This window comes from Rhizobium sp. P1_C7, assembly GCF_056406295.1.
This window is the reverse complement of record NZ_JBFUAL010000007.1, coordinates 1-113726: the sequence shown is the minus strand read 5'-3', so window position 1 is coordinate 113726 and position 113726 is coordinate 1. Positions and strand designations below refer to the sequence as shown.

Genomic DNA, 113726 nt, shown 5'->3' with positions numbered 1-113726 from the left:
AGGCCATGAGTGCACTTTTTCGTCCCATCCACTGCGGGTTTGAAACCCTGCGTGTTGCGAGCGATCACGTTCGCACAACGCAAAGCTATAGCCGTATCGGCTTCGCAACCAACGAGCAGATGGTGGCTCGCGGCACAGGCGCAAGCGGACGCATTGCGCGCCCTGCTGCTATCTTTGCGGATTTCCAGCAATATTGAGGACTAAGACGGGCGTCGCACCTGCCTCGTCATACTTGGCACGATCCTGACAACACGCCGTTTTTCGCTCTTTTGCAAAATCAACACGATCGAGCACATTCGAGCTGCGGTCTGCCCAGCCGAATCGTACGACCGGGACAGTCGCCGGACGCCGACTAAGGCAGCTGCTAGGACCTCTGGTACCTGTGAACCCGCTCCTCCGGCAGTGACCTTACCCAATGGAAGGCTTCGTCTACGTAGGCGAACTTGACTGCCTGCCAGCGGCAGTACTCCCGAACAAACTCGCGAGAGACCCACAATGCCGGCCGCTTCGAGCCGGCCTCCCAACCGGCGCACCCATGCTGCACCGCCTTGGCAAATAACCTCTGCATATGGGTGCGAGACATCAAGAAGTCTGCAGCAAGCGCGCGGCTGTCGATATGGCCGATGGCAAAGCGGTCGGGATCTTGCTCATCGAGGTCGATTCGCGATATCAGATGGTCGACGATCAGTCCGCCCGCATCGCTCCACAAGAAGAGACCGATCTGTTCCGGCGGCTCGCGCCATAACGGATCACCAATACAATTGCGGGCGATACGGGGTTGCATGAGACGCATCCAACCAGGCTGTGCCTCGAATTGGGCAACGCGATCACCCCCGTCTAGCATGTCCAAGGCACAAAGATTGGACCGGAGCCAGCCGAGCATCGCCTGATGACTGATGTCGGAAGGCTCATAATGACGCGGTCTTCTGCGCTCGTCCCCTGGCTCGCACGCAATGAAGCGGTAGGTGAAGAGTTCATCGACAAAACTCAGCACCGTGTTTCGGCTTGCGACCTTCAATGCTGTAATCTCGCTGGTCAGCCTTACCGCCGTCAGACCCGAGGATGAATCCGCCGGATCGCGCTCCATACTCAACGCGTAGGCCATTTGGGTCAACAACCAGCGCTGTTGCGAGGCCAACAGCCGTGCGAGCCTAGGTCCAGCATCGAACATGCCACGCATACCGGTGGCGTGAAAACGGATGCCCAGCATAAATCTCGGATCCGCGACAAGGTTTTCAGCGCTTAACGGCATTTCTCTCCCGGACTTCACACCCGATTGGCATCCATCCTGCATAAGATAGCCCAAGAACGCAGCCTATTCCTAATTTGCAGTCTTGCGAATAAATGAAACAATTTCATGTTCAGAAACCACGGCATACGCCAAGATACCAGCCTTCAATTTTGCTGGCTTTTGTTCCCTCTGTGAGAAAGTATCGAATTTGCTACAATCGGGAGGTTTATTTCGTGCAGCGGTCGCCTACCGCTAGCCGGCGCCGCGAGAAGCCCGACGCTCGAGCTCCAGTCGATGTTCTCGGTATATAATGAATATACCGGCAGCCACGATAATAGCCGTGCCGAACAGCATGCTGAGGGTCGGTATGTCACCGAACACGAAGTAAGCCAGGACGCCGCCCAGCACGATCGACGTGTATTCGAATGGTGCAATCGTGGAGACATCGGCATGTCGATAGCTCTCTGTCAGCAATATCTGCGCAACGCCGCCGCAAAAGCCAGCCGCGATCAAAAATATCTGCGGCGCAAGGTCGAGAAAGTCCCAGCCAAAGGGCAATGTCACCAATGAGATTGCAGACGCGGTGATCGAGAAGTACAGAACGATTGTCGAAGTCTTCTCGTCCTCGACAAGCCGGCGTACCTGGATCATCGCCATCCCGCCAAGAACAGACGACAGCAAGACTGCGATCGCGCCGATCGCCTGTTCCGTTTCACCGCCACCATCTCGAAAAAGGGTGAGCTTGGGCCAGGACACGATCGAAACGCCGACGATGCCCAGGATGACTGCGCTCCAGCGATAGACACGAACGGTCTCGCCAAGGAAAATTGCAGCGAAGACCACAGCCACCAGCGGCGTCGCATAGCCAAGGGCGATCGCCTCCGGCAACGGCAGATGCAGCAGGCCGTAAAAGCCAAGCCCCATGGATATGATCCCGAGCGTCCCGCGCTTCAGATGTCCCACCGGATTGGCTGTATGGAAAGAGGCGCGCAGCTGGCCGCGATAGGCCAGGTAAGCCATGATGGGAAAAAGTGCGAAGAAGGAGCGGCAGAAGGTCACCTGGCCTGGTTGAATGTCGCTGCCGGCCAGCTTGATAAAGGTCTGCATTGCGAGGAAGACGACGACCGAGGCGACTTTTAGCGCAATACCCCTCATCGGATTTCCGGGAACCGACTGCATGTCACAAGCTCTTGCATTGGCAATTGAAGGGCGGGAGAACGCATCAGACTCGACGCATGACGACTTTGGCAGCCGTTTCTTTTAAAGAACAGGGTAAAAATCTAAAAACCGAGCCGAAGTTGCCGTTCTAACTCATGAGGGCAACAGTGATCATCCTCGATAGACACCCAAAAATGGTCTGACAGCTAAATGGTTGATGTTCTGTTTGAGAACCACTCAATCCCATTTGATGTCGCCAATGATCGACCCCTCCCGCTCCCAAATAACTACTTTTGCGTGTTCGCGGCCTGCGCGGATCCGCGCTCGGCGCATCAAGATTACTGCCGTAAAGGTGTCCCTCAATCTGGAATAGTAGATATATACCCCCTCAGGAATCTCCGACTTCGCGCGCCGCTAAAACTTGGGCAGGAGGCCTTTCGCTTTAGCTTTGGTTCAGACTTTGATGCAATCATACCCTCAAATTTTACGGCAGAGCGCCCACTCTGTTTGCGAAGCAATGTCTTAAGGTCTTCAGGGAACACCATGCGCACAGATACCGGCCAGGTCATCAATCTGGCAGACTACCGCCCCACCGACTTCGTTCTGGAGCGTGTGGACCTGACGTTCGAACTCGATCCCACAGAGACAAAAGTAGAATCGCGCCTGATCTTCCATCGCCGCGAAGGCACCGACACAAAGGTGCCGCTGATCCTCGACGGCGATGAACTGGCGCTTTCCGGTCTGCTCTTCGATCAGATGGACATGCCCGCCAGCCAGTACGCAGCGACGCCTGAAAGCCTGACGATCCGCGAGCTGCCGGAGTCCGGTCCCTTTGAGTTGACGATCACGACGATCATTAACCCGGAAGCGAACACACAACTGATGGGTCTCTACCGCACAGGCGGGATCTATTGCACGCAGTGCGAGGCGGAGGGCTTCCGTCGCATCACCTATTTTCCCGACCGTCCGGATGTACTGGCACCCTTCACGGTCAATATCATCGCCGACAAGTCGGCAAATCCGCTGCTTCTGTCGAACGGTAACTTCCTCGGCGGCGCTGGTTACGGCGAAGGCAAGCACTTTGCTGCCTGGTTCGATCCGCATCCCAAGCCGAGCTACCTTTTCGCGCTGGTGGCCGGCGATCTTGGCGTGATCGAGGACACCTTTACCACGATGTCCGGTCGAGACGTCGCATTGAAGATCTATGTCGAGCACGGCAAGGAAGCCCGCGCAGGTTATGCGATGGACGCCCTGAAGCGCTCGATGAAGTGGGACGAAGAAGCCTTCGGCCGCGAATACGACCTTGATATCTTCATGATCGTTGCCGTCTCCGACTTCAACATGGGCGCCATGGAGAACAAGGGGCTCAACGTCTTCAACGACAAATACGTGCTCGCCGATCCGGAAACTGCGACGGATGCTGACTACGCCAATATCGAAGCGATCATCGCGCACGAGTATTTCCACAACTGGACCGGCAACCGCATCACCTGCCGCGACTGGTTCCAGCTGTGCCTCAAGGAAGGCCTGACGGTCTATCGTGACCACGAATTCTCCGCCGATCAGCGCTCGCGCCCGGTCAAGCGCATTGCCGAAGTCCGGCATTTGAAATCGGAACAGTTTCCAGAAGACGGAGGTCCGCTCGCGCATCCGGTGCGCCCGACGAAGTATCGCGAAATCAACAACTTCTATACGACGACCGTCTATGAGAAAGGCAGCGAGGTTACGCGGATGATCGCGACGCTGCTCGGCAAGGAGACGTTCAAGAAGGGCATGGACCTCTATTTCGATCGTCATGACGGCCAAGCCGTGACCATTGAGGATTTCGTCAAATGCTTCGAGGATGCGAGCGGACGCGACCTGGCGCAGTTCTCGCTCTGGTACTATCAGGCGGGTACGCCACTCGTCACCGCCTCCGGGACCTACGACGCCGCGGGGAAAACCTTCAGCCTGTCGCTCGAGCAGATGCTCGTGGCAACGCCGGGACAAAACGACAAGAAGCCGATGCACATTCCGCTCAGCGTCGCGCTGTTTGCAGAGGATGGCACTGCGTTTACGCCTGCTTCCGTCACAGGGGCAGAGTACGCCGACAATGTGCTGCATCTTACCGAGCGGATGCAGACGGCAGTGTTCGACGGTATCGCTTCGCGGCCTGTCGTGTCGATCAACCGCAGCTTCTCGGCGCCTGTTAACCTGCATTTCGACCAGACGCCGGCAGATCTCGCCTTGCTTGCCCGCTACGAGACAGATCATTTTGCTCGTTGGCAGGCACTCACGGATCTTGCATTGCCTACTCTGCTGACCGCGGCACGCGATGCACGCGTCGGAAAAGCCGTCGTGGCCGAGCGGACCTTCGTCGATGCGTTGCTTGCCGCGGCCGCCGACGATACCCTCGAACCGGCTTTCCGCGCCCAGGCGCTGGCGCTGCCGAGCGAAGCCGACATCGCACGGGAACTCGGCGGGAACAACGATCCGGACGCCATCCACACCGGCCGTCAGGCTGTCATGCTGCAGATCGCCGCGGCAGGGAAGGAAACATTCGCAATACTTCTCGATACCATGACGACACCGGGCGCCTTCAGCCCCGATGCCACAAGCGCTGGACGCCGCGCGCTGCGCAACACGGCACTCGGCTATCTCTCCCATGCGGAGAATTCGCCCTCGCGCGCCAAGGCCACGTTCGATGCCGCAAACAACATGACCGACCTTATGCAAGCGCTGACCATCCTTGCTCATCGGTTCCCCGACAGCAATGAATCAGTCGAAGCCTTGGCAACGTTTCTGGACCGTAATTCCGAAAACCCGCTGGTGGTCGACAAGTGGTTTTCCGTCCAGGCGACCATCCCGGGAGCGGCAGCTCTCGACCGTGTTCTCAAGCTGCTAGATAATCCGCTCTTCAAGCGAACCAACCCCAATCGCGTACGCTCCCTCATCGGGACGTTTGCCTTTGCCAATCCGACTGGCTTCGGGCGCGCGGACGGCGAAGGCTACCGGTTCCTTGCACGCGAGATCCTCGACATCGACGGCCGCAACCCTCAGTTGGCCGCGCGCATCCTCACGTCCATGCGTTCGTGGCGTTCACTGGAGCCGGTCCGTGCCGAGCTTGCACGCAAGGCTCTGGCGGAAATCGAGCAGACCGAGGGCCTTTCGACCGACGTTCGCGATATTGTCGAACGCACGCTCAAGGGGTGATTTGCGACGCGAAGCGGCTACACGATCGGAAGCCGCTTCCCGGACGCTCTGGAAAAATAAGCACTTAGAATCGGTTAACAGATTTTTACCTTTTCCTCTGGACAACGCGAATCACCAGTGATTCATTGAGTCAGGTTCGGGCGAGCGGCGCAGCGAATCACACGAGGGATCAAGGCTCAAACGATGATGAACGTGCGGCGGGCAACCGTGGCCGATGGGCGGCTGCGTGTCGATTTCGAAGGTTTCCGCTCATGGCGCGATACCTTCGCCAGTAGCAGTTCAGCGCCCCCTCAAAGGCGCTCCAGAAATTTCGTACATGCCGAGATGACGCTCAAGCGCGCCATTCCGATCTTGATCGTCGCGTTTCTCACGGTGGTCGCAGCATCGCACTTCTTCGGCATGATGTCCGAGTACGGCCGGATGGAGGCCGCAGCCCGCCATTCCACCGCGCTCGCCGCCGCCACGGCCGCTGCCGCATTCGCTGAATCCGGGCAGGTTTTCGAGGCGGGCGACGTCGCCGAGGCGCAGTCCCGGCTGGCGCGCTTCCTGCCGCAGGATCGTCTGGACGATGACGCCTTTGTGCTGCTCGTCGAGCCAACCGGCAAAGTCTTTGCTGCGTCGGCAGCGGGTGCAGCCTATATCGGTTCGAGCGTCGGCGACTTCTTCTCCGAGGTCTCGGCAATTCGTCGTTTCGGTGATCGCGCGGGTGTCATCGAGACCACCATCAGCGGCCGTCCGCATTACGCCGAGATCACGCTTGTCGGTAGTTCCGGCGGTTATGTTATTGCCGCAACGTCTCTGGACCGCATCGATAAGCTCTGGCGCGAAGAGGTAACGCTGAACGTTACCCTCTTCGCCGGCATTTCCTCGATCCTGCTCGTCGTGCTCTACGCCTACTATATGCAGGTGAAGCGCGCACGCGATGCGGACGAAATCTTTCTCGAATCCAATCTGCGCGTCGAAACAGCTCTTTCGCGCGGCCGTTGCGGTCTCTGGGATTTTGACTTCGATCGGCGCGAATTCTTCTGGTCCCGCTCGATGTACGAAATGCTCGGTCTTCCGACTTCGGAAGGCAACATGTGTTTCGGCGACGCTGCCCGGTTGATGCATCCGGATGACGGCGGAATCTACGAAATCGCGCGTTCGATCGCACGCGGTGATTCCGAGCAGATCGATCAGATCTTTCGCATGCGCCATGCAGGCGGCCACTATGTCTGGATGCGGGCGCGGGCCCAGGTCATTCGCACCAATGCCGGCCGTGTCCATATGATCGGCATCGCTATGGACGTGACCGAGCAGCATCGCCTCGCGCAACGTTACGCCGAAGCCGACCAACGGCTTGCTGATGCCATCGAGTGCACCTCCGAGGCCTTCGTCCTCTGGGACAAGAACGACCGGCTGGTCATGTGCAACGCCCACTTCCAGCAGGCTTACGGCCTCCCCGATAGCGTTCTGGTGCCCGGGACGGAGCGTGCGGCTGTCAACGCTGCTGCAGCCCGCCCCGTCATCGAACGGCGCATAGCCGATGCCGACGGGTCCGGGTACTCGCGCACGACGGAAGTGCAGCTTGCCGACGAGCGTTGGCTGCAGATCAACGAACGGCGCACCCGCGACGGCGGCTTGGTTTCGGTCGGTACCGACATTACGCTGCTAAAGCGCAATCAGGAGCGCCTGCGCGACTCCGAGCGGCGCCTGATGGCAACGATCGGCGACCTCTCCGCCTCCAGACATACGCTCGAAAGCCAGAAGTCCGCACTTTCGGTCGCCAACTCCAACTATCAGGCGGAAAAAGAGCGAGCCGAGGCCGCCAACAGGGCAAAGTCGGAATTTCTCGCCAACATGTCACATGAACTGCGCACCCCGCTCAATGCGATCCTCGGCTTCTCGGAAATCCTGCAAGACGAGATGTTCGGTCCGCTTGGCTCGGCCAAATACGACGAGTATGCGCGCGATATCCACGACAGCGGCAAGCACTTGCTGAACGTGATCAACGACATTCTCGACATGTCGAAGATCGAAGCCGGCCACATGAAACTTCACTGCGAAAATATCGACCTCGCGCCGCTGATCGAGGAAAGCCTTCGCTTTACGGCGATCCCGGCCAGCGAGAAGAATATTCGGATCGAACAGCGTCTGTGCGATGGCATGGCCCTCACGGCCGACCGCCGTGCGATGAAGCAGATCCTGCTCAACCTGCTTTCGAATGCCGTCAAGTTCACCAATGAGGGCGGCTGCATTGCCGTACGCACCCGAAGGACGAACGGTGGTGTCGTTCTGACCATCGCAGACACCGGCATCGGCATTCCGCGCGCTGCGCTCAGCAAGATCGGTCAGCCCTTCGAGCAAGTACAGAGCCAGTATGCCAAGAGCAAGGGCGGCTCTGGGCTCGGGCTGGCGATCTCCCGCTCCCTCACAACTCTGCATGGCGGACAGATGAAGATTCGCTCGCGAGAGGCGATCGGCACGGTCATATCGCTGCGGATCCCCGAGAGGGCCCGCTAAGCCCTAACCACAGACAGGAACACCTTCCGAACTGCCTTGGACAGGCGTTTCACCTCGCCCTCGAGCGTCTTAATATCAGGGCAGTCGCCGGCACGGCAGACCAGATCGGTCAGCCCGGCAGGCGCGTCCTTGGGATCGAACATTCCGTCGATGCAAAGCCGGATCAGTTGCGACAGCTCCGTGTAGAGCGCGAAGCCTTCGATACAGGTGTCGACATCCTTAGCAGTCATCAGCCTGCCGCCGAGCAGCTTCAGCGCCTCGCCCGTATTCAGTCCGTTGACTTTCGCATCGACGCCTCCAGTCGGAGCGATCAGCGCGAGGTACTGCGTGATGAACTCAATGTCGATCACACCACCGGGGATGAGTTTCAGATCCCACAAGCCCGCAGGAGGCTTTTCCTTCTCGATCAGTTCTCGCATCTCGGCGACATCTTGCGCCACCTTGCCTATCTCTCGCGGCTTCGAGAGCACCTCGCCAACAATATGATCCGCCTCCGCGATCAGGCTGGCATCGCCGCAAATCAAACGGCCGCGACTGAGTGCCATATGTTCCCAGGTCCAAGCTTCCTCGCGCTGATATTTGCCGAATGAACTGATGCGGGTGGCAACCGGCCCCTTGTTGCCGGAAGGGCGCAATCGCATGTCGACTTCGTACAGCACGCCCTCGGCAGTCGGAGCGGAAAGAGCGGCGATCAGGCGTTGCGTGATGCGCGTAAAATAGCGAACGGCATCGAGCGGCTTGGCACCATCGGATTCGCCCGCAGTCTCCTCATAGTCGTAGAGAAGAATGAGGTCGATGTCGGATCCCGCGGTCAGCTCAAAGCTGCCGAGCTTGCCCATGCCTGCGACTGCGACGCAGCCACCGGGAAACCTGCCGTGAGCAGCTTCCATTTCGCCTATCACGGCCTTGAGCGCTGCCTCGATGATCAGATCGGCAAGATGGGTGAAGGCGCGTGCCGCCATTGCGCCATTGATGGTGCCGGTCAGCAGGCGAATGCCGATGAGGAAGCGCTGCTCGGACGCGAAGATGCGCAGACGGTCGAGGATCTCTTCATAATAGCGCGCCTGCTGCAGCGATCCCCGCAGCCGTTCTGCGAGATAGTTTCGGGTCGGGAGCTCCGCCATCAGGCCGGGGTCGAGCATGCCATCGAAAACATGAGGCTTGGCGGCTATCACCTCCGCAAGATTCGGCGCCGCCGACATGATGTTGACGATCAGGGAAAGCAGCGCCGGGTTGCTGCCAAGAAGGGAAAAAAGCTGAATACCGGCGGGAAGGCCGGATATAAAGCTGTCGAAACGGAGGATCGCTTCATCTGCGCGCTTGCTCTCGCCGAAGACCCGCAGCAGTTGCGGCGTGAGTTCCGTCAGCCGCTCGCGCGCTTCCACCGACTGCGTTGCTTTGTATCGCCCGTAGTGCCAGGTGCGGATAACGCGCGATATATCCGAAGGCCTCTCGAAACCCATTTTCTTCAGCGTATTCAGCGTATCAGGATCGTCGTTCTGACCGGTGAAGACGAGGTTGCCGGCTTCCGTGGAGAGCCGGGTCTCCTGCTCGAACAAGCGAGCGTAGCGACGCTCGACGGTTCTGAATACCTCGACCAACCGCTCGGAGAAAGTCGGCGTATCACTAAAGCCCATCATGAAGGCGATCCGCTTCAGATCTGCTTCGGTCTCCGGAAGCAAGTGCGTCTGTTCGTCGCGAACCATCTGGATTCGGTGCTCGACATCACGGAGAAACCAGTAGGCCTCGGTCAGTTCGTCGCGCGTCTCCTCGTCGATCCATTTTGCCTTGGTGAGCTCCGCCAGCGTTTCCTCCGTGCTGCGCGAACGAAGCACGGGCATGCGGCCGCCGGCGATCAGCTGCTGGGTCTGCGCGAAGAACTCGATCTCGCGAATGCCGCCGCGGCCAAGCTTTACGTTGTGGCCCTTGACGGCGATGGCACCATGTCCCCTGTGGGCATGGATCTGGCGCTTGATGGAGTGGATGTCGGCAATTGCAGCATAGTCGAGGTATTTGCGAAAGACGAAAGGCACGAGGCCTCGAAGAAACGCCTCGCCCGCCGGGATGTCGCCGGCAACCGCGCGTGCCTTGATGAAGGCTGCCCGCTCCCAGTTCTGCCCCCTGCCCTCGTAGTAGATCATGGCCGCATCGACGGAGATCGCGAGCGGCGTCGATCCCGGGTCCGGCCGCAGCCTCAGGTCCGTCCTGAAAACATAGCCGTCCGCAGTGCGCTCCTGCATGATCCTGACGAGACGCCTCATCAGGCGCGGAAACACGTCGATCGCATCGTCGGGATCCGGAAGGATGCCAGACTGCTCGTCGAAGAAAACGACCACATCGATATCGGAGGAATAATTGAGCTCGGCGGCGCCGAGCTTGCCCATGCCGAGGACGATCAGCCCCGATCCCTCGCTTGGCCGCGCAACGTCCTTCAGCTGGAGCTTGCGGCTCTCGTGTGAGGAGAGCAGGAGGTGGTCGATCGCAGCGGCAACCGATGCTTCGGCAAGCCGGCTCAGCCACGCTGTGGTCGCACGGGCGTCGAAGATGCGGGCGAGATCGGCAAGCGCCACGAGGAAGGCCACCTTGCGTTTGGCGACACGCAGACGGCTCATCACTTCCGTCTCAGAGGGCGACACGCCGCCGGCCGCCGGTCGCCAGGCGTCCCTGGCCTCGGCAATCAGCGTCTCTATCTGCGGTTCGAACGGGTCGACAATCGCAGCGCAAAGGATGCCCGGATCAATATTCGCAATGTCGCGCAGATAGGGCGACAGCGTCAACGCTGCGGTAATGAAATCCCGAAGCGGCCCTTCCACTTTGAGCATTTCAGCGACGGCTGCTTCGGTCTTGCCGATTTTCTGTAGATCGCTCAGCGCAAGCTTCAACTCGGTCTTGCTCAACGGCTTAAGCAGGCCGTCGGCCACGTCCTTGAGGCTGTGCTTCGATTTCGTCAGCATTCGCCCTCCCTGGCAAGCAGCAGCGAAAAAGAGCCGAAGGAGAATCACACTCGCTTCGACAACTGCAAGCTAAGTTAGGGTCTAGGATCGCAATGGCCAACAGCCAATTCACTCGATGTCGTTCGCAATGCGGCACCGACATCAGGATATCGCCTATTTCACGGGAAAGATCATCGTGACAGCCAAGCCGCGGTTCTTGACGTCATGTCCGTCAGCAACGGTGTCTGAAAGCTCCAGCTTGCCGCTGTGCAGCTCCATGACAGCCTCGACGAGCGACAGGCCGAGACCGGTGCCCGGCTTCGAACGGCTTTCATCGAGACGCACGAAGCGTTTCAGCACTTCCTCTCGTTTTTCCGCGGGGATGCCGGCGCCGCGATCGGCGACCTGCAGGCAAATACCGTCGGCACGGCGCGTGAGTCGCAGAGACACTTCGCCGCCGCCGTCTGTATCGGAAGAATACTTGATGGCGTTGTCTATCAGATTGAAGATCGCCTGCCCGATCAGTTCGCGATTGCCCTGCACCGCGATCCCCGGCTCGATCGCCGATTTCAGCGCGAGCCCGGCTTCTTCTGCGACGGGTTCGTAGAGCTCGGCGCTATCGGCAACAATCGCCGAAAGATCGACCGTCGACATTTCCGCTGCAACCGATCCGGCCTCCACGCGCGAGATCATCAGCAAGGCGTTGAACGTGCGGATCAACTGGTCGGACTCGGAGATGATCCCCTCGAGCGCAACGCGGCGCGTTTCTGTGTCGGGCGTATCCAGTGCGTCGGCTGCCTTGTTGCGCAGCCGTGTCAGAGGTGTCTTCAGATCGTGAGCGATATTGTCCGAAACCTGGCGCAAGCCTTCGTTCAGCTTTTCAATGCGCCCGAGCATAGCATTCAGCGAAACCGAAAGCCGATCGAACTCATCGCCGGACCCGCCAACGGGAAGGCGCTGCGAGAGATCGCCAGCCATGATTTTCTTGCTGGCAGCCGACATTCGGTCAATCCGCTTCAGGGCATTCCGGCCGATGCCGAACCAGATGATGACGGCACCAAGCCCCATGATCGCCAGAGCGATCACCAGCGCCTGCCGGACGAGTACCCGGAAAGCTTCCGGTTCCCCGAGATCGCGACCGATCAATATGCGCAAGCCATTGTCCAAAACGTCGATATTGGCAACGGCCATGTGCCGCTTGCCCTGATCGCCCTCCGCATAACGCTGATAGCGAAAGGGAAGCGACGTCCAGCCCTGCTCCTCCAGAACGCCCGGCTGAACGGAAGCGACGTTGCCGGCGAGAATGTCGCCCGACGGGCCAGCGATAATGTAAAGATTGGCGCCCGGCTGGCGTGCGCGTCGCTCCATGGTACGTAGCAGCAGGTTCATGCCGCCGGCTTCGTAGGCGCGCCCGACCTGGTCGACTTCCTGCTGTACGGACTCACGAATCTGGTCCGTCAACAGGCGCTCCGACATCGCGGTCACATAGAAGACCAGCGTTGCAGCGCAGATGGCAAAAAGCAGGATGTAGAGTGCCGAAAGGCGGACTGCGGTTGACTTGAAGAGAACCCAGAAACGGCTCATCCGTCATCCTTGATCATGTAACCCGCACCCCGAATGGTTTTCAGCAAAGGCTGGCTGAAGTCCTTCTCGATCTTCGAGCGCAGGCGCGAGACATGCACGTCGATAACATTCGTTTGCGGATCGAAGTGATAGTCCCAGACGTTTTCCAGCAGCATGGTCCGGGTAACGACCTGTCCGGCATTCTTCATCAGGTATTCCAGCAGGCGAAACTCACGCGGCTGCAGCGGAATTTCCTTTCCGCCTCGGCGAACTTCGTGGGCAAGGCGGTCGAGTTCCAGATCGCCGACGCGGTAGACAACGTCCTGATCAGGTGTGCCCTTGCGGCGACCGAGCACTTCGACGCGAGCAAGCAGTTCACTGAAGGCATAGGGCTTCGGCAGGTAATCGTCGCCGCCAGCGCGAAGGCCGGTGACGCGATCGTCCACTTGTCCGAGGGCAGACAGTATGAGAACGGGCGTGTGAATCCCCTTGCGGCGCAGCTCGCTGATGACTGAGAGGCCGTCGCGGCGTGGCAGCATCCGGTCGATCACGATAACGTCGTAAGTGTTTTCGGTTCCCATAAAGAGGCCGCTTTCACCATCGCTTGCGTGGTCGACGACGATACCCGCCTCCCGAAACGCCTTTGTCAGGTAGACCGCTGCTTCCAGATCGTCTTCGATGATGAGAATCTTCATGCGGCCGACATTACCCGCCGCCTGTGTTTCGGCAAGGCTCAAAGCTGTATCGTTTTGCGTGGAGGTCATTGCCGTCACCCATGGTGGATTGACAAAAAGGAGCCGCGCAACAGCGCGGCCCCTGTCCCTGTTCTGGCCGGATCAGCCCTGGTTGTCGACGGGCAGTGCCACGAAGCGGCTGCCATCCTTCGACTGAATCTGGAACAGTGCACGGGTGCGACCGTCCTTCTTCGCCTGGTTCAGCACCTTTACGACATCAGCGGCAGAGGTGACTTCCTGGTTGTTGACCGAGGTAATCTTCTCGCCTTCCTTGATGCCCTTGTCGGCAGCGTCGGAGTTCGGGTCGATACCCGTGATCTGCAGGCCCTTGCCGTCATCTGCCGGACCAACCGTCATGCCGAGATCAGCAAGCGCCTTTTCCGACGCAGGGGTCTGCGCTTCCGGTGCCTGATCGCTGTCCTCAGCCGAGACTTCCTTCTGATCGGCCGGCAGTGTGCCGAGTTCGACAGACAGTGGCTGGGCCTTGCCGGCACGCCAGACGGAGAGCTCTACCTTCTTGCCGGGCTGCATCGCCCCGATGCGGCGGCTGAGGTCGCGAGCATCCTTGACAGTCTCGCCATTGAGGGCGGTGACGACGTCGCCGGCCTTCATGCCAGCCTTCTGGCCAGGCGAGCCTTCCTGTGGCGCCACGACAAGCGCACCGCTTGCTTCGGAAAGGCCGAGCGAGTCGGCGATATCCTTGGTCACCGGCTGGATCTGAACACCAAGCCAGCCACGGGAGACCGTACCGTCCTTCATGAGATCGGCAACGACATCCTTCGCGGTCGAAGCGGGAATGGCGAAGGCAATGCCAACGCTGCCGCCGGACGGCGAGAAGATCGCGGTGTTGATGCCGACGACTTCGCCGGCGAGGTTGAAGGTCGGGCCGCCCGAGTTGCCACGGTTGACCGCAGCGTCAACCTGCAGGTAGTCGTCGTACGGGCCGGAGCCGATGTCGCGGCCACGAGCCGAGACGATGCCTGCGGTCACTGTGCCGCCGAGGCCGAAGGGGTTGCCGACGGCGACAACCCAGTCGCCGACGCGGACATTGTTGTCATCCGCCCAGTTGACGTAAGTGAACTTGCGGCCCTTGCCATCAACCTTGAGGACAGCGAGGTCGGTGCGCGGATCCTTGCCGATCAACTTGGCATCGAGTTCGGTGCCATCGCTCATGACCGCGACGAAAGCAGCACCGTCGGATACGACGTGATTGTTGGTGACGATGTAGCCATCATCGGAAATGAAGAATCCCGAGCCCTGAGCAACCGGACGCAGACGGCCCTTGCCATCCGGACCGGAATGCTTGCCGGACGGGCCACGATGACCCTGGGGACCTTGCGGCCCCTGCTCGCCGAACTGCCGGAAGAAAGGCTTCAGGGCGTCAGGAAGATCGTCCAGACCGCGACCGTTGAAGTCGAACGAAAAGCCGTTGCCGCTGTCTTCGTCGGAAACGGGGCTGATGCGGCTTTCGACGCGTACAGAGACGACAGCGGGAGAGACGGCGTCCACGACGTTTGCGAAACTTGGAACGGATGGAGCCTGGACCTTGACGGCTTCGGCGTAGGAGCGTGTGATTTCGAGGGGAATACCGGTTGCCAGCACCGCAGCGGCAAGACCCGCGACGGTCGAGGCCTTGAGGGCGGTAGTGAGCGACGGGGTTTTGATATTCTTGAGCATGAGGGGACCTTCTTTGTCTTTGCATCCGCAGGATCGGTGATCACCGTATCCGTTGATGAATGAAGATATAGGACGGCACACCTTACTGCGAACTGTCCGGGCGATGAAAAATTCGTAATGTCTGAAATTGACCGGGGCGTGGCATGGCACTTCCACCCACTCTCGACTTCGAAGAGCCCACCCGCTATGCGTCGGTCCGCAACGCGAACGAGGCCCACCGATGACCCATGCAATTCCGGTAGACGATTTTGCGCCAGACAGGGCCGCAATCGCCGCCGTGATTGTCGGTGTCACCGCTTTTGCCGTGGCGCAGGGGCTCACCTATCCGCTGATTTCACTGGTTCTCGAACATCGGAAGGTTTCCCCAAGCCTGATCGGCTTCAACGCTGGATGCTTCGCCGCGGGGCTGGCGACGGCCACATTCGCTGTCGGGTGGCTTTCGCGGGTCGTCCGGGGTGATCGACTGATCGTTGCCGGGCTGGTCGGCTGCGCGCTCAGTCTTTCCGTTTTCGCAACCTTCGACATTTTTTGGGTATGGTGCATCGCACGCTTCTGTCTTGGTGTTTGCGTGAGCCTGATCTTCATGCTGAGCGAGGCCTGGCTCAATACCGCCTGCCCCAATCGACTGCGCGGGCGGATTTCCGGTCTCTACGGCGCAGGCATGTGCGGCGGCTTTGCCGCGGGCCCGCTCGCCATCCCGCTATTTGGAACGGAGCAAGGCTTTGCGTTCGCGTTGCTTGCCGTCTATGTCGCCTGCGTCGCGTTCCTGACGGTCATCCTCAGCAGGAGAGCGCGCACACAGCCCGAGCAAGCGGTGTCGGGCGCGCTTTTCAAGTTCGTCAGTAGTGCACCTATGCTCATCGGCATGGTCGCCGCGTTCGCTTTTGCCGACATCGCTGCCATTTCGGCAATGCCGGTTTACTTTGTCAGGCTCGGTTACTCCGAGGCCTTTGCTGCGGTCAGCGTTACCGTTCTTGCGCTTCCGACCGCCCTAGCTCAGCCTGTCGTGGGCTGGTTTCTCGACAAGACGTCACGGTCCGGCGTCGCCGTATGTTCCGGCTGCCTCGCCGGCCTCAGCTTCATCGTCATTCCGTTTCTTCAGTCTCAGGCCGCCATCTTGATCGCCTTCGGCATCATGGGCGCAGCGAGCTTTTCGCTCTATACCTGTGCATTGACGCTCCTCGGCGAGCGCTATGCCGGCGACACGCTTGTTGCCGGGAGCGCGGCATTTGCGCTTGCCTACGCGGTCGGAAGTGCCGCGGGCTCAACCACCGTCGGGGCAGCGATGGATATCTACACTCCGGCAGCAGGACCGATTGCCGCAGGCAGCGTGGTACTGGCGTTTACGGCCTGGTTCGTCGTATCGCTTCTGCGCCAGCTCCTGCTACGGCGCGGCTGACACTATTTATCGAGCAGTTCGTTCAATCGGGCCTGTTCGCCTTCGGTCAGCGCGGTGCCCGTCGGCTTGCCGGCGCGTCGCCGGGCGAAGACGGCAAGCGAGATGCCTCCAAGCGCTATCAGCAGAAGCGGTGCGCACCAGAGCAGCAACGTTTTTGTCTCGAACCGCGGCTTCAGCAGAACGAACTCGCCGTAACGGGAGACGATGTAGTTCAATACCTGCTGGTCGCTGTCCCCGTCGGTTATGCGTTGACGGACCAGCAACCGCAAATCCTTGGCCAGCTCGGCATTGGAGTCGTCGATCGACTGGTTCTGGCAGACCATACAGCGGAGCTCGGCCGAGATCGTACGGGCGCGCGTCTCAAGAGCCGGATCGGCAAGCACCTCGTCGGGATTGACGGCGAAGGCAGGCGCCGCTGCGAGCATGAGAGCAACGACCAGAAGAAAGCGTCTCATCATTCGGCCGGCTCCATTGCGGGGCGAGCAGACTTTGCCTTGCGACGCGGTGCTCCCACACGCAGGCGACGGTCACTCAGCGATACGAAGCCGCCGATCGCCATGATCACCGCACCGCCCCAGATGCAAAGGATGAAAGGTTTCCACCAGATACGGACAACGATGCTACCGTCGTTCGTTGCGTCTCCGAGCGAGACATAGAGCTGGCTGAAGCCGAAGGTGAGAATACCGGCCTCCGTCGTCGGCATCTGGCGCGCGGTATAGAGGCGCTTGGCAGACCAGACGTCGGCGATTTCGACGCCGCCGCGGGCGATGGTGAAGTGACCGCGTTCCTCAGTGAAATTCGGCCCGGTTGCCGACTTCATGCCGTCGAAACGCAACGCGTAGCCACCCGCCTCGACCACCTCGCCCTGCTTCATCTGCACCACATGCTCGGCCTCGAACGTCGTGACCGTGACGATGCCGAGCACGGCAACGCCGAGGCCCGCATGCGCAAGCGCCGTCCCAAAGGCAGAGCGTGGAAGGCCGGCAAGGCGGCGCCAGGCGACATCGGTCGCGACCTTGCCAACGCCGGCGCGATACCAGAGGTCGGCAATGGCGCCGAAGACGAGAAATAGACCCGCAGCAAGTCCGAGCACGGACAGTACCGGCCCGCCGTGCTCGACATAGAAGAACACGACAGCGGCAACGAAGGCCAAGGCAGCCACGAGGTAGAGCCGCTGAAGCGCGCCCAGCAGATCGCCACGCTTCCAGGCCAGCAGTGGCCCGAACGGCACGATCACCAGCAAAGGCGCCATGAGGAGACCGAAGGTCATGTTGAAGAAAGGCGGCCCGACCGAGATTTTGTCGCCGGTCAGCGTTTCGAGCAGCAGCGGATAAAGCGTTCCGGTCAGCACCGTGCCGCAGGCAACCGTCAGGATCAGGTTGTTGACCACCAGCGCACCCTCGCGGGAGATCGGCGCGAACAGGCCCCCTGCAGTAAGCCGCGGCGCGCGTAAGGCGAAAAGCGAGAGCGCGCCGCCAATGAAGAGCAGCAGGATGCAGAGGATGAAGACGCCCCGCGACGGGTCGCTGGCGAAGGCGTGTACGGAGGTCAGGACCCCGGAGCGGACCAGGAAGGTGCCCATCAGCGATAGAGAGAACGTCAAGATCGCGAGTAGCACGGTCCAGATCTTCAGCGCCTCTCGCTTCTCCATCACCAGCGCCGAATGCAGCAGTGCCGTGCCTGCGAGCCAGGGCATGAACGAAGCGTTCTCGACCGGATCCCAGAACCACCAGCCGCCCCAGCCAAGCTCGTAATAAGCCCAGTAGGAACCCATGGCGATGCCGAGCGTCAGAAAGGTCCAGGCCGCGAGCGTCCAGGGTCTTACCCATCGCGCCCAGGCGGCATCGATACGCCCTTCGAGAAGGGCCGCGACCGCGAAGGAAAAACAGACCGAAAAGCCGACATAACCGAGGTAGAGCAAGGGCGGATGGATCGCAAGGCCGATGTCCTGCAGGACGGGGTTCAAATCCTTGCCTTCCGCTGGCGCCGGGTCGAGGCGGATGAACGGATTGGAGGTGAGCAGAATGAAGAGAATAAAGGCAACCGAAATCCAGGCCTGCACCGCTAGCACATTTGCCTTCAGTGTATCTGGCAGGTTGCGGCCGAAGGCTGCGACAAGCGCGCTGAACAGCGCCAGGATCAGCAGCCACAGCATCATCGAGCCTTCGTGATTGCCCCAGACGCCGGAGTATTTGTAGATCAGCGGCACCAGCGAGTGGGAGTTTTCCCACACGTTCTCGACAGAAAAGTCCGAGACGACATGCGCATAGGTCAGCACGCAGAACGAGAAAGCAACCAGCCCGAACATGACGACAGAGCCGATGGGCGCCAAGTCCATCATCGCCTGATCCAGGCGCCGCGCGCCGATGACAGGCACAAGCGAGACGACGATCGCCGTGGCCAGCGCCAGAATGAGCGCGTAGTGCCCGACCTCGATGATCATTGCGGCGCCTCTCCCTCTTTCCAGAGCCCTTGCGACTTCAGCCTGTCGGCGACTTCCTTCGGCATGTACTTCTCATCATGCTTGGCAAGCACGGTGTCGGCGGTAAAGACGTTGCTGCCCGCCTCGAAGCGGCCCTCGGTCACGACGCCCTGCCCCTCGCGAAAGAGATCCGGCAGTATGCCGGTGTAGCGGACCTGGACGAGATCGCCGGTGGCATCGGTTACTGCGAACTGAACCGTCGATCCGACGCCTCTGACGACGCTTCCGTCACCGACAAGGCCGCCAAGCCGTATGCGGGTTCCCGGCGGCACCGGACGCTTTGCAAGATCGGCCGGCATGTAAAAATATGCGACCGACTGGCCAAAGGCGAACATGACAAGCAGAACCGCGGCAATGATGAAACTCATGCCGCCGCCAATCACAGCCAAGCGCTTCTGCTTGCGCGTCATTCGGTCATTCCTTCCGTCGCAAGGCCGAGCTCGCGCGCAAGCGCCAACAGCTCTCTGCCCTGTTCACCGTTGCCGGGGAATGCGGCGAGCCCGCGCTTCAGCGCATCCGCCGCACGATCCTTGTCGTTCAATACGGCATAGGAACGGACGAGCCGCAACCAGCCTTCGAGATTGTTGGGATTTTCGGTAAGCTTGGCATCCAGACTGTCGACCATACCCTTGATCATCTGCTGCCTGTCGCCGGCACCCATCTGCCCGGCGGCGGCGACGTCGGACTGCGTCGGATTGCCGGGCGGCTGCGCTATGGCCGCGGCCTGCGAAAGCGTTCCGCCGTTCTTTGCAATATGCTCATTGACGAGCGGCACCCACGGCGCATCGGCGGGCGATTGCCTGACGATCGCTTCGAAGGCGGCGCGGGCGTCGTCGGCCTTTCCCATTTGCTCCATGCCGAGCGCAACATAAAACCGGGCACGCGGATTATCGGGCTCCAGTTGCAGCGATTGCTCCAGCGCCAGGCGCGCATCGTCGGTCACGATACCGCTCGATTTGGCCATCAGCGTCTCGGCAAGGCCGTCCAGCCGCACGACGCTCGGGCCGAGCAATCGGATCGCATTGCGATAGGCCGTCTCAGCTTCCGCGACGCGCATGGTGCTGACATAGATAGGCGCGAGAACGTCCCAACCCTTGCCGTCGTCGGGGTTCTGCGCGAGGTGACGCTCGGCCTTGGCGATCAGGATGCCCATATCGGGATTCTCATACCGCGCTGCCAGCGGCTGCGAAGGTAGATCCGGCCTGCCCATCACCGTGTAAAGACAGAGCCCGACAACAGGAAGGAGCAGAAGAACCAGCGCCTCGGCAAGGCGGCGATGGCCTGAGGTCTTCAGAGTCGTCACCGGCGCTGCATTCGAGGCGGCAATGAGGCGCCGGCCGATTTCCGCACGCGCATATTCGGCCTCTTCCGTCGAAATCAGTCCTCCGGCGAGGTCACGATCGAGCTCGCGTAGCTGGTCGCGATAGACGGCAGCCTCGCCGGCGCGACCATCGTCAGCCGCCGCCGCTCCACGCAGAAGCGGGTAAAGCAGGATAGCGGCAACAGCCGCCGTCATAACAGCCAGGAGAATCCAGAAAATCATAACCGCCAAATACTCGAAGCGCAGCCCCATTCCAACAGGCAAAGCCGTGATGACGGCAATTTGAGGCGTTTGGCCGCAATTCTCGATGGAATGCTCGCAGCAGCACCACCGGAGCGGCTAACCGAGCGGCGTCCAGCTGCCATTGTCGTTCCGGCAAGCCGAACCGCGAGCGACCGTTTCCTTGCCCTCGACGGTGAGCGTATGGGTATACTGACGACAATTCTGCGAGCCGACCTGATAGGGAGCCGCCGCCACTACCCTGCCGCTGATGTTGCGTCCGCTCCAGACGACCGGCTGCCCTACGGCCGCACCTTCCAGGGCGCGATACTCGGCCTCGAGGGCACGCTGACGGTCGCTATCACTCAGCGTCACGCCCGCACGGCCAACAATTCCGCCCTGCAAGTCAGCGATGAACGAGGCGGACGCAGATGGTTTGCCAGTGCCGAACAGGCCAGCCGATGCACCACTCTTGGTTGTCTGGCAACCAGACAGAGCTACGGCTGCCAAAAGCGAAGAAACAATCATGCCTTTTGAACGGAGTATCATTCAGTCGAACCCGAATCAGGTGTCATCACGCCGCCACAGGCGCATCGCGCCTTGTCGTCAATAAGGCAAAGCATGCTATGCAAATACCTATGGCTTTGTGGCATCAAGCCGTTCCTCACGCAACATCCTTTGTCACACCCGGCAGAATAAGGCGCGCTTTGAGACCGCCCCAATCCCCGCGGGAGAGTTCGAGCCTGCCCTGGTACTCATTGGAGATTTCGGTCACGATCGAAAGGCCAAGGCCTGTCCCCGGCTTGCTTTCATCCAGCCGCCGCCCACGCTTTAGCGCCTCGCGGATTTGATCGGGCTCCAGACCCGGTCCATCGTCCTCGACCACCAACTCGACCCAGTGGCGGCGTGCGCTGGCCTCGGTTCCCTTTACCTCGTCATGCGTCTCGGCGACGGACAGGCGGACCTTGCTCGCGGCAAAACGAGCGGCATTCTCCAGAAGATTGCCTACCACCTCCTCGAGATCCTGCTGCTCCATGGCGACGGCAATGTGCTGGGGCGTGACCGAAAGCTCGAATTCCCTGTCCACGTTCAGGCGACGCATGACGCGAACCAGTCGCTCCATCGCCGGCTCGGCGTCGGTGCGCGCCAGAACGGATTCGCGTTGCGCGGCAATACGTGCACGGTTCAGATACGACTGCACCTGCCCCTGCATCGCTTCGGCCTGGCTGCGCACCAGATCGCCATGAGACCGCTCCAGCACGCGCGCCTCGTTGAGCAGCACGGCGATCGGCGTCTTCAGCGAATGGGCAAGATTGCCGACCTGCATGCGCGCGCGCTCGACGATGCGCCGATTGCTGTCGATCAGCGCGTTCACCTCGTTGGCAAGTGGCAGGATTTCACGGGGAAACGCGCCCTTCAACTGCTCGCTCTCGCCCGCGCGGATACGCTCCAGCGCGGCGCGCGCCTTGTCGAGGGGCTTCAGGCCATAAAGAATGGCCAGTGCGTTGACAATCAGGCTGCCTACACCGAAGCCGGCAAGCGCCAGATAGAGGCTATGGGAGAAATTGCGGACGTCGTCTTCCACGACATCGACGTTGCCGGTGACGCGAAAACGCGCGGCTCTCCCGTCCGTGTCGAGCACGACTTCAGTTTCCGCGACCTGGATCCGGTTTCCGGAGGCGTCCGTCACCTGATAGTAACGCTCGTAGTTCTTGTCGAAGGGAGCCTCCAGAACCGATGGAACCGGGATCGTCGCCGATCCCAGCGACGGCGACACCAGCGGTGGCGCGGTGTAGGTGCCAAGCGGTTCAACAACCCAGTACCAGCCGGTCTTCGGCTGAGCGAACCTGAGGTCGCCGAGCTGGGGACTGCCGCTGAGAGAACCCTGATCGCCGATCGCAACCGAGTTTATGACGTTGTAGAGCTGCGCCCGCAGCAAATCCTGAAAACCGCGCTCGGCACTCTTGCGATAGAGGGTCGAGATCAAAAGACCGATGACCACGAGCGCCACGGTCGACCAGATCGTGGTCAGGAGCAGAACGCGTGCAGTGAGAGACTTAATTCGCATTGTTCGGCGCTTGGATGCGGTAACCCAGACCGCGCACCGTTTCGATCAAATCAACACCCATCTTCTTGCGCAAGCGGCCGACGAAGACCTCGATCGTGTTGGAATCGCGATCGAAATCCTGGTCATACATGTGCTCCACGAGTTCGGTCCGCGATACCACCTCGCCCATGTGATGCATCAGATAGGCCAGAAGGCGGTATTCATGCGACGTCAGCTTCAATGCCACACCGTTGACCACGGCTTTCGAGGTCTTGGTGTCCAGGCGTACCGGGCCGCAGATGATTTCGGACGAAGAGTGGCCGGCGGCGCGGCGGATCAGTGCGCGGATGCGGGCAAGTACCTCTTCCACGTGGAACGGTTTGGTGACGTAGTCGTCGGCGCCCGCGTCGATCCCGGCGACCTTGTCGCTCCAGCGATCGCGTGCGGTCAGGATCAGTACCGGCATGCCGCGTCCGGCGCCGCGCCACTTCTCCAGCACGCTCACGCCGTCCAATTCGGGAAGGCCGATGTCGAGAATAATCGCGTCGTAAGGCTCGGTGTCCCCGAGGAAGTGTCCTTCCTCGCCGTCGAACGCCTGATCCACGACGTAGCCGGCCTCCTTGAGAGTCTCACTCAGCTGCCGGTTAAGGTTTACGTCGTCTTCGACTACCAGGATGCGCATCGGTCCGCTTTACTCCGCTTGATCTCTTCGCTGTTTCATAGGCCGATTCTGCCTACATCGGAACCTTGACGGTTACCTTGCGCGGACGCTGACCGTTGCCCTGAACCAGAACCGTGATGATGCAGCTGTCGCCCGAAGGTTGAACGGAGAGCAATTGCCCGCCCGTCTTTTCCACGACCTGCTGTGCGGCTGCGCTGCAATCGCCTGCTACGCGCACGATAAAGTTGCGCGAATTGTCCGGTGAGGGCGACGATACCGCCAGCCCGACGGCCAACGCTGCGACGCTCAAAGGAGAGGCCATGTGCTATGCTTCCAGTGGATATCAACTTGGCCCGACTATGTACTCAAGCCACCTGAATGGCAAATGAATGCACTGTATTCCTTGATGTTTAGAACGGTTTAAAAGCAAGGAGACTACGTACAAAAAACCCGCGGAGAACGGAGATCGTCCACCCCTTGAGAGTGCTCTCGCGCTCAACCTGGCGGATCAATTTCGGTCTTGGCCATACAGCCCGAATTCCGCGGGGCGATACTGAAATATCGTCGGTAGCGTCATCGATCTGGCGTAAACCTGGGGCCCGCCGCCATGCTTGTTACCGGGATGTGGCCCGCCGGATGGTCACGAGATCGTTTGCGAAAGCAGATAGCTGTGGCGCTCTACCTACCGCCGAGCTTTCCCTGCATATGGAACGAGATGATGCGTCAGCAGCCACCCTCGGCATTCACGGCCACGATCGAAGAGCCGATCGATCCGTTTTACTCAACCAGAAGGGAATGCCCCATATCGACCAAAAAACGCGGTGCGTTGCGACAGCGGCGAACAGATTATTTTGATACCGAGGCCAGCCGCTACCGGAGTTATATCTCGTCTCTGGGCGATGACGCTGGTATTCTCAACACGTTTTAGAACGTCGAGCAGCACGAGCCGACCAAGCTGTCCGTGCTGGCGGCAGTTATCAGCAAAACAGTAAAGACTTGAGTCGGATTTGGTTGTTGACCCGTGTGCTGCGAGGACACGACGCGGAAGTCGGGAAGAGAAGGGTTATTTGAACCGCCGCTCACCCGCCCGGCCGTGCCAGCGACCGGGCGATATCGACGATGTCATCGCGCGAGGCAGTCGGATCCTCTTTATTCCAGGCAACCCCGAGCCCGATCCGGAAATCGATCCCCCTCACCTTCTTGAGCTCGAAGTTACGGTTGGGCAGATCGCGAACCCACTCCGGTGCAAAGCCGATGCCAAGCCCTGCTGAGACAAGTGAGACCAGTGAGTAGGTGTCGTCGCAGGTATAGGCAATGTTGCGGGTCAGGTCATACGCCTCGAACCTCTCGTTGAAGTACCTCTCGGTATAAGACAGGTTCTGCCTGTTGAAGGCGATGATCTTCTCATCGCGCAGATCCTCGATGCCGATCTCCTCTTGCGCTGCCAGCGGGCTCGCCTTTGCCACCGCCAGCAGATAGCGCTCATGGGCAATCGAGAAGAACCGCAGCGAGCCGATGTTCTCGACCGGTCGGATGAAGCCGAGATTGATCTGGCCGCTTTCCAGGCTGCGGATGATATCGCTGGTGTTGCCGCTGGAAATATGGATGCGCACATCCGGATACTTGCGGGCGATCTTTGCCAGGAACGCCGGCAGCACCCCTGTGGTGGCCGGATAGACGGTGCCGATCCTGATCTGCTTCATCGTCTTGCCGGCMACCGCCCTGGTGATCTCGGTGGTCAGATCGATTTCGCTGAGGATCCTGATGCAGCGATCATAGAAAGTTTCGCCTGCCCGTGTCAGTTCCACCCGTCTGGTGGTGCGGACCAGAAGCTGCAGACCAAGCTCCTTTTCCAGTGCCTGCACCTGCGTGCTCAGCGCCGGCTGGGCAATGCGGATCCTGGCAGCCGCCCGGCCGAAGTGCAGTTCCTCGGCCACTGCTTTGAAGTAGGAGAGCTGGCGTAGTTCCATACGGGGTCATCCATCTAGGTGCTGCCGTGCTTCGAGACGACGTGACCTGGCGGCCCATCCCGTTCACCGGTTGCATCGGCGCCGAGCAATGCTTTGTAATCTCAAACACATACGAAAGCGCGAACGCATGTACTGTCGCGGCACTGACATTGCAACGGCGCTATGCAAAAGATAAGTTGTAGTCGATTAACACCCGAAACTTTCCTTTTCAATACTAAACTTTCGAAAAAAGAAAGTTATGCTGAAGCCACCTCAATGCCGAGCCGCACGAGCTCTATTAGACTGGACCCAAAATGAGCTTGCAAAGCGAACGGCGATAAGTTCCGTTTCAATTCGCGCCTTCGAGCGAGGCGGCGAGATGCGAGAAAGTAACCTGCGGTTACTAAGGCTGACATTTGAGTCCGCTGGTGTAGTCTTTCAGGAAGAAGGAGAGTTGGTCGACGGAGGAATAGGCGTGCGGCTCAGACAACTCCCCGGGTAGTCGAGGGCACCCGCAAGTGAGCCTCCGCGGAAACTTGTCGGTTGCGCATCGGCGACCATCCCAGTCGAGGAGGCGTGATGAAGCTTTTTTTAGCCGCACCGAGACCGGACTGGCATTCTCGATTTCGCCTCGTGTTGCGCACTTGAAATGAAAAGCAACAAAAATACTTCGACAAAACCAATCCTGCCATCGGGCGAAGACCAATGGTCTCAGATTGAGACGATTGGAGCGCCGAAGGCGCTCAATCAACTATCGAAGTGGCTGGCTCACCGCAGTGTCGCTCTCATAATCCGCCGCCATCCGCATTTCGCGGATCGGGCGCACCAGGTCTATCGAGCGCTGGTATTCGGGGTGGGCCTTGTAGGCGGCGAGTGCCGCCTCGTCGTCGAATTCGCCGTAGACGACGAGGTCGACTTCGGTGCCAAGCTGGTCGGTCTTGAAGTTGGTGCCGATCTCCAGTAGGCGGGCGTGCGGGATAGCGGTCAGGATCGACAGGCCGGCCCTCACCTTCTCCAGGTTTTCAGCGGGCGCCGTGAAGAAGACGATGTGGCGGATCACGCGGGAGCTCCTGTCAGGGTCTAAAGCATTCCCGCTTTTCTTCGAATAGCGAAAACGCTGTCTCTTTGTACACATATCCGAACGCAAAACCGCTGCGCACTTTTGCTGGAATTGCTTTATCCGAAGACCCGCGCGATACCACGAGCAAGCCAGGCCTTCAACCGCGAGAACACGCCCCGCGGCTTCTCGTGGCGGATTGCCGCAAGGAAGGCCTTGCCGTAGCCGGCCAGCTTTTCGGCGCGGTCGGTGCCATTGACGATGCGGCGCGCGTTCACCCAGTCGTCCATGGTTTCGTTGAGATGGTCGGCAAGCTTGTGGCTGGCAAAGCTGCCCTGCACCATGCCTTCGACGAGGATCGATACCGCCGCATCCATCTCCATCGCCCGGTCAGGCTCGGCGACGAGGTCAATGCCCGTCAGTACGCTCATCGCCTCGTAGTTCCGCTTGTGGGTAAGCTGCACCAGCCCGCGCCCGAGCCAGCTCTTGCCTTCCTCATCCGGCCGCCAGTAGGGCGTTTTCACCCAGGATAACTTGCCGCTGGCATAGGCAACCTCAAGGATTTCAACGGCGCGGGCATCGGTCGCGGCTAGCGTCTCGCGCACCGGCTGCATCGTGAAGGCGGTTTCGTGAAAGGCGGTGGCCAGGATGTAGGCCAGCCAGCGCGGATCGGCCTCCGGCATCCGTGCCTCCCAGAAATCGAGAATTGCCGTCATGCCTTCGACCTGCTGCTGCCTGAGCGTGCCCTTGAAGAGAGCGTCCCGCGCGATATCAAAGAAAAACGGGCGGTCTATGTGGATAACCATCGTGTTCGCCTTGCAAACTGAAACGGCATTTTCCCTCTTAATCGATTAAAATAAATTCAATCGTTTAAAGTGTTTAAGGCCCTGATTTACAGATTATTTGAGCCATGCCAGTTATTAATCCAACGTTAAATCCTGGCCGCCGGAGGAGAGAATGCAGCAGCCCGCCAACAGCAACCAGCCGACGATACCCCAACATGTGATCGATCAGCTCGAGAACGAATGGCGTCAGGTCCGTCACGAGCACCAGCCTCGCCCGACGCCACAGCCGCCACAGCGCTGAGGATCACACACCCCTAGCGTTCTCCATTTCCGTCCAGCGTAAGCGCCGTCAGCGCGCCCAGACCATCCAGCAGGTCGGACGAACGGTCGGAGGAAAGTCCGTCGCGACCGAAATCGCACATCTGGTCCTCAAGCGCCGGAAACCGGCCGGTTGGGCAACGCGTCCTGATCATAGAGCAACGCCATCGGCCCTGCCCTCAGATACTTGCCGCGGATCGCCCGCACGGTCGAGACCGGCAAGCTGTCATCGATGCTCTTCAGCATCGTCGTCACCATGTCGCCGCCCTGGTTGATCTAGGCAAACACGCGGAGGCAATGCGGCAAATCCCCGAAATGCCGTCGACTGGGAGGGGGCGGTCAATCGCATGACCCGATCTGCATCGTGGCGCTGGAGCGGACTCTGCGCTGGACGCCGCCAGAACAGGTCACCGGTGGCGTGCTGGCGGCTGCTTGAGTTTTTCTGATTGGCCGCGAACCATCCGCTTGTGCTAAAATTGCAGGCATGACCCGGGAAGAGCTCTTATCCTTTGCGCTCAGCCTGCCGGAGGCGGTGGAGAGCACGCATCACGGCACACGTGATTTCCGCGTGCGCAGCAAGATTTTCCTGACCATGCCCGATCAGGATTACTGCGTCGTCCGACTGACACCCGACCAGCAGCACATGACGCTTGCAATCGCGCCCGACGAGACGGCGGCGGTACCCGGCGGCTGGGGCCTTCGCGGTTCGACACGAATTTTCTACCAGCTTGCCGGAGATGCACTGGTGCAGGACCTGGTGCGCAAATCATGGCAGAATGTCGCGCCTAAAACCCTGCAAAAGCAGTGGGTTGTCATCCCTTCTCCATAAACCGATTCAACGATAGCCGGTGGCGTCGGCAGGCATACCTCTTTCCATCACCTCGTCCATGTAGCGCCAGCAATCCGGCCTGGAACCGTCTACGTCGTCGAAACCGTAGACCTTCGCCAGACCGCCGCTTGACAGCGACCGGCCGTTCCAGCGAGCGCGCTCCGGATCCGCCGCCAGCGCCGCTACCGCCCTGCCAGTGAAGCGCGGGGTTTCGGAGATGACGAAATGCGGCTGCGCCGTGGTCGCGTCGCGCCAGTTGCCCTCCCGGACGCCGTAGATATCGAGCATCATCTCCGAGCGCATCCAGCCCGGCGTTAGTGAAACAGCCGTGGCACCGTGCGGCGCGAGGTCCTTCGCATGCGCCCATGCCATGCGGATGACGCCTGTCTTGACGAGGTCGTAGTAGGGGCAGAGCCGGTAGTGCGTGTCGTTGTACTCCGCGGTCCCATCGGTCATCTCGACCATCAGTCCGCCCGGCTGCTCTATCATCAGTGCCAGCGCATAGTGGGCGGTGATCAGGTGGGTGTCGATCGCCAGGCGGAGCATGTGGAGGCCCTTGTCGAGCGAATGCTCCCAGACCGGCTTGTTCCACTCCGTCAGATGCTCCCCGCCCCAGATGTCGTTGACGAGGATATCGAGCCTGCCCTCTTCGAGGCGGATGCGCGCAACGAGATTTTCGACCTCCTTCGCCACGAGATGGTCGACGCAAACGGCGATGCCCCTGCCGCCGGCTGCAGTCACCATCTCGGCCGTCTCCTCGATCGTTTCCGGCCGGGCGTACTCCGATTGCTGCGTCTGCGTCGTGCGGCCTGTCACATAGACCGTGGCACGGGCCGCACCGAGCTCGACGGCAATGCCGCGGCCCGCGCCGCGGGTGCCGCCGGCCAACAGGGCGATCTTTCCGGACAAGTCTGCTGTCATACTCCTCTCCTCCACGCTGGAAACGAAACGGATCTCAATCCCTCCCCATCTAGGATTGATTATAAACGAACGTTCGTTCATAATCGATGCGAACGCAAGTGGAATTTCATGCCGCGCAACCGCACGCTTTCCGACGAACAGCTTCTGGATATGGTGCTCGCTCTGGTCCACGCCGAAGGACCCGACGCAGCGAGCTTCGGCGCGGTCGCCAAGGCGAGCGGCCTCTCCGGCTCGACGCTGGTCCAGCGCTTCGGCACAAAGGCGGCAATGCTGCGTGCATCGCTGCTGCGCGCCTGGGACCGGCTGGATGCGGAGACGCTGCGGCTGGCGCAGTCGGTTCCGCGGACGCCCCAGGGCGCGATTGCGCTGCTCTCCGGGCTTTCGAAGGACTATGGCGAAGACGCGGTTTCCTATGCCGATGGATTGCTGCTGCTCCGAGAGGATCTGCGCGATCCGGCGCTACGCGCCCGCGGTTCCGCGTGGGGCACGACACTCGCCACTGCGCTCGACCGGTGCCTGCCCGTGGGAGGCGCGGCCAAGCCGCTCGGCCGGCTGATGCTGTCGCAGTGGCAGGGCTCCCTGCTCTGGTGGGGTTTCGAGCCGGAAGGAGCCATCGAAGACTATGTGCGCAAGGAACTGCAGCGCTTCCTCGATGCGGCGGCCGGCGCGCTCAAACCTTAGCCTCCTCGGCCTCGTCCTCTTCGTCGTCGACCGCAGGCTCCCCGACTGTCAGCGGCCAATCGACGACGTAGTCCTCGAAATCTTCGACATCGACCTCCGCCTCGCTGATCGTCCGGCCCCGCGCCGAAATGCCGGCCGCATGCACAGTTTCCGGATCTCCCGAAACCAGCGGATGCCACCAGTAGAGATCACGTCCCTCGTTGATCAGCCGATAGCCGCAGGTCGGCGGCAGCCAGGGGATCTCATCGACGTTCTGCTTGGTGAGCTGGACGCAATCTGGCACGAAATCCCAGCGGTTCTCGTAGCTCGAACAGCGGCAGCTTTCGTTGTCGAGAAGCTTGCAGCGGATCGAGGTGAAGAAGATATCACCGCTATCCCAATCCTCGAGCTTGTTGAGACAACAGAGCCCGCAGCCGTCGCAGAGGCTTTCCCATTCGACGTTGGTCATTTCACCAAGCGTCTTTTGCTTCCAGAAGGGTGCTTCTTCCATCATTCCATTCTTGCAACAGCCCGCAAAATCGCGTGAGGGCTTTCCAATTCTCTTGTTCTCGGCAGGCAAATCAACCAATGATTCACCGTGCTCCGGTTACTCCGGAGGCTATCGGCAGATTTGCCATGGTAAGGCGTCAGGCTCGTCCGACGTCGAAGTGACTGATCGGGCGGGAATATAAGACGTGACGGATCCGGACAATCCAGAAACACAGCCGCGCAAGAAACGCCACTTGCTGTTGAAAATCGATTCGTGGATCGATTCGACCATCTGGAATGCCGGTTTTCGTTCGGCCGAGATCTGGGAAGACATCACCATCTTCTTTCGCCGTTTCCGCGTTCGCGGCTGGAAGCGCATCGTCTTCGAACTCGGCGGCGAGGGCCTGACGCTCGGCGCTGTCGGCGCCGTGTTGATGCTGACCCTTGCCCAGCCTGCACTCGAGGCTACCAAGGAAGATTGGCGCAATCGCGGCGACTATGCCGTTACCTTCCTCGACCGCTACGGCAACATCGTCGGCCACCGCGGCGTCATACACCAGAACTCGGTGCCGATCGACGAACTTCCGGACAGCCTGATCAAATCGGTGCTGGCAACCGAAGACCGGCGCTTCTTTGATCATTTCGGCATCGATGTGATCGGCCTTTTCCGCGCGGTCGTGTCCAATGCGCAGGCCGGCGGCGTCGTCCAGGGTGGCTCGACGCTGACGCAGCAGCTCGCCAAGAATCTGTTCCTGTCGAACGAACGCTCGATCGACCGTAAGATCACCGAAGCCTTCCTGGCGCTCTGGCTGGAAGCCAACCTGTCCAAGAAGGAAATCCTCTCCACCTACCTCGACCGCGCCTATATGGGCGGCGGCACCTTCGGAGCGGCGGCGGCGGCACAGTTCTATTTCGGCAAGAGCATCACGGACGTGAACCTTGCCGAATCGGCCATGCTCGCGGGCCTCTTCAAGGCACCGGCAAAGTATGCGCCGCACGTCAACCTGCCGGCCGCGCGCGGCCGTGCCAACGAGGTCCTCACCAATCTCGTCCAGAGCGGACTGATGACCGAGGGACAAGTGATCGCCGCCCGGCGCAATCCCGCCACCGTCGTCGACCGCAACGAGGTGGAATCGCCCGACTTCTTCCTCGACTGGGCCTTCGACGAGGTCATGCGCCTCTCCCCTCGCTTCCACCAGCATTCGCTGATCGTTCGCACCACGATCGACATGGGCATGCAGGCCGCAGCAGAGGATTCCGTCGAGACCTCGCTGCGCGAGTATGGCGAGAGCTATCACGCCAAGCAGGGTGCGATGGTGATGATCGAAAACGGCGGTGCCGTGCGCGCCATGGTCGGCGGCCGCGATTACGGCGAAAGCCAGTTCAACCGTGCCACGAAGGCGCTGCGGCAACCGGGCTCCTCCTTCAAGGTCTACACCTATTCGGTGGCCATGGAGAACGGCATGACGCCTGACAGCATCGTGGTGGATGCGCCGATCTATTGGGGCAACTGGAGCCCCCACAACTACGAAAATCGGTATGCGGGCCGCGTCACGCTGGCGACGGCTATCGCGCAGTCGATCAACACGATACCGGTGCGTCTTGCCAAGGAGAAGTTCGGGATCGCCCCGATCCGGGCGATGGCCAAGAACCTTGGCGTCGAATCTCCGGTACGCGACGATGTGACCATCCCGATCGGCACATCGGAGGTGACTGTGATGGATCAGGCCACCGCCTATGCAGTCTTCCCGGCAGGCGGCTACCAGTCGAGGCGCCACGGCATCAGCCAGATTCTCGATTACGGCGGGGACGTGCTTTACGACTTCGACCGCGACGAGCCGCCGGCCAAGCGCGTGCTTTCGGAAAAAGCCGACGCCTACATGAACCAGATGCTGACCCGCGTTCCCTACGTCGGCACCGCGCGCAAGGCAGCCCTCGACAACGGCATCCTGACTGCGGGCAAGACAGGCACCACGCAGGCCTACCGCGACGCCTGGTTCATCGGCTATACTGGCAACTTTACCGGCGCGGTCTGGTTCGGAAACGACGACTATACGTCGACCAACAAGATGACGGGCGGCTCGCTGCCGGCCATGACTTTCAAGCGGGCCATGGACTATGCCCACCAGGGGATCACGCTCCGCCAGATCCCGGGCGTTACGGCACCCGAACCCGTCAAGACCGTTGCCGCAAAACCGGCTGAGGGCAGCCCACCGCCTCTCTTGCGACCGCGCATGCTCTCCGCTGAATCGACGCGCATTCTCAAGGACATTGGCGAGCAGCTCAAGACCGCCCCGCCACTTGCCCCGCAGAAGGTCGCCAGCACCGGTTAAGGCGCCGCTTCCGCCAGATCGGTAGAACGGCATTCGCCTTGCGGACGAACCCCTCTCCAACCTCGTCACAGGAACCCGGCCGACGCGTGTCTGCGCGGCGACAGGCCGCTTTCCGCCAACGGTGAAAATCCGTGCTCTGAGGATATGCGACCTTCTTCAAAGCCTGTGACGGCAGTCATCCCCGCGCCTTTTGCGCCTCACGCCATTCCGCCGCGCCAGAATCAGTGGTAACCCTTTCAACTGATTTATCTATCAAGGGCGCCCGGTGTTTAGATTTCCTCTCTTCATTGCGATGACGCTGATTATCGCCTTTGGCGGCGGGATTCTGATTTCGCTCTATGCGCTGAATGCGACGGCAGGCTTCGGTGCAATCAAGCTCGGCGCGTGGGAAGCCTTCCCGGAACTGCAGACTGAAGACGCCGACCCCTATGCCAAGTCGCATCGGGCGCGGGCCGGTCAGTTGCTCTACGGAAGCGCCGAAGGGCTGATGTTTACCGCGAGGGTGGACGACGACGGCCAACGCCTGAATGCAGGCTGCAGCTACCGGCTCGTGGGGCAGACGCCGCCTGCGCGCATCTGGACGCTCTTCACCGCCGACAACAGCGGCAATCCCGCCTCGCTGCAGGACGGCCTGCCCGGCGCATTGAATTCCTGGACGGTGCTGCGCCAGCCCGACAGCAGCTTCTCGATCGAGATTTCCGCTCACGCCCGGCCGGGCAACTGGCTGGCGCTGCCGGCAGCAGGAACCTTTCAGCTGGTGCTGACGCTGTTCGACACGCCGACAGCCGGTAGTTCGGGGGTCATCGACCTTGCCATGCCGAAACTCCTGAAGACGGAGTGCGGCAATGCTTAAACTGGTGTTTGGCCTGCTTGCCGGCCTTTTCGGCGCGGCGCTCCTGCATCTCGTCATCATCCTGTCGCTGCCCCATTTCACCGGTAAGGACGCGGCAACGCGCGTTGCGGCGGAAGGCGACCTCGATACCTTCTACCTGCTCGGCGCGACGAACGACACGGCTGGCCTGTCGAACGACGATCCATTCGTCCGCACCGCTGTGTGCTCCTATGATATCGAGGAAAATCCAGTGCGTCTCACGGCGAAAGGCAATGTGCCTTTCTGGTCGACTGCGCTCTACGACGAGGCTTCCAACGAGATCTTCAGCATGAACGACAGAACGTCGGTCGGGGGCGTGCTCGACATTCTGATCGGAACGCCGATCCAGCTTACCGAGCTTCGCAAAGCGTTGCCGCAGGAGCTGCAGAAGACGATCCTGGTCGAGACGACGCGTACCGAAGGATATGCGGTCTTGAGGACGCTTGCACCTCAAGCAAGCTTCGACGCGGCGGCGACGAACTTCCTTTCGCAAGCCGCTTGCGAAGAATTCGCCGGCGCTGCCCCGAACTGAGGAAGCTGCCTACTTCTTCGTGCGCGTCGCGCGGCGAACTAGAGGGCGCTTTGCGCTCTCGCCGAGGCGTTCGTAACGGACGCCAGTGAAGAGCAAGATCTGCGCCTCTACGGGTTTTCTGTCCTTGAGCCCCTGCGTCTGAGACAGACGGTCGGCCAATGCGACGACTATTGCCATGCTCGTCCCCCTGCACTGCCCGAGACGGATGAACTTCGTGAATCTCACCCTGCCCGCCTTCGCGGGCCAGCGCGTCCTTTCAAGCCCCCCGGCTCTCAGGTCATTCGCGCCTTTCTCACGGCACTATCTGAAAATACCGTGACGTGGATACCCTGCGACCGAATACCGGGCGCGTCGTTCCTTGGCCGAATTGGGACATACAACGGTTAACAGATTGTTAATTTTCCATCTGACGTTTGCCGCTTTGTAAACGCGCGGCGGCCTCTTTTGGTTTCAGCGCGCATCAAAAAAGAATGGGAATGAATCAGCGATTTGAAAATTAGCGTTAATTCATACACTTAACCAGCCCGTCAGGAATCGGGGTCCGTGTAAACGTTAATGTTGCATATTTGCATCACGAAAATACTAATTGCAGTTCGCCGCCATGGAGGTAAGGTGGGCTATCGGCCGAAGGGCAATGGCGGTCGATGTCATATTGGGTCCAATGTGTTGGCCAGGGATGGGCAGGCAAATGACTTTATTGATCGGTTCGACATTTTCGCCTGAAGATCTAGACGTATTGCGCCACGCACTCGACGCTTGGTGCGCCGAAAAACACGTCGATATCAAGAGCTCTGAAGCACACATAGCGGCTTCTGCAGCGCTTGATCTCTACCAATCCGGATATAACGACGGCGAACGGCTTCTGCTGGCGCTGCGCGGACACAAGGCTCTTTGAGCCGGCGATCATTTCATCTGAACGCGGGTCACGCGCTGCTTGCGGGTGCGCGGCGCCCGTTTCGGTACAATTTGAATCAAATCTTCAGCAACCGTTAACCCTGCGTCTGTAGGATTTATTCATAAACCGTATGTGGTAGAGGGGCGTCTCTCCAGCGCGTCCAGTCCTGCGGCATCCCTCTTGCATTTCCAGGGTGTGTTCTTGTGCGTGACCGGTTTCGAGACCTAGAGGCCCCCTCCGCCAGCCGGAAGAAGGACGTAGTTCTCATGGCGACCGTCAGCAGCTTCGAGGGATTACAACCACCGACGCGATCCGAGCTCAGACAGTTTGCGGAACTGTTCACGCCGCTCTTTACGGCTTCCTCCGATGAAGCCAAGCGCCAGGCCGTTGCGGCCCTTTCTCAATGCCAGCAGATCCCGCAGGCGGTCGCGTTTTTTGTCGGCTGCCAGCCGATCGGGATCGCTGCTCCTTTCCTGACGTCCTCGCCTGCCATCGACGACGACACCTTGATCGCAGTCGCCCGTATGCAGGGCAGCGCCCACATGAAGGCGATCGTCAGCCGCGATGCGCTCTCTCCCAGGGTGATCGATGCTTTGGTCGGTCTGCGTCAAGCCGAGCCGCGACGGACCGAAGCGGCAGCGATGCCTCCCCTAGGCAAGGGCCAGCACATCGAGGAAAGGGTCTTCGTGCCCTCACCTCTCCTTGCACCCTCCCACAGCGGCCCAGAGGCAGCACTGGCCAGCCGCGAAGAGGAGACGCGCGACCGGATCAAGGGGCTGGCCCGTCATCTCGGCCGGGACGAGACTGACCGTTTGGGCCTTCGGACCCTTTCGGGCCTTCAGGCTGCGCTCCTCGTCCGATTTGCTCGCAACAGGGAAGCACCACAGTTTGCAACGGCGCTTGCCGATGCACTGTCGGCGAGCCTCTGGCTGGCCGAACGCATCATGCTCGACATGTCCGGACAGCAACTGGCGACAACGCTGACAAGCCTCGGCATGGACTTTCTCGACGCCGTATTCGTCCTGGAGAAGCTCTACCTGCATCTGGCAGAGACGCAGCATAGCGTGACACGCGCCTGGATGGTGCTCGATGCGCTCGATCCGGAGGAGTGCAATACCCGCGTCGAGTCCTGGTGCCGGGCCGATCGTTATACCTATCTGCCGGAGCAGGCCGCGACAGCACCGGCGCCCGCAAACCGATCTACCCGCCAGGTGCCTCCGGCGCGCGACATGCGCATCATCGGCCGCGCGCGCTGATACCTGCAACGGGTTCTTCCGTTACAGGGCGTCACAGCGGGTTCTTGCGCTCGTCGACCATCGGGACGATGCCATCGACATCATCGGCTTCCAGCTCCACGATCCATAGATCGGGATCGAAATTTCGTTCGCGGTCCAGCGCGTCGCGGACCAGGTCGGCCTCCTGCCGCGCGAGCCTGATCTCGAACAGCCGATCGCCGCTATCCTCCTGATCGAAAAAGCTCTGCGGAGCTGGGCCGTAGAGCGTTTCCAGCCCATCGCGGAAATGCTGCCTGATGAAGATGGCGCCGGCCTCTTCGGCTCCCTTCTTCTCGATCGCCGCGAAATCGCCCTTGCCGAAAACCCGGCGCAGGAGTGCGGAAACGAAGATGTCGGTGCGTAATCTCATGAGCGCGATATAGTCCGCGCTGCCGATGGTCGCAATGCCATGGCTTGCGCATCACGGCTCGCGCCAATCACAGCGCTCCGATTTCCTTGAGTTTCTTCAGTACGGCCTCGCTGGGCTCGCCCGTCTCAGGGAGATTGTAGTGCTTCTGGAAATGCCGGATAGCGACTCGGGTTTGTTCGCCGGCCACTCCGTCGACGCCGACATTGGTGTAGGCCATGTTGGCGAGGCCCTTTTGGATCTTCAACACCAGGTCGACGCTGGTCAGAGCAGCAGACTGCACCGGCCTCGCCGTCGTCGGCGCGGTTTTGATGGACTTTTCCGCGCTGCGGATGGCGGCGGCAACGGGATCTTCGGCAGCGGCCCTGGAGGACACGTCTGCGCGGGGACGCTCGGCCGGTACGGTGGATGGGCCAACCCTGTCGGTCTTCAGGGCGGCCAGCACGTCGGGCGTGGCATCGCCCTTCTGCGGCATGCCCACGGTTTCCTCGAAGAAGAGGATCGCAGCGCTGGTGCGCGGACCAATGACCCCGTCAGGGGCGCCGTTGTAGAGGCCGCGGCGCACGAGTTCGCTCTGGATGTCCATGACGAGCTGGCTGGCCGGCTGACTGCCTGGGGCGGCCGGCGGCGTGGCGTTGGTCGTCTGAGACGCGTCGGCCTCATCCTGCCGCTCGATCTTGAAGGTCGTCACCTCGCCCACATGCTGCTCGATCGGCGGACGGCCGCCAAGCACATTCGGGAACAACGGATCGCGGGTGCGCAGGAAGGGATGCGGATGGGTGCCCGGCTGATACCAGAGCGCGTTGGCAGCGACGAAACTGAAGATGACCAGGAACGCCGCCGTTCCACCGGCAATCGACGGGTTGCGGCCGATGATACCGCCGAGAACACCCGCGCCCTGCAGTCCCAGACCGCCGACGACACCAGCCCCGGTGAGAAGCAGGCCCGGCTTCTGCCGCCCCTTCGTCCCCTTAGGCGATTTTCGCTTGCTCACGGCCATCGAAAAGCCCCTCCTCCAAGATGCCGGCATAGACCGGCGCGGTCTTCAGTCGCGGCGGAAACTCGACCGGATCGTTGCTGGCGGCACCCGCTGTCGGAATGCCCGAGCCATCCGCCGCAATCGAAATCGTTATGATTGTGCCGGCGCCAGGCGTGCTGGCGATCGCGAAGTCGCCGCCATGCAGCGCCACGAGACCCTTTACCAGAGACAGGCCGAGACCCGTGCCCTCGAAACGACGGGTGTATTCGTTCTGGATCTGGACGAAGGGTTGCCCGAGCATCTCCAGTTTGTCGGACGGGATGCCGATCCCGGTATCGCTCACGCAGAGCTTGAGAATCCCATCGCGCATCGAAGCGTCGATCGAGATCGCACCACCTGCGTCGGTGAACTTGACGGCATTGCCGACGAGATTGATGAGGATCTGCTGGATGGCGCGCTGATCGGCAATGACGTCTTCTAGGCCGCGCTGGATGCGGCTCGTCAGCGAGACGCCCTTGCCCTTGGCCTGCAGCCCCAGCATCGCCTCGCACGAGCGGATCGCGGCACCGATATCGAAGCCTTCGAGAAGCAGCTCGTAACGGCCCGCCTCGATCTTGCTCATATCCAGCATGGTGTTGACGACGGACAGAAGGTGCGCTCCTGAATCGCGAACGAGCCCGACATACTCGCGCTGGCGGTCGTTCGCGAGCTTGCCGAAATATTCGCCGAGCAGGATGTCCGAAAAGCCGAGAATGGCATTCAGCGGCGTGCGCAACTCATGGCTGACGGCCGCCAGGAAACGCGACTTCGCATCATTGGCCGACTGGGCCTCCACCGCGTGGTTGTGAGCCTCGAGGCGCAACTGCTGCTCTACAGAGACATCCCGCAGCTGTGCCACGACGCTGAGGAGGACTCCGTCGACATCCCGCCGCGCCGTGAGATCGGTCCTGAGATAGGAGAACTGGCGGTTGTCGCGCGACAGCGGCGGGCGCTCCAGCCGGAGGTCGACGGCGGCCTGCTCCTCCCCCTGACGCAGCCGGTCGAGCGCCTGAAGGAAAACGATGCGGTCCGACACATGGATCTGCTCGACGAACCCCTTGCCCTCGAGGGGGCGCATCCATGCAAGATAGTCGCGCTTGTCGCGACCGCCGGCGGCCATGACGCCGCCCTGAGGATCAAGAAAAAGGATGAGCCCGGCGCTCGCCTCCATGAAGAAATCTTCGGCGGACTGGGTTGCCACCACAGATGTTGCAACACTTTGGCGCGACAACGCGATGCTCCCGACAGCGGAAAACAGGAAGGCGGCGCAGACCGCCGCGACGCCCGCGGGCAGGGCCACGGCAGGGCTGGTGATAAGGGAAAGACCGACCGGCGCGGCGACTAGGGCCGCCGAGGAAAGGAGTGCGAGCCGGCGCAGAATGACCAGCTCGCGCTGGCGCAGCGCTGCACTTCCCCCCGTCCGGGAGAGCCAGCGTTCCGCTGCGCGGTCCACGAGGGCTGCCGCCCGATCTGCGATTTCACTCAATATACGCACGCAATACCCGCCAAAAAAGGCTCTTTACCGACGGCCGACAATAGGCCGTGGGCGCTTAAGGAAAGAATAAAGGAAAGCGCCACTCCCCGGCCCGAAGATGCCAAAAGTCCCGTTTTGAAGCACGGCAAGGCGGCTTTGCTTTTTACAGTTAACAGCGAGTAAGCGACGGATTTCGCTCATATTTCACCTTGTCGTTAACGCTTGTGGCAACCCCGCCACAAGGAAACCCTGCAATTACAGGAGGCAGGCCCTCGCATGCTTAACAGCGGTCGCTACAATTTGACCGAAATGCGCCAAAGATGCCTTCGATTAAAATTTGAACTAAATTTGCCGCAAATGCCGACGAGTTTTGAAAACGGGCATTCGCAAGTTCTCTCTAAGGTGAAGTCACACCGGAGAACGGCCTGATTCGGCAACAAGACCGCGCAGGAAAACAGGATGGGCAACGACTATGTGGTTTCTGATCAAAGGATCGTTCTGGTTCGGACTTGTGCTCGTGCTCTTGTCGTTCTTCAGCGGCGAACGCTCGACGGATGTTGCGAGCCAGCCGACATTGCAATTCTCCGACGCTTTCGTGGCGGCGACCGGCGCGTATGACTATCTGAGCGGCCTGTGCGGCGAAAAGCCTGAAGTATGCGCCAAGGGCGCAGACACGATGGCAGCTCTCGGCCACCGGGCACGCACCGGCGCGCTCGTCGCCTTCGAAATGCTCGATAACAAGTTCGGCGGCGGCAAGAGCGCCAATGTGACGACGGCGGCGACGACCACACCTGCGGTTGGCCTGGCGCCGGCGCATACGGCAGCTGCCATCACCCAGCAGGTTCATGAAGAACGGACCGCGCTCAATCAGCCGATGCCTTACCGCCCGCCGGTCGACGATGGCGACGATGGCGACGATGTTTCGTCCGACCATGTCACGACAGGGACCATTCCGCTGCCGACCCCACGGCCGGCAACCTAAGTATTCCGCGGGATACCCCGCACCAAGAGCTTGCACCGGCGTCCCGCACGACGCGGAGTCGCCCTGTGCCTGACGTGCCTGCCTGTTTGCTTTCCAGCGTTTCGCTGCGCCGCGGGGATGCCCATCCTTCGCGGCGTTTCTTTTTAATGGTTCAAATCTGGCTGTGTTTCACCTATATGAGACCTGACAACGAAAGGCCATTTCTTCATGACGTCCCTCGATCATATCATCGACGATTTCTCCTTCCTCGACGATTGGGAAGATCGCTATCGCTATGTGATCGAGCTCGGAAAGGCGCTGCCGGACCTTGCCGACGAGAAGAAGACGTCAGCCAACAAGGTGATGGGCTGCGCCAGCCAGGTCTGGCTGGTCACGCATACGTCCGGCAATCCCGACAATCCGCTGATGACCTTCGAAGGCGACTCCGATGCGCATATCGTCCGCGGCCTTGTCGCCATCGTGCTTGCCACCTATTCCGGCAAGACTGCGTCCGAGATTGCAGCCCTCGACGCCTTCGAGGTGTTCTCGAAGATTGGCCTTGTGGAAAATCTCACCTCGCAGCGCTCGAACGGGCTGCGCTCGATGGTCAACCGGATCCGGGAAGAGGCACGGGTGCGCGCTGCGGCCTGAGGCTGCCATCGCACGGCTGAGGATCCGGCACTCGGCTTCCGCTTCCCAGTGATCGACGCGCGAGCGTCGCGAGGGCACTGGCGACAACGCCACAAACGCGGTGCGCAACATGAGCTTGGCCGAGCGGGCCGGCCACTGGCGTTCGCGCTCGACCGTTTCAAGCCCTTTCACGAAACAGCACACATCGGTGCGGCCCCTGATAGTTCAGGCCCGACCGCCTCCATCGCGCGATCGACAGCGATGCACGCAGTCGTCGCACTGTCGGTTCAGGTCAGCCATGCCGCCGCGCGCTCCTTTGGCGCTATCCGAAAAGCGAGGTTCCCATGAGGCGGTAGCGCGGGCCTGAAGCTGGCCGCGGGTAAAATCCGCAAGAAGCCTCTCGCCGGCTGCGACGGCGATCTCCGGCAGGAACGGACTGCGGCTCCTGTCCTTCAGGCGCGAAAGCCCGGTCAGCGGCAATTCCAGCCTGTTGACGCGCACGCGCTGTGTCGCCCCCGCGGCCTCGCATCAAGAACGTCACGAGCCTCACCATCGCCTTCCCCTGAACCTTATTGCCGTGACCTGCATTATCATGGCCGGGAACTCCATTCGACCGGAAGACGGCATTGACCGTGCGCTCGACGGCGGCGACGAACTCGTCTAAATCCGGATTGGCGCGGCGATATTCCATCATGTGGCACGCATGTCCGACCGTGGTGCGGTCAAGACCGAAGGCCTTGCCGATTTCATCGAGAGGAATCTGCAGCGCGACATGGCAGAGAGACATGGCGATCTGGCGCACATGGCAGAACGTCCGCAGCCGGTCGCCGCGCATCTGGATGCGGTGGCCGGCGAGCAGTACCATTTCGTTTGTGATCTGTGCGCAGATGCGGCAAAGCAAGCCGCTGTTTTCGCGATGGATTCTTCTGCGAGAACAAAATTTGATCGGACCAGTTTCCTTTTTTTCGTTTGTTCAAAAACGAAAAAAAGCCGGGCTCGCGCCCGGCTCTTCGTATTCTCAAAGTCTGAAAGGTGTCAGCCGCGACCGCGCTTGCGGCGCTGACCGAGACCCATTTCCTTTGCAAGGCGCGAACGCGCTTCGGCATAGGCCGGAGCTACCATCGGGTAGTCGACCGGGAGATCCCATTTTTCGCGATATTCTTCAGGCGAAAGGCTGTGGTGTGTCATCAAATGACGCTTCAGCGACTTGAAATTGCCACCACATTCAAGGCAGGTGATTTGCTCATCCTGAACGGATTTGCGCACCGATACAGCCGGCTTCTGCTTTTCAACGACCGCTGTTGCAGGCTGCGGCGTCGAAGTATTGCTGAGTGCCGAATGCACGTCGGAAATCAGGTTGGCGAGATCGCCCACCGGTACGACGTGGTTACTGACATACGCTGCGACAATATCTGCGGTAAGCTCCACCAGCAATTCCGGCCCGCTACCGGCGGCTGCAGTATCCGTCATAATTCGTTTCTCCTGTTTGCATGCTCAAAACGTCTAGGGCCTCTTGGTCCCAGACCGCTATCGTAGAGCGAACAGCAAAAAACTCAGTCTGCGGCTACATGTTTCGAAAAACTGAAATCCACCCCTAGATTCCTGAGGCCGAAACCCGTTCTTATACTGCCTGATCTTAAATTAGTACGATCGCATCCACGTCGTCTCCTCAATTAAACACTGAAATTCAAAGTCATTGAGGAAAAAAGCAATGTGATTCTAATTCAATATCAGAACTCTACTTGAGCAACCAATTATCACCGTTTTGCGAAAACGCCAATTATTATTTCATATATATCCGCCAAAAAATGCCCATCTCTTAAGAATTAGTAAGCATGTGCCGCAACATTAATCATCGGCGGCACTGCTTAAAGCTGCAAAAAACTGCTTAAAATACTGAATCGGCAGAACTCTTACCTTTCAAGAAGATCGTCACGTACGGAGGGTGGCTGAAGACGATAACCTGTCTTGTGTGCCGCTCTCGCGAGCAGATGCGCAGCAACGGGTGCCGTCAGTATAAAAAAGACAAAACCTGCGATAGCACGGACAAAGACGGCAAGTTCTCCCGAGTTGAGGCCGGCGGCTACTAGCAGCAATCCGGAACCTACCGTTCCCGCCTTCGACGCGGCGTGCATGCGGGTATAGAGATCCGGCAAGCGCAGGATGCCGAGGGCAGCAACAAGCGCGAAAAGCGAACCCAGCAGCAGCAGGACGGCGACAACGATCGCGACAAAATAGTCTGTCATTTCCTGCCTTTCCTGGTTTTTCGTCCACTGCTTTTGGAGGCGGCATCGGGCTTTTTCGTGACGCCCCGCGCTCTTTTCGGGCCTCCTTCAGCCGCACTTCGTTCGGACGTCCCCTGCCGTTCGGATTGGCCCCGCGGTTCGGATTTGCGCCCCTCGGTCAAGCTGGCACGCGACATCACGAAGCGCGCGAAGGCGACGGTGGCGAGAAAGCCGACGAGGCCGAGCGAAATGGCGATGTCGATGTAAAGAGCAAAACCGGTCTTGACCGCGATCACTGCAATAAAGCCGATCGCCGTCCCCGATAGTGTATCCAGGGCAAGAATGCGGTCGGGAAGCGTCGGTCCAGCCACGACCCGCCAACCGGCGAGCAGGAAGGCGACCGCCAGAATCACCAGCGCGACGGCGGCGGCCGTGGAAACAATCACAAGCGGCGAGATCATCGGAACGCCTCCAGTATCTTGCGCTCGAAACCGTTGGCGATATCGCGCTTCGTTGCTTCCGGATCCGAGCAATCCAGCGCGTGAACGTAGAGCGTCCCGCGGTCGTCGGAGACGTCCACCGAGAGTGTCCCCGGCGTCAGTGTGATCATGTTGGCAAGCAACGTGATCTCGAAATCACGATTGACGGTCAGTGGAAAAGCAAAGATGCCCGGCTTCAACTGCATGTCGGGACTGAGCACGGTAAGCGCGACCTTCACCGCCGAGTGTGCTAGCTCGCGGAGGAACAACAACGCCAGGGACAGGATCGCGAACGCCCGCCGCAGATACCCGCCGCTGCCATAGGGCTCGCGTACAACATAGAGCGCAAGCCCGCCAAGCAGGAAGCCAAAGACGAGATTATGGGCCGATGCACTGCCGCTTACGGCGGCCCAGGCGATTGCCAGCAACAGATTGAGGAGAAGACCGATCACGGCGCGACGCCTCCCGGAAACACGGACTGAACGTATGGAAACGGATCCGCAAGGCCAACCGCCGCAGCCTGCGACAGCGCCAGCAGCCGCTCCGGCAATATGCCGAAGCCGACCACGAGAGCAGTCAGGATCAGGAGCGGCAGCGTCACCCGCCATCCGATAGGCTCAGCCGTTTCCGGGACTGTGGACGTGGGTCGCCAGTAGGCCAGCAGGAACACGCGACCGAAGGCGATCGTCGTGAGAAAGCCGCCTGCCAGGATCGCGGCTGCCAGCCACCATGCCCCGACATCGATCGCAGCCTTCACCAGTATAACCTTGGGCCAGAAGCCGGAAAACGGCGGCAGACCGCAGGCGGCGAAGAAGAGAACGAGGGAGAGGCCCGCAAAGGCGCCGTTGCGCCGATAGAGCCCGCCGAGGTCCGCCAGTGAAAAGCTGCCGCCCAGCAACGCCGCCTGGCCGGCGAGCAAGTAGAGCGCCGTCATCAACACCATGGAATGCACCGCATAGAAGACCGCACCGGAGAGACCCCCTGCTGTCCCCAGCGCCACGCCGATCAGCATGTTGCCGATCCCCGAGATGACGACGTAGCCGAGCAACCTGCGGATGTCGTCGTGCGCCAAAGCACCGAGCGCGCCGACAACGACGGTCGCCGCACCAGCAGCCGCGATCAGCAGGCTCAGTTGCTCCCGCTCCACCGGCAACAGCATGACCACAATGCGGATCAGCGCATAGACGCCGACCTTGGTCAGCAGGCCGGCAAACAGCGCCGAGACGACGATGCGCGGGGTGTGGTAGGAGGCGGGCAGCCAGAAATTGACTGGAAACGCGGCAGCCTTCATGGCAAAGGCGAGCAGAAAGAGCGACGACAACGTCATCATCGGTGCGCCCGACCGTACGCCCTCTGCCTTGGTTGCAATGTCGGCCATGTTGAGCGTGCCGAAAACGGCATAGAGAATGCCGACCGCAATCAGAAACAGCGTCGTCCCGATGAGATTGAGGACAGCATATTTCATGGCGCCATCGATCTGCCTGCGCTCGGAGCCCAGGATCAGCAGACCGAACGACGAGATCAGCAACACCTCGAACCAGACGTAGAGGTTGAAGACGTCGCCGGTCAGGAACGCGCCTGTTACACCCGCCATCATCAGCAGCAGCAAAGGAAAAAAGCCGTAACGGCGGCCGCTGTCTGCGATATCGGCCAGCGCATAGATTCCACCGGCGAAGGCCGCAATGGCGGCCGTCAGCGCCATCAGCGCGCCGAACAGGTCGACGGTAAAAGCGATGCCGAAGGGCGGCAGCCACCGACCCATGACCATGGTCAGCGGACCGTGTGCAATCACCTTGGCAAGCAGGGCGGCATCCGTCAGCACCAAAAGGGCAAGGCCGGGAATGGCGAGCCATGCCTGAAGGCGGACCGAGCCACGGACGATCAGCAAGATAGCACCCAGCGTGATACAAAGCGCAACCGGCGCAATGACCAGCCAGTTGTCGAGCGGCACCGGCTCGGCGAGGAATGCCGCTGAAAGATCTGCGATTTCTCCGGTCGGAGCTGCCATGATCAATATCCCAATGGCGGCAGGGGCGGATTGTCTGGCTCCGCGACGCGCATCTCGTCGGTATTGTCGGTCCCGATGTCCTGATAGGCGCGGTAGGTGAGCACCAGCAGGAAGGCGAGGAACGAGAACGAGATGACAATCGCCGTCAGGATCAGCGCCTGCGGTAGCGGATTGGCGGCACCGGCAGGCAACGCCTCCAGGCCTTCTGGAATGATCGGCGGCACTTCGCGCGTCAACCGACCGGCCGTGAACAGCAGCAGGTTGACGGCGTTGCCGAGGATGGCGATGCCGAGCATGATGCGGATCGAAAACTTCGACAGCATCAGGTAGACGGCGGCTGAAAAAAACAGCCCGACGAGGACCGCAAAGACCGGCTCCATCAATCGACCTCCCTTTCCTCGAGCGCCAGCGCGATCGACGTGATGGCGCCGACCACGACGAGATAGACGCCAATATCGAACAGCATGACGCTCGAGAGCGGCACGTCAACGCCTGCTATCTCAGGGTAGATCCACAGGCCAGTCATGAACGGAACGCCAAAGGCGACCGACAGGAGCCCCGCCGAGCATGACATCAGGAGACCCGCGCCCGATATCGCCAGTGGGTGAACGACGATCGCGCGACGCACCGACCCGACGCCGCGGGCAATCCCGAAGATCGCCAACGCCGAGGCGGCAATGAGTCCGCCGATGAAGCCGCCGCCCGGCTCGTTGTGACCGCGCAACAGCACGAAGACCGAGAACAACAGCATCAGCGCGGTCAGCACCGGGGCGATGGTACGGAAGATCAGCGTGTTCATGGGCGCTCCACCCCGAGGTCGTCAGGCGCATCCGGATCGTTCTCGGCAAGCTTGCGCTCGGTCTGGGCTCGCACGCGAATGAGCGCGAGAATGGCGAGGCCGGTAATCGCGACGACCGCGATTTCACCAAGCGTGTCGGTGCCGCGGAAATCGACGATGATGACGTTCACGACATTGGCGCCGTGGGCGATGGTCCTGGAATATGTGTTGAAAAAGTCCGTCAGCGTCGTATTGAACGGCGCCTCGGTCGCCTTCATCAACAGCAGTGCGAAGCCCGTTCCGCAGGCAATCGCGACGGCGCCATCGAACAGCATCTGCCGAAGCGGCCTTCGGTCGGTCGGTGAAAGCCGCAGACGCGTCATCACCAGTGCCAGAATGACGACCGACAGTGTTTCCACCATGAACTGGGTGAAGGCGAGGTCGGGCGCGCCGAACAGCAGGAAGATGATGGCGACGGCAAAGCCATGGATGCCAAGCGAGACGATCGCTGTCAGCCGGTCCCGTGCGGCAACCACCGCGGCAAGACCGCCGGCAGCCAGAAGCAGGATCGCCCATTCGTGGATCCGCACGTTCGCCGGCCATGCCGGAAGGGACGGCCATTCATCGTAGAGCCAGAGCGGCACGAGGAGAATCACCGCGACACAAACGAACGTGCTGGTGACGTAGAGTTCCAGGCGGCCGGGCTGCATGAAGCGTGTGACGCGGGCCGCGAAGCGCACCAGACCGGCAATGGCGTGGTCGAAGCCGCGGTCAGGGCCTGTTCCTAGCATGCGCAAAAGTGCGGCCATGAGGAAACGCGCTCGGTCGAGCTGCCAATAGACGGCGATGCCAAGGGCGCCGGTGAGCAGGGAGAGCAACAGCGGCACGCCTATATGCGGCACGAGCGAGATGTCGATTTGCGCTGCCGTACCGCGCACCGCCGAAGCCATCGGCGAGGAAATATAGTGGTGGGCCGTTGCGGAAAACAGCGCTCCGACCAGACCGAGCAACGCCAACACGACGGGACCGGCCCACAGCAGCGGCGGTGCTTCATGCGGATGCCTCGGCGTCTCGACACGAGCGCCGAGAAAAGGCTTCAGCGCCACGGCAAAGCCGATCGCGAACATCAGCGCATTGCCAAATATGGCGGCGACGGTGAAGATGATGGAACGCGGATCGCCATGAGCGAGCGCCGCATAAATCTCTTCCTTGGCGAGAAAGCCAAAAAACGGCAGCACACCGCCCATCGAGAAAGCCGCGGAGAGGGCTGCCGCAAATGTCAGAGGCATCGCCTTTCGCAGCCCACTCAGGCGGGTGATATCGCGCGTGCCGGTCTCATGATCGACAATGCCTGCGACCATGAACAGGGCGCCCTTGAACAGCGAATGCGCGACCAGATAGAGCACCGCGGCCTCGGTGGCATGGGGCGCGCCGAAGCCGGTCAGGAGCACCAGCAGACCCAGAGAGGAGACGGTGGTATAGGCGAGTTTGAGCTTCAGATCGGTCTGGCGCACCGCCAGAAGCGTGCCGACAATGAGCGTCACCCCGCCGAAAACGGGAAGCAGGATGCTCCAGGCGAGCGTATCCCCCATGGCCGGATTGAGTCGCATCAGCAGATAGACGCCCGCCTTCACCATGGTCGCGGAGTGCAGGTATGCCGAAACCGGCGTCGGGGCCTCCATGGCGTTGGGCAGCCAGAAATGAAACGGAAACTGCGCCGACTTGGTGAAAGCGCCGCCGAGCACGAGCAACAGGATCGGCAGATAGGACGGATTGGCGCGCAGCAGATCGCCCGACTGCAGCAGCACCGACAACTGCATTGCCCCCGTGACGCTCCAGATCAGCAGCAGCCCGGCCAGCAGCGCCAGCCCGCCGCCGCCGGTGACCACCAGCGCCTGCAGCGCGGCGCGGCGCGAAGCTTCGCGCCGATGGTCGAAGCCGATCAGCAGAAACGACGTAATCGATGTCAGTTCCCAAAAAACGAACAACACCAGGAAATTGTCGGACACGACGAGGCCCAGCATCGCGCCCATGAAGAGGAAGATGAACGAAAAGAAGCGTCCTTGGTCCGGATGGCCTTTCAGGTAACCTCCCGCATAGAGCACCACCAGCGCTCCTATGCCGGTGATCAGCAGCGCAAACGTCACCGACAGGCCATCGAGCAGCCAGGAGAAGGTGAGATCGAAGCTCGGCACCCAGACGTAGCCGCCGCGGATGATCCCACCGGCGGCGAGCGTCGGCAGCAGGCTGAGGAAGTGCAGGAAGGCCAGCAACGGCGCCAGCGCCAGCAGCCAGGCCGCATTCGCGCCAAATGCGCGGACAAGGAAGGGGGCAAGAACAGCGCCAAGAAACGGCATGCAGAGGGCCGCGAACGTCAATGCCGTCACATCGGCCATGTCCCCTCCTATGCTCGCAAGGATTTGAAAGCCGACCTAAAATCGGAAGTGCCCTTAACGTTTAGGAGATGACGGGCGCCGTCTCAAGCTCTGTTGGGACGAAAGGCGCGTTTCTCACAGGGAAGCAAGACGGACAGCGCCTGTGATCTTGCGTGACATGCGGTTGTGCAGCAGAAAAACAATCAGCAGCAGCGGCCAGACGAGGCAGACGAGAAGACCCATCATGCGCTGCTGCGTCCAGCTGCCGTGATGGATCCAACCTTCCAGAACGGTCACCAGCATGAAGACCGCCGAAACAGCGCAATATCCCCCGGACAGAATATGAAGCACGGCATCCCTCCCGACCGCGACGACACGATCCATCCAGAATACATCAAACCCGGCTGGATTTGAGTGCCCCATTATGCGTAGGCTGGTGTTCAGCCGAACGATCTATCCCTTGATCGATTCCGCAGTGCGCACCACATTACAGACGAAAAATAGAATGCCGCCCCAGCGCGAAAGGAGCCAGCCCATGGCCGACACGACGATCGCCAAGGTTCACAAGACAGATGCCGAATGGAAGGAACAACTGACGCCCGAGCAGTATCGCGTCACCCGCCAGCACGGCACGGAGCGGGCGTTCACCGGCCCCTACTGGGATTCCTTCGAGACCGGGCTCTATCGCTGCGTCTGCTGCGATGCGCCACTCTTCCGCTCGGATACCAAGTTCGACGCCGGTTGCGGCTGGCCAAGCTATTTCGAGCCGGTGTCAGCCGACGCTGTTAGCGAATATCGCGACACGACCTACGGCATGGTCCGCACCGAAATCCGCTGCGGCAACTGCGAGGCGCATCTCGGCCATGTCTTCCCCGACGGCCCGCCGCCAACCGGGCTGCGTTACTGCATCAACGGCCACTCGATGGTTTTCGAGCCCGGCAATTAGCGTTCCCGCGCGTGAGCCCGCCGTGCATGACGGCGGGCATTTCTTCCGGTTCCCGGCAAGCCTTGCTACTTCGAAACCCTGAGCTCCATGAACGTCAGGTCCAGCCAGCGGCCGAACTTTATCCCGACCTCGAAGAAGGTGCCGCCGTTTCGAAAGCCGAGCTTCTCGTGCAGTTTTATCGATGCGAGATTGCCAGCCTCGATGCCGGCGATCATGACGTGGACGCCGTTTTCACCCGCCCGTTCGATCAATGACGTCATCAGCTGCCTGCCGATTCCGGCGCCCTGATGATCCTTGTCGACATAGACCGAGTGCTCGACCGTGTGGCGGAACCCCTCGAAGGCACGCCAGTCGCCGTAGGAGGCGTATCCCGAAATCCGCCCGTCCTTTTCGGCGACGAGAACCGGAAATCCCCTCGCCTGACGTATCCTGAACCATTCCAGACGGTTGTCGAGATCGACCACCGTCTCGTTCCATATCGCCGTCGTATGTTCCACTGCATGATTGTAAATGTCGCGGATGGCGGGCAGATCCGCTTCGGTGGCATCGCGTACGAGGGCTTGCGTCATCAATTTCAGTCCACTATCATTTCGTTATGTCTACTATATCAAACGATTTCGATCGCTGTCTAGGGGAACGCGTCCGCACCGAGCGGGAATTGCGCGGTTGGTCCCTCAGCGACCTTGCTAACCACTCCGGCGTATCGCGCGCGATGATCCACAAGATTGAGCGCGGCGAAAGCAGTCCCACCGCCTCGCTGCTCGGCAAGCTCTGCGGCGCATTCAGCCTGACGGTATCGTCGCTTATGGCCCGCGCCGAGGCTGGAGGGCAGCGGCTGACCCGACGCTTCGAGCAGCAGGTCTGGACCGACCCGGAGACCGGCTATTCGCGCCGTCATATTTCACCGACCAACAGCAGTCCATTCGATATCGTCGAGATCGATCTTCCGCCCGGCGCCGCCGTTGCCTACCCCGCCTCGTCCTTCGTCTTCTTGCGGCAATGCATCTGGATCCTCGACGGCGAACTGGTCTTTACGGAAGGCGATGCAGCGCACGATCTCAAAAGCGGCGATTGTCTGTTGCTCGGTCCGGCCGCCGACTGCGAATTCCGCAACCCCGGCGCGGTCAATTGCCGCTATGTCGTGACCGTGCTGAAAGCAGGCTGAAACGACAGACAGAATGCGCTAGGTTCCGCCACCAGATCGGGAGGGCTCATGATCAATCGTTTCGGCACCCATCATTTCGTCATTCTGCTTTGGCTTGCCGCAACCCCTGCGATCGCTGACGATTGGCGGCCCTACGCCAATGCCCGCTTCGGCTATGCGATCGATCTTCCCGCCGATTTCACGGCCGCCGGCGACGCCGACAACGGTGACGGCATGACGCTGACGTCGAAGGACGGCAAGGCGGAACTGCGGGTGTTCGGCGCCAACCGGCTGCAGGACGATTTCGCCACGGAGATCAGGAGCCGGACGGAGATGGACGAGAAGGATGGCTGGACCATCAGCTACAGCAGGCCGTCAAAGTCCTGGGTCAGCTATTCCGGCACCCGCGGGGATCGCATCCTCTATGTTCGCGCCATATCGCTCTGCCACGACGCCGTCGGCTATGTCACGCTTGAGTATCCGAAGGCGGCGCGGAAGCAATACGACCCCGTGGTCGGACATCTGGTCAAGACGCTTGCCGCGCCGCCGCGTTGCGGATGATCAGAGACCGGACGCACTCACGCTGAAGCAGGTGAGAACCGCTGTGTAGTGGACGGCAGCAGCGGCAACGACGAAGCCGTGCCAGATCGCATTCTGAAACCGCAGCTTTTCCCACACGTGGAAGACAACGCCCAGAGAGTAGATGAGGCCGCCGATCACGATCAGCAGCATCGACGCATAAGGGATGCGTTCGGCGACCGGCCCCGCCACCAGCACGCCGCTCCAGCCCATCGCGAGATAAAGGAGGATCGTAAGTTTGTCATAGCGGCCCGGAAATACGCACTTGAGGAACACCCCTATAGCCGCAATGGTCCACATGCCGATCAGCATGCCGAGGAGTAGCGGATTGTCGGCGCCGCGTTCGAGAAACGGGGTGTAGGTGGCGGCAATCAGGATAAAGATCGAGGAATGATCGAGCCGGCGCAGGAACCACTTCGTGCGAGACACCGGCCAGGCATTGTAGGAGAAGGAGATGCCAAGCGTCAGCACCAGGCCGACACTGTAGATCCACGCCGCCGCCAGCTCGCCATGCGAACTCCACACGGTAGCGTAGAAGATCAGAACGGTCGCGCCGATCAGCGCAAACGCCAGCCCAACGCCGTGGACGATGCCATCGGCGATCAGCTCGTATTTGTCATAAGCCCAGCGGATTCCGTTGAACTCGCCCATGCACGACCACCCTCTTCGCTCCATATGGATCGTGTCACCGAAACGGCCGGTGCGCAATACAACAGCTTGGTTGACAAACCTTCATCCGCGCACGTAGGCAGTACTAACTCTGGCCGATGCAATCCTCGCACAGCGGGGCGTACGGCACGGCAGCGAGGCGCTCTTTCGAAATGGGCTGCCCGCAATTGACGCAGGTGCCGTAGGTACCCTTGGCGATCCGTTCCAGCGCCGCGCCGATCGCACGCAATTCGTCCTGCCCGGCCTGCCCGAGACCTTCGAGAACTTCGTCATTCTCACTCTCCGTGGCGCGGTCGTCGCTGTCCTGCTCCTTCGTGCGTCCGAGATCGACGTCGATGCGGGTCAGCCGCGATTGAAGTTCGCGCTGGCGATCCCTCAAGATTGTCTCATAGGCCTGGCTGTCGCTCATAGGTTCCTCCGTCGAATTGTTGTTGTCGTTGTTGTTTTTCCTAACGTCGCCGGTCGACCAATACCGAGCACTTTGCATGCCGCACAACACGGTCGGCCGTCGCGCCGATGAAGTAATTGCTGAAATCCGGAAGATGCGACGCAAGGATGATCAAATCTGCGCCATGAGATTCAGCGGCAGCAAGGATGCCGCTCGCAGGACGGCCATGGCTGATCTCGATGTTTGCGGGGATCCCGGTCGTCAGGATCAGCCCTTCGAGTTTTTCGCGTGCATCCCTGGCCGCGTTTTCGACAAGCTCGACGGGCAGATCCATAGCCACATACGTTGGAATGTCCTCGACCACGTTGAGCAGAATGATCTCGCCCCCCGTATCGAGCAATGTGGCGGCCTTGCGAAAGGTCATTTCGCCATCCCCCAGCGCGCCGATTTCAATAGCGACAACGATCTTCCTGTACATTAAGGCGCTCCTCTTCGGCGTTCGGTGGGAACACATATCTCTCAGAAAATAGATAAGGCGCTTTGATCAAGATCAAGTCCGGTACGTGCGAGGTCGTCAACGGATGTCGAACGCTTCATCGTCAAAAACTGACCTTCTGTGAACAATCGAAATCCGCCATATAGAAGTCAAGTACAGCGGCCAAAGTGGACCTCAGTGACAATGGATCGGCGAAAGTTCCTTGGCATCGCTACGGGCAGCGCTCTCGCTGCCACCGCCGGTACGCCTTCTACGACCAGGGCAGGAGACACCCGCATGACAACCACCGAGACGTCCTACGCGCTGACGCGTCCTGCCTATGTCGATCACTCGCATCTAGTCGTCACCGACCTTTCGCTGGTCTCCAGTTTCTACAAGTCGATGCTGGGCCTCAGGGTCATCGAGAAGACCGGCAGCGGTGAAGTGCTCGGCGTCAACGGCAAGCCACTCCTGACGCTGACGACGGGCAAGGATGTCCGGGTTGCGCCGGCCAATGCCGCCGGCCTCTTCCATACCGCGTTCCTGATGCCCGACCGCACCGAGCTTGCGCGCTGGTTGCGCCATGCCGCGCACAACAATGTCGTGCTCGATGGCGCTTCGGACCATCTCGTCAGCGAGGCGATCTATTTATCCGACCCCGAAGGCAACGGCATCGAGATCTACGCCGACCGGCCGCACGAGCAGTGGAAGTTTCATCAGGACGGCCAGGTCGAAATGGCAACGCTGCGCCTCGATCTGCAGGCGCTCCATGATAGCGCGCCGGAGAACTCCTGGAAAGGCATGGCCGATGGCACCGCGATCGGCCATATCCATCTGCAAGTCGGCGACATTCCCGAAGCAGACACCTTTTATCGCGATGTCCTCGGCCTCAAATTGATGGCGCGCTATCCCGGTGCGAGCTTCTTTGCCACCGGCGACTACCATCATCATGTCGCCACCAACATCTGGAACAGCCGAGGTGCCGGCGCCCGAACCGGCGGCATGACCGGCCTTTCGGACTACGCAATCCGCTTCAACGATATCGCAATGCTGGATAAGGCCATCGCCAAGCTCGACGAGCTCGAGATCAACAGCGAGAAGCGCGACGGCGGCGTGTTTCTGAGAGACCCCTGGGGCATCGGCCTGACGCTTTCGGCCTGAGATAGCGGCAGAGCGCAGGCTGTTCGATTGGTCAACTCCAGCCCACGGAACCGGAACGCATATCGCGCGTTGTGGTTTCGAAGCAATGGGCTTCCGGGGAACCTTTCATTCATGGGCATCGCCACTGGCATTCGGAAACACGCCACCAAGTTGGCGATCGGCGAACGTCACGTCAGCAGCTGGGCCGCGAAGCTCAGTGAAGCGACCGAAGAGTTGCCACAGGCGCCGATGCGCCGGGTCGAGAAGGATGGGCTGGATATCAGCACGGCCTGGGCGATCATCGGCATCTTCACCATTCTCGGCCTTTCTGCTGTCTATATGATGTCGCTGATCCTCATTCCGCTAACGCTGGCTATCGTCGTGGGCATGATCCTCGGCATGCTGGCCGAGAAGCTCAGCAAGCTCGGCGTGCCGCGCATCACCAATGCCGTCATCCTGTCGTCGGCCGTGGCGCTGGTCATCTTTCTCGTTGCCAGTTCGCTCGCCGGCCCGCTGTCGACGCTTGCCAACGAGGGACCGGCGTTTTTCGAGACGACCCTGAACCGGCTTATGCCCTATCTCGAGCGGATCCGTTGGCTGCATATCACGCCGCAAACATTCCAGGGCGGCCCGATGTCGGCAGACAAGCTGCTGGAGAACACGGGCAACATCCTGCACGTGGTCTCGGCGAACCTGACGCCTGCGCTCATTCAGGCACTGATCTTCTTTGCGGCGCTGCTGCTGTTCCTGGCGGGGCGCGTCAATCTGCGCAAATCGATCATTATGGTGTTCAGGACACGGCCGCAGCGGCTTGCCGCCATTCGCGTCATCAACGGGGTGGAACAGGTTCTCGGCTTCTATTTTGCCACTGCATCCCTGATCTACGTCTGCCTCGGCGTTGTTATGACTGCCATCGCCTACTTCGGCGGCCTCTCCTCGCCTGTTTTATGGGGTTTCTTCGCATTCCTTTCGAGCTTCGTTCCCTATCTCGGCATCACGATGATGACGCTTGCCATCGCGATTGCCGGCATCCTTACTCATGACAGCCTGCTGTTCGGACTTATCCCCGCGGCAGCCTTCTTTTCCGTCCACCTGATCATGGAGAATCTGATCTTCCCGGCGGTGATGGGGAGGCGGCTCGAAATCAACCCGTTCGTGGTGTTCCTGGCGATACTGTTCTGGACGTGGATGTGGGGCGCTGTCGGCGCGATGCTCGCTCTACCGCTGTCGTTGATCGTCATGACCATCATCGATGAACTGTTCATCGAGGAAAAGGTGCAGCCGCAGCTGCCGAAAGAGTGAAGGTAACACCCGTCCAATGGCCGAAATCGATCTTCAAGACTCCAGCCACGACCGCCTGACGAACGGAATGTCCCCTTGGGGTCAGCAGGGTGTCAGACCCAGCTATGGACCGCTTGAGAACAACATCAAGGTGGACGCGCTGGTGATCGGCGGCGGCATTACGGGCGCTCTGATGGGGCAACATCTTGCCGAGCGCGGCCTATCCGTCGCCATCGTCGATCGCGAAGAGCCGGGGCTTGGCAGCACCGCCGCTAGCACGGCGATGCTGCAATGGGAGATCGACCGGACGCTCAGCGAACTCGAACGTCTCTATGGCTTCGAGCGCGCCGTCGGCGTGTACCGGCGCAGCGCCGCCGCCGTTGCCGGCCTTGCCAAGTTGATTGCCGCCCACCGCATTCCCTGCCATTTCCGACCACGGCAATCGCTGTTTCTCACCAGCAATCAGGAAGGCGCGCGTGATCTTCTGACCGAAGTCGAGCTTCGCCGTCGTGCCGGCCTGCCAAGCACCTATCTGGAGCATTGCGATCTCTTCACTGAATTCGAACTCGACCGCGACGCAGGCATCCTGTCGCGCGGCTCGGCGGAGGCCGATCCGCTGCTTCTCACCTGGGCATTGCTGGGGATCGCGCTGCAGCAGGGCGCGCGCCTCGTCAGCGCCTCGGTGGAGAGCCTTCACAGCGAAGGAGGCCGCGTCACAGCGGAAACCGATCGTTCCTTCGTGATCGAGGCAAAGGCCGCCGTGCTGGCGACCGGCTACACGCTGCCGGGAATGGAGATGCCGAAGTTGCACCGCCCGACCTCCAGCTGGGCGCTCGCCACCGTGCCCCAGGACCCGGGGACGCTGTGGCGCGACCAGGCTCTGATCTGGGAGGACAGTAACCCCTACCTCTACATGCGCACGACGCCCGATGGCCGCATCGTCGCCGGCGGCGAGGACGACGACACGGTCGATCCCGCGACCCGGAACAGCAAGCTGCCGCACAAGATCATGGCCGTCAGGGAAAAGATGAAGCGGTTGTGGCCGAAGGCGGATACGCGCGTTGCCAATGCCTGGTGCGGGACCTTCGGCGAAACCGTCGACGGGCTGCCGCTGATCGGGCCGGTTCCCTCTCTGCCGCACGTCTACGGCGCCTACGGATACGGCGGCAACGGCATCACTTTCTCCTATCTCGCCGCGCAGATGATCGGCGCCTTGATTGCCGGCGGATACAGGGAGTGGTTCGACGATTTCGCGATCGATCGCGACGTGCCCGGCCTCAAGAGTTTCGCTGCGCTCGAGCTCGGTGGCGCCGACGCTCTGAGCTAGATTTTCGTTCACCCAATTTTCATTCACTCCGTCGTCTGGTCGTCGCCGGTGTCCTCGACATCCTGCAGCCGGACGAACTCCGTGCCTTTCGCCTTCAGGTCGACGATGGCTTTTGCGACACCCTCGCCTGCCGCGTGAGTCGGCTGGTTGATATGGGAAATCACCACATCGCCGTCCCTGGCGGCCGCGATCCGCTTTTCGGTCACGGCAGCACCAAGCAGCGAGCCGCCGTCGCCATTCACGGAGTAACCGGCGATGCGATACCCCATGGAGCGGATCTGGGCGATCGAGGAGCGATCGTATTTGGCGGTTGAGCCGCGGAACCAGCGCGGCGATGCAATGCCAGCCGCCAGCATCGCATCGACGCCGCCCTGCACCTCCTGGCGAACCGCTTCGGGAGAACCGGCAGATGCAATGCCATAGATCGACACCGGCTTGTCGACCGCCGGAATATGGTTCTGGCCGTGGTTTTCCAGTTCGAAGAGGTCGGCGTTCTGCAGGAAGACCTGAAGCGCCCGCGGATTGTGTTTCAGCCAGCGCGCCGTGACGAAAACAGTCGCCGGGATACGCTCGCTGACCAGAACGGACAGGATGCGGTCATCGGCCTTGCCCATACACGCATCGAAGGTCAGTGCGACGCGGGCATGGCCCTTGAGGCCCGACCGCGCAATGCGCAGATGCGGCTCGACCAGCTTCGGTGCGATCGCCTTCTGCACGGGCGCCGTAGCGGCGAGAGCCTCCGGCACTGCAACGGGAACCTCGGCCGCAGAGACGGCTGAGATGGAGGCTGCAAGCAGCGCGGGAGCAAGAAGCGTGCGGATCATGGGACGTAAGTTTCTACTATTTCAATGAAGGAATTCTATGCGCACTGGCGAAGGGCGGCGATGCCGCCTGATGCCGCTCATCCTCTTATCCTCATTCCTTCGCTCGTCACAGCAATCCAGGTCCTTGGGCGTGAAAGACCGCATATCCCTTTTATTCAATCACCGCGCAGACGCGCGGTCGCTGGCTTCCTGTAACAAGCACAGGAGTGAGGGAGAGGTCTGCGTCAATCATAGAGATAGTACTTGGTCCACTTTTCGCGCGGCACCTTCGCGCCAATCGTGTACTGCAGTTCGCGCACGTTCATGTGCTGCGGGCCGGTGACGCAGCTGTAGGAGAGGTGATACCAATCGCCCTTGCTGCGGAAAACGGCGCCGGGGGCTTCGAGCTTGTCGTCGTCGGCGACAGGATCCTTGAAGGTGTAGGCGATCACCTTGTCGGGCTTGAAGCCGGTTTCATCCTTGTTGATTCGGCTCATCGCCTCGGTGTCACAGCTCTGTTCGAGCCGGGTCGAGGGGTCGAGCTTCTCGAGTTGCTTCTTGATCGCGGGATCGACTGCAAAGGCGGGCGCCGCAAGGCTGAGAACAGACAGAAGCAAGACGATACGTTTTGGCATTACCGAGAAATTCCTTTGCATCCTTGTTCGGGAACGCGACATCGTCCGCGTTGAACAGAGCGGCGAACGATGGCAAAATTCCGCGCGACGGTAGCGGACATTGTTAAACAATGTGGTGACATCAAGGCAACGTGAGCAATCCTTCGATTTCGCGTGGCGCGCTGTCGAAGCAGCCGTCAGAGCTTGATCCGGCGCTGTTGCACCTCTATCTCTTGCGCAGCTGAATTCCCACCCGGAGCATTCCTTGTCTGTCTTCAACATTCTGCCGACCCCGCCCGCAGCTCCCAAGAAGCCGCTCTCCGACACGCGCCACGGCATCACCCGCACGGACGATTATGGCTGGCTGCGCGCCGACAACTGGCAGGCGATGTTCAAGGATCCGTCGATCCTCGACCCCGAGATCCGCAAGCATCTGGAGGCCGAGAACGTCTACATGAACGCGGCCATGGAAGACACCAAGCCGTTGCAGAAGACGCTGTTTGCAGAGATGCGCGGCCGCATCAAGGAAGACGACAGCTCGGTGCCGATGAAGGACGGCGATTACGCCTACGGTACCTTCTTCGTGACCGGTGGCGAGCAGCCGCGCTATTTCCGCATTCCGCGCGACGGGGACGTCAAGGACGAGACCCTGCGCACCGTGCTTCTCGACGGCGACAAGGAAGCGGCCGGCAAGGCCTATTTCCGGCTGGCTGGCATCGATCATTCCACTGATCACAATCGCGGCATCTGGGGCTATGACGATAAGGGTTCGGAATTCTACACCCTGAAGGTTCGCGACCTCCGGACCGGCGAGGACATGACCGACGTCATCGAGAACACCGGCGGCGGTGGCGCCTGGGCGCCCGACGGCAAGAGCTTCTTCTATTCGGCGCTGGACGAGAACCATCGCCCCTCGAAGATATTTCACCACATCATCGGCACCCCGCAATTCGAAGACCGTCTGGTCTACGAGGAGGAGGATGCGGGCTTCTTCATGGGCGTCGGCGGCTCGCTGCTCGACGACTTCATCTACATCGACATCCACGACCACGAGACGTCAGAATACCGGATTTTGTCGACCAAGGACCTGAAGGCCGAGCCGAAGCTCGTCGCCGTCCGCGAAGAAGGCATCGAGTATTCGCTGACCGAAGGCGGCGATGTGTTCTACATCCTCACCAACGACGGAGACGCCAAGGATTTCAAGATCGTCGAAGCGCCGGTTGAAAATCCTGGCAAGGAAAACTGGCGCGAGGTGGTGCCGCACAAACCCGGCACGCTTATCATCAGCCACATGGCCTGCGCCCGCCACCTGCTCTGGCTGGAGCGCAAGGACGGCCTGCCACAGATCATGATCCGCGATCGCCAGACGGGTGAGGAGCATGCCATCGCCTTCGCCGAGGAGGCCTATTCGCTCGGCCTGCAGGGTGCTGCGGAATACGACAGCGATGTCATCCGCTTCTCCTACTCCTCGATGACGACGCCCTCGCAGCTTTACGACTACAACATGGTGACGCGCGAGCGCACGCTGCTGAAGACGCAGGAAGTACCCTCCGGCCACAATCCCGACGACTACGTCACCCGCCGCGTGTTTGCGCCGGGTTGGGACGGCGTCGAGGTGCCAGTCACCCTGCTCTATCGCAAGGATACGCCGCTCGACGGTTCGGCGCCCTGCCTGCTCTACGGCTACGGCGCCTACGGGGTCACCATCCCGGCCGGCTTCAATACCAATTGCCTGTCGCTCGTCGACCGTGGCTTCGTCTATGCCATCGCCCATATCCGCGGCGGCAAGGACAAGGGCTTTGCCTGGTACGAAGACGGCAAGCTGGAGAAGAAGACCAACACCTTCAAGGACTTCATCGCAGCGGCCGATTACCTGAATCAGGAGAAGTTCACCTCATACAAGAATATCATCGCCGAGGGCGGATCGGCCGGCGGCATGCTGATGGGCGCCATCTCCAATATGGCGCCGGAGAAGTTCGCCGGCGTCATCGCCGCCGTTCCCTTCGTGGACGTCCTGAACACCATGCTCGACGACACCCTGCCGCTGACCCCGCCGGAATGGCCGGAATGGGGCAACCCCATCGACAGCCGGGAAGAATACGAGCACATCGCAACCTACTCGCCCTATGACAACGTGGGCGCCAAGCCCTACCCGCCGATCCTGGCGCTCGGCGGCCTCACCGATCCGCGGGTTACCTATTGGGAACCGGCGAAGTGGGTCGCAAAGCTGCGCGAGAAGACCACCGGCGAAGCACCAATCCTTCTGAAGACCAACATGGACGCCGGGCACGGCGGGGCGTCCGGCCGTTTCCAGCGGCTGGAAGAGATCGCCTTCGAGTACGCGTTTGCGATCAAGGTTGTCGGGAAGGTTTAAGGCGGGAAGGGCGCGGTTGTTATCCTTCGCTGACGCTCAGGACGTTCATCGCCTGCGCTCTTCAACCCCTTATCCGCCCTCCGGCCACCTTCACCCCACTGGGGAGAAGAGAGCTGTAAAAACACTTGCGGTTGGTTGCCTGCTCTTCTCGGGGAAAGGTGGGGGCAGGCGAAAGAGCGAGCGACGGATACTGCCGTAGACAAAGAGGGTTGGAGGAGAGGATGCCCGTTCACATCGCACTTCTGCGCGCCATCAACGTTGGCGGCACCGGCAAGCTCGGAATGGAGGAGCTGAAGTCGATCTGCGAGGCGCTCGGCTTTGCTGACGTCAAGACCTACATCCAGAGCGGCAACGTGCTGTTTCGCTCTGACGATGCAGAAGCGGAGGTCGAACGCCAACTGGACGAAGCCCTCGGCAAGGTGCTCGGCAAAAAGCCGGGCGTGATGGTGCGCAGCCGCAGGCAACTCGAGGCGATCGTTGCAAATGCGCCCTTCCCCGACGCCAGACCAAACTACCTGCTCATCAGCTTTTTGGCCGTGGAGGCGCCCGCGGATGCGCTCGACAAGATGGTCGCCCCGGACAGCGAGGAAGCCGTTGTCGCCGGGCGGGAGGTCTACGTGTATTTCCCCATCGGTGCGGGCCAGTCAAAGTTCAAGCTGCCGGCGCTCAAATCAGGAACGGCCCGCAACCTCAACACGGTTCGCAAGCTCGCCGAGATGGCGGCAGCGATGGAAGACGCGAGCTAGAATTCAGGTCAGCTGACGCGGCAGCCGAAGCTCTTTGAAATCGGTGCGTCTGCCCCACTGGCCGACAATCCGACATTCGACCTTCGGATGATGGTCTGAAATGGGAACCGATGCCTCAGTGCCCGTCGTGCGCAGGCTGATGGGCAGCATGGCCACTGATCTCGGATCCAGCGTTGCGGGAGAAGCGAAGGTTCCAGAAAGTCGCGGTGATCGAGATCGCCGTTACGAAGAGGAAGGCCGCAGAGAAATCATGGAGTTGAGGCGTTTCGCTGCCGTTGAACGACATCGACGCGTGCAGCGCGAGCGCGCCGACGCAGATGCCGAGCGACAGCATCAGCTGCTGGAACGTTGTATAGAAGCTGGTGGCCGAACTCATGCGGTCGCGGTCGATCTCGTCATAGGCGACGGTGTTGTAGGCCGTGAACTGGAACGACATGAAGAAGCCACACATGACCAAGACCGCGAAGATCAGCGTCAGCGGCCAGTCGGGACGGAAGGCGGCGCAGAGCCCATAGCCGAAGGTTGCGATGACGCCGTTGGCAATCAGCGCGTTGCGGAAGCCGAAGCGGCGCAGCACTCTCGGCGCGAAGGCCTTCATCGCCATCGAGCCGATCGCAGCCGCGGTGACCAACTGGCCGGCCTTGGCCGCCGACAGACCGAAGCCGAGCTGGAAATAGAGCGGCAGCAGGAAGGGCTGCGCACCCTGCGTGATGCGCGTCAGGGAGCCGGCGATGACCGACGTTCCGAAGCTCGGCACCTTCATCAGCGAAAAGTCCATGATCGGCGACGGGTGACGCCTCGCGTGGCGGAGATAGGCGATGCCGAAAAGCAGACCGACGGCAATCAGAAAAAGCGAGAAGACGCCTTCTCCCGGGCGGCTCGAGGTTTCGAAGCCGAAGAGAAGCGAGCCGAGCGAGATGCCCGACAGGATGAAGCCTATGGTGTCGAACGGTCCCCTTGCCTCGCCCTTGAAATCCTCGATGAAGATAGAGACCAGGGTAAAGCCGATGATGCCGATCGGCACGTTGATGTAGAAGATCCACCGCCAGTCGAGATAGGTGACGATCAATCCGCCGACCGGTGGGCCGAGGATCGGGCCGATCAGGGCCGGTACGAGCAGCCACGACATGGCGTTGACCATGTCCTTGCGATCGACGCTGCGCAGCAGAACGAGACGGCCGACCGGCAGCATCATAGCGCCGCCGAGACCCTGCAGCAGGCGGGCCAGCACCAGGCAGAAGAGATTGGGCGACAGCGCGCAGAAGACAGAACCGGCGATGAAGACGGCGATCGCCGAGCGGAAGACCGTGCGGGAACCGAACCGATCGGCGATCAGGCCGCTTGCGGGGATGAAGATCGCGAGGCTGAGCAGATAGGAGGTGAGCACGATGCTCATCGACGGCGCGCTGACCCCGAAATCGCGCGCCATGGTGGGAAGCGCTGTCGCAAGCACCGTGGCGTCGAGCTGCTCCATGAACATGGCGCTCGCAACGATCATTGCAGTCACGCGGAAATTAGGCTGGCGGCGCCCGATGGCAGCCGCCTGATAGATCTGATCCGACATCGTCAGGGATCACTCGCAATGGCGCGGCCGGCGCGGAAGCGATGGCCGCGATATGGTATGGCGTGATGCCAAAGGGGGATTACATCTTTGTATACGCCAGCAAATGTGGTAGCGTTATGCTTTTACGGAAGGGCAGCCGTGCCTTAAGAGAAGGGCTGGGCACACCGGGCGTGGTCCGCTGCAGCGACGTGGAATACCTCCTATTCCCAAATTGTTTTCCCGCGACCGCAGGTTCAAACTCGGTTTGCTGCTGAGTGAGGGCCTCGCGATACCGCCGGCTTGGAGAACGATGGAGGCACACATGCGCCTGTTCGTCATTGCGGTGGCTTTAACCGGCCTGCCTTCGGGTGTCGCTCAGGCCTACCAGAAGTGCGGCGGCAGTCCTACGGTCAATGTCGACTGGGAAAGGTCGGTCATTAGCGTCAACGGCGTCTCCTTCCAGATGAGAAGTCAGAGACTGGGTAAGAAGAGCTCGAGGCTGGTCGGCCACGACATGGTTTTTGTGCGAAGCCCGGGCAACAACGTGCTTATCCGCAATGGCGGCAGCATACACTACAGCTGCACGAAGGCTGAGGGCGTGCTGCAAAACGCAAGCATCGTCCCCTACACCCCTAACAAGGTCCTCAAGTCCGCTGCACCTGCCGACTTCAGTGTCCATGACAACGGCAGTGGGGCGCAATCTTCCTCGGGTGACCGTCGCGGCAACGGCGGAGGTGGGCGCAGCGGCGGGCGTGGCGGTGGTGGCGGTGGCGGCGGTGGCGGTGGTGGTGGTGGCGGCGGTGGTGGTGGCAACCGATAATCCGCACCAGGCGGGCACTTTCGCCTCAAGCACCTTTCAAGCGCTTGCGTCTGCCATGCTAGAACCCTACCTAGAACGTATGACCATGGCTCTGAACGCATCGACCCCGCGGCCCTTCGCCTTCGACAACAGCTACGCGCGGTTGCCGCAGCACTTTTTTGTGCGGCAGGCACCTTCGCAGGCAACCGAGCCGTGGCTGATCAAGATGAACGAGCCGCTGGCGGCCGAGCTCGGCCTTGATGTCGAAGTGTTGAACCGCGACGGTGCGGCGATCTTTTCCGGTAACCTCATTCCTGAAGGCGCCGATCCGCTGGCGATGGCCTATGCGGGGCACCAGTTCGGCGGCTTCGTGCCGCAGCTTGGAGACGGGCGGGCGCTCCTGCTCGGCGAGGTGATCGACCGAGATGGCCAGCGACGCGACATCCAGCTGAAGGGCGCCGGACAGACGCCCTTTTCCCGCAACGGCGACGGTCGCGCGGCGCTAGGGCCAGTTCTTCGGGAATACATCGTCAGCGAGGCGATGTATGCTCTCGGCGTGCCCGCCACGCGGGCGCTGGCGGCCGTTTCAACCGGCCAGCCGGTTTATCGCGAGCATGTGCTGCCCGGCGCCGTGTTCACGCGCGTTGCCGCAAGCCACATCCGCGTCGGCACGTTCCAGTTCTTTGCCGCGCGCGACGACGCCGATGCCGTCAAGGCACTCGCCGACTACGTCATTGATCGGCACTACCCGGACCTGAAGGAGGCTGCAAATCCGTATCTTGGTCTGTTTGAGGCAGTATGCGAGAGGCAGGCGGCGCTGATCGCCAGATGGTTGCATATCGGCTTCATCCACGGCGTGATGAACACCGACAACATGACGATATCGGGCGAGACGATCGATTTCGGCCCCTGCGCCTTCATGGATACATACGATCCGGCGACGGTCTTCTCCTCGATCGACCAGCGCGGCCGCTATGCCTACGCCAACCAACCCGGCATCGGGCAATGGAACCTGGCACGGCTCGGCGAAACGCTGCTGCCTTTATTCGAGCATAATACCGAGAAGGGGCTGGAGGCGGCCAATATCGTGCTCAAGGATTACGGCGAGCGCTTCCAGATCCATTGGCTGCGCGGGATGCGGGAGAAGATCGGGCTCGCGTCCGTGGAGGACGGCGATCTCGACCTCGTCCAGTCGCTGCTGGCGCTGATGCAGGCGCATCAGGCCGACTTTACGCTGACCTTCCGGCGCCTCGCCCATCTTGCCGCCGACGCGAGTGCCGAGCCGGCCTTCCTGGCAACCTTCCGGGACCCGGCTGCGGCGAGCGAATGGCTTGTGCGCTGGTACGAGCGGCTGGCTGCCGAGCTGCGGCCCGCGGCCGAACGCGCGGCGGCTATGCTCGGCGTCAATCCTGCCTTCATCCCCCGCAACCACCGCATAGAGCAGGCCATTGCCACGGCCGTCGAGGAGGGCGATTTCTCGCTCTTCGAAGCACTGCTGACGGTCCTCTCCAGCCCCTACGAAGAGCAGCCCGCCTTTGCCGCCTACATGGAGCCGCCGAAGCCGGAGGAACGCGTGCTGCAGACCTTCTGCGGCACGTGACGCTCCAGGTGCGCGCTCGACCTCTGCGACCCGGCGGGCGCGAATGACGGCGATCTCCCGGCGATCTCCGGCTTGCGGCAAGTGACGAGGTGATCACCTGGGCGAAACGACGCAGCGGCGAGTGACGGGCACGCCGACCAGGCTGTCTCCCAACCGATCAGCCCTGCGACAATTGCGGCAGTTGAAAGGCAGAAAACCCGCTCTATGTGGTTGAGAATGCTAGCGACGACAACTCTTTGCCGTATTTTCGCCAGCGTTCACAATTCCTTCCCGAGCCTTCGGGAGCCCTGCACGCGCTCAAGTGTCCGAGTGCAGTTTTCAGCGGGAGAAATCCATAGTGGCGATCGTCATTACCTCGTTGCTTTTCATGCTCATCGGATTGGCGCTGTGCGGCGGCGGGCTTTGGCTCGTGATGCTCGGCGGCAACTACTTCTATCTCTTCGCGGGCGTCATGTTCCTGCTGACAGCCATCCTGCTTTTGATGCGAAAAGCCTCCGCCTTGTGGTTCTACGCCGTGCTGGTTGTCGCCGCCCTCGTCTGGGCAATCTGGGAGGTCGGGTTCGACTGGTGGCAACTCGGGCCTCGCGGCGGCCTGATCATTCTGCTCGGCCTGTGGCTGCTGACACCATGGATCCGCCGGCCTCTCGGCTTCCTGAGCCCGACCGGCACCTCCTACGGTGCAAACCCGTGGCCGCTTGCCATACCGGTGTTGACGGCGATCGCGGTGGCCGGGTTCTCCATGACAACCACCCCGCACGACCAGACGGGCAAACTGCCGACCGAGATCACCGGCACGCCGACCTTCGGCGGAACGGTGACCGACGGCGAGTGGCATCAGTACGGCCGCACGCCCTTCGGCCAGCGCTATTCGCCGCTTGAACAGATCAACGTCAGCAACGTCAAGGATCTGAAGGAGGCGTGGCGCTACCAGACCGGCGACGTAAAACGGCCCGACGACGTAGGCGAGACCACCTACCAGGTCACGCCGCTGAAGATTGGCGATACGCTCTACCTCTGCACGCCGCACAACTGGGCGATCGCGCTCGACACCACGACCGGCAAGGAAAAATGGAAATACGACGCCAACTCCGGCATGAACCCGGACCGGCAGCACCAGACCTGCCGCGGCGTGACCTACTACCATGACACGGCGGCGGCCGGCGGCGCGCCCTGCGTGGACCGTATCTATCTCCCGACATCGGATGCCCGCCTGATCGCTCTCGACGCACTGGACGGCAAGGTCTGCACGAGCTTTGCCGACCAGGGCGTGCTGCATCTCGAAAAGGGGATGAAATACAATCCGGCCGGCTATTACTATTCCACCTCGCCGCCGGTCGCAGTCGCCGGCAAGCTGATCGTCGGCGGCGCCGTCAACGACAACTACTCGACGCACGAACAGTCCGGCGTGATCCGCGCCTTTGACATCAATACGGGCGAACTGATCTGGAACTGGGATTCCGGCAACCCCGATGTGACGACGCCGCTCCCCGAGGGGCAGACCTATACGACGAACTCGCCGAACAGTTGGTCCGTCCTCAGCGTCGACGACGGGCTCGGCATGGTCTACGTGCCGCTCGGCAATCAGGTGCCCGACCAGCTCGGCATGGGCCGTAGCGAAAATGTCGAGAAGTTTTCCTCATCGATCGTTGCGCTGGACATCGGTACCGGGCAGCTGAAATGGGTGCAGCAGTTCGTGCACCACGACCTCTGGGACATGGACGTCCCGGCCCAGCCGGTGCTCTTCGACATGAAAAAAGCCGACGGCACGGTCGTTCCGGCACTCGTCGGCTCCACCAAGCAGGGCGATATCTACCTGCTCGACCGCCGCAACGGCGAGGCGATCATTCCCTTCAAGGAGATTCCCGCCCCAGGCGGTGCAATCCCGGAAGATCACACATCACCGACCCAGCCGATCTCCGACCTCACCTTCTCTCCACCGCCACTGCAGGAAAAGGACATGTGGGGCGTGTCTCTGTTCGATCAGCTCGCCTGCCGCATCCAGTTCCACCGTTACAAGTACGAGGGGCGCTATACGCCACCATCGCTTGTCGGCTCAATCATCTATCCCGGCAACTTCGGCACCTTCAACTGGGGCAGTGTGGCCGTCGATCCCGAGCGGCAGATCATGTTCGCCATGCCGACCTATCTGGCCTTCACCTCGCGCCTTGTGCCGGCGGCCGACATCCCGCCGAAAGGACAGGACGAGAAAGGCAGCGAACAGGGCCTGAACCGCAATGACGGCGCACCTTACGGTGTTTTTATGGGACCGTTCCTCGGACCGCTGAATATCCCTTGCCAGGCGCCGCCATGGGGATATGTGGCGGGTGTCGATCTGCGAACCGGCAAGACCGTCTACAAGCTCAAGAACGGCACGGTCCACGACATGACACCCCTTCCCCTGCCCTTCAAGGTCGGCGTGCCCGGCATCGGCGGCCCGATGCTGACCAGGGGCGGCGTCGCATTCCTCGGCGCTGCGGTCGATAACTATCTGCGCGCCTACGATGTGAGCAACGGCAACCAGCTCTGGCAGGCGCGTCTCCCAGCCGGAGGCCAGGCGACGCCTATGACCTACACGACGAGCGACAACAAGCAGTATGTGGTGATGGTCGCAGGCGGTCATGGCTCGATCGGAACCAAGCCGGGCGACTACGTCATCGCCTATACGTTGCCCTGAACGGTCACTCTGCCGAAACAACAGAATGGCCGACAAAGCGCGGCCATTTCAACTTCAGGGCGCAAGGTTGACACAGGCTCGCGGCGCACCGGTCTGCTTGGCCAATCCGGCCAGCGAAACAAGCAACAGGCTCACGACGTGCAAAGCGGCGTCCGTCAAAGCGGCACGGCACTTGAGCCCAGCACGACGCCGCCCTCCATCTCCAGCACCATGTGGGCCTTGCAGAGCAGCCGCCGCCAATCGGTCAGCGGCCACGACAACGCCAAGGCGCACCATAACGCCGTCATCAGCGAGTTCTCGGAGCTTGCCAACATGACGCCTGCGGAGCGCGTCCGCGCCCAGATGCTGGAGCGGCTGGGCCTTACCGAAGACGACCTGGAGGGCATGCCGAAGGAAGTACGCGAGTCGATCGAAAAGCAGATCGCCGACGAGATCAAGAAGCAGCTGACGGGTGTCGACGACAAGAGCACCGACGACGAAGCAAGCGTCATAACGGCCTGAACGACTTCAGAGATTGATTCACATAGATACGGCGAAGATTCACGTTTCCGCCGTATGCTGTTGAACCGGAGCGTTTATCTGGTCGCAGCGGGTGTGCAACGCGATCAGGCTGGGGGGTCTCTTTTGGTGCACGGCATTGACGGTGGACTGCGGCCTCGATCCTCGCAGAGACTGTCGATAAACGCCTTGTCGGCAACGCCACCCCGCGTTTGACAGCTGCGCGCGCGGAGTGCCCGGCCAAATGCCAATCCCTGCTGTCACCACCGATCCCGCCCCTGCTCGTGTTCTGGCGTATGATTTTACCTTGCCGTTTCCGCCTTTTCTCCCGTCGTGGACTTTTCGCCGTCGTCGGCACTCCCGTGGAGCGGCATTTCAGATTCCTCCGTGATGCCGGTATGATAGTCGAAGCGGAACTCGTTCGCTAACGCTGCCATTTCACACCATTTCCGTGACGATCCGGCCGACTTCGGCGAAGATCGGGTTGATTTCGGACACCGGCACCTGCGCTTCGGCGACATAGGTCGTGACCAGCACCGGGCCGTGCCCAGGGGGCCATGCGATGGCGATGTCGGCGGCCGTTCCGTTGTTGCCGGTTCCGGTCTTGTCACCGATTTTCCAGCTGTCGGGAAGGCCGGCGCGCAGGCGCGACGCGCCTGTGGTACTTGCGACCATCCATTCGATCAGCGTCTTCTGAGACGGCTCCGACAGCACGGAACCGAGCGCCAGATTGCCAAGCGTGTCGAGCATGGCATCGGGCGTCGTGGTATCACGCTGATCGCCTTTCTTCGCCTCGTTGAGATCGGTCTCCCAGCGGTCGAGCCGGGTGGAGCCGTCGCCCAGCGTGCGCAGCCAGGTCGTCAGCTCCTTCGGGCCGCCGAAACTCTCCAGCAGCAGGTTGCCCGCCGTATTGTCGCTAAGGGTGATAGCAGCCTTGCAAAGCTCGCCGACACTCATGCCTTCGCCGCCGACATGCTGTTCTGTTTCCGGCGAGTAACTCACCAGCTTGTCCTTGTCGTAAACGATGCGGCGCTCGAGGTTCTCCTGCCCCTTGTCGGTGCGCGCAAGGACGAGCCCTGCGGCCAGCACCTTGAACGTGCTGCACATGGGAAAGCTCTCGGTCTCGCGGTAACCGAACGAGATGTTCGTCTCCGTATCGATCACCGAAACGCCGATACGACCGCCGATCTGCTTCTCCAAGTTGCCGATTCGACGGTCGATCTCGTCGTCGCTTTCGGCGGCACCCGCGGCGCCCGGCAGGAACAACGCGGGATAAAGCAATGCCGAACCAAGGAGCGTCCGACGACGGATCGAAAAGCGATGCATTAAAAGTCCTCTGCCAGAATCCACGGAGACAGAGCTAGAGGGAGATTGTGGCTCGCTTGCGTCGTATTCAGGCCGCGACCCGAGTTACCTCGACCGTCACGTGCGACAGGCGCCCGAGCGCCGCGAGCTTGCGCTTGTAGAAGGACGGGGCGTGCGGTTCGCTGGTGACGACGGCAATGATCGCCGCATGGTGACCGGGGCCGACCTGCCAGACGTGCAGGTCGGTGATGTGTTCGCGATCGGTCTCGATCGCAGCGCGTATCTCACCGGGAAGATCGCCGCTCTCCGGTACTGTGTCGAGAAGGACGGCGCCGGCCGACTTCATCAGGCTCCAGGACCATTGCGCGATGATGAGCCCCCCGACGATGCCCATCAGCGGATCGAGCCACAGCCAGCCGTAGAGGCTGCCGAGCACAAGGGCCGCGATCGCCAGCATGGAGGTTAGGGCATCGGCGATGACGTGCACATAGGCCGCGCGCATGTTGTTGTCCGGGGCGTGAGGGGCGTGGCTCCAGGCATGATGGTGGGCATGGTCGCCGGCGTGGCTGTGGCCGTGATGGTGGCCATGGTCAGGGGCGTGGTGATGCCCATGACGATGATCGCCCTTGAGCAGCCATGCGCTCGCCAGGTTGACCAGCAGACCGACGACGGCGACGCCAATCGCCTGCGAAAAGCTGATCGGCACCGGATGAGCGAGGCGCAGCACGCTCTCCCAGGCCATCAGCAGCGCGATCAACGCAAGGATGATGGCACTTGCGAAGCCCGCCAGATCGCCGAGCTTGCCGGTGCCGAAGGTGAAGCGCGGATTGTGCGCCTGCCGACGGGCATAGAGATAGGCAACGGCCGATATCAGCATGGCGCTCGCGTGCGTCGACATGTGCCAGCCGTCGGCGACCAGCGCCATGGACCCGTAATAGGTGCCGGCCACGATCTCTGCCACCATCATCGCAGCGGTCAGCGCAATGACCAGCCATACCTGGCGTGCATTGCGGTCGTGATCGGCGCCGAGGAACACGTGGTCGTGGTCCAGTCTTTCGGTCTGCGCACCCATGGCATTACTCCTTCTCAGCAACGCGTCAGCGGATGTAAGTCCGCAGCATTTCCGAAATTTCCTCCACGGCCTCGGCGCGTGCCTTTTCGTCAGCCGCGTGCAGGACATGTTCGTGCAGATGGTCGTCCAACACCTCGCCCGTCAGCCCGTTCAAGGCACCACGGATCGACGCCAGCAGCTGCAGGATTTCGCCGCACGGGCGCTCGGCCTCCAGCGCGCGCTCGACCGCTTCCATCTGGCCCTTCAGACGGTTGACCCGCGCGATCAGCTTCTTCTTGTGAAGTGTGGTGTGAGACATCGTTCTCTTTCCAATAGAATAGGGGGGTATAGTATTTTTACGCAACGATGAAAAGAGCTCTTGCGGACGGCCAGAGCAAGCGGCTTGACAAACGCTTCGTTTGCGCCGAAGTATCCGCCCATGATCAAGAACGCGCCCATCACCTGCACGTATTTTTGGCTGTACCTGTAAAGGGCGGCTGGACAGATCATATTGTCAACAAGCCGCCGTCAGGCGGCTTTGTTGTATCGACAGCGTCCTGACGGCAGAACACCAGATAAGGACGCGAAGGCCATGATTGAAATCGATGACACTGAAATCTCGTTGATCCGCCCTGCGGTGATCAACATCCGTGCCGCCAAGCCGCGTGACCTGCCCGAACTCAACGAGATGATTGCGCTTCTGGCCAAACACCACGGCGACGCGGCAGCATCCACGCCGGAGCAGCTGGAGCGCGACCTGTTCGGCCCCCTTCCCTGGATATCGGCGCTTGTGGCCGAGACTGACGAGGGCCTGATCGGCTACGCCATTCTGGTGCCGCTCTACAGGGCGCTAGAAGGCGCGCGCGGCATGGACCTGCATCATCTCTTCGTCCGCGACGGCCATCGCGGCCACGGCGTCGGCCAGCATCTCGTCAGCCGGTCCCGCGATACGGCCCGCAAAGCCGGCTGCGGATATCTCTCGGTCAGCGCCGCGACGGGCAATGTCCAGGCGCATCGTTTCTATGAGAACATGGAGTTCGTCCCTCGCCCGGTCACCGGCATGCGCTATATGCAAACTTTGGCGTAAAAGCCCGCCTGTCGTTCACTTGTTGGCGAGGGAGAGAACAATGACGCGACTTGCCATAGTGCTCACGGAAGGATTCGCCGATTGGGAGGTGGCGCCGCTGACGGCATCGGCGCGCACCTATTTCAACTTCGACGTGGTGACGGCAACGCTTGAAGGAGCGGAAGTGCGCTCGATGGGCGGCCTGCGCGTATCGCCCGATACGGCGCTGGAAAACCTGCATGCACACGCCTTCGATGCGATCATCCTCTGCGGCGGCACGATCTGGGAAACGGAAAAAGCGCCAGATCTCACACCTGTGGTCGAAGACTTTCTGGCGCATGGCAAGATTGTCGGAGCAATCTGTGGCGCGACATTGGCGCTTGCCAAGGCGGGAGTGCTCAACAAGGCCGCGCACACCAGCAATTCGGTGGATTTCATCGCCGGGGCGCCGGGCTATTCCGGCAAGGCGCACTACAAGGACGGCCCATACGCCGTGCGCGGCGGCAGGATAATCACCGCAGCCGGATCGGCACCGGTGACATTTGCAGCCGAGGTCTACCGGGCCCTGGGGTATGGCGGCGACGAACTCGACCAATACGTCCTGATGTTCGGAGCAGAACACCAGCCGAAGGCCGCCTGATAGCGGCAGGGCCGCGCCTCAGCGCAGCACCGGCTCTCCGTGGAAGCGACGGCGGGACGGCTTGGAGACGCCGAAGCCGACCTCCATCATCAGACGCGGCTTTTCCGTTGCAACAGTTCCCATGTGGAAGCCGAACGGGTCTTCGACGAATCCATGGCCTGCCCTGCCTGTCAGCGTGAGGGGGCTGTCTTTGCCATAGAAATCGTGAATTTCAGCGGCGGGATGGCCGACCAGCAGGGTCAGCTGATGCTTCATCCGCCGCTTGTTGTGGCTGCCCCTGACGTAGACATGCGGCCCGGTGCCGCCGTCGACATCGACCAGATAGAAGAAGAACTTCAACATCCGCCAATCATCGAGATCGAAATGATACTTGTCGAGCGACGCAAGACTCCGGTCTGCCTCGCTCGCCTTGGTCGGAAAACTCCACCAGGTGCGCGTGGTGATGAGGCAGGCCTGCGCGCCCAGATACCGGCGCGCAATCTCCGAGAGCAGGGGATCGCGCTGCACGACGCGCACTGCGGGGCAGTCGAGCGCGCGCTCGAAATGATGTCCGCTCAAGATCGCTCGCCCGAGCCGCTCCTCGGTCGCGCGATGATCGGGAGCGTGAAATTCGATCTTGCGGTCGAAATTGCCAAAGCAGGGCGTGTCGCTTGCAAATGCGGCGATCTCCGCGGTGACTGGTGCCGGCAGTACGAGTGAGGGAAACACCCCGTCCCGCTTCAGAGCCTCGACGGCATCCTCGACATCGACATCCGCAAATATCGTCGGCAGACCTTCGATCGCGCCGTTGCTCGGGCGCGCGGTCAGCCAATGCGCACGCCGACCGGGAATGGTCCGGGCGAGCAGGAACATCAGTAGCCAGGCGGGGTTTTCGCGGATATCCGCCATGTAGGTGGGTATCCGAACAGCCATTCGGCGCAGCTTTCCGCCCTTGCGGGCAACCGCTTCGATGTCGCTGGCTGACGTTACTGATGAGCTGTGCATGCAACTGGGCCTTTCGGAAGACGTTGATCGGTCGTCGTTCGGCACGACCAACAAAAGGCCGTCGGGGCATTCAGTTCATTTAAGAACAATTGAATGTTGCAATGCGGCAATTTTGAGATTTGTCGGACTTAACGGCTCGGCACCGCCTTCAGATAGGCGGCGATCGCCTCCAGATCAGGCTTTGGAAGGTGGGAGATATTCTGCTGCACCTCCGTCATCGAACCGCCGGCGGAATCGAAATCCGGTGTGAAGCCGGTTTCCAAGTAGGTCGCAATATCGCCTTCGCTCCATGTACCCACGGTTTTCGACCCCGGCGTTATGTTGGGTATCCGACCCTGGCCTTCCGGATTGGGGGCACCGGCGAGCCACATATCGGCGGTGAAGCCGCCAAGCGTGCCGCGAGGTGTGTGGCACTCGCCGCAATGCCCGGGTCCCTCGACGAGATACTGCCCGCGCTTCAACTTTTCGTCGTCATTGGCAAGCACGACGCGCGGCTTGTCGTTGAAATAGAGAAATTTCCAGCCGCCGAGCGCAAGCCTGATATTGAACGGGAACGGCAGCTCGTGCGGCGGAGCAACGTTGCCGCTCTTCGGCAACGTCTTGAGGTAGCCGAAGAGATCGTTAACGTCCTTGTCGGTCATGCGGGCGTAGGAACCGTAGGGAAACGAGGGATAAAGGTGCCGGCCGTCGGGCGCCACGCCGCGTTTCATCGCATTGCCGAACTCAGCGAGCGTCCATTCGCCGATGCCGGCCTTTTCATCCGGCGAAATGTTGGGAACATGAAATGTCCCGAACGGGCTCTTCAGCGCCAGACCACCGGAAAGCGTGAGCTTGGCTTCTGCCTGCGCGCCCGGCGCTGCGTGACAGCTGACGCAGCCGCCCGCCCAGAAGACCATCTCGCCGTTCTCGAGGTCGGGCGCACCAAGGTTCGCCCAATGGCTTTGCGGAAAGGGACTGGGGGTGATTATGAAATAGAACGCGGCTCCGCCGATCGCTACGACACCGATGATGCAGAGTAGAAACCGGACAAACCTGCGAACCATGCACCGCTCTCCCATTGCCGATCCAGCGCTTAGACATAAAGCGATCCGCCAGGCCGGCAAGGCCGCAGCGGATCGAAGGCAGGAGGATGAGAGCTGCTATTCCTTCTTGATGCGGTAGATCTGATGACAGCCGCCGCAGCTTGCGCCGAGGACCTTCAGGCCGGCACCGACTCCACCCGCATCGGCCGGAAGCTGTGCCAGAAGCGCGTTGGCATCGGTTCCGAGCTTTGCCGCGCGTGCCTTGAAGTCATCCATGTTTTCCCAAATTTTCGGGCTGGCCTCGGGGTCCTTGGCACTTGTCTCCGTACCCGCCTTGAACTGATCGGGGAAAATCTTGGCTGTTTCCGAGATCGTCGTCAGCGCCACCTTGATGGCTTCGGCATCGTAGGGCTTGTCGCCCTTGGCGATCGCGGCGAGCGCACCGGTGGCACCCCCGACCTTCTTCATCAATGCGACGCGAGCATCATGCGTTCCTTCACCTGCCGCAAAGACCGAGGTCACCCCCATGCCAGCGACGAGAACTGCCGCGGCGATTGCTTTCAGTCTCATGTCTCCACTCCTCTTCGATACCGAGATCTTCGAAGCCCGGCGCTTCGTTCTAACGCCGGCATGATGTCAAATTTATCTCAGGCACGAAGTAACAAGTGGGTGATATCGCTCGCATTTCGGGAATCCGATGGGTTGCGGCCGTCCGGTTCACCCCGGCGCGTGCCACCCGTGCCAGGCGGTGAGAAGCGAAACCGCCATCAGCAACACGCCCGCGGCTCGTCCGACGAGGACGGTTGCCTGCGGATTGGAGATCAGCATCGTCCGGCTTCTCGCAGCGGTGAAGGCCACCGTTCCATAGATCGCTGCCTGCGTGGCCATGGTCATCAGCCCCATGACGATGCCCTGCAACCAGATCGGCCCATAGATCGGCTTCAGGAATTGCGGATAGATCGCGAGCATGAAGAGATAGGCCTTCGGATTGATCAGGCAGGTTACGGCGCCCTGGCGGAAGGCCCGCCAACGGGAGTTGACGCCATCGGCATGGATCGCGCCCACGGTGATGGAACTGCGCAGCAGCGTATTGCCGATCCAGGCCATGTAGGCGGCGCCGGCAAGGAGCAGCGGATTGAACAGCGTCGGCAACAGGCTCGCCAGGATGCCGACGCCGATCGCGCCGTAGAGCGAATGCACCGCGCCGCCGGCCATGATGCCTGCCGTCGCGGCCATGCCGGTGCGCCGGCCGCCGGTCAACGCGTTGGCGAGCACGAAGAGCATATCCATGCCCGGCACTATGATGATGCCGAAGAGAAGCGTGAAGTAGAGCCAGAGGTTTTCGCTATAGGTCATGTCAGTTTGCCGCCATCCAGATCAAGGCCCAATTTGAGGACCTTGTTGATTTTCAATTCGATAGGCGGCTCTATACGAAACTCCAACTGACAGGGTATTGTCAGTAGCGTTGACGACGAGGGCAAAAATGCGCAAGGCCTCACGGCTTTTCGAGATCATCCAGATCCTGCGACTGGCTGGCAGGCCGATGACCGCGGCTGCCATGGCCGAGACGCTTGAGGTGACCGTGCGTTCGATCTATCGCGACATCGCGGCGCTTCAGGCGATGCGGGTGCCGATCGAGGGCGGACGCGGCATCGGCTACATCATGCGGCCGGGCTTCGACCTGCCACCGCTGATGTTTTCGATCGAGGAAATGGAGGCGATCGTATTGTCGCTGGCGCTTCTGGATCGCACCGGCGACGACGAGCTGAAGCAGGCGGCCAGGCGCGTCAACCAGAAGATTGCCGGCGCCGTGCCTGCTCCGCTGCGCCAGGCGATGGAGGGCAAGGCGCTCTATGCCTGGGGATCGGCCGCCCAGTCTCCCGCCGGATTCGATCTGGGTCTTGTCCGCCGCGCGATCCGCCACGAGCAGAAGCTCGCGCTCGCTTATCGCGACGAGCTTGGCCGCAGCACCGAGCGCACGGTGCGGCCGATCGCATTGATCTACTACTCGCGAACCGCCAACATCGTCGCCTGGTGCGAGTTGCGCCAGGCGATCCGCAACTTCCGCAGCGACCGCGTGGAGCGTTGCGGGGCAGCAGAGGAGTACTTCAAGGGTGAAGGCGACCGCTTGCGGGACCTTTGGACGTCCGGTTGGACCGAGCGTGCCGCTGCGCCTTCATCCTGATTTTCAGCGCCGGTCTCAGAGATTGGCACCCCCGGAGACCTCGATGCGCTGGCCGTTGACCCAGCGGTTGTCGTCGGAGAGCAGCGAGGCGATCATCGGGCCGATGTCATCGGGCAATCCGGCGCGGCCGAGCGTGGTCGCATCTGCAACCAGCTTGTTGTACTGCGGGTTGTCGCGCACCAGACCGCCGCTGAAATCCGTTGCGATGGCACCCGGGGCGACGGTGTTCGCCGTGATTCCCCGGGGTCCGAGTTCCTTCGCCAGATATCGGGTGAAGACCTCGATTGCTCCCTTCATCGCGGCGTAGGCTGAAATCCCGGGGACGGTAAAGCGGGCAAGGCCGCTCGACAGGTTGATGATGCGGCCACCGTCGGCGATCAACGGCAGCAGCTTCTGCGTCAGGAAATAGACGCCCTTGAAGTGGACGTTGCACAGCTCGTCGAAGTTCTCTTCCGTCATCTCGGCAATCGGTGCGTGGTGGCCGGATCCGGCATTGTTGACCAAGTAGTCGAAGCGATCGCGACCGAGGCCCTGCAACGCCTGCCTCACCTCTTCGACGAAACCGTCGAAGGACGCGATCCTGCCTGTGTCGAGCTGGATCGCTACCGCCCTCGAACCAAGTGCAGCAACCTCCGCGACTGCGGCGTTGGCTGCTGCCTTATTCGAGCGGTAGGTGAGGATGATCTCGACGCCTCGTTTCGCGAGGTTGATGACCGTGTTTCGTCCGAGGCCGCGACTTCCACCGGTGACGATCGCCAGCTTAATGGTTGTATTCTCTTTTCTTTCAGCAGGCATTTGCATTCTCCTTACGTGAATTCGACAGGATCAGGCTACGCCCGATGACCGCTCCGTTTGAATGCCGGAACTCTCGAATTTCTTGCCTATTCCTCCAACCGCCTTGCGGCTCTGCCCGCGTGATCTAATATCCCCGGTGCCGCGCAGCGCGGTTTGCAGGTGGAGAGCGACAATGCTATCGGCATTGAAAGAAGCGATCACTGAGTACGTCGATGCGCACGGCGGCGGCGACGGGGCGTTTGCAACCGAGGTGCCCGGCTTGGCGCTGACGCGCGCCAGCCGACCCGTCATGCCGCATCATCGCATCTACAGACCGACAATCTGCGTGGTCGTCCAGGGCGCCAAGCAGATCATGACCGGCGACCGCGTGCTCGACTACGGCGAAAACCAGCTGCTGATCGTGACCGTAGAAATCCCTGCGTCCGGGCAGATCGTTTGCGCCAGCCGGGAGCGGCCCTATCTCGGGCTCAACATCGACTTCGATCCTTCCATCATGCGCGAGGTGATGGACGACATGGACAAGCCGCCGAAGCCTTCCGGCGAGGGTGTCGCCGGCGTCTTCGTGCAGGATTTCGACGCGGCGATCGGGGATTGCGTGCGGCGGCTGATCCAGCTCACCGAAACACCCAAGGCAGTCCCCGTGCTTGCCCGTTCCATCATGCGGGAGATCTGCTACTGGCTGCTGATGGGACCGAACGGCAGCGAAATCTGCAAACTCGCCCTGCCCGGCAGCCATACGCGACGCATGACGGACGCGATCTACCTGCTGAGAGAGCATTTCGCCGAGCCCGTGCGGATCGAGCAACTGGCGGCGGTGGCGCGGATGAGTCCCTCGTCCTTCCACCAGCATTTCAAGACGCTGACCTCGATGACGCCGCTGCAGTATCAGAAGCACCTGCGTCTTCTCGAAGCGCGGCGGCTGATGGTTGCCAACGGCGCCAATGTCGCAAGCGCCGCCTACGAGGTTGGTTATGAGAGCGCCTCACAGTTCAGCCGGGAATACACGCGCATGTTTGGCATACCGCCGAAGCGCGACGTCAGCGAGATGAAGGGTCTGGCGATGGTGGCCGCCGCCTAGGATCGCAGCTTCAGCGTCCGGCTCTGCTCGCGGCCGAAACCGCGGATCTCGATGCGATCCGGCCATACCTCGACGATGGCGTAGGTGTTGTCGTTCTCGGTGTCCACCATGCCCTTGAAGTTGACGAAGTGACGGCCGTCGACCTCGCCGTAATTGCCGGCGTGGTAGTGGCCGTTGAAATAGGCGGCGACATGATCGTGGGCCGTCAACAGTTGGATGATGCGCTCGCGATCCCAGGCATCGTGTTCGTTCGGGGGGTAGACCGGGAAGTGATTCATGACGATCACGCGCTCGCCGTCTGTCTTGGCCGCCTCGATCTGACAGCCGAGCCAGGCGAACTGCGCATCGCTGAGCGCGGCGTTCCAGGAATTGGCGTTGATGGCGCCTTCGGCCTGCAACGCGGCAAGCTTCTTAGCGGCGATCTCGCGGTAGACATGGCCTTCCGGCGGCGCGAAGGTGCTGATCTCGTTGCCGTTCAGAACAATGAAACGCCAGCCGTGTCTGATAAAGCTGTAGTAGGGCGAAGGCAGGCCGACACGTGCAGCAACATGTGGGCGGTGCCGTGGCGCAACGGAGAAATCGTGGTTGCCGAGCAGGAAGAAGCTCTCGTGCTTCAAACTCTCGTAGACCGGCAGGATGTCGTCGAAGCTCGCGAAATCGCGATCGATGATGTCGCCGAGCGTCATGACGAAGCTCAGATCCTCACGGTTGAAAACCTCGATCGCATCCGCGAGCTTCGCGAGGCTGTTGGCGTAGTGGCGGTTCATGCCGAAATGCGGCTCGATATCCGCATATTGCGAGTCTGCGATGATGCCGAAGCGGAAAACGGGACTATCGGAACATTGTGTCATGGCGGGCTTATGAGAGCGGTGAGTGACAGCGATGTGACAGGGCGGTTCGTATGTTCATAGCAGCAATGGTTGTGCGAGTGGCCCCTCATCCGACCCTTCGGGCCACCAACCTCGGTCGAGCCACGCGTCCCTGCCCGTCCTTCGGACAAACGAAAACGCCCGGCATTTTGAGGCGCCGGGCGTTCAAACACGTCTCGCTGATGCCGCTTACTTGCTTGCGGCTTCGTAGCGCTCCAGGACGTAGTCCCAGTTGATCAGGCTGTCGACGAAGGCTTCGAGATACTTCGGACGTGCGTTGCGGTAGTCGATGTAATAGGAGTGTTCCCAAACGTCGACGCCGAGGATCGGGGTCGCGCCGTGAACGAGCGGGTTCTCGCCGTTCGGGGTCTTGGAGATCTCGAGCTTGCCATTCTTGACGGAAACCCATGCCCAGCCGGAGCCGAACTGCGTCGTGCCGGCTGCAACGAAATCGGCCTTGAACTTGTCGTAGCCGCCGAGGTCGGAATTGATCGCCGCTTCCAGCTTGCCCGGCAGCTTGTTGCCGCCGCCGCCCTTCTTCATCCACTTCCAGAAATGGACGTGGTTGTAGTGCTGGGCTGCATTGTTGAAGAGGCCGGCATTGGTGCCGAACGACTTCTGGACGACATCTTCCAGGGAGAGATCTGCAAGACCGGCTTCTGCCGCGAGCTTGTTGCCGTTGTCGACATAGGCCTTATGGTGCTTGTCGTGATGGAACTCCAGGGTTTCCTTCGACATGAAAGGCTGCAGCGCTTCGTAGTCGTAGGGAAGTTCAGGCAATTCAAAAGCCATTGTAGTCTCCTCTTGGCAATAGTTTGCGTAATCGGCAGGTGAGGCGGAACATAGGAGCGCAAGCGGGGTGAGGCAACCGGAGAAATGTCAAAAAAGATCGACGCGGAGGAATATTTGCCTCCGCTAAGGGCTTGGCATGCAAGGCCCAAATCAACCATGATGACGCGTTCCGATGAAAGGAATACGGAGGTCACGCATGCGGACGCATCAGATCCGGGATTGCATCCTTGCCGCAACGTTCAGCGCCGCGTCCAGCGTACACGCCTCGTCGGGCGATGCATGGGCCGAATTCGCAGCCGAGGTGCAGGGCAAATGTGAAACGGCGGCACGCGAAGCGATCGAATTTCCGCACGCCGTCGTCGATCCGTTCGGAAGCGAGCACTTCGGCGTGGCGCTGGTGACCGGAAAGCCGAAAGGCGCGAACGGCTTCGTCAGCTATTTCTGTGTCTACGACAAGCAGACGAAAAACGTCGAACTCGGCAGTGAACTCGAGACGGAGAACATGAGGCTCCTTCCCGACGAATAGCACGGGCTTCCGTTGTTGCTCAAAGCCCACACACCCGCTCCAAAAGCCTGCAGCCTGCAAAAGCCTGTTGATTGTCATCCGCGGTATTTTGACAGCTTTGTATAGCCATTTCTAAATACAAGCGGAGCATGGGAGTTAAGGAATCAGCGAAGTCTTTTTGGGCTTACTTTTTTAGCTGTATTTCATATTTCGCCGGCGTCTTTGGCAAAGTACTTTTGGGGCACAGGTCATGGTCATGAGCTTTTTTCGTCGCAGTGAAGATGGCAGGGTACTGCCAACGGCCGGCTACCGGCCAGCATCGATAGCCGATCAGCGTCCGAGCACGAGCGAGCCGCTGCGCTACACGATCCCGGACGTGAACGACTTTTCCGCCTTCGGGTCGGCACTTGAAGAGAACCAGCGCACATCAGAAGACCTAATGCAGAGCCTCACCTCCCTGCAAGGCCGCGTCTCTGCCTTGCTCGGCACCCACAGCCAATCGCTCAACGAGACCGGCGCCCTGCGGGCCGAATGCGCCCGGATCAGCTCGCTTCTGGATTACGAGAGCAGCGTCCGCCAGAAGGCCGATCAGGACAACGCGCGCCTCAGCGCCGAGAACAAGGATTTTCGTAGCGACAATACGCAATTGCGCACGGAATCCGAGGCGCTGCGCGAAGAGCTGACCAAGCTTCAGGGCGTGCATGAGGTCACCCGCGAAGAGTTCACGATCGTCGAGACCCGTCTTTTCGACGCCGAACGCGAGCTCAACGACCGTGCGATCCAGTTCGACGAAGCCTCCGCCCTTCTGAAGCGCGCCCAGCAGGAACTCGACCAGCGCAGCCGCGAGCTGAGCGTCACCCGAGAAAAGCTCGACAGCGAGACGACGGCGCATCAGTTGCTGATCGAAACCTCGCGCCGAGAGAACGGCGTGCAGGCACGCGAGATGGCACGCCTCAACGAGGAACGCAGCCACCTGAAGAGCAGCCTGATGGAGCAGGAGGCGCTGGTGCGCAATCTGCAGATAACGGTCGCCGGGCTGAAGCAGGACCTGTCCCTGTTCGAAGAGCGCCACAAGCGCCTCGAGATCGAGTTCGAAACGCTGCAGGCCTCCTCGGCGCTGGAGATCGCCCATCTGACGACCAAGCACGAGGCGATCGGTTCGAAGGCCGAACTCGTGGAAAAGCTGCTGATCACGGCAAACGGCCGCAACAGGATGACCGACGAAGAGCTCCAGGCGGCACGCGCCGAGCTGAAGCGCGTCAAGTCCGAGCTGGCGACGACGCTGTCGCGCACGGAGCGCCTTGCCGACGACCTGCAGCGCGCCCGTGCATCCAGCACCGAAAACGAAACCGCCCGCCGGGAACTCGCGACGCAGAACAACGACCTGACGCTGAAGCTGCGCGAAACCGACAGCCTGCGCGTCCGGCGTGACCGGGACGCCGACGCGTTGCGTCGCGACATGGATACACGGCTGGACTCGGACCGCCACGAGATCGGCCAGTTACGCACGAGCCTGGAAATCGCCAAGTCGGAAATCCGCCAGCTGCGGGCCGAGCGGGCGATCCTGACAGGCCAGCTTGAAGTGGCCCGCAGCGAACGTGCAGGCAGCGTCGCTTCTTCAATGGCGCTCGATGACATCAGGATGCCCGCAGCCAGCTTCACGCCGATGATCGATATCTCCGAGCGCTCGCTGCGGCCGAGTGGTGGCGCCGCATCTGCGGAGACCGCCGAGTCAGTCCACATCTCGCCTGCCGAATAACGAGGCTTGCCAGCCCTCGCCGGAAGCCGAGCGAGGGCTGCGAATCTATCCTCAGGCAGACTGTCCGAAATAGACATCGATGGCGGCAATCCTGTCGCCTTTGAATCGCTCAGCCGGCGTGCTGCTTGGAAAATCGCCGTCAGTGGTCCAGGATCGCCGGCATCTTCGAATGCGGGCTCTGTCATGACCGACGTTCAATACATACTGGAGCGGCTGCAGAAGCTCGCGGCCAGGGATAACCGGCCTCCAGCGCTGCCAGAGGGTGCACGGCGCGCGTCGGCGCTGTTTTCGTTCGTCACCCGCGATCGCGAGCGCATCGCCGGCTGCGCCTTTCCGCGAGCGTCCATCGTCGCGATCTTGGATGGCTCCAAGGAGGTGGTGAGCATGGGGCGGCAAATGCGGTTTGCCGCAGGCGCCGTCCTTGTTCTGCCCGGCGGATGGCGGGGCGACGTGGTCAACGACCCTGATCCGGAAAGCGGTGTCTACCGCGCGATCTTCATCGACTTTCCCGACGAACTCGTGGCACGCGCAGCCCTGGCATTTCCGCCGCGACGCACGGCCGGACAGATCGACCTTCCACTGGACGCGGTTCTCAGCAGCGCGATCCATCACGCCGGCGAAGGAATCGTCGCCGGCAATCTGCCCGGTGCGCTAATCGAGCACCGGGTGATGGAAGTGCTGATGGTCCTCGGCATGCGCGGCGCCCTGCCCGTCAAGGCACAGACAACAGGCGACGCCGTGCGTGCGCTCGTCCGCTGGCAACCCGACAGGGCCTGGACCGCCGACACCATCGCCGCCGAGCTCGGGACCAGCAACGCAACATTGAGACGCCGGCTTTCCGAGGAGGCAACATCGCTGCGCGTCCTGCTTGCGGAAGTGCGCGTCGGCCTTGCGACGGCAATGCTCGCCGAGGACGGGCTTTCGCTTCGGGAAGCAGCGCTTGCGGCCGGCTATCGCTCTCCGCGCCGCTTTGCCGAGCGGATGCGGTTAAAAACGCGTGGCAAGCAAGTTGCAGACGTTTGAGCGGCATTGCTCAATATTTGAGCGTTTCGGTGCACCGCGCAGATCGCCCGATTGCTAGAGCTCGTCCGTCGAACGAAAGGAAAGGCTCATGCATATCAAGACTATCTTCGCCGCCGTATCGCTTCTGGCTTTCGATGCGTCGGATATTCTGGCCGCAGACATCTCGGTGACATTCGGGAAAACCAACGAAGGTACCCTTCCGGTGGCAAACGCCTCCTGCGTCGCGGCCGACGGCAAGGCGGCGCCGGGCAGGAACAGGAGCCCGGCCATTTCCTGGTCGAAAGGTCCCGCTGGCACGCGCTCCTATGCGCTTGTCATGACGGATCCCGACGTACCGGCCGACCTATCGCTGCTGAACAGGCAAGGAGCCGAGATTGCCAGCGATCTGCCGCGCATCGAATTCACGCACTGGATCCTGGCGGACATCCCCGCCTCTGTGACGCGGCTTTCCGAAGGTTCCGACGGCGATGGCATGCCGCAGGGCGGATTGCCGCTGGAAAGGACCGAGCATGGCCGCCGCGGCCAAAATGGGTTCGCAGCCTTCTTGAAGGATGGGCCGCACGGAGGCTATATGGGTGCGTGCCCGCCCTGGAACGACCTGCGCATCCACCGTTATCGTGTGACGGTGTATGCACTCGACACCGATCGGCTCACTCTTCCCGATGCCTTCACCCGTGCCGATTACCTCGCCGCGGCAAACGGGCATATCATTTCGTCCGGCGCGGCGGAACTGACCTACACGATCAATGCGAAGGCCACGAAATGACCGATACGAAATGGGATGCAGCCGGCGCCGAAACCGGCTCCGTCCACTGGAAGCGCAATCTGGTCGTTTCGCTGATCGGTTCCTTCACCACCATCGTCGCGATGACGCTGCTTCTGCCGTTCCTGCCGCTCTATGTCGAGGAGCTCGGCGTCAGCGACCACGCCGATATCGTGCAATGGTCGGGCATCGCCTACGGTGCGACCTTCCTGGCAGCGGCTATCGTCGCGCCGCTCTGGGGACGGCTGGGCGACATCTACGGGCGCAAGCTTATGCTGGTGCGCGCCAGTCTCGGCATGACGGTGGCAATCTCGCTGATGGGCATGGCGGGCAACGTCTGGCACCTGGTCGCGTTGCGCCTCTTCGTCGGACTGGCCGGCGGCTATTCCTCCGGTTCCATGGTGCTGGTGGCGACCCAGACGCCGAAGGATCGTTCCGCCTGGGCGCTCGGCACGCTGGCATCTGGCATCATGGCCGGCAATCTCGTGGGACCGCTGATCGGTGGCGCACTGCCGCCGCTGATCGGCATCCGCAACACCTTCCTTGCCGCCGGCGCGCTGATTTTCCTGGCGTTTCTAGCGACGACATTCCTGATCAAGGAAGAGAAATCGCCTGCCCGCAAGAAGGCGGCGAAGGCAAGTGGCGGCTGGGCCTCGATCCCCGACAAGCGGCCCGTCGTGGCGATGCTTGCCACGGGTCTGCTGCTGATGCTTGCCAACATGTCGATCGAGCCGATCATCACGGTCTATGTGGCGCAGCTCCTCGAGGATCAAGGCAAGGTCACGATGATCTCAGGCGTCGTCATGTCGGCAGCAGCCCTCGGTGCCATCCTGTCCGCCTCGCGGCTCGGCAGACTTGCCGACCGGATCGGCCACTGGCCTGTGATCTCAGGCGCGCTGGCTGTGGCCGGCCTGCTGCTGATCCCGCAGGCCTTCGTGACCAGTTCCTGGCAGCTTATCATCCTGCGCTTCCTGATGGGCGTCGCGCTCGGCGGGCTCCTGCCCTGCATCTCGGCGGTCATCCGCCACAGCGTGCCCGACAGCGCGGCGGGCAGCATCCTCGGCCTCTCGGTCTCGTCGCAATATGTCGGCCAGGTGGCCGGACCCGTGCTCGGCGGCTTCGTCGGCGGCCATATCGGCATGCGGGCGGTTTTTATCGGCACCTGCGTGCTGCTGGTTGCGGGAGCGGCCTATTCGTGGATGGTGCGCCCTCGGGAGGACGAAAGCCGCTGACGCGGCTTTCGTCGTTTATCGAGCGTCAGGCGAGCGTCCGGAGCTTCGGTTCCCGGTCCCAGTAGCGCTGGGCCGCAGCGTCCAGAAAGCCCTTCTCCAAAATCACCACGCCGGCATCCCGCTCGACGCCGGCCTTCTGCAACAGCGGCGCGGATTCGGCGGTATGACCGATCGCCTTCAGATGCCCGTAGGCGTCCATGACCCACTGTATGGCGGCGGCCTCCCTCACCAGCATGTCGGTACCTTCCTTCGACAAAAGGAGGACGGCCGCGTCGAACAGCTGCGAGGGAGACCCGGCGAGCTGACCGTCGGCCTTCACCGTCGTGCCGTCGGAGAGCTTCGCCTTGCCAACCTTCGGCGCGACGACGAAGGGGGTCGCCTTGGCGTTCTCGATCGACTTCACCAACGCCTGCAAAGCCTTGGCGTCTGTGCCGTCGGCAATCAGGATGCCAATCTTGCGGCCTTCTATGGTCTTCTTCATGTTCTTCTGGATCGACAAGGCCGGCGATGCGTCCATGTCGATCGGTTCGCGTGCGGCCGGATTCTTCTTGGGCAAATCGATGCCGAGACCATTGGCAACGCGCGCGGCCAAGTCAGGATCGACATTCAGAAGATTGCCGACCATGCGCGCAGGCACCTCGTCGAGGTTGACCTTGGATAGCTCGAAGACGAAGGAGGAGGCGATGTGGGCCTGTTCCGATGGTGTCTGCGACTTCCAGAAAAGACGTGCCTGGCTGTAATGGTCAGCAAAGAGTTCTGCGCGGATCCGCAGCTTATCGCCCTCTTCGTCCTTGCTCGACGCGGCCTCGGCCGTATGGAAGCCGGTGACGGGACATTCGCGGGGCCCGCCATCCTCGCCATGCGCAGCAAGGCTGTTAGGCTCATAATTGGCCCTCCCCTTGGGCACCGCCATCTGCATCTGTCCGTCGCGCTGAAAGTTCATGACGGGGCATTTCGGCGCATTGATCGGCAGCTGGTGGAAGTTCGCCGTGCCGAGCCGTGATTTCTGGGTGTCGAGATAGCTGAACAGCCGCCCCTGCAGCAGCGGGTCGTTGCTGAAATCGATGCCCGGCACGATGTTTGCCGGGCAATAGGCGACCTGCTCGGTCTCGGCGAAGAAATTGTCCGGATTGCGGTCGAGCACGAGGCGGCCGACGATCCTCAGCGGCAAGACTTCCTCGGGGATGAGCTTGGTCGAATCCAGCACGTCATAGGGCTGGCTGTTGGCGAACTTCTCGTCGAAGAGCTGCAGGCCGAGCTCCCACTCGGGGAAGCTGCCGGCGGCGATCGCTTCAAAGAGATCGCGCCGATGGTAGTCGTTATCGGCAGCCTGAAGCTTCAGCGCCTCGTCCCAGATCGTCGATTGCATGCCGAGTTTCGGACGCCAGTGGAATTTCACGAAAGTCGATTTGCCGGCATCGTTGACGAAGCGAAAGGTGTGAATGCCGAAGCCCTGTACCGTTCTGAACGAGCGGGGGATAGTGCGATCGGACATCGCCCACATCAGCATATGTGTCGACTCCGGCATCAGAGATGCCCAGTCCCAGAAGGTGTCGTGGGCGCTGCCTGCCTGCGGATAGGCGCGGTCGGCCTCCATCTTCACGGCGTGGACCAGATCCGGAAACTTGATCGCATCCTGAATGAAGAAAACAGGGATGTTGTTGCCGACCAGATCCCAGTTGCCTCCGTTGGTGTAGAACTTGACCGCGAAGCCGCGCACGTCGCGCGGCGTATCAACCGAACCGGCGCCGCCTGCGACCGTGGAGAAGCGGACGAAGACCGGCGTTTTCTCGCCCTTGCGCTGGAAGAGGTCCGCCTTGGTGATATCCGAGAGAGAGTCCGTCGCCTCGAAATAGCCGTGCGCGGCGGAACCGCGCGCGTGGACGATACGCTCGGGGATACGCTCGTGATCGAAATGGAAGATCTTCTCCCGTAGCACGAAATCCTCAAGCAACGTCGGGCCGCGCATGCCTGACCTCAGGCTGTTCTGATTGTCGGAAATGCGGATACCCTGATTTGTCGTCAGGTGATCGAGGCCGTCATGCGGCCCTTCGGCGGGGATGTGCTGGTGGGTCTCTCCGCCGCTACCGCGATCGGTGTCGAAAGGTGATTTGTCGGACATGTGCGGGCTCCCTCTGCTGGCGTATGCACAGGAGCTAAACAACAGCGCAGGGCAAATGTTCCGGCCCGTCGCGACAACTCTTGATGCGGCGGACCAGCACGCAAGCCCGCGCCTGCCAGTCGCCCGAATCCGTGGGTTCTCGTCGCTGAAATCGCTTGGCTTTATTGATTGGATTGGCTTTATTGATTGGAGCGGTTTACCCGTTGCCGCTCACTCGCCGCTTTCGCTGCGGCCGAAGGCCCAGTTCATGTAGAGGTCGAGCGCCTTGCGGGTGACGGGTCCCTGCTGGAAATAGCGACCGTCGAGGCGATTGACGCCAACGACCTTGGAATAGTTGCCCGAGGTGAAGATCTCGTCGGCGCTCATGAAGTCCTCGACCGATAGCGTGACTTCGCGCACCTCAAAGCCCGCCTTGCGCAGCAGGCCGATGACACGGGCGCGGGTGATGCCGGCGAGGAAGGTGCGGTTGGCGATCGGCGTCGAGACGATGCCGTCCTTGACGAGGAAGACATTGGAGGATGCCGTTTCGGCGACGTTGCCGTTCATGTCGCGCATCAGCGCGTTATCGAAGCCGCGGCTTCTGGCCTCGGCGATGGCGCGGCCGCTGTTGGGGTAAAGCGACCCGGCCTTGGCATCGGTCATCGCCGTTTCAGGCGACGGGCGGCGATAGGAAGAGACGGTCAGGGAGTTCGGAGCATTGTTACCGAGCGGGGCTTCGAACAGGCAGAGCGCGAAGCGGGTGGAGTCGCCATCGACGGTGACGACGCTGCCCGTAGAACCGTGCTCGCCCCAGTACATCGGCTTGATGTAGATCGGCGTCTTGCCGTCGAACTTCTTTATGCCTTCCCAGGCGAGCGCCTCGATCTCCTCAGGCGTCTTGACTGGCTTCAAGCCCATGCTGACGGCCGAGCGATTGATGCGCTGGCAATGCAGGCCGAGATCGGGTGCGATGCCATCGAACCAGCGGGCGCCGTCGAAGACGGTCGAAGCCAGCCACATGGCGTGCGAGGTCGGCCCGATCAGCGGCGGATTGCCTGTAAGCCACTCTCCCTCGACATAGGTCCAGGTGGATGAACGGGGCGATGTGTCGACTGCCATGAGACTCTCCTTGAAAAGTTCGAAGAGCAAAATCCCCCGTCGAAGACCGGGTCAAGTGGAAATCCACTCCGAAAAACGCTACGCAAGAAAAGTGCCTCGCAGCCGTCGCTCCCGGCAAGATTCATGCGCGCGAATACGTGCGTGATCGATGAATGCATCAACGAAAATCATGGATGCCGGGTTGGAAGCAGCGCCGGTGACATGCCATCATAGACGCAGAGAAGAAGCAGGCCAAGCGGGAGTACGCTCGATGAAAGCCATGTTCTACGACGCCTTCGAAAAGGCTCCCGACATTCGTAACGTGCCCGATCCGACACCGGGCGAGGACGGCGTCGTCATTGCCGTCGGCGCGACAGGGCTCTGCCGCAGCGACTGGCATGGCTGGATGGGGCACGATCCCGACATCCGCCTGCCGCATGTGCCGGGCCACGAGCTTGCCGGCAAGGTGGTCGCCAAGGGCAAGGGCGTAGTTCGCTTCAAGATCGGCGACCGGGTGACCGTGCCCTTCGTCTCCGGCTGCGGCCATTGCGGCGAATGCCGTTCCGGCAACCAGCAGGTTTGCCCCAACCAGTTCCAGCCGGGCTTCACGCATTGGGGATCGTTCGCCGAGTATGTGGCGATCGACTATGCCGATACCAATCTCGTGCACCTGCCCGACAGCGTTGACGATGCGACGGCGGCGAGCCTCGGCTGCCGCTTTGCCACCTCGTTTCGCGCGGTTGCCGACCAGGCACGCACAGGTCCCGGCGAATGGATCGCCGTGCACGGCTGCGGCGGCGTCGGCCTTTCGGCGATCATGATCGCCACCGCGCTCGGTGCCAATGCCATCGGCATTGACGTATCCGAAGAGAAGCTTGCATTTGCCCGCGAATGCGGCGCAGTGGCTACGATCAATGCGACCACTGTGGCAGATGTGCCAGAGGCAGTACGCGATATCACCAAGGGCGGTGCGCATGTCTCGATCGACGCCCTCGGCCACCCCGTCACCTGCTTCAATTCGATCAGGAACCTACGGCGCCGCGGGCGCCATGTGCAGGTCGGCCTAATGCTCGGCGAGCATGCGACGCCTCAGATTCCGATGTCGCAAGTCATCGGCCACGAGCTGGAGATCTACGGCAGCCACGGCATGCAGGCGTGGCGCTACGACGCAATGCTCTCCATGCTCGATGCGGGCAAAATTGCGCCGCAGAAGCTGATCGCCCGCAGGATCAGCCTCGAGGAAGGCATTCCTGCGCTGATGATGCTCGACAAGGCGGAGACCACGGGAATCAGCGTCATCACGCGATTCTGATCGCCGGGCCGGTAACTGGCGGGAAGGCTCCGGACGAGGCCGCGGGGACCTTCTTGCTGCCTGGAACCAGCTGTAAACGGAGCTTTCAGCTTGAACGACAGAGCCGGAAAACCCATATGCCGCGAGGTCAATTGCTGCCGCGACCGATGACCGCAGGCGGGTTGCCAAGAGCTTAAGAAAGGTCTAACCGGCTCGCCGCCAAGAAAAAGAAAAGCGAGACATCATGTCCAACTCATTTGTAAACACGCACGCCCAACCAGGCGCGCAGGCCCTCTTCGCCTCCGACGAGAAAGTCGAGCGACGGGCTCGCCTGGAAGGAACCTGGCTCAACATCTTCGACGTTACTGTGCCTTCAGGCTGTCGGACGCCGCTCCACCGGCACGCCAGCCCCGAGATTTTCCGTATTATTGAAGGCCGGCTGAAGATCCGTCGCATGACCGATCAGGGCCTGGAAGAATTCGAGGCAACCGCGGGCGACATTGTGAGAATCGATGCCGACCAAGCACACGGCTATTCCAATCCAGGCCCGGACACCGCCGTCTTCTCGGCGATCATCGACAGCGAGATGGCGGAATTCTTCGAAGCCACAGGCTCCCGCGAGCCCCCCAAGGCTACTCTCTCCGGGGAGACAATGAACCGCGTGACGGTCGTTGCCAACACTGATGGCACCACCATTCTGGCAGCTTAAGCCACCGATTGGCCGTCCGGCTTGCCCGGACGGCCCCCATGTATGACCTGTCCGCGGGATGCCACATACAGACCGTCTAGACGATTTCTTACGCTCCCTCTTGCGTTACCTCCCATTCATCTCCAAAATTCCGGCATGCCTGACAGCGATCCTTCCAGTACCAGCTCCGCCCATCGCGAACGGGATCTTCCGGCTGACGATGGCGGTGATCACTGTAGATGGCGCGATCATGATCGTGCCAGCGCGAGGCTGACAACTGCCGCGGATGACGCGGCCACTTTCCTATTCATTGCGGAAGTTCGTCGTCGGTCGCTTGCGCCCGGCGCATTCCGCGTTTCACGCTTTCATCTGAAAAGGAGCGGCCCGTCCGACGTGGCCGCATTGAACCATTGATGTTCTTTGACTGGATGTCCGACCCTTCCGCCTGGGTCGGTCTTGCAACCCTTATTGTGCTCGAGATCGTTCTCGGCATCGACAACCTCGTCTTCATCGCCATCCTGGCGGACAAGCTGCCGCCGTATCAGCGCGACCGGGCGCGGCTGATCGGCCTCGCCCTCGCGCTCATCATCCGGCTTGGGCTGCTCGCCTCCATCGCGTGGGTCGTGACGCTGACGACGCCGCTGTTTTCGGCCTTCGGCTTCGGTTTCTCCGGCCGCGACATCATTCTGCTTGTTGGCGGCCTTTTCCTGCTGTTCAAGGGAACGATGGAGCTGCACGAGCGGCTGGAGGGTCATGTTGAGAGGTCTGAGAACAAGCTCGTGCATGCCGTCTTCTGGCAGGTGATCGTCCAGATCGTCGTGCTCGATGCCATCTTCTCCCTCGACAGCGTCATCACGGCCGTCGGCATGGTGCAGCATCTGCCTGTCATGATGATCGCCGTCGTCGTCGCCATCGGTGTCATGCTGCTGCTTTCCAAGCCGCTGACAGCCTTCGTAAACAAGCATCCGACCGTCGTCATCCTCTGCCTCGGCTTCCTGATGATGATCGGCTTCTCGCTCATCATCGAGGGCTTCGGGGTCCACCTGCCGAAGGGTTATCTCTACGCGGCCATCGGCTTCTCCGTGATCATCGAATCGCTCAACCAGCTGGCGCGGCACAACCGGGAGCGGCTGATCACGCCGACGAATATTCGCGAGCGCACCGCGGACGCCGTTCTCGGTCTTCTCGGCGGCAAGCGGCCGCAGGTGGCGCTCGGCTCGACGGCGGACCTGATTGCCGAACAGACCGCCGAAGAGGACGTCTTCTCGAGGGAGGAAAAGGACATGATCCAGGGCGTGCTGGCGCTCGCCGGTCGGTCGGCAAAGTCGATCATGACGCCGCGCACCGACATCGACTGGCTCGACCTGGATGCGCCACAGGCAGAGCTGCAGCGGCGCATCGTGGACCTCGGCCATTCGCGCTTCCCGGTCGCGCGCGGCAGCCTCGACAACTTCATCGGCGTTGCCAACGCCCGGGACCTGTTGCGCGATATCATCGTCGACGGCGAGATCAACGCCGAGCGTTCCATCCGCCAGCCATTCGTCGTCCACGAAAGCATCAGCGCGTTGAAGCTCATGGAACAGCTGCGCCATTCCAGCGAAGCGGTCGCGATCGTTCTCGACGAATACGGCGACCTGGAGGGCATGGTGACGCCGACGGATCTTCTCGAGGCCATCGCTGGCGAATTCCCCGACGAGGACGAGGAGAAGCTGACCGTCGAGCGCGGAGACGACGGCTCGCTGACTGTCGACGGCTGGATCGAGATCCGCCATGCCTCGAAGCTTCTGGACGCCGACCTCGTCGACGAGACGGATCGCTACTCCACGCTTGCCGGCTTCATCCTGTGGCGGCTCGGACATCTGCCGCACGAGGGCGAAAACGTCAGCGTCGGCGACTTTTCTTTCGAAGTCGTCAAGCTCGACGGCCGCAACATCGACAAGGTTCGCGTCAAGCGTATCGATGAAGCCGCATAAACATGGAGAGCCCCCAATGGTATGGTCTGCCAGCCAGTATGTGAAATTCGAGGACGAGCGCACCCGTCCGGCGCGCGACCTCCTGGCACAGGTTCCGCTGGAGGGCGTGCATCGCGCCATAGATCTCGGCTGCGGTCCGGGCAATTCGACGGAACTGATCATCAAGCGTTTCGGGGCGGAGGGGGTCTGCGGACTGGACAGCGACCTGAACATGCTGGAAGCAGCCCGCAAGCGCCTGCCCGGCACCGCCTTCGTCGAGGCCGACCTTGCGACCTGGCAGCCTGTGGTGCCGGCGGACCTGCTGTTTGCCAATGCCGTCTTCCAGTGGCTGCCGAACCATATCGATATGTTCGACCGGATGATGGACGGGCTGGCGCCCGGAGGCGTGCTTGCCGTGCAGATGCCCGACAACCTCACCGAGCCGACGCATCTGCTGATGGAGGAAACGGCGCATGCAGGCCCATGGAAGGCTGCCTTCGAGGCGAAGAGCGTGCGGCGGACGCCGCTTCCGCCGCCGTCCATCTACTACAGCCGGCTGATCCGGAAGGCGGCCCGCGTCGACATATGGCACACCGCCTACAATCACCCGATGGCGGATGCGGCGGCGATCGTCGAGTGGATGAAAGGCACCGGACTTCGCCCCTATCTCGACCATGCCGGCGATGAGCACCGCGAGGCATTCCTTTCGGAATACCTTGCACGGGTGGAGAGAGCCTACCCCGACATGTCGGACGGGAGGGTGTTGCTGCGCTTCCCGCGGATTTTTATGGTAGCGGTGAAGGGTTAAGCGAAGCATCGCTGCGATCTCCTTCCCCTTGTCAGTCAAACGCCTCGCTTTACATTGACCACTTTAAATCGACGGCGGCCCCAAGGAGCAGATCATCATGGCAGCAGCCCCCACCCCTCCGGTCACGCTTGTCATCTTCGGCGCCACCGGCGACCTGACGCGCCGTCTTCTCGTGCCAGCCATCATCAATCTCACCCAGAGCGGGCTGGTTGGGGACGACCTGCAAATTCTCGGTGTCGGAATCGAACCCGGCGACGATGCGATGCTGGTGGCTCGGCTGGACGGCTTTCTCTGCGAACTCGACGATGAAGGCGCCAATCGAAAGAGCGAGGGCTGGCGGAAGCTGCGCGAGCGCATTGCCTACATATCCGGTGACTTCACCAAGGACGACATCTTCGTGGAGATCAAGAAGCGGTTGGCGAGCGCGCCGAGCGGCAATGCGGCCTTCTATTTTGCCGTACCGCCACAATTCTTTGGAACGCTGGTGGAAAAACTGGCCGAGAACGGCCTGACCAGCGAAGGCGATGGATCGTTCCGCCGGATTGCGATCGAGAAGCCGTTCGGGACCGACCTCGCCTCGGCCCGAGCATTGAATGCTCGGATCCTGTGCAAGGTGGCCGAAAGCCAAGTCTATCGGCTCGATCACTTCCTGGGAAAGGAAACGGTGCAGAACATCCTGACGGCGCGATTCGCCAATATGATGATCGAGGCGCTGTGGAACAACAACTATATCGATCACGTGCAAATCACGGCGACCGAGGTCGTCGATGTCGGAAGCCGCGGGAAGTTCTACGACGCCACCGGCGCGCTCCGCGACATGGTCCCCAACCACCTGTTCCAGCTGCTGGCGATGATCGCCATGGAAGCGCCCAACGGTTTTGGCGCCGAAGCCATTCGCACGGAGAAAAGCAAGGCGCTGAGCGCGCTTCGCATCTCAACGCCGGAAGAGGCCGCAACCCACGCCGTGCGCGGCGCATATACGGCCGGCACGCTCGAGGGCAACGGCATCGCGGCCTTTACGCAGACGAAGGACGTGTCGCCCGACAGCAAAACCGAGACATTCGTCGCCCTCAAACTCTATGTCGATACTTGGCGATGGGCTGGCGTGCCCTTCTATCTCAGGACCGGCAAGGCGATGACCGCGCGCGATACCGAGATCGTGGTAACCTTTCGGCAGGTACCCTTCGCGCAGTTCCGCGAAACCGACATAAAGCGCAATCTGCCGCCGAACAGAATGGTCATCCAGGTGCAGCCCGACGAGGGCCTCAGCATCGAATTGTCGATCAAGTCGCCAGGGCTTTCGGTCGATACTGTGCCGGTGTCGCTCGACTTCCGATATGCCGACAAGTTCGACATCGGCAAGATGACGGGCTATGAGTCCTTGCTCTACGACCTTTTTATTGGCGACCAGACGCTGTTTCAGCGGGCCGACGGTATCGAGGCAGGGTGGGCCGCCGTTCAGCCGTTCCTCGACGCGTGGGCGAAAAGCGGCGAGGATCCTGATCCCTATGCGCCGGGAAGCATGGGCCCCGCCTGTGCCGACGACCTGATCCGCAGGGATGGCCGACAATGGCATGAACTGGGCGTCCTGATACACAACCAGACCAAAGGAGCCAAATAAAATACACTCCTTGGTTAGTATTTTTTTTACCGTGACACTGCAACCAGCTGCATTTCTGAAGAATTTCGACAATTCTTTCATAGTGAATACTCAAAGAGTCGAACCAAGAAGCCTGCTCCATACAAAATAAGTAGGAGTTGACGGCCCGCTTCGCCAACAGCAAGATTTTTAGGCTGACCGCGTTGCTTTTCCAGTGCGACAAAGAAGGCGGGCTCGTCAAACCCCGGCGAGCCCTTCTTACGTTTTCAGTGATTTGCGGTTGAAACGACTCAAATAATCGAATTATTAATGGTCGATTAACATATTTACTTGCGCTCCTCAGCCGCCTTGTTAAATCTACCCTCTAAATCTGGGGTATTGAGATGACTGATATTCAATCTTCCAAGAATCGCTCCGACCAACGAATGGAGACCTGCAGGTCCGAATTTGAACCCATGCTCTTCGAGCTTATACGCAATGGCGAAAAGAGAGGGTGGAAGGCGGCGGAGATTGCCATGGCTCTGGCCGATGCGGCCGACGACGTCATATTGAAGCTGGCGCGCGAAACGAAAAGCAAGCACTAACCAGCTGCCCAATTGACTACCCTGTCCAGTGCCGAAACCGGCTTCTGGCAAGCGCTGAAAACACGTATTAGATTCAGAGAGGACTTGCGGTGATTCCCGCGGGCCGTCTGGTTGCGCGAGAACGGGGATTGCTATTGCAGTGGGTTACCGCCGCTCTTCTGGCTTGCGGTTGCGTCAGTCTGGCGGAGTTTGCCGACTGGCCGCCTGCTGACGACTATATCGCGAAAACCAATTGCAGCAAAAGTGCTGCACCAAGTCGCTGCATGGGTATCCGCGAAACATGGCGTGAGACCTACGCGGACGCGGTCAGCGGCGCTTCCGAGAGCCAGCGAGCAGTTGCCTTTTGCCTCAGCACAGGTTGTGACAACGCCATCATCGAGGACCGTGTCCTTGGCTGCGCCTGGCGCCATGTTATCGCCGGCTCGAGGCATCGGCAGTTTACCGAAGCCGACACGGCGTCCATCCGGCAATTTTGCGGGCCGGATTTTGTCGACGACGCGGACAGACAAACTGCCCGGGATCAATCGATAGTCTGGCTCGGCCTGCAAGGCAGCAGGCAATAGTCAAATATGAACGGCCACCACCCATGCGATGACCGGCGGAAGAGATCCGCCCGCCATCCAATTCCTATGCGGCCCGCCTCAGACGAACTGGCTCAGGCCCGGGACCGAGGCCACGACTTCATCGACCACATCCTTGCCGGCGTGCTGCTCGGCAATCGCGATCGTTTCCTTGGCAAGCGTGGTGATCTCGCCCATGCCGAGGCCCTCGGACATCAACTGCTGGCCCAGCGCCATCACGCCACCGCCGGCGCCGAGCGCTCCCATGATGCTGCCAAGGATTCCACCGCCGCTCTGGCCTTCGCCGTTGTACTTGGCAACGAGCTCGGAAGCGCCGGGAATGGCTTCAATCATCTTGGCGACCGGACCATCGGCCGCTTCGCGCTGCAGGAAGCCGAGCATCATGCCGACTGCCTTCTCCGCCACTTCTGCCGGAATACCCACTCGCGCGGCAATCTGATCCACCATTTCATTCATCGTCAGCCTCCTGTTTATTTGACGTTCACGTCAACGTTAATCGACTTTATCAGGCAACTCAAGCCGCCCGCTGCGATAGCAGGCCATATCCTAGTTTTCCTTTTGGTGCAGACAGTTGTCCGCACTGGACTCCCTGCTTATAACAGGCAAACGATATTTCAATGACCGCGCGGAAACCGCGCTCCGCATTTTGACGCAAGGGCGCCAACCGTCTTAGGAGAAGTTCCGAAATGCTCGAGGAAGGCAAGATTTTCGTAGGTGTCAGCCGCAAGCCGGATGACGGCATCAACAAGCCCGAATATCTCGATCTCAAGTTCGGAAACCGCCACGGTCTGGTGACCGGCGCCACCGGCACCGGCAAGACCGTGACGCTTCAGGTGCTGGCCGAGGGATTTTCAAGGGCAGGCGTTCCGGTCTTCTGCGCTGACATCAAGGGCGACCTTTCCGGCATAGCCGTCAAGGGCGAGCCGAAAGACTTTCTCACGAAGCGCGCCGAGCAGATCGGCTTCGACGACTACGAGTTCGATCAGTTCCCGGTGATCTTCTGGGACCTTTTCGGCGAAAAGGGCCATCGCGTGCGCACCACCATCGCCGAGATGGGGCCCCTGCTTCTGTCGCGACTTATGGACGCGTCCGAGCCGCAGGAAGGCGTGATCAACATCGCCTTCAAGATCGCCGACAAGGGCGGGCTGCCGTTGCTCGACCTCAAGGATTTCTCGTCGCTTCTGAACTACATGGCCGAGAACGCAAGCGAGCTTTCCAACCAGTACGGACTGATTTCGAAGGCATCCGTCGGATCGATACAGCGCGGGCTGCTGGTCCTCGAACAGCAAGGTGCCGAGCACTTCTTCGGGGAGCCGGCGCTCAAGATCACCGATATCATGCGCACCAACAACCGCGGCTACGGCCAAATCTCCGTGCTTGCCGCAGACAAGCTGATGATGAACCCGCGGCTCTACGCGACATTTCTTCTGTGGCTGCTATCTGAGCTTTTCGAGGAGCTGCCAGAGGTGGGCGATCCGGAAAAGCCGAACCTGGTCTTCTTTTTCGACGAAGCGCACCTGCTGTTCAACGACGCGCCGAAAGTCCTGACCGAGCGGGTGGAGCAGGTCGTTCGCCTCATCCGCTCGAAGGGCGTCGGCGTCTATTTCGTGACGCAGAACCCGCTTGATGTGCCCGAGACCGTGCTGGCCCAGCTCGGCAACCGCGTGCAGCACGCGCTGCGCGCCTATTCGCCGCGCGAGCAGAAGGCGGTGAAGACCGCCGCCGATACCTTCCGCCCCAACCCGGCCTTCGACTGCGCGACCGTGATCACCACTCTCGGCACCGGCGAGGCGCTGGTTTCAACGCTGGAGGCGAAGGGCTCGCCCTCGATCGTCGAGCGCACGCTGATCCGCCCGCCGTCCGGCCGCGTCGGGCCGCTCACCGATGCAGAGCGCCAGCAGGTCATGGACAAGAGCCCGGTTATCGGGGTCTATGACGAGGACCTCGATCGCGAGTCCGCTTTCGAGATCCTGGCCGCCAGGGCGAAAAGAGCCTCCGATTCCGACGCGGCAAAGCAGGCGCAGCAGAACCAGCCGACCGAAGGCGGCGCTTCCGGCCGCTGGCCGCTGCCGGGGTTCGGCGACGACGACAACCAGGACAAACCGGCCCAGGGCCGTACCCGCTCAGCCGGTTATCAGCGCGAAACGGTGGTCGAGGCGGCGATGAAGAGCGTCGCCCGCACCGTTGCCACGCAGGTCGGCCGCGCGCTGGTACGCGGCATCCTCGGAAGCCTGAAACGGTAGGCCCGCCAACCATGTCGGAAGCAACCTCGTGACGGTGACGTGGAGAGAGCTGACCGCCGCTGAAAAGCGGATCATCGAGCGGCTGGTGCGCCACGCCTCCCGAGGCAATGTCGCGCCGGCCTGGGATATCGAGAATTACCGCGCGGCCGAGATCGATGAGTTCGGCTCCCTGCGGCTTCGGCCGCGCGACAAGGCCGATATAGCGGCTGGCGCGATTGTTCGTCCCATCGCGTCGGCCTATTTCGACGACAAGGACTCGCCCGACCCCTACGGGCCCCTCATTGACATTATTCTTTTCGAGGCGGCGGGTCTTCTCTGCGAACTCCTGATCTACCGCAGCGACGGCGGCACAATCCTGCGCGATATCGAGGCAGAGAGCATCTTCCTCGTCACCTCATACGAACAGCACGGTTGAAAATTCTCACGGCCGATGTTTAATTCATGGCGACTTGGAAAGGAGGGCTACGGGTGAAGACATATTTCCGGTTCAACCGCCAGCGTGGCCCCGTCAACGCCCTGCAGATGCGTTTGCAGGGCTGACCAGAGACCGTTTCTCCAAAATCTCTTCCTGGTCTGCCCCTCGTGGCAATGCAGATCCGAGCTGTCGCTCGGCTGCGTTTTTCAGAATCCACCGAGCTTGAGCACACGCACGCGATGAAGGCCGATGGCCCTCGCAGCCGTACTCGCTCGTAAGACCAGGGCAAGATCATGACTCTCATCAATATCCGCAATCTCGGCGTCACGCTCGGCACGACGCTGTTTTCCAAGCTCAATCTCACCGTCAGCAGCGGTGATCGCATAGGCCTCGTTGCCGCTAACGGACGCGGCAAGTCGACATTGTTGCGATGCCTTGCCGGTACTCTGGAAGCGACCGAAGGCGACGTGGCGCGCTCGCGCGGATTGACGATCGGCCATGTCGACCAGGACGTACCGCGTGCCCTCCTCCCGCTGCCGTTCCACCTGGCCGTCCTGAAGGTGTTGCCTGCCGACCAGCAGGTGAACGAAAGCTGGCGCGTCGACATGGTGCTGGAATCGCTGGAGGTTCCCGAAGACCTCAGGGAGCGGCCGGTCGGCCAGCTGAGCGGCGGCTGGCAGCGGCTGGCGATGCTCGCCCGTGTCTGGGTGACCGAACCCGACGTCCTGTTGCTCGACGAGCCGACGAACCACCTCGATCTCGGGAAGATCACGCGGCTTGAGGAATGGCTGAATGCCCTGCCGCGCGACATGCCCGTGATCATCTCCAGCCATGACCGCGCCTTTCTGGACGCGACGACGAACCGGACGCTGTTCCTGCGACCCGATCAATCCCATGTCTTCGCCCTTCCCTACAGCCAGGCGCGCGCTGCGCTCGACGAGTCGGACGCCTCCGAAGAGCGGCGCTACCAGCGGGACATGAAGACCGCGCAGCAGCTTCGTCAACAGGCAGCCAAACTCAACAACATCGGCATCAACTCCGGTAGCGACCTGCTGGGGGTGAAGACAAAGCAGCTGAAGCAGCGGGCCGACAGGCTGGAGGATGCGGCAAAGCCGGCGCATCTCGAGCGCTCGTCCGGCGCCATCCGGCTCGCCAATCGCGGCACACATGCAAAGGTGCTGCTGACGCTGGATGACGCGACTGTGGAGATACCCGACGGCACGCCTCTCTTCCGGACAGGAAAGCAGTTCATCTGCCAGGGCGACCGCATCGTCCTTCTCGGAGCAAACGGGGTTGGCAAGAGCCGCCTGGTTGCGATGCTGCGCAAGGCGGTGATGGGCGTCGAGCCCGCACCAGCCGACATCAAGGCAACGCCATCGTTGGTTCTTGGCTACGGCGACCAGGCGCTTGCCGATCTTTCCGACAGCGAGACGCCGATGCGGACGATCGTTCGGCGCTTCGACGTCGGCGACCAGCGTGCGCGGGCTCTTCTAGCCGGCGCCGGCATGACCATCGAGATGCAGGACAAGCCGATTGGCCGCCTTTCGGGCGGACAGAAGGCACGTCTCGGCATGCTCGCGCTACGGCTCGCCAATCCGAACTTCTACCTCCTCGACGAGCCCACAAACCATCTTGATATCGAGGGCCAGGAAGCACTGGAAGCCGAACTGATGACACAACAGGCGAGCTGCCTGCTCGTCTCGCACGACCGCCGTTTCATCCGGACAGTCGGCAATCGTTTCTGGCTGATCGAACGGAAGAGGCTTATCGAGGTGGAGAGCCCAGAGGCCTTTTTCGCCTCGGCGGCCGCTGCGCCCTGATCTGGCGCGCGACTGAAATCAGAACGAAGCCGGGGCGGCGGCGAGCACGTTGAGCTTGCCGCCGCTGATCGCATAGAGGCTCAGGCGCCGCTCGACGAGACCGGTGGGCGTCAGCCGGAAGAGGCCCGTCACGCCGCGGAAACCGACCTTGCTGGTCAGGTTCTGCGCGTTGAGACCTTCCGGCCCCTTGGTGCGGATGATACCCGAGGCGATGGCGACGGCGTCGTAGCCGTAGGCCGCATCAGTTGAGAGCGGGCGCTTGTAGTGACGCTGAAAGCGATCGGCGATCAGAGATGCGCCCTCGGGCTCGACCATTGCGATCAGCGTGCCGTTGGCAGTCTTCTCCGTATAGGCCTGGGGCGGCCAGGCGCTGGTGCCGATGAAATTGAGATTGATCTGTCCGCCCACCTTGACGGCACCTTCCACGGTGGTGGCAATCGCGGTGCGGCCGAGGATGAGCACGGTATCCGCGGTCTGCAGCAGCGGTCTAGTTTTCTGAACGGCATCGGCGGCGGATGCATCGGTCAGATCGTAGCGGGCGATGCCGACGAAGGTGCCGCCGGCGGCGCGAATGGCGTTGGCAAGCTGCGCCTCGCCGGCCTGCGGGAAATCCTTCTGGGCGAAAACAACCACTTTCTTGTGGCCACTGGCAAACGACGCACGCACGCCCTCGATCGCGCTATCGACCTCGTCGGACACGAGATTGTAGACATTGCCTGCCGTCGCCGGCACGGCGGCTCCGATGTTGACCAGAGGCGGCCGCTGGTCCGAAGGCATCGCGGCGATGGCCGCGGCAACCGCCGGCTGAACGTAGCTGACGAGCAGTGCCGAGTTTCTGGCCTTGGCGGCTGCGACCGCCGCTGGTACGCCGGCTGCGCCACCCGCCACGTCCACAACCTTCACGAAGGCCTGATTGCCGCCCAGCTCGCCAACGCTCAAGGCAGAACCATCGCGTATGTCGCGGGAAGCGCCCTCATAGAGGCCGCTCGGCCCCTTCTGCAACAGCAAGGTAATTTCGGCGCCATTCTCGCCGAATGATTCCTCGACCTCGGTGGACGGCGGCTTGATGTCGTTGGTCTTCACATTCTTGGCGATGCCATCGACATCGGACTGACACGCTGCCAGCGCGCCGCAGGAGGCAACGACCAGAAATGCCAGGAGCCTTGCTACAGACTTCGCTCCGCCGCGGGCATTCAATGGCTGTTGCGGCCGCCGTAAACCATGCGAGTTCCGCGCCTGCCCCTTCAAATGCACTGTCACGATGCCCCCCCAACCCAATCAATGCCGTCTGGAACGGCTATTTTTCTGGCATCATATCTGCACAGGCGACAGGCGAAAGCAAACCCTTCACCCAAACTTGGTTGAGGGAAACACTAAAATTTTCTGCTTTTTTGAACATATAATTTTGTCCAAAGTTACCTACGCTTAAATACCTCATATTTATAGCTATTTCTTACATTTCTTCCGAAGCAGGGAGAAATTACGCCCGTGAAAACAACAATAAAATCCATCACGATTGCAGTTATTACATTAGTTTCTACTATTTTATCTTTACCATTCGCAAACGCTTCCGCATCAGCTCCCTACAATACGCAGTCAAATAATACTCTATACTCCGATTCGCTTTCGACATCCGTTGCCCGCGAACTGGCGCAGAGTGCAAGCATTGTCGGCTTTGCCGATCTGCTCGCCGTTGTAGGACACAGCATCGTGCGGACAATCGTCTCGATGGATGTTGCAGCCTTGACGCAATCTTTTGAGCCTGCGCCCGCCGGATTGACGCGTGAGAACACCGCATCCGTGAATTCAACGGTTCAGCCGCTTGTTGCAGCGGCACCAACGGACAGCGCTGTGTTCGGATCGGTCGCGATCCCCTTCAAGCGTCTTGCAGCGCTCAAGAGACTGGCCCCTTCGCTGTCGGAAATGAACGACGGCACGGCGATCGCCTGCGGCGCCGGCAAGTGTTCAGATGCGGTCGTGGCGATCAAGGCAGCCTTCACCAGAACCTCGCAGGCCTCCATCCGCGACAAGATGAATGCGGTCAACACCACGATCAACCATACGATCGGCTACCGCCGCGACATCGACACCTACAAGGTCGCCGACTATTGGGCGACGCCGGGCGAGACGCTCGCGCGCCAGCAGGGCGATTGCGAAGACTTCGCGATCCTGAAGATGGCAGCTCTGCATGCCGAGGGCATAGACCTCAAGGACATGGCGGTGGTCGTGCTATTCGACCAGAGGCGGCACTTCTACCACGCCATCCTGTCCGTCTCCGTCAACGGCAACCGCTTCATCCTAGACAACATGCGCGACGAGGTGCTGCCGGACACGCGACTGCCCGACTATATGCCGCTCTACTCGATTGCCGGCGGCAAGGGCTACATCCACGGTTCACGCGTCGGCGGAAGCCAGATGGCGTCTGCCATGCCGATCGAGAAAGTCGCACCCGGCGAAGGCGTCGCCTTCTGAAGCGGCGCCAGGGTGGAGCGCAGGCTTGCCCGGCGCACGAACCGGAACCCGGCCTACCCCACTGAACGGATGTCGCGCGCGAGATCGCTCATATCATTGTCGAGCTGGTGATCCCTGCGTTCGCACGTGCGGACCACGGCGTGCGGAATCGCTTTCGCATAGAGATGGACATGGGCAGTTGGTACCACGGCGTCGTCGGTACCATGATAGAGATAGACGGGAACGCCGGACGGCAGGCGTCCCGAGAGATCCGTGCCATCGTCGTCATCGCCCGGCCACCCGCCATCACCGAAGAAGGGCGCAGCGATGACAAATACACCTCCAAAGCTCGGTTTCGGTGGCAGTTCGGCCAGCAAGCGGATCAAAATGGTGCCGCCGACGGAGTGGCCCACGAGAATTGCCCCGTCTTCCAGGGATTTGAATTCGCTCATGAGCGCAGCCTTCCAGTCCGCGTAGCCGGGATCGTCCTCGCAGGGCATTCGGGGATAGCGGACGGCGTAGCTTTCGCCGAGCTCGCGCTCGAGGCTCGCGACGAGCTTGCTGTCCCACCGATCGTAGGTTCCTTCGCCCGCTCCTTGAACGAAAAGGATCTGCCTCGCCATTACTGAATTTTATTCGACGACACAGACGGACGCAAGACGGGGGGCTAGCCCGCGGGCGGATCACTTTTTGCCCCTGTCTACGCACCGCTCGATGTCCGGCAGCACCCAGATCTTGCCGAACATGGCTTTCGTCGGTCCATAAAGGTGGAACATGAGCTCGAAATCCCGCTTCGGGTCGGTCGGTTGCGGTAAATGCGGACGTAAAACTCATCGACTGAAGGAGGGCATCGTTCCGCCAAGGCACACCCACGCAGGCAGGATTGGATTGAGAAGAGGGTGCCGGTTGGTGTATTGAACCGATTTGCCGCGGCGTGAATAGACGCGGCCGCGGCGCAGCGCCTGGAGAGCGACCATTCATGGCCGAAGACAAGCCAGACACGATCGCCATTCTCAAAGCGATTGCCGAGAGCCCGAAGCGTGACAACAGCGCCTATCACAGCGCCATGGCCGAAGCCCGCCAGGCCTTCGAGAATGCCGAGATCGCGCTGGGCGGACCTGTCCGGTTGAGGACCAAGACCAAAAAGAAGCGCAGTGGCGAGTATGTCGTAAAATGGACCTTCAAGCGCCAGAAGTGACGCGCGAGCGTTTCGCGCGAAAGGTCGCCGCGATCAGTATCGCGAGATGTAACCGATCAGCATCGACTTTTCGTGCGTCGGTGCCAGGGCAAGGTTGATCTGGCCCTTCATCGTCTGCGTGCCGACTGCGATGCCGAAGCCGGTGTTCAGCGTCTTGCCCTTGTTGCGGCGCAGCGTCTCTATCGCCTCCTCGATCTGCGTATCGATGGAGAATCGCAGCCCCCTGGTCAGCTGCGCTGTGTCGCTGAGCGGCAGACGCTGGCGCAACATCGACAGGAAGGGATCGTTGAACAGCTGCACCTTCTTTTCCCGCGTCAGTAGGATCGTCGGCGACGGAGATGCCTGGATGATGGCGTTGATATTGGCCATCGACGAGATGTCTTCGACCGTATCCAGCCGGCGTAGCGCCCATTTCAGGCTGAGCACCCGCAGAAGCGAAGCGAGGTTGCCGGATTCCGGCATCTGCGACGCTGTGTACTGCACGAGATCTGCCGTCGACATCTTGCCCGATGTCGACATGCGGCCGAGGCCGTCCCAGTAGATCCGCTCAAGGCGAATGCCGCGGCGCTCGCCGCCACGCCCGACGACGGCCCGGAAACGCGGTTCGATCTCTTCCGCGTCGATGGCGGGCAAAGGTTCATCGATCGGCTCTAGATCGGAAACGACGTTGCTGCCGGGCTTGATGATCTGCATTCTACCGCTCCGTCAGCGCTTCAGTGCGCGCCTTGTTGATCGGCTTCATGAGATAGCTGAGCACGGTCTTGCTGCCGGTCATGATTTCGACCGAAGCGACCATGCCGGGGATGATGGGATAGGACTTGCCGTTGCGCTCCAACTCCGAGCGGTCAGTCTTGACTTGGACGAGATAGTAGGTCTCCCCCTTTTCCTTCTCCACAAGGCTGTCGGCCGAGATGTTCTCGACGACGCCTTCGAGGCCGCCGAAGATCGAGAAATCGTAAGCCGTGACCTTGACAATCGCAGGTTGGCCGCGGCGGACGAAGGCGACGTCGCGCGGCGAGATCTTGGCTTCGACCAGCAATATGTCCGCCGTAGGAACGATGCCGGCGATGACGCGGCCCGGATCCACATAGGCGCCGATCGTGTTGACCTCCAGCGTGTTGACGATGCCGTCCACCGGCGAGCGGATATCGGTGCGCTTGACGCGATCGGAGGCTCCGCGAACGGTCTCGTCGACCACCGACAGCTCGGCCAGCGCCTGTGCCTTCTCGGTCAACGCCTGCTGACGAAGCTCCAACGCCAGATCGCCGAGCTGAAGCTTGGCCTCCTGAATTGCGCCCTGAAGCCGGTCGAGGCTCTCCTCATAGACCTTGAGCTGACCCTGCTGATCGGTGAGGTCGCGCTCGACCTTCAGCACCTCTGTCTGTGCAACGAGCTTCTTTTGCGACAGCGGATAGATCAGGTCGTACTGGCGCTGCGCGCCGTCGATGTTCTGCTGCAGCCGGTCGATATTGGCGCGTGCCTCGCCGAGTTCGTTCTCACGCTGACGAACGCGCTCCTGCAGCACGCCGAGCTTATTCTGGTAGCTGGCGCGGTCGGCTGCGAACAATTGCGCTTCGTTGGAGCATACCTCCTTTGCCACCGACAGGATATCGTCCGGGCAGATGAACGGCACGTCGTACTTGCCGTCTTCCTCGAGCTTCAGGCGCGCTACCTTGGCGCCCAGCGCCCGCGCCTTGGCAACGGATTCGCCGAGGGACGAGGTCGTAGTCGTGTTGTCAAGCTGCACCAGAAGCTGGCCCTTGCGGACGACCTGACCGAGGACGACGGCAATCTGCTGCACGACGCCCGGCTCCGACGACTGGATGATCTGCGTCTTCGATACGGGAATGACCTTACCTTCGCCGCGCGCGATCTCGTTGATGTTGGCAATGGCGGCCCAGGCAACGAAGCTGGCGACCACAAGCGCCACAAGCGCCAGAATACCGCGTGCCAGAAGTGGCGGATTGTCGTGGCGATTGGTCATGACGCCTGCCCCGCCGGCTTGCGCTGCATCGCTTCGATGACGGCCTGCTTCGGCCCGTCGGCGATGATCCGACCCTTGTCGATGACGATCAGGCGGTCTACCAGTTCGAGCATGCTGTAGCGGTGCGTGGCGATCAGCAGCGTCGTCTCACGGCTGAAGGCCTTGGACAGGCGAGCAATGAGATGCCTCTCGGTAGCAAGATCCATGGCGCCTGACGGCTCGTCGAGGAACACGACCTTGGGCCTGGTCAGAAGCAACCGGGCAATCGTCAGCGCCTGCTTCTGGCCGCTCGACAGATTGGTGCCGCGTTCGCCCACCGGCATGTCGAAACCGCGCGGATGATTGCCGACGAATTCGTCGACGCCGGTCATGCGGGCGACTTCCAGCAACTCTTCGTCGCTGGCATCGGCGCGGCCCATGAGGAGGTTTTCCTTGACGGTGCCCGAGAAGAGATCGGATGACTGGCCAGCCACCGCGACGGCGGAGCGCACCTCGGCCATGTGATACTGGCGGATATCGACGCCATCGATCATCACGCGGCCGCCCGACGGCGCAAACAGGCCATCAAGCAGGCGCCCGAGCGTGGTCTTGCCGGAACCGATACGGCCGATGATGCCTATCCGCTCGCCGGGAGCGACCGTGAAGGACAGCTTGTTGATCACAGGGTAGTCGGAGCCCGGATACTGGAACGACACGTCCTGGAAGCTGAAGGCGCCGCGCGCAATCTCGCGGTTGACGAAACCGACGGTGGACGGCCTGTCGTCCGGCTGATCCATGATTCTGTCGAGAATGCGCAGCGACATCGTCGCCTGCCGAAAGCGTGCCAACGTCATGGCGATCTGGCCGAGCGGAGCACCGGCGCGGCTCGCCAGCATCACGGTCGCGACGATCGCGCCCATGGCAATGCGGCCCTCGGAGAATTCGTATGTGCCGGCAATCACGATCAGCACGCTCACCATCTGCTGAACGAACATCGTCAGGTTGATTGCGTTCGTGGAAACGTGCTTGATTTCCTCGCTGGTACGGCTCGAGTATTTCGAGAGCTCCTGCCAGCGGCGCAGCATGGTCGCCTCGGCCCGCAGGCTCTTCAGCGTTTCGATCGTCGAAATCGTCTCGACGAGAAGCGACTGGCGGCGCGAAGCCTCGTTGGCAGCGGTTGCCATGCGCTTGCCGATCGCCGCCTGGGCATAGAGACCGATCACCACGGACAGCAGGAAGGCGACGGCGGGAATGACCACCAGCCAACCCGATATCAGATAGATGACGGCCAGGAAGATGAAAACGAACAGGCTGTCGATCAGCACGCCGATCGTGTTCGAGGTGAAGAACTCTCGCACGAACTCATACTGGGTGACGCGATTGGCGTATTCGCCCGTCGACATCGGCCGCGATGCCAGCGTCGAATTCAGCACCTTGTCGAACAGCAGTTGCGACAGGCGCAGGTCGGCCTTGCGGCCGGCGTAGTCGATCAGCGAGGAGCGTGCCGTCTTCAGGAGAAAATCGAAGATGTAGGCAAGCGAAATACCGGCCGCCAGCACCCAGAGCGTCGGGATCGCCTTGTTGGGGAGCACCCGATCGTAGACGTTCATCGTGAAGAGAGGCGAGCCGAGCGCGATCAGATTGATGAACAGGGCGGCGACCATGACGCGGACGTAGGTGCGCCAGTAGGGCGCCAGCGTCGTCGCCAGCCAGTGGCGTTTCTCGATCTCGACAGCGTTGCCGACCAGCGCCTCCTCCGAGGCATTCTGGTAGTAGAGCGTGAAGGCGAAGGCTATCTGCGGCCGCAGCGCGACGAATTCCTCGCGTGTCAGGCGGATGGGATTTCCGGCGACAGGGACAATTTCGGTCACATAGGAGCCGTCCTCGCCGACTTCCAACACGGGAAGCACGGTGCCATCGGCAAAGGCGACAATCGCCGGGCAATCGAAATTGCCCAGGCGACAATCGCGCTCCTGGTGCTTGATGACCTGTAGACCGATCCGCTCCGCCATCCTCTCGACGTCGTCGGCGTCGAGCGATTCAGTCACCTCATCCGGAAGCCCGGAGAAGAGAACGGTATCTGAGCTCGGTCGGCCATAGAACGCAGCCACTGATTTGAAAGCAGCTTTGAATGTTTGAAGCGGCGTGCCGGTGGTCGGTTCTAGCGCTACGTTCAGCATGGTTCCATGGCCATCTCGGCTACTGCTGTCGAATGGGCGCTAGGAGATCCAACGGCATGCCGGGCGTCTGATGAGAATTCAGCTCGACATATCCGGGATTCGGAACGCTCGCGGGGACAGCAAAATCTTGCCGCGCATACTCCTTGGCCTGCTCGACCGGCTTCAGCTTCATCGTCTGAAGCAGATTGCCTGATGCGGCCAGGATCTTGTACTCGGCAAACAGGGAGGCGACGCGCGCAGTGTCTGCGAGAACCTTGGTGTTGAACTTGGTGTTCTGGGCATCGAGAACGTCGAGCAACGAACGCTGTCCGACCTTGAACTGCTCGCGATAGGAACCAACGAGCTGGTTGTTGATCTCCGCCTGCTTGCCGAGGATGCCGGAAAGGTCGCTACGGCTGGCGCGCTCGTTCCAGGCAGACCTGACGGACTCCTGAACCTCGCGCTGAACCTGGGCAAGCGCATAACGCTGCTCGCCGGCGCGACGGATCTGTTCCTGCTCGCGGGCAACATCGATGCCGCCGCGATAGAGATTCCAGCGGGCGACGACACGAACCTGGTAATCGTTGGTGTTGCCTTCATCGCCATCGATATCGTCGCCGACAATTGCAGTGCCTTCAAGATTGACCTTCGGCAGATAGTTGGCGCGCGCGCCGCGAACGCCGGCGTCGGCCGCATCGATGTCTGCATTGGCAGAATAGATACGCGGGCTGTTCTTGCCGGCGATGAAAACGGCGTCATTGAGCGTCTTCGGCAGGTACTTGGCCAGCGAAGGCGGGGATGTCGGATTGACGATCGGCTCACCGACAGCCTTGAGGAAGCGGATCTTGGTCGCTTCAAGCTCTTCCAGCGCTTCGCGCTGGCGTGCCTTGGCGGCTTGGAGACGCTCGCTGCCCTGGAGGCGATCGGCATCGGTCAGGGCACCGCCCTTGATGCTTTCGTTGATGTCACCGACCATCGCAGTGTGAAAGGCAACGTTCTCCTTCGCAGCCGCGACGATCTGGTTCTGCAGCATAAATTCGAGATAGTCCTGCGTTACCTCGAGGGCGAGCGCTTCGGAACGTTCGAGAACCCGAAAGGAAGCACCATCGACGCGCGAGGCCTGCTGATCGACCTGCGCCTTGCGGCCACCGCCGTCATAGAGCGTCTGGCTGATCGTGAGGCCGACATCGCCCGGCGACAAGTAGTCGCTGTCGGAGGTCAAAGTACCGGTCGTGTCGTTCGACAGGCGTCGACGCCCAATACCAGCTTCGAGATCTACAGACGGCAAGTACAGACCGCGTGCCTGGCGCAGTTCGAACTCGATCGCTTCACGATCTTTCGCAGCCTGAAGTACCTGCGGATTGGTCTTTATCGTCTTTTCGATTGCCTGCTGCAAAGACATCGCGCTGGCGTCGACATAAAATGCAAAACTCAAAGCAACGGTTGCAGACAACGCTGCGAATATTCTTTTGCCTTTAAACAAGACGGATGCCCCTCAACATCAAAATTCACCGGCTACCCGTATACCGAAGAATTAGAACTTCAGCAAACAAGTAACACCAATTTCTCCACATTCCAATTGTCGCGCCGGGCTTTCCTGCCGAGACAGTTAATTCCCATGTAAAACGATGCAAAGCTCGAATTTTACGGGATTTTTTAAACCCGGCTTTTCCTGCTTCTGCTTATCTGGCGTTACTTTCAAACGGATTTGACCCGCAATGAATTTCGGCCAGCGTTACTCTTCTGCCACAATCATTTCAGCTCTTCGGACAGCCGTGATCGGCGCTCTTTGCTTCGCGGCGGGATCCATCGGAGCTTTACTTATCTTAAACCTTCTCGTTCCGGATCGACCATTTTTGGTAGGATTTGCCGGAGCAACCGCAATTTCTCTTTTTGTTGCATTTCCGCTGCTGATCAGCTTGCACTTCAAGAATAGCGACATCAAAAGACTGCAGGAGACGGTCAACTATGCTCAGCGGCATGACAGCGTTACCAAGGCACTGAACGGCGCGGCCTTCGCCGCTGCTGTCGAGCACTATATCGACCGCCGGAAGCGAATTGCCACGGATGCCGGCGGCGTGATGATCGCCGTCGTCATCGAGAGCCTCGACGCCATCAATCGACGCTATGGGCCGCAATGGGCCGACACCGTCATGCAATCGCTGGCCGCCATCATCCAGACCTCGGTCAGAAGCGGCGACCTGGTTGCCCGCCTTGCCTCTAACGAGCTCGGCGTCTTCCTGCCGGGTGCCTCGGTCGAGAATGCGCAGGATGTCGGAACACGCATTCGCCGCCGTGTCGCCGAGGCCTCGTTCACGGCCGGCGATGCGCCGCTTTCGATCGATATCCGGCTCGGCGGCGCCATCTTCGAAGGTGCGACCGACTTCAACCATATCCGCCAGCTGGCCGACGAAATGGCGATGCAGCGCGGCGGCACGGATGCGGACGAGGGCCTGCCGATCTCCAGGCTCCCCACCGCATAGCGCCGGCGCAACCCGACGAATGCGGCGCCTCACCCTGAACTCGCAGATCTAAATTCCAAGCGAAGCTGGCTGACGGCTCACCTTTGGAAGAACGAGAAAAAGGCGCCTTCGCGCCTTTTCGATTTTATCGGCAATGCTGCCGTCGCCAGCCAATCCCAATGTCAGCCGACATGCGGCGCGGTGACCGCGTCATGCTTGTCGTCGAACAGGATCTTCACCGCTTCCGTGGTGTTCTGGAGGACCGCCACGTCATGCCAGCCGCCATTGGCGTTGACACTGACCACGGTGTCGGCACCGCTGACTGTCGTCTTGACGCTGGCGAGCGCGTCGGCCTCGCTTGCCTCGTGGCCGAGCAGGCTGTCGAGAAGCTTCGACACGTCGAGCGTATCGCCTTCGCTGGCCTTGTAGTCGGTGATCACGTCGGCGAGCTTGACGTCTGCAAGCGCATCGGCGTCTAGAACGAAGGTGTCGGCCCCTGCCCCGCCCGAGATCGTGTACATGCCGCCGCTGCCCGACAGGATGTCGTCGCCGTCGCTGCCGATCAGCGAATAGGCATTGACGCCGTTTTCGCTGTCGCCAAGCGTCGTGTCGAAGGCCACCTCGACAAAGTGACCGGCCGAGCCGTCCGTCAGCGTGTAGCTGCCATCGGCGAGGATCGACTGGCCGTTGATCTCCGAATTGGAGGCAGTCGCATCGAGCGAGATGCTGCTGATCGAATGATCCGCCAGGCTCGAAAGCTCGCCGCTGTCGGTGATGCCGTTGTGGTTGAGATCCTGCCAGACGGTGAGTTGTGAGAAGGCCTCGTCGGCCGCATCGATCTTGCCGTCGTGGTTGCTGTCGAGCGTTGCGAGCGCTGCCAGACCATCGCCATAGGTACCACCGGCAAAGTGCGGCGAGAAGATCTCGCTGCCATTGTCGATCTTGCCGTTGCCATCGAGATCGAGCGCCAGGATGCCGTCAGTGGCGGCCGTCCAGGCGATCTGATCCTTGTGACCGTCGGCATTGATATCGAACTGGACGCCGTGGTCGAGGGACGAGAGGGCGACGCCATTGTGGTCGAGGTCGAGGATGATGGGATCGATGTGGCTGTTGCCGATCAACGTCGCAAGGCTGGTCCCGCCGCTGGTCAGGTTGACGTTCTGCAGGTCGACCAGAATGTCCTTGCTCGCATCGGGGGTGTCCCCGACCTGTTCGTAGATAAAGGTATGGGCCGTACCGCTGACCGTCGCCGAGAAGGCGACGGTCGCTCCCGCGTTGCCCAAATCGTTTTTGTGCAGATACTGCACGACCGCCGCGACCTGGCTCGCCGACGACACCGTCACCACATTGTTGGAGGCGTTTTCGAAAGTGATGATACCATTCGTGATGCTGTGCTTGCTGATCTGAGAGCTGTTTATTGTCAGCGACGAGTTTGTACCGTCGACCCAACCGCTAGTATTTCCGGCGGCAAATGGGGTTCCAGCGAGGTTGAGGATATCAGCCGTCATATCGAAGTCGGTGATAATGTCGTAGCCAGATATAGTCCCGCTGTCTCCGTTTCCGCCGGTAGTTCCGAGCGACTCGCCGCTGCCGATGACGAACGTATCMGCGCCACTGCCGCCGGTCAGGGTGTCAGCGTCCGCTCCGCCTGTCAGGATGTCGTTACCGATACCACCACTGAGGGTGTCATGGTCCTCCCGGCCGTACAGCATGTCATTGCCGCCGCCGCCAGCGAGCACGTCCTCGCCGGACGTCCCGTAGATGGTATCGGGCAGGGTCGTGTTGCCGGTGACCGGGATACCCGGGTCGCCGGGATTATGGGTGAAGAAGTCGAACGTTACCGCTCGTGCCTGGAAGTTGCCGCCGTGATTGTCGGTATAGACCAGCGTCCAGGTGTTCCCGGCTGCCGGCGGGTTGGCGATCAGGTAACTCGCCAGGGTAGTGGGGGTGGCATTGCCGGCAGCGTCTAGCAGATAGATGTGGTCGTAGTCGACCGTCGCCTTCATCAGCCCGGTTGCAGAGTCGTAGAACCAGCTCTGCTCAAACGTGCCGGCCGACAGGTCGTCCTCGACGACGGCGAAATGGTTCGCGCCGATGCGGATCTCCACCTGGACTTCTTGTTCGCGCGCTGACCCGGCCGAGGGGTCGCCAAAAGCCCCAGGGTTTTGTTCGTCAGCGGGGATGGGCGTGGCGAACGGGGACTTTTGGAAATCCGTATAGACCACGACCGTCGAACCATGCGGATCCGCGAGGATGCCGTTGACCGTTCCCTGCGACAGCGTCAGCGTCTGGGTCTGATCGTTGCCCGAGGTCAGCGGGCTGCCGCCACTGCCGATCTGCTGGGCATCCGAAGGCAGGCTCGTCGGCGGGACTTCATGAATCCCGACGTTCTGAGTGACATGCATAGTGCCGTCATAGACGTCGAGCTTTAGCGTCAGGTTCTGCGCGTCGGTCTGGCTCGATGTCGGCCGATAGACCACGCTGTCAAGCAGTTTAATGCCGTTAGCGGGATCATAGAGCGTAACCCCCGCCGTGAGGGCGACGTAGCCGCTGCCGGCGTTATAGAACATGCCCGTGGGAACTGTTCCGGACACCTTCACGACCAGGTTGTTGCCGTCGGCATCGGTCGGCGCTTCGATGTGCAGCGGATACCCGTTGGGATAGCTCGGTGCACCTGACGTGTACTGAGCCGGATCGCTCGACAGCCAGTTTTCGGAGTCGACGACAGTTGGCGGGCTATTGACCGGGGTACTGGTCGAGCCGGTCGTGAGCAGGCTCTCATACTCGTTCTGCCCGGTGACCGAGTTGATAGAGTTACTGATCGAGCCGGAATAGGTGTTCGCACCGAAATGCAGGTCGACCGTTACCGAGGTCTGGCCCTGCGGCAGTGTGATCGTGCCGCCCTTGGCAAGGGTGAACACGAGGCCCTCGGCATCCAGCGGTGCGATGGGACCCGTGGGGCCGGACAGCGTGATCGTATACGATATCGTGAAGACGCCGTTGCTGTAGGTAGAGTCCCCCGCGGTGAGCGTCGCGGTGACGGCGTCGCTCGTGTCGGTGACCTGTGCGGTCGCCGGCGTCGTGTTAGGAACGAGGTTTTCGAAGCCGCCGCCCGTTGCGCTAAGAATCTGCGCCGTCAGGGATGACGGGTCCGTATAGACGTCGTCGCCATTGCCGGCGGCGAGCGTCAAAGTGCCGGTGGTGTGGCCGTCGGCGATGGTGATGTCGCCCTGATCGGTGTGGACAATCGTGACGCCGTGCGAGGCGCTCGACAGCGTCGCGGTGAACACGTAGCT

Annotated in this window: 107 protein-coding genes and 2 pseudogenes; 46 read left to right on the top strand and 63 right to left on the bottom strand. The window is 61.1% G+C overall.

The window, feature by feature from the left end; translation table 11 throughout:
* Positions 1-5 precede the first annotated feature (5 nt).
* Positions 6-197, top strand: a complete 192-nt coding sequence (locus tag AC1D2R_RS13010; protein ID WP_477967690.1) for a hypothetical protein — start codon at positions 6-8, stop codon at positions 195-197.
* A 167-nt stretch (positions 198-364) separates the two neighbouring features.
* Here the strand turns inward: AC1D2R_RS13010 and AC1D2R_RS13005 are convergent, their stop codons facing one another.
* Both AC1D2R_RS13005 and AC1D2R_RS13000 read right to left on the bottom strand, forming a co-directional pair.
* Positions 365-1252 carry a hypothetical protein gene (locus tag AC1D2R_RS13005; RefSeq protein WP_477967689.1) on the bottom strand — a complete coding sequence of 296 codons (888 nt, stop codon included), beginning with the start codon at positions 1250-1252 and terminating at the stop codon, positions 365-367.
* Between the two features lie 231 nt (positions 1253-1483).
* The gene (locus AC1D2R_RS13000; protein ID WP_477967688.1) at positions 1484-2410 is read right to left on the bottom strand and encodes a DMT family transporter; all 927 of its coding nucleotides are present in this window, start codon (positions 2408-2410) and stop codon (positions 1484-1486) included.
* Positions 2411-2932: 522 nt separating this feature from the next.
* On the opposite strand from AC1D2R_RS13000, the gene pepN reads away from it, so the two are divergent.
* A complete protein-coding gene (pepN, locus tag AC1D2R_RS12995; RefSeq protein ID WP_477967687.1) occupies positions 2933-5581 on the top strand; it encodes an aminopeptidase N in 2649 nt (882 codons plus the stop codon).
* Between the two features lie 183 nt (positions 5582-5764).
* Positions 5765-8083 carry a PAS domain-containing sensor histidine kinase gene (locus tag AC1D2R_RS12990; protein ID WP_477967686.1) on the top strand — a complete coding sequence of 773 codons (2319 nt, stop codon included), beginning with the start codon at positions 5765-5767 and terminating at the stop codon, positions 8081-8083.
* Here the strand turns inward: AC1D2R_RS12990 and AC1D2R_RS12985 are convergent.
* The 4 genes from AC1D2R_RS12985 to AC1D2R_RS12970 form a co-directional block, all read right to left on the bottom strand.
* Positions 8080-11037: a bifunctional [glutamine synthetase] adenylyltransferase/[glutamine synthetase]-adenylyl-L-tyrosine phosphorylase gene (locus tag AC1D2R_RS12985; RefSeq protein ID WP_477967685.1), complete on the bottom strand. Its 2958-nt coding sequence runs from the start codon at positions 11035-11037 to the stop codon at positions 8080-8082. The genes AC1D2R_RS12990 and AC1D2R_RS12985 overlap by 4 nt on opposite strands.
* 153 nt (positions 11038-11190) lie before the next feature.
* Positions 11191-12600 carry a sensor histidine kinase gene (locus AC1D2R_RS12980; RefSeq protein WP_477967684.1) on the bottom strand — a complete coding sequence of 470 codons (1410 nt, stop codon included), beginning with the start codon at positions 12598-12600 and terminating at the stop codon, positions 11191-11193.
* Entirely contained in the window at positions 12597-13274 is a 678-nt protein-coding gene (locus AC1D2R_RS12975; protein WP_200959434.1) for a response regulator transcription factor, read from the bottom strand. The genes AC1D2R_RS12980 and AC1D2R_RS12975 overlap by 4 nt, the downstream gene beginning before the upstream one ends.
* A gap of 141 nt (positions 13275-13415) precedes the next feature.
* Positions 13416-14990, bottom strand: coding sequence for a Do family serine endopeptidase (locus AC1D2R_RS12970; protein WP_477967683.1), 1575 nt, complete (start codon positions 14988-14990; stop codon positions 13416-13418).
* Between the two features lie 220 nt (positions 14991-15210).
* Here AC1D2R_RS12970 and AC1D2R_RS12965 point away from each other — a divergent pair, with 220 nt between their 5' ends.
* A complete protein-coding gene (locus AC1D2R_RS12965; protein WP_477967682.1) occupies positions 15211-16389 on the top strand; it encodes an MFS transporter in 1179 nt (392 codons plus the stop codon).
* 2 nt (positions 16390-16391) lie between these two features.
* On the opposite strand, the gene AC1D2R_RS12960 is transcribed toward AC1D2R_RS12965, so the two are convergent.
* The 12 genes and pseudogenes from AC1D2R_RS12960 to AC1D2R_RS12905 all read right to left on the bottom strand — a co-directional run.
* Positions 16392-16847, bottom strand: a complete 456-nt coding sequence (locus AC1D2R_RS12960; protein WP_477967681.1) for a cytochrome c-type biogenesis protein — start codon at positions 16845-16847, stop codon at positions 16392-16394.
* Positions 16844-18832: a heme lyase CcmF/NrfE family subunit gene (locus AC1D2R_RS12955; RefSeq protein ID WP_477967680.1), complete on the bottom strand. Its 1989-nt coding sequence runs from the start codon at positions 18830-18832 to the stop codon at positions 16844-16846. The genes AC1D2R_RS12960 and AC1D2R_RS12955 overlap by 4 nt, the downstream gene beginning before the upstream one ends.
* Positions 18829-19281 (bottom strand): cytochrome c maturation protein CcmE, encoded by a 453-nt coding sequence (ccmE, locus tag AC1D2R_RS12950; RefSeq protein WP_477967679.1) that lies wholly within the window; start codon positions 19279-19281, stop codon positions 18829-18831. Before ccmE ends, AC1D2R_RS12955 begins: the two co-directional genes overlap by 4 nt.
* A complete protein-coding gene (gene ccmI, locus AC1D2R_RS12945; RefSeq protein ID WP_477967678.1) occupies positions 19278-20414 on the bottom strand; it encodes a c-type cytochrome biogenesis protein CcmI in 1137 nt (378 codons plus the stop codon). Before ccmI ends, ccmE begins: the two co-directional genes overlap by 4 nt.
* Before the next feature lie 117 nt (positions 20415-20531).
* Positions 20532-20960: a hypothetical protein gene (locus AC1D2R_RS12940; RefSeq protein WP_477967677.1), complete on the bottom strand. Its 429-nt coding sequence runs from the start codon at positions 20958-20960 to the stop codon at positions 20532-20534.
* Between the two features lie 115 nt (positions 20961-21075).
* Positions 21076-22479, bottom strand: a complete 1404-nt coding sequence (locus AC1D2R_RS12935; RefSeq protein WP_477967676.1) for an ATP-binding protein — start codon at positions 22477-22479, stop codon at positions 21076-21078.
* Positions 22469-23140 carry a response regulator transcription factor gene (locus AC1D2R_RS12930; protein ID WP_477967675.1) on the bottom strand — a complete coding sequence of 224 codons (672 nt, stop codon included), beginning with the start codon at positions 23138-23140 and terminating at the stop codon, positions 22469-22471. Before AC1D2R_RS12930 ends, AC1D2R_RS12935 begins: the two co-directional genes overlap by 11 nt.
* A gap of 52 nt (positions 23141-23192) precedes the next feature.
* Complete coding sequence (locus AC1D2R_RS12925) at positions 23193-23441, bottom strand: hypothetical protein (protein WP_477967674.1); 249 nt, start codon at positions 23439-23441, stop codon at positions 23193-23195.
* A 757-nt stretch (positions 23442-24198) separates the two neighbouring features.
* Positions 24199-25089, bottom strand: coding sequence for a LysR family transcriptional regulator (locus AC1D2R_RS12920; RefSeq protein ID WP_477967673.1), 891 nt, complete (start codon positions 25087-25089; stop codon positions 24199-24201).
* Between the two features lie 730 nt (positions 25090-25819).
* Positions 25820-26128, bottom strand: coding sequence for a Dabb family protein (locus AC1D2R_RS12915; protein WP_477967672.1), 309 nt, complete (start codon positions 26126-26128; stop codon positions 25820-25822).
* A 116-nt stretch (positions 26129-26244) separates the two neighbouring features.
* On the bottom strand, positions 26245-26931 hold the full coding sequence (locus AC1D2R_RS12910) for a hypothetical protein (protein WP_477967671.1): 687 nt from the start codon (positions 26929-26931) through the stop codon (positions 26245-26247).
* Positions 26932-27224: 293 nt separating this feature from the next.
* Positions 27225-27504: pseudogene (locus AC1D2R_RS12905) on the bottom strand (DNA-packaging protein); the annotation flags it as partial.
* Positions 27505-27712: 208 nt separating this feature from the next.
* Between AC1D2R_RS12905 and AC1D2R_RS12900 the strand changes: the two are divergent.
* The gene (locus AC1D2R_RS12900; protein WP_477967670.1) at positions 27713-28057 is read left to right on the top strand and encodes an MmcQ/YjbR family DNA-binding protein; all 345 of its coding nucleotides are present in this window, start codon (positions 27713-27715) and stop codon (positions 28055-28057) included.
* Between the two features lie 6 nt (positions 28058-28063).
* Here the strand turns inward: AC1D2R_RS12900 and AC1D2R_RS12895 are convergent, their stop codons facing one another.
* Positions 28064-28978, bottom strand: coding sequence for an SDR family oxidoreductase (locus AC1D2R_RS12895; RefSeq protein ID WP_477967669.1), 915 nt, complete (start codon positions 28976-28978; stop codon positions 28064-28066).
* A gap of 108 nt (positions 28979-29086) precedes the next feature.
* Here AC1D2R_RS12895 and AC1D2R_RS12890 point away from each other — a divergent pair, with 108 nt between their 5' ends.
* On the top strand, positions 29087-29659 hold the full coding sequence (locus tag AC1D2R_RS12890) for a TetR family transcriptional regulator (protein WP_477967668.1): 573 nt from the start codon (positions 29087-29089) through the stop codon (positions 29657-29659).
* Here AC1D2R_RS12890 and AC1D2R_RS12885 read toward each other — a convergent pair.
* The gene (locus AC1D2R_RS12885) at positions 29649-30149 is read right to left on the bottom strand and encodes a YcgN family cysteine cluster protein (protein ID WP_477967667.1); all 501 of its coding nucleotides are present in this window, start codon (positions 30147-30149) and stop codon (positions 29649-29651) included. The two genes, AC1D2R_RS12890 and AC1D2R_RS12885, sit on opposite strands and share 11 nt — an antisense overlap.
* Before the next feature lie 184 nt (positions 30150-30333).
* On the opposite strand from AC1D2R_RS12885, the gene AC1D2R_RS12880 reads away from it, so the two are divergent.
* The 3 genes from AC1D2R_RS12880 (at position 30334) to AC1D2R_RS12870 (ending at position 33863) form a co-directional block, all read left to right on the top strand.
* Positions 30334-32460, top strand: a complete 2127-nt coding sequence (locus AC1D2R_RS12880; protein ID WP_477967666.1) for a transglycosylase domain-containing protein — start codon at positions 30334-30336, stop codon at positions 32458-32460.
* Between the two features lie 265 nt (positions 32461-32725).
* Positions 32726-33313: a DUF1214 domain-containing protein gene (locus tag AC1D2R_RS12875; RefSeq protein WP_477967665.1), complete on the top strand. Its 588-nt coding sequence runs from the start codon at positions 32726-32728 to the stop codon at positions 33311-33313.
* Positions 33306-33863 (top strand): DUF1254 domain-containing protein, encoded by a 558-nt coding sequence (locus tag AC1D2R_RS12870; RefSeq protein WP_477967664.1) that lies wholly within the window; start codon positions 33306-33308, stop codon positions 33861-33863. The genes AC1D2R_RS12875 and AC1D2R_RS12870 overlap by 8 nt, the downstream gene beginning before the upstream one ends.
* Before the next feature lie 9 nt (positions 33864-33872).
* Here AC1D2R_RS12870 and AC1D2R_RS12865 read toward each other — a convergent pair whose 3' ends face one another.
* Positions 33873-34040, bottom strand: coding sequence for a hypothetical protein (locus AC1D2R_RS12865; RefSeq protein WP_477967663.1), 168 nt, complete (start codon positions 34038-34040; stop codon positions 33873-33875).
* A 511-nt stretch (positions 34041-34551) separates the two neighbouring features.
* Here AC1D2R_RS12865 and AC1D2R_RS12860 point away from each other — a divergent pair.
* Complete coding sequence (locus AC1D2R_RS12860; RefSeq protein WP_037062173.1) at positions 34552-34758, top strand: hypothetical protein; 207 nt, start codon at positions 34552-34554, stop codon at positions 34756-34758.
* 203 nt (positions 34759-34961) lie between these two features.
* A complete protein-coding gene (locus AC1D2R_RS12855; protein ID WP_477967662.1) occupies positions 34962-36014 on the top strand; it encodes a DUF2336 domain-containing protein in 1053 nt (350 codons plus the stop codon).
* A gap of 31 nt (positions 36015-36045) precedes the next feature.
* Here AC1D2R_RS12855 and AC1D2R_RS12850 read toward each other — a convergent pair whose 3' ends face one another.
* The 3 genes from AC1D2R_RS12850 to AC1D2R_RS12840 form a co-directional block, all read right to left on the bottom strand.
* Positions 36046-36402 (bottom strand): DUF1491 family protein, encoded by a 357-nt coding sequence (locus AC1D2R_RS12850; protein WP_477967661.1) that lies wholly within the window; start codon positions 36400-36402, stop codon positions 36046-36048.
* 67 nt (positions 36403-36469) lie between these two features.
* On the bottom strand, positions 36470-37399 hold the full coding sequence (locus tag AC1D2R_RS12845; protein WP_477967660.1) for a peptidoglycan-binding domain-containing protein: 930 nt from the start codon (positions 37397-37399) through the stop codon (positions 36470-36472).
* Positions 37371-38912, bottom strand: a complete 1542-nt coding sequence (locus tag AC1D2R_RS12840; protein WP_477967659.1) for a sensor histidine kinase — start codon at positions 38910-38912, stop codon at positions 37371-37373. The genes AC1D2R_RS12845 and AC1D2R_RS12840 overlap by 29 nt, the downstream gene beginning before the upstream one ends.
* 451 nt (positions 38913-39363) lie before the next feature.
* Between AC1D2R_RS12840 and AC1D2R_RS12835 the strand changes: the two genes are divergently transcribed.
* Positions 39364-39873 carry a DUF5330 domain-containing protein gene (locus AC1D2R_RS12835; protein WP_477967658.1) on the top strand — a complete coding sequence of 170 codons (510 nt, stop codon included), beginning with the start codon at positions 39364-39366 and terminating at the stop codon, positions 39871-39873.
* Positions 39874-40080: 207 nt separating this feature from the next.
* The gene (locus AC1D2R_RS12830; RefSeq protein WP_477967657.1) at positions 40081-40503 is read left to right on the top strand and encodes a SufE family protein; all 423 of its coding nucleotides are present in this window, start codon (positions 40081-40083) and stop codon (positions 40501-40503) included.
* A gap of 141 nt (positions 40504-40644) precedes the next feature.
* On the opposite strand, the pseudogene AC1D2R_RS12825 reads toward AC1D2R_RS12830, so the two are convergent.
* The 11 genes and pseudogenes from AC1D2R_RS12825 to AC1D2R_RS12775 all read right to left on the bottom strand — a co-directional run.
* Positions 40645-40923: pseudogene (locus tag AC1D2R_RS12825) on the bottom strand (DUF6456 domain-containing protein); the annotation flags it as partial.
* Complete coding sequence (locus AC1D2R_RS12820) at positions 40805-41317, bottom strand: helix-turn-helix domain-containing protein (RefSeq protein ID WP_477967885.1); 513 nt, start codon at positions 41315-41317, stop codon at positions 40805-40807. The pseudogene AC1D2R_RS12825 and the gene AC1D2R_RS12820, both read right to left, overlap by 119 nt.
* Positions 41318-41517: 200 nt before the next feature.
* On the bottom strand, positions 41518-41952 hold the full coding sequence (locus AC1D2R_RS12815; protein ID WP_037062182.1) for a Ros/MucR family transcriptional regulator: 435 nt from the start codon (positions 41950-41952) through the stop codon (positions 41518-41520).
* A gap of 443 nt (positions 41953-42395) precedes the next feature.
* Positions 42396-42728: a monovalent cation/H(+) antiporter subunit G gene (mnhG, locus tag AC1D2R_RS12810; protein ID WP_477967656.1), complete on the bottom strand. Its 333-nt coding sequence runs from the start codon at positions 42726-42728 to the stop codon at positions 42396-42398.
* The gene (locus tag AC1D2R_RS12805; RefSeq protein WP_477967884.1) at positions 42725-43165 is read right to left on the bottom strand and encodes a cation:proton antiporter; all 441 of its coding nucleotides are present in this window, start codon (positions 43163-43165) and stop codon (positions 42725-42727) included. Before AC1D2R_RS12805 ends, mnhG begins: the two co-directional genes overlap by 4 nt.
* Positions 43165-43638 carry a Na+/H+ antiporter subunit E gene (locus AC1D2R_RS12800; RefSeq protein ID WP_477967655.1) on the bottom strand — a complete coding sequence of 158 codons (474 nt, stop codon included), beginning with the start codon at positions 43636-43638 and terminating at the stop codon, positions 43165-43167. The genes AC1D2R_RS12805 and AC1D2R_RS12800 overlap by 1 nt, the downstream gene beginning before the upstream one ends.
* On the bottom strand, positions 43635-45194 hold the full coding sequence (locus tag AC1D2R_RS12795) for a Na+/H+ antiporter subunit D (protein ID WP_477967654.1): 1560 nt from the start codon (positions 45192-45194) through the stop codon (positions 43635-43637). Before AC1D2R_RS12795 ends, AC1D2R_RS12800 begins: the two co-directional genes overlap by 4 nt.
* A gap of 2 nt (positions 45195-45196) precedes the next feature.
* The gene (locus tag AC1D2R_RS12790) at positions 45197-45574 is read right to left on the bottom strand and encodes a Na+/H+ antiporter subunit C (protein WP_477967653.1); all 378 of its coding nucleotides are present in this window, start codon (positions 45572-45574) and stop codon (positions 45197-45199) included.
* Positions 45574-45993, bottom strand: a complete 420-nt coding sequence (locus AC1D2R_RS12785; protein WP_477967652.1) for a Na(+)/H(+) antiporter subunit B — start codon at positions 45991-45993, stop codon at positions 45574-45576. The genes AC1D2R_RS12790 and AC1D2R_RS12785 overlap by 1 nt, the downstream gene beginning before the upstream one ends.
* Positions 45990-48368 (bottom strand): putative monovalent cation/H+ antiporter subunit A, encoded by a 2379-nt coding sequence (locus AC1D2R_RS12780; RefSeq protein ID WP_477967651.1) that lies wholly within the window; start codon positions 48366-48368, stop codon positions 45990-45992. The genes AC1D2R_RS12785 and AC1D2R_RS12780 overlap by 4 nt, the downstream gene beginning before the upstream one ends.
* Positions 48369-48482: 114 nt before the next feature.
* The gene (locus tag AC1D2R_RS12775) at positions 48483-48698 is read right to left on the bottom strand and encodes a hypothetical protein (RefSeq protein WP_477967650.1); all 216 of its coding nucleotides are present in this window, start codon (positions 48696-48698) and stop codon (positions 48483-48485) included.
* Between the two features lie 184 nt (positions 48699-48882).
* Here AC1D2R_RS12775 and msrB point away from each other — a divergent pair, with 184 nt between their 5' ends.
* A complete protein-coding gene (gene msrB, locus AC1D2R_RS12770) occupies positions 48883-49293 on the top strand; it encodes a peptide-methionine (R)-S-oxide reductase MsrB (protein ID WP_477967649.1) in 411 nt (136 codons plus the stop codon).
* Between the two features lie 65 nt (positions 49294-49358).
* On the opposite strand, the gene AC1D2R_RS12765 is transcribed toward msrB, so the two are convergent.
* Positions 49359-49862, bottom strand: coding sequence for an N-acetyltransferase family protein (locus AC1D2R_RS12765; protein WP_477967648.1), 504 nt, complete (start codon positions 49860-49862; stop codon positions 49359-49361).
* A 26-nt stretch (positions 49863-49888) separates the two neighbouring features.
* Here AC1D2R_RS12765 and AC1D2R_RS12760 point away from each other — a divergent pair, with 26 nt between their 5' ends.
* Both AC1D2R_RS12760 and AC1D2R_RS12755 read left to right on the top strand, forming a co-directional pair.
* The gene (locus tag AC1D2R_RS12760) at positions 49889-50458 is read left to right on the top strand and encodes a helix-turn-helix domain-containing protein (protein ID WP_477967647.1); all 570 of its coding nucleotides are present in this window, start codon (positions 49889-49891) and stop codon (positions 50456-50458) included.
* Between the two features lie 48 nt (positions 50459-50506).
* Entirely contained in the window at positions 50507-50998 is a 492-nt protein-coding gene (locus AC1D2R_RS12755; protein ID WP_477967646.1) for a hypothetical protein, read from the top strand.
* On the opposite strand, the gene trhA is transcribed toward AC1D2R_RS12755, so the two are convergent.
* The 3 genes from trhA to AC1D2R_RS12740 form a co-directional block, all read right to left on the bottom strand.
* Positions 50999-51667 (bottom strand): PAQR family membrane homeostasis protein TrhA, encoded by a 669-nt coding sequence (gene trhA, locus AC1D2R_RS12750; RefSeq protein ID WP_477967645.1) that lies wholly within the window; start codon positions 51665-51667, stop codon positions 50999-51001.
* Positions 51668-51770: 103 nt separating this feature from the next.
* Positions 51771-52094 carry a TraR/DksA family transcriptional regulator gene (locus AC1D2R_RS12745; protein WP_477967644.1) on the bottom strand — a complete coding sequence of 108 codons (324 nt, stop codon included), beginning with the start codon at positions 52092-52094 and terminating at the stop codon, positions 51771-51773.
* Positions 52095-52134: 40 nt separating this feature from the next.
* On the bottom strand, positions 52135-52551 hold the full coding sequence (locus AC1D2R_RS12740) for a universal stress protein (protein WP_477967643.1): 417 nt from the start codon (positions 52549-52551) through the stop codon (positions 52135-52137).
* Between the two features lie 201 nt (positions 52552-52752).
* Between AC1D2R_RS12740 and AC1D2R_RS12735 the strand changes: the two genes are divergently transcribed.
* From AC1D2R_RS12735 to AC1D2R_RS12725, 3 genes are all read left to right on the top strand, one after another.
* Positions 52753-53709: a VOC family protein gene (locus AC1D2R_RS12735; RefSeq protein ID WP_477967642.1), complete on the top strand. Its 957-nt coding sequence runs from the start codon at positions 52753-52755 to the stop codon at positions 53707-53709.
* Between the two features lie 111 nt (positions 53710-53820).
* Positions 53821-54990: an AI-2E family transporter gene (locus AC1D2R_RS12730; RefSeq protein ID WP_477967641.1), complete on the top strand. Its 1170-nt coding sequence runs from the start codon at positions 53821-53823 to the stop codon at positions 54988-54990.
* 16 nt (positions 54991-55006) lie between these two features.
* Positions 55007-56296, top strand: a complete 1290-nt coding sequence (locus AC1D2R_RS12725) for an NAD(P)/FAD-dependent oxidoreductase (protein WP_477967640.1) — start codon at positions 55007-55009, stop codon at positions 56294-56296.
* Positions 56297-56319: 23 nt separating this feature from the next.
* On the opposite strand, the gene AC1D2R_RS12720 is transcribed toward AC1D2R_RS12725, so the two are convergent.
* A complete protein-coding gene (locus AC1D2R_RS12720) occupies positions 56320-57120 on the bottom strand; it encodes a polysaccharide deacetylase family protein (protein ID WP_477967639.1) in 801 nt (266 codons plus the stop codon).
* Between the two features lie 224 nt (positions 57121-57344).
* Positions 57345-57734 carry a DUF930 domain-containing protein gene (locus AC1D2R_RS12715; RefSeq protein ID WP_477967638.1) on the bottom strand — a complete coding sequence of 130 codons (390 nt, stop codon included), beginning with the start codon at positions 57732-57734 and terminating at the stop codon, positions 57345-57347.
* Between the two features lie 244 nt (positions 57735-57978).
* Here AC1D2R_RS12715 and AC1D2R_RS12710 point away from each other — a divergent pair, with 244 nt between their 5' ends.
* Positions 57979-60087, top strand: coding sequence for a S9 family peptidase (locus tag AC1D2R_RS12710; protein WP_477967637.1), 2109 nt, complete (start codon positions 57979-57981; stop codon positions 60085-60087).
* A 221-nt stretch (positions 60088-60308) separates the two neighbouring features.
* A complete protein-coding gene (locus AC1D2R_RS12705; RefSeq protein ID WP_477967636.1) occupies positions 60309-60833 on the top strand; it encodes a DUF1697 domain-containing protein in 525 nt (174 codons plus the stop codon).
* 115 nt (positions 60834-60948) lie between these two features.
* On the opposite strand, the gene AC1D2R_RS12700 is transcribed toward AC1D2R_RS12705, so the two are convergent.
* On the bottom strand, positions 60949-62397 hold the full coding sequence (locus AC1D2R_RS12700; protein ID WP_477967635.1) for an MDR family MFS transporter: 1449 nt from the start codon (positions 62395-62397) through the stop codon (positions 60949-60951).
* A gap of 301 nt (positions 62398-62698) precedes the next feature.
* Here AC1D2R_RS12700 and AC1D2R_RS12695 point away from each other — a divergent pair, with 301 nt between their 5' ends.
* The 4 genes from AC1D2R_RS12695 (at position 62699) to AC1D2R_RS12680 (ending at position 67950) form a co-directional block, all read left to right on the top strand.
* Complete coding sequence (locus AC1D2R_RS12695; RefSeq protein ID WP_477967634.1) at positions 62699-63196, top strand: hypothetical protein; 498 nt, start codon at positions 62699-62701, stop codon at positions 63194-63196.
* 79 nt (positions 63197-63275) lie between these two features.
* Positions 63276-64775: a protein adenylyltransferase SelO gene (locus AC1D2R_RS12690; protein WP_477967883.1), complete on the top strand. Its 1500-nt coding sequence runs from the start codon at positions 63276-63278 to the stop codon at positions 64773-64775.
* Positions 64776-65112: 337 nt separating this feature from the next.
* A complete protein-coding gene (locus tag AC1D2R_RS12685; protein WP_477967633.1) occupies positions 65113-67449 on the top strand; it encodes a glucose/quinate/shikimate family membrane-bound PQQ-dependent dehydrogenase in 2337 nt (778 codons plus the stop codon).
* 138 nt (positions 67450-67587) lie between these two features.
* Positions 67588-67950 (top strand): hypothetical protein, encoded by a 363-nt coding sequence (locus tag AC1D2R_RS12680; RefSeq protein ID WP_477967632.1) that lies wholly within the window; start codon positions 67588-67590, stop codon positions 67948-67950.
* A 299-nt stretch (positions 67951-68249) separates the two neighbouring features.
* On the opposite strand, the gene AC1D2R_RS12675 is transcribed toward AC1D2R_RS12680, so the two are convergent.
* From AC1D2R_RS12675 to dmeR, 4 genes are all read right to left on the bottom strand, one after another.
* Positions 68250-68384: a hypothetical protein gene (locus AC1D2R_RS12675; RefSeq protein ID WP_477967631.1), complete on the bottom strand. Its 135-nt coding sequence runs from the start codon at positions 68382-68384 to the stop codon at positions 68250-68252.
* A 1-nt stretch (position 68385) separates the two neighbouring features.
* Complete coding sequence (gene bla / locus AC1D2R_RS12670; RefSeq protein ID WP_477967630.1) at positions 68386-69273, bottom strand: class A beta-lactamase; 888 nt, start codon at positions 69271-69273, stop codon at positions 68386-68388.
* Between the two features lie 67 nt (positions 69274-69340).
* Positions 69341-70324: a CDF family Co(II)/Ni(II) efflux transporter DmeF gene (gene dmeF, locus AC1D2R_RS12665; protein WP_477967629.1), complete on the bottom strand. Its 984-nt coding sequence runs from the start codon at positions 70322-70324 to the stop codon at positions 69341-69343.
* A gap of 25 nt (positions 70325-70349) precedes the next feature.
* The gene (dmeR, locus tag AC1D2R_RS12660; RefSeq protein ID WP_477967628.1) at positions 70350-70622 is read right to left on the bottom strand and encodes a Ni(II)/Co(II)-sensing transcriptional repressor DmeR; all 273 of its coding nucleotides are present in this window, start codon (positions 70620-70622) and stop codon (positions 70350-70352) included.
* 273 nt (positions 70623-70895) lie between these two features.
* On the opposite strand from dmeR, the gene AC1D2R_RS12655 reads away from it, so the two are divergent.
* On the top strand, positions 70896-71390 hold the full coding sequence (locus tag AC1D2R_RS12655) for an N-acetyltransferase family protein (RefSeq protein WP_477967627.1): 495 nt from the start codon (positions 70896-70898) through the stop codon (positions 71388-71390).
* A gap of 40 nt (positions 71391-71430) precedes the next feature.
* Positions 71431-72009, top strand: a complete 579-nt coding sequence (locus tag AC1D2R_RS12650) for a type 1 glutamine amidotransferase family protein (protein WP_477967626.1) — start codon at positions 71431-71433, stop codon at positions 72007-72009.
* Positions 72010-72027: 18 nt separating this feature from the next.
* On the opposite strand, the gene AC1D2R_RS12645 is transcribed toward AC1D2R_RS12650, so the two are convergent.
* From AC1D2R_RS12645 to AC1D2R_RS12630, 4 genes are all read right to left on the bottom strand, one after another.
* A complete protein-coding gene (locus AC1D2R_RS12645; protein WP_477967625.1) occupies positions 72028-72993 on the bottom strand; it encodes a phytanoyl-CoA dioxygenase family protein in 966 nt (321 codons plus the stop codon).
* 128 nt (positions 72994-73121) lie between these two features.
* Entirely contained in the window at positions 73122-74036 is a 915-nt protein-coding gene (locus AC1D2R_RS12640) for a c-type cytochrome (protein WP_477967624.1), read from the bottom strand.
* A gap of 96 nt (positions 74037-74132) precedes the next feature.
* Positions 74133-74585 carry a c-type cytochrome gene (locus AC1D2R_RS12635; protein WP_477967623.1) on the bottom strand — a complete coding sequence of 151 codons (453 nt, stop codon included), beginning with the start codon at positions 74583-74585 and terminating at the stop codon, positions 74133-74135.
* A 147-nt stretch (positions 74586-74732) separates the two neighbouring features.
* Positions 74733-75371: a LysE family translocator gene (locus AC1D2R_RS12630; protein WP_477967622.1), complete on the bottom strand. Its 639-nt coding sequence runs from the start codon at positions 75369-75371 to the stop codon at positions 74733-74735.
* A 127-nt stretch (positions 75372-75498) separates the two neighbouring features.
* Here AC1D2R_RS12630 and AC1D2R_RS12625 point away from each other — a divergent pair, with 127 nt between their 5' ends.
* Complete coding sequence (locus tag AC1D2R_RS12625; RefSeq protein ID WP_477967621.1) at positions 75499-76200, top strand: helix-turn-helix transcriptional regulator; 702 nt, start codon at positions 75499-75501, stop codon at positions 76198-76200.
* Positions 76201-76215: 15 nt separating this feature from the next.
* On the opposite strand, the gene AC1D2R_RS12620 is transcribed toward AC1D2R_RS12625, so the two are convergent.
* Entirely contained in the window at positions 76216-76995 is a 780-nt protein-coding gene (locus AC1D2R_RS12620) for an SDR family NAD(P)-dependent oxidoreductase (RefSeq protein WP_477967620.1), read from the bottom strand.
* A gap of 172 nt (positions 76996-77167) precedes the next feature.
* On the opposite strand from AC1D2R_RS12620, the gene AC1D2R_RS12615 reads away from it, so the two are divergent.
* Positions 77168-78073: an AraC family transcriptional regulator gene (locus AC1D2R_RS12615; protein ID WP_477967619.1), complete on the top strand. Its 906-nt coding sequence runs from the start codon at positions 77168-77170 to the stop codon at positions 78071-78073.
* Here the strand turns inward: AC1D2R_RS12615 and AC1D2R_RS12610 are convergent.
* Together AC1D2R_RS12610 and AC1D2R_RS12605 are read right to left on the bottom strand one after the other, a co-directional pair.
* Positions 78070-78924 (bottom strand): metallophosphoesterase, encoded by an 855-nt coding sequence (locus AC1D2R_RS12610; RefSeq protein WP_477967618.1) that lies wholly within the window; start codon positions 78922-78924, stop codon positions 78070-78072. The two genes, AC1D2R_RS12615 and AC1D2R_RS12610, sit on opposite strands and share 4 nt — an antisense overlap.
* A 207-nt stretch (positions 78925-79131) precedes the next feature.
* Positions 79132-79734 (bottom strand): superoxide dismutase, encoded by a 603-nt coding sequence (locus AC1D2R_RS12605; protein ID WP_477967617.1) that lies wholly within the window; start codon positions 79732-79734, stop codon positions 79132-79134.
* A gap of 196 nt (positions 79735-79930) precedes the next feature.
* On the opposite strand from AC1D2R_RS12605, the gene AC1D2R_RS12600 reads away from it, so the two are divergent.
* The 5 genes from AC1D2R_RS12600 to AC1D2R_RS12580 all read left to right on the top strand — a co-directional run bounded on the left by AC1D2R_RS12600 (position 79931) and on the right by AC1D2R_RS12580 (position 85016).
* Entirely contained in the window at positions 79931-80260 is a 330-nt protein-coding gene (locus tag AC1D2R_RS12600) for a hypothetical protein (RefSeq protein WP_477967616.1), read from the top strand.
* 229 nt (positions 80261-80489) lie between these two features.
* Complete coding sequence (locus AC1D2R_RS12595; RefSeq protein ID WP_477967615.1) at positions 80490-81998, top strand: hypothetical protein; 1509 nt, start codon at positions 80490-80492, stop codon at positions 81996-81998.
* Between the two features lie 183 nt (positions 81999-82181).
* Positions 82182-83021: a helix-turn-helix transcriptional regulator gene (locus AC1D2R_RS12590; RefSeq protein ID WP_477967614.1), complete on the top strand. Its 840-nt coding sequence runs from the start codon at positions 82182-82184 to the stop codon at positions 83019-83021.
* Positions 83022-83109: 88 nt separating this feature from the next.
* Complete coding sequence (locus AC1D2R_RS12585; protein WP_477967613.1) at positions 83110-83787, top strand: YbhB/YbcL family Raf kinase inhibitor-like protein; 678 nt, start codon at positions 83110-83112, stop codon at positions 83785-83787.
* Complete coding sequence (locus tag AC1D2R_RS12580; protein WP_477967612.1) at positions 83784-85016, top strand: multidrug efflux MFS transporter; 1233 nt, start codon at positions 83784-83786, stop codon at positions 85014-85016. Before AC1D2R_RS12585 ends, AC1D2R_RS12580 begins: the two co-directional genes overlap by 4 nt.
* A gap of 25 nt (positions 85017-85041) precedes the next feature.
* Here AC1D2R_RS12580 and AC1D2R_RS12575 read toward each other — a convergent pair whose 3' ends face one another.
* Positions 85042-87138, bottom strand: a complete 2097-nt coding sequence (locus tag AC1D2R_RS12575; protein WP_477967611.1) for a catalase — start codon at positions 87136-87138, stop codon at positions 85042-85044.
* Positions 87139-87348: 210 nt separating this feature from the next.
* Positions 87349-88236: a branched-chain amino acid aminotransferase gene (locus AC1D2R_RS12570; RefSeq protein ID WP_477967610.1), complete on the bottom strand. Its 888-nt coding sequence runs from the start codon at positions 88234-88236 to the stop codon at positions 87349-87351.
* A gap of 250 nt (positions 88237-88486) precedes the next feature.
* On the opposite strand from AC1D2R_RS12570, the gene AC1D2R_RS12565 reads away from it, so the two are divergent.
* The 6 genes from AC1D2R_RS12565 to AC1D2R_RS12540 all read left to right on the top strand — a co-directional run bounded on the left by AC1D2R_RS12565 (position 88487) and on the right by AC1D2R_RS12540 (position 95138).
* Positions 88487-89527 (top strand): zinc-dependent alcohol dehydrogenase family protein, encoded by a 1041-nt coding sequence (locus tag AC1D2R_RS12565; protein ID WP_477967609.1) that lies wholly within the window; start codon positions 88487-88489, stop codon positions 89525-89527.
* 220 nt (positions 89528-89747) lie between these two features.
* Positions 89748-90215 carry a cupin domain-containing protein gene (locus AC1D2R_RS12560; RefSeq protein WP_477967882.1) on the top strand — a complete coding sequence of 156 codons (468 nt, stop codon included), beginning with the start codon at positions 89748-89750 and terminating at the stop codon, positions 90213-90215.
* A 392-nt stretch (positions 90216-90607) separates the two neighbouring features.
* Positions 90608-92167 carry a TerC family protein gene (locus AC1D2R_RS12555; protein WP_477967608.1) on the top strand — a complete coding sequence of 520 codons (1560 nt, stop codon included), beginning with the start codon at positions 90608-90610 and terminating at the stop codon, positions 92165-92167.
* A 16-nt stretch (positions 92168-92183) separates the two neighbouring features.
* Positions 92184-92954 (top strand): trans-aconitate 2-methyltransferase, encoded by a 771-nt coding sequence (tam, locus tag AC1D2R_RS12550; RefSeq protein WP_477967607.1) that lies wholly within the window; start codon positions 92184-92186, stop codon positions 92952-92954.
* A 97-nt stretch (positions 92955-93051) separates the two neighbouring features.
* On the top strand, positions 93052-94575 hold the full coding sequence (gene zwf / locus AC1D2R_RS12545; RefSeq protein ID WP_477967606.1) for a glucose-6-phosphate dehydrogenase: 1524 nt from the start codon (positions 93052-93054) through the stop codon (positions 94573-94575).
* Between the two features lie 434 nt (positions 94576-95009).
* Positions 95010-95138, top strand: coding sequence for a hypothetical protein (locus tag AC1D2R_RS12540; protein WP_477967605.1), 129 nt, complete (start codon positions 95010-95012; stop codon positions 95136-95138).
* Positions 95139-95779: 641 nt separating this feature from the next.
* On the opposite strand, the gene AC1D2R_RS12535 is transcribed toward AC1D2R_RS12540, so the two are convergent.
* Entirely contained in the window at positions 95780-96175 is a 396-nt protein-coding gene (locus tag AC1D2R_RS12535) for a hypothetical protein (protein WP_477967604.1), read from the bottom strand.
* A 230-nt stretch (positions 96176-96405) separates the two neighbouring features.
* On the opposite strand from AC1D2R_RS12535, the gene AC1D2R_RS12530 reads away from it, so the two are divergent.
* From AC1D2R_RS12530 to AC1D2R_RS12520, 3 genes are all read left to right on the top strand, one after another.
* Complete coding sequence (locus tag AC1D2R_RS12530) at positions 96406-97962, top strand: helicase HerA-like C-terminal domain-containing protein (RefSeq protein ID WP_477967603.1); 1557 nt, start codon at positions 96406-96408, stop codon at positions 97960-97962.
* A gap of 28 nt (positions 97963-97990) precedes the next feature.
* A complete protein-coding gene (locus AC1D2R_RS12525; RefSeq protein WP_477967602.1) occupies positions 97991-98377 on the top strand; it encodes a DUF6984 family protein in 387 nt (128 codons plus the stop codon).
* A gap of 293 nt (positions 98378-98670) precedes the next feature.
* Positions 98671-100197 carry an ABC-F family ATP-binding cassette domain-containing protein gene (locus AC1D2R_RS12520; RefSeq protein ID WP_477967601.1) on the top strand — a complete coding sequence of 509 codons (1527 nt, stop codon included), beginning with the start codon at positions 98671-98673 and terminating at the stop codon, positions 100195-100197.
* Between the two features lie 18 nt (positions 100198-100215).
* On the opposite strand, the gene AC1D2R_RS12515 is transcribed toward AC1D2R_RS12520, so the two are convergent.
* Positions 100216-101457 (bottom strand): ABC transporter substrate-binding protein, encoded by a 1242-nt coding sequence (locus AC1D2R_RS12515; RefSeq protein ID WP_477967600.1) that lies wholly within the window; start codon positions 101455-101457, stop codon positions 100216-100218.
* Positions 101458-101940: 483 nt separating this feature from the next.
* Between AC1D2R_RS12515 and AC1D2R_RS12510 the strand changes: the two genes are divergently transcribed.
* Positions 101941-102669: a transglutaminase-like cysteine peptidase gene (locus tag AC1D2R_RS12510; protein ID WP_477967599.1), complete on the top strand. Its 729-nt coding sequence runs from the start codon at positions 101941-101943 to the stop codon at positions 102667-102669.
* A gap of 53 nt (positions 102670-102722) precedes the next feature.
* On the opposite strand, the gene AC1D2R_RS12505 is transcribed toward AC1D2R_RS12510, so the two are convergent.
* A complete protein-coding gene (locus tag AC1D2R_RS12505; RefSeq protein ID WP_477967598.1) occupies positions 102723-103271 on the bottom strand; it encodes an alpha/beta fold hydrolase in 549 nt (182 codons plus the stop codon).
* Between the two features lie 356 nt (positions 103272-103627).
* Here AC1D2R_RS12505 and AC1D2R_RS12500 point away from each other — a divergent pair, with 356 nt between their 5' ends.
* Positions 103628-103846 carry a hypothetical protein gene (locus tag AC1D2R_RS12500; RefSeq protein WP_477967597.1) on the top strand — a complete coding sequence of 73 codons (219 nt, stop codon included), beginning with the start codon at positions 103628-103630 and terminating at the stop codon, positions 103844-103846.
* Positions 103847-103879: 33 nt separating this feature from the next.
* On the opposite strand, the gene AC1D2R_RS12495 is transcribed toward AC1D2R_RS12500, so the two are convergent.
* Genes AC1D2R_RS12495 through AC1D2R_RS12480 form a run of 4 tightly spaced genes read right to left on the bottom strand, consistent with a single transcriptional unit; the run spans position 103880 to position 109370 of the window.
* Complete coding sequence (locus AC1D2R_RS12495) at positions 103880-104539, bottom strand: ribbon-helix-helix domain-containing protein (RefSeq protein WP_477967596.1); 660 nt, start codon at positions 104537-104539, stop codon at positions 103880-103882.
* Between the two features lies 1 nt (position 104540).
* Complete coding sequence (locus tag AC1D2R_RS12490; RefSeq protein ID WP_477967595.1) at positions 104541-105830, bottom strand: HlyD family type I secretion periplasmic adaptor subunit; 1290 nt, start codon at positions 105828-105830, stop codon at positions 104541-104543.
* The gene (locus tag AC1D2R_RS12485) at positions 105827-107989 is read right to left on the bottom strand and encodes a type I secretion system permease/ATPase (protein ID WP_477967594.1); all 2163 of its coding nucleotides are present in this window, start codon (positions 107987-107989) and stop codon (positions 105827-105829) included. The genes AC1D2R_RS12490 and AC1D2R_RS12485 overlap by 4 nt, the downstream gene beginning before the upstream one ends.
* Before the next feature lie 19 nt (positions 107990-108008).
* Positions 108009-109370, bottom strand: a complete 1362-nt coding sequence (locus AC1D2R_RS12480; protein WP_477967881.1) for a TolC family outer membrane protein — start codon at positions 109368-109370, stop codon at positions 108009-108011.
* A 517-nt stretch (positions 109371-109887) separates the two neighbouring features.
* On the opposite strand from AC1D2R_RS12480, the gene AC1D2R_RS12475 reads away from it, so the two are divergent.
* Positions 109888-110451 carry a GGDEF domain-containing protein gene (locus AC1D2R_RS12475; RefSeq protein WP_477967593.1) on the top strand — a complete coding sequence of 188 codons (564 nt, stop codon included), beginning with the start codon at positions 109888-109890 and terminating at the stop codon, positions 110449-110451.
* 161 nt (positions 110452-110612) lie between these two features.
* Here AC1D2R_RS12475 and AC1D2R_RS12470 read toward each other — a convergent pair.
* The coding region (locus AC1D2R_RS12470; RefSeq protein ID WP_477967592.1) for an immunoglobulin-like domain-containing protein at positions 110613-113726 on the bottom strand (3114 nt) is incomplete at its 5' end.

Excerpts from the sequence above, each read along its gene's own strand:
- AC1D2R_RS12675 (WP_477967631.1), bottom strand. The coding sequence starts at position 68,384 with ATGGCAGCGTTAGCGAACGAGTTCCGCTTCGACTATCATACCGGCATC.
- AC1D2R_RS12645 (WP_477967625.1), bottom strand. The coding sequence starts at position 72,993 with ATGCACAGCTCATCAGTAACGTCAGCCAGCGACATCGAAGCGGTTGCC.
- ccmI (WP_477967678.1), bottom strand. The coding sequence starts at position 20,414 with ATGATTTTCTGGATTCTCCTGGCTGTTATGACGGCGGCTGTTGCCGCT.
- AC1D2R_RS12620 (WP_477967620.1), bottom strand. The coding sequence starts at position 76,995 with ATGCCTGCTGAAAGAAAAGAGAATACAACCATTAAGCTGGCGATCGTC.
- AC1D2R_RS12975 (WP_200959434.1), bottom strand. The coding sequence starts at position 13,274 with ATGAAGATTCTCATCATCGAAGACGATCTGGAAGCAGCGGTCTACCTG.
- AC1D2R_RS12970 (WP_477967683.1), bottom strand. The coding sequence starts at position 14,990 with ATGCTCAAGAATATCAAAACCCCGTCGCTCACTACCGCCCTCAAGGCC.
- AC1D2R_RS12820 (WP_477967885.1), bottom strand. The coding sequence starts at position 41,317 with ATGCGCGGCGACCGGCTGCGGACGTTCTGCCATGTGCGCCAGATCGCC.
- AC1D2R_RS12955 (WP_477967680.1), bottom strand. The coding sequence starts at position 18,832 with ATGATCATCGAGGTCGGGCACTACGCGCTCATTCTGGCGCTGGCCACG.
- AC1D2R_RS12540 (WP_477967605.1), top strand. The coding sequence starts at position 95,010 with ATGCTCTTCGAGCTTATACGCAATGGCGAAAAGAGAGGGTGGAAGGCG.
- AC1D2R_RS12640 (WP_477967624.1), bottom strand. The coding sequence starts at position 74,036 with ATGGTTCGCAGGTTTGTCCGGTTTCTACTCTGCATCATCGGTGTCGTA.
- dmeF (WP_477967629.1), bottom strand. The coding sequence starts at position 70,324 with ATGGGTGCGCAGACCGAAAGACTGGACCACGACCACGTGTTCCTCGGC.
- AC1D2R_RS12585 (WP_477967613.1), top strand. The coding sequence starts at position 83,110 with ATGCATATCAAGACTATCTTCGCCGCCGTATCGCTTCTGGCTTTCGAT.
- AC1D2R_RS12900 (WP_477967670.1), top strand. The coding sequence starts at position 27,713 with ATGACCCGGGAAGAGCTCTTATCCTTTGCGCTCAGCCTGCCGGAGGCG.
- AC1D2R_RS12930 (WP_477967675.1), bottom strand. The coding sequence starts at position 23,140 with ATGCGCATCCTGGTAGTCGAAGACGACGTAAACCTTAACCGGCAGCTG.
- AC1D2R_RS12615 (WP_477967619.1), top strand. The coding sequence starts at position 77,168 with ATGCTATCGGCATTGAAAGAAGCGATCACTGAGTACGTCGATGCGCAC.
- AC1D2R_RS12845 (WP_477967660.1), bottom strand. The coding sequence starts at position 37,399 with ATGGCCGTGAGCAAGCGAAAATCGCCTAAGGGGACGAAGGGGCGGCAG.
- AC1D2R_RS12690 (WP_477967883.1), top strand. The coding sequence starts at position 63,276 with ATGACCATGGCTCTGAACGCATCGACCCCGCGGCCCTTCGCCTTCGAC.
- AC1D2R_RS12570 (WP_477967610.1), bottom strand. The coding sequence starts at position 88,236 with ATGGCAGTCGACACATCGCCCCGTTCATCCACCTGGACCTATGTCGAG.
- msrB (WP_477967649.1), top strand. The coding sequence starts at position 48,883 with ATGGCCGACACGACGATCGCCAAGGTTCACAAGACAGATGCCGAATGG.
- AC1D2R_RS12555 (WP_477967608.1), top strand. The coding sequence starts at position 90,608 with ATGTTCTTTGACTGGATGTCCGACCCTTCCGCCTGGGTCGGTCTTGCA.
- AC1D2R_RS12830 (WP_477967657.1), top strand. The coding sequence starts at position 40,081 with ATGACGTCCCTCGATCATATCATCGACGATTTCTCCTTCCTCGACGAT.
- AC1D2R_RS13010 (WP_477967690.1), top strand. The coding sequence starts at position 6 with ATGAGTGCACTTTTTCGTCCCATCCACTGCGGGTTTGAAACCCTGCGT.
- AC1D2R_RS12610 (WP_477967618.1), bottom strand. The coding sequence starts at position 78,924 with ATGACACAATGTTCCGATAGTCCCGTTTTCCGCTTCGGCATCATCGCA.
- AC1D2R_RS12655 (WP_477967627.1), top strand. The coding sequence starts at position 70,896 with ATGATTGAAATCGATGACACTGAAATCTCGTTGATCCGCCCTGCGGTG.
- AC1D2R_RS12530 (WP_477967603.1), top strand. The coding sequence starts at position 96,406 with ATGCTCGAGGAAGGCAAGATTTTCGTAGGTGTCAGCCGCAAGCCGGAT.
- AC1D2R_RS12505 (WP_477967598.1), bottom strand. The coding sequence starts at position 103,271 with ATGGCGAGGCAGATCCTTTTCGTTCAAGGAGCGGGCGAAGGAACCTAC.
- ccmE (WP_477967679.1), bottom strand. The coding sequence starts at position 19,281 with ATGACGCGCAAGCAGAAGCGCTTGGCTGTGATTGGCGGCGGCATGAGT.
- AC1D2R_RS12715 (WP_477967638.1), bottom strand. The coding sequence starts at position 57,734 with ATGCCAAAACGTATCGTCTTGCTTCTGTCTGTTCTCAGCCTTGCGGCG.
- zwf (WP_477967606.1), top strand. The coding sequence starts at position 93,052 with ATGGCAGCAGCCCCCACCCCTCCGGTCACGCTTGTCATCTTCGGCGCC.
- AC1D2R_RS12785 (WP_477967652.1), bottom strand. The coding sequence starts at position 45,993 with ATGAACACGCTGATCTTCCGTACCATCGCCCCGGTGCTGACCGCGCTG.
- AC1D2R_RS12925 (WP_477967674.1), bottom strand. The coding sequence starts at position 23,441 with ATGGCCTCTCCTTTGAGCGTCGCAGCGTTGGCCGTCGGGCTGGCGGTA.
- AC1D2R_RS12790 (WP_477967653.1), bottom strand. The coding sequence starts at position 45,574 with ATGGAGCCGGTCTTTGCGGTCCTCGTCGGGCTGTTTTTTTCAGCCGCC.
- AC1D2R_RS12625 (WP_477967621.1), top strand. The coding sequence starts at position 75,499 with ATGCGCAAGGCCTCACGGCTTTTCGAGATCATCCAGATCCTGCGACTG.
- AC1D2R_RS12960 (WP_477967681.1), bottom strand. The coding sequence starts at position 16,847 with ATGATGAGACGCTTTCTTCTGGTCGTTGCTCTCATGCTCGCAGCGGCG.
- AC1D2R_RS13000 (WP_477967688.1), bottom strand. The coding sequence starts at position 2,410 with ATGCAGTCGGTTCCCGGAAATCCGATGAGGGGTATTGCGCTAAAAGTC.
- AC1D2R_RS12850 (WP_477967661.1), bottom strand. The coding sequence starts at position 36,402 with ATGAGATTACGCACCGACATCTTCGTTTCCGCACTCCTGCGCCGGGTT.
- pepN (WP_477967687.1), top strand. The coding sequence starts at position 2,933 with ATGCGCACAGATACCGGCCAGGTCATCAATCTGGCAGACTACCGCCCC.
- AC1D2R_RS12600 (WP_477967616.1), top strand. The coding sequence starts at position 79,931 with ATGCGGACGCATCAGATCCGGGATTGCATCCTTGCCGCAACGTTCAGC.
- AC1D2R_RS12490 (WP_477967595.1), bottom strand. The coding sequence starts at position 105,830 with ATGACCAATCGCCACGACAATCCGCCACTTCTGGCACGCGGTATTCTG.
- AC1D2R_RS12590 (WP_477967614.1), top strand. The coding sequence starts at position 82,182 with ATGACCGACGTTCAATACATACTGGAGCGGCTGCAGAAGCTCGCGGCC.
- AC1D2R_RS12780 (WP_477967651.1), bottom strand. The coding sequence starts at position 48,368 with ATGGCCGATGTGACGGCATTGACGTTCGCGGCCCTCTGCATGCCGTTT.
- AC1D2R_RS12700 (WP_477967635.1), bottom strand. The coding sequence starts at position 62,397 with ATGTCGGATCAGATCTATCAGGCGGCTGCCATCGGGCGCCGCCAGCCT.
- mnhG (WP_477967656.1), bottom strand. The coding sequence starts at position 42,728 with ATGACAGACTATTTTGTCGCGATCGTTGTCGCCGTCCTGCTGCTGCTG.
- AC1D2R_RS12705 (WP_477967636.1), top strand. The coding sequence starts at position 60,309 with ATGCCCGTTCACATCGCACTTCTGCGCGCCATCAACGTTGGCGGCACC.
- AC1D2R_RS12735 (WP_477967642.1), top strand. The coding sequence starts at position 52,753 with ATGGATCGGCGAAAGTTCCTTGGCATCGCTACGGGCAGCGCTCTCGCT.
- AC1D2R_RS12965 (WP_477967682.1), top strand. The coding sequence starts at position 15,211 with ATGACCCATGCAATTCCGGTAGACGATTTTGCGCCAGACAGGGCCGCA.
- AC1D2R_RS12650 (WP_477967626.1), top strand. The coding sequence starts at position 71,431 with ATGACGCGACTTGCCATAGTGCTCACGGAAGGATTCGCCGATTGGGAG.
- AC1D2R_RS12935 (WP_477967676.1), bottom strand. The coding sequence starts at position 22,479 with ATGCGAATTAAGTCTCTCACTGCACGCGTTCTGCTCCTGACCACGATC.
- AC1D2R_RS12595 (WP_477967615.1), top strand. The coding sequence starts at position 80,490 with ATGGTCATGAGCTTTTTTCGTCGCAGTGAAGATGGCAGGGTACTGCCA.
- AC1D2R_RS12520 (WP_477967601.1), top strand. The coding sequence starts at position 98,671 with ATGACTCTCATCAATATCCGCAATCTCGGCGTCACGCTCGGCACGACG.
- AC1D2R_RS12990 (WP_477967686.1), top strand. The coding sequence starts at position 5,765 with ATGATGAACGTGCGGCGGGCAACCGTGGCCGATGGGCGGCTGCGTGTC.
- AC1D2R_RS12720 (WP_477967639.1), bottom strand. The coding sequence starts at position 57,120 with ATGATCCGCACGCTTCTTGCTCCCGCGCTGCTTGCAGCCTCCATCTCA.
- AC1D2R_RS12580 (WP_477967612.1), top strand. The coding sequence starts at position 83,784 with ATGACCGATACGAAATGGGATGCAGCCGGCGCCGAAACCGGCTCCGTC.
- AC1D2R_RS12795 (WP_477967654.1), bottom strand. The coding sequence starts at position 45,194 with ATGGCAGCTCCGACCGGAGAAATCGCAGATCTTTCAGCGGCATTCCTC.
- AC1D2R_RS12630 (WP_477967622.1), bottom strand. The coding sequence starts at position 75,371 with ATGACCTATAGCGAAAACCTCTGGCTCTACTTCACGCTTCTCTTCGGC.
- trhA (WP_477967645.1), bottom strand. The coding sequence starts at position 51,667 with ATGGGCGAGTTCAACGGAATCCGCTGGGCTTATGACAAATACGAGCTG.
- AC1D2R_RS12940 (WP_477967677.1), bottom strand. The coding sequence starts at position 20,960 with ATGATACTCCGTTCAAAAGGCATGATTGTTTCTTCGCTTTTGGCAGCC.
- AC1D2R_RS12890 (WP_477967668.1), top strand. The coding sequence starts at position 29,087 with ATGCCGCGCAACCGCACGCTTTCCGACGAACAGCTTCTGGATATGGTG.
- bla (WP_477967630.1), bottom strand. The coding sequence starts at position 69,273 with ATGCATCGCTTTTCGATCCGTCGTCGGACGCTCCTTGGTTCGGCATTG.
- AC1D2R_RS12725 (WP_477967640.1), top strand. The coding sequence starts at position 55,007 with ATGGCCGAAATCGATCTTCAAGACTCCAGCCACGACCGCCTGACGAAC.
- AC1D2R_RS12885 (WP_477967667.1), bottom strand. The coding sequence starts at position 30,149 with ATGGAAGAAGCACCCTTCTGGAAGCAAAAGACGCTTGGTGAAATGACC.
- AC1D2R_RS12760 (WP_477967647.1), top strand. The coding sequence starts at position 49,889 with ATGTCTACTATATCAAACGATTTCGATCGCTGTCTAGGGGAACGCGTC.
- AC1D2R_RS12860 (WP_037062173.1), top strand. The coding sequence starts at position 34,552 with ATGACTTTATTGATCGGTTCGACATTTTCGCCTGAAGATCTAGACGTA.
- AC1D2R_RS12980 (WP_477967684.1), bottom strand. The coding sequence starts at position 12,600 with ATGAGCCGTTTCTGGGTTCTCTTCAAGTCAACCGCAGTCCGCCTTTCG.
- AC1D2R_RS12895 (WP_477967669.1), bottom strand. The coding sequence starts at position 28,978 with ATGACAGCAGACTTGTCCGGAAAGATCGCCCTGTTGGCCGGCGGCACC.
- AC1D2R_RS12730 (WP_477967641.1), top strand. The coding sequence starts at position 53,821 with ATGGGCATCGCCACTGGCATTCGGAAACACGCCACCAAGTTGGCGATC.
- AC1D2R_RS12500 (WP_477967597.1), top strand. The coding sequence starts at position 103,628 with ATGGCCGAAGACAAGCCAGACACGATCGCCATTCTCAAAGCGATTGCC.
- dmeR (WP_477967628.1), bottom strand. The coding sequence starts at position 70,622 with ATGTCTCACACCACACTTCACAAGAAGAAGCTGATCGCGCGGGTCAAC.
- AC1D2R_RS12605 (WP_477967617.1), bottom strand. The coding sequence starts at position 79,734 with ATGGCTTTTGAATTGCCTGAACTTCCCTACGACTACGAAGCGCTGCAG.
- AC1D2R_RS12755 (WP_477967646.1), top strand. The coding sequence starts at position 50,507 with ATGATCAATCGTTTCGGCACCCATCATTTCGTCATTCTGCTTTGGCTT.
- AC1D2R_RS12985 (WP_477967685.1), bottom strand. The coding sequence starts at position 11,037 with ATGCTGACGAAATCGAAGCACAGCCTCAAGGACGTGGCCGACGGCCTG.
- AC1D2R_RS12910 (WP_477967671.1), bottom strand. The coding sequence starts at position 26,931 with ATGGTTATCCACATAGACCGCCCGTTTTTCTTTGATATCGCGCGGGAC.
- AC1D2R_RS12815 (WP_037062182.1), bottom strand. The coding sequence starts at position 41,952 with ATGACGGATACTGCAGCCGCCGGTAGCGGGCCGGAATTGCTGGTGGAG.
- AC1D2R_RS12635 (WP_477967623.1), bottom strand. The coding sequence starts at position 74,585 with ATGAGACTGAAAGCAATCGCCGCGGCAGTTCTCGTCGCTGGCATGGGG.
- AC1D2R_RS12695 (WP_477967634.1), top strand. The coding sequence starts at position 62,699 with ATGCGCCTGTTCGTCATTGCGGTGGCTTTAACCGGCCTGCCTTCGGGT.
- AC1D2R_RS12865 (WP_477967663.1), bottom strand. The coding sequence starts at position 34,040 with ATGGCAATAGTCGTCGCATTGGCCGACCGTCTGTCTCAGACGCAGGGG.
- AC1D2R_RS13005 (WP_477967689.1), bottom strand. The coding sequence starts at position 1,252 with ATGCCGTTAAGCGCTGAAAACCTTGTCGCGGATCCGAGATTTATGCTG.
- AC1D2R_RS12575 (WP_477967611.1), bottom strand. The coding sequence starts at position 87,138 with ATGTCCGACAAATCACCTTTCGACACCGATCGCGGTAGCGGCGGAGAG.
- AC1D2R_RS12740 (WP_477967643.1), bottom strand. The coding sequence starts at position 52,551 with ATGTACAGGAAGATCGTTGTCGCTATTGAAATCGGCGCGCTGGGGGAT.
- AC1D2R_RS12745 (WP_477967644.1), bottom strand. The coding sequence starts at position 52,094 with ATGAGCGACAGCCAGGCCTATGAGACAATCTTGAGGGATCGCCAGCGC.
- AC1D2R_RS12495 (WP_477967596.1), bottom strand. The coding sequence starts at position 104,539 with ATGCAGATCATCAAGCCCGGCAGCAACGTCGTTTCCGATCTAGAGCCG.
- AC1D2R_RS12870 (WP_477967664.1), top strand. The coding sequence starts at position 33,306 with ATGCTTAAACTGGTGTTTGGCCTGCTTGCCGGCCTTTTCGGCGCGGCG.
- AC1D2R_RS12765 (WP_477967648.1), bottom strand. The coding sequence starts at position 49,862 with ATGACGCAAGCCCTCGTACGCGATGCCACCGAAGCGGATCTGCCCGCC.
- AC1D2R_RS12835 (WP_477967658.1), top strand. The coding sequence starts at position 39,364 with ATGTGGTTTCTGATCAAAGGATCGTTCTGGTTCGGACTTGTGCTCGTG.
- tam (WP_477967607.1), top strand. The coding sequence starts at position 92,184 with ATGGTATGGTCTGCCAGCCAGTATGTGAAATTCGAGGACGAGCGCACC.
- AC1D2R_RS12565 (WP_477967609.1), top strand. The coding sequence starts at position 88,487 with ATGAAAGCCATGTTCTACGACGCCTTCGAAAAGGCTCCCGACATTCGT.
- AC1D2R_RS12480 (WP_477967881.1), bottom strand. The coding sequence starts at position 109,370 with ATGTCTTTGCAGCAGGCAATCGAAAAGACGATAAAGACCAATCCGCAG.
- AC1D2R_RS12485 (WP_477967594.1), bottom strand. The coding sequence starts at position 107,989 with ATGCTGAACGTAGCGCTAGAACCGACCACCGGCACGCCGCTTCAAACA.
- AC1D2R_RS12535 (WP_477967604.1), bottom strand. The coding sequence starts at position 96,175 with ATGAATGAAATGGTGGATCAGATTGCCGCGCGAGTGGGTATTCCGGCA.